This is a genomic window from Kribbella sp. NPDC026611, assembly GCF_040638345.1.
GTDB lineage: Bacteria > Actinomycetota > Actinomycetes > Propionibacteriales > Kribbellaceae > Kribbella.
Window position 1 is genome coordinate 282165 of record NZ_JBEZYC010000007.1, and the last position, 113504, is coordinate 395668.

108 protein-coding genes, 2 tRNA genes, 1 pseudogene and 2 riboswitches (2 of these 113 cut by a window edge) are annotated in these 113504 nt (G+C 69.1%); of the genes and pseudogenes, 69 read left to right on the forward strand and 42 right to left on the reverse strand.

Annotated features, from left to right (window positions below; genetic code table 11):
• On the reverse strand, positions 1-382 hold the 5' end (the start) of the coding sequence (locus AB0E69_RS28180) for an ABC transporter substrate-binding protein (RefSeq protein ID WP_360152433.1). It extends 1205 nt beyond the left edge of the window; the window shows 382 of its 1587 coding nt (coding positions 1-382); it begins with the start codon at positions 380-382; its stop codon lies beyond the left edge, outside the window.
• Positions 383-391: 9 nt separating this feature from the next.
• Entirely contained in the window at positions 392-1765 is a 1374-nt protein-coding gene (locus AB0E69_RS28185; RefSeq protein WP_360152436.1) for a serine hydrolase domain-containing protein, read from the reverse strand.
• Positions 1766-1869: 104 nt separating this feature from the next.
• Between AB0E69_RS28185 and AB0E69_RS28190 the strand changes: the two genes are divergently transcribed.
• From AB0E69_RS28190 to ligA, 5 genes are read left to right on the forward strand one after another with little or no spacing between them, the layout of a single operon-like run.
• A complete protein-coding gene (locus tag AB0E69_RS28190; RefSeq protein WP_360152439.1) occupies positions 1870-2511 on the forward strand; it encodes a hypothetical protein in 642 nt (213 codons plus the stop codon).
• Positions 2512-2571: 60 nt separating this feature from the next.
• Positions 2572-3774: a cysteine desulfurase family protein gene (locus tag AB0E69_RS28195; protein ID WP_360152442.1), complete on the forward strand. Its 1203-nt coding sequence runs from the start codon at positions 2572-2574 to the stop codon at positions 3772-3774.
• Positions 3774-4862 carry a tRNA 2-thiouridine(34) synthase MnmA gene (mnmA, locus tag AB0E69_RS28200; RefSeq protein WP_360152445.1) on the forward strand — a complete coding sequence of 363 codons (1089 nt, stop codon included), beginning with the start codon at positions 3774-3776 and terminating at the stop codon, positions 4860-4862. Before AB0E69_RS28195 ends, mnmA begins: the two co-directional genes overlap by 1 nt.
• Entirely contained in the window at positions 4859-5827 is a 969-nt protein-coding gene (locus AB0E69_RS28205) for a methionine synthase vitamin-B12 independent (protein WP_360152448.1), read from the forward strand. The genes mnmA and AB0E69_RS28205 overlap by 4 nt, the downstream gene beginning before the upstream one ends.
• Before the next feature lie 35 nt (positions 5828-5862).
• Positions 5863-7941, forward strand: a complete 2079-nt coding sequence (gene ligA, locus AB0E69_RS28210; RefSeq protein WP_360152450.1) for an NAD-dependent DNA ligase LigA — start codon at positions 5863-5865, stop codon at positions 7939-7941.
• Positions 7942-8013: 72 nt separating this feature from the next.
• On the opposite strand, the gene AB0E69_RS28215 is transcribed toward ligA, so the two are convergent.
• Positions 8014-8427, reverse strand: coding sequence for a hypothetical protein (locus AB0E69_RS28215; protein ID WP_360152453.1), 414 nt, complete (start codon positions 8425-8427; stop codon positions 8014-8016).
• Between the two features lie 96 nt (positions 8428-8523).
• Here AB0E69_RS28215 and AB0E69_RS28220 point away from each other — a divergent pair, with 96 nt between their 5' ends.
• Together AB0E69_RS28220 and AB0E69_RS28225 are read left to right on the forward strand one after the other, a co-directional pair.
• A complete protein-coding gene (locus tag AB0E69_RS28220) occupies positions 8524-9507 on the forward strand; it encodes a hypothetical protein (RefSeq protein WP_360152456.1) in 984 nt (327 codons plus the stop codon).
• 20 nt (positions 9508-9527) lie between these two features.
• Positions 9528-9752, forward strand: a complete 225-nt coding sequence (locus AB0E69_RS28225) for a hypothetical protein (protein ID WP_360152459.1) — start codon at positions 9528-9530, stop codon at positions 9750-9752.
• 28 nt (positions 9753-9780) lie between these two features.
• On the opposite strand, the gene AB0E69_RS28230 is transcribed toward AB0E69_RS28225, so the two are convergent.
• Entirely contained in the window at positions 9781-10425 is a 645-nt protein-coding gene (locus tag AB0E69_RS28230; protein WP_360152462.1) for an ACT domain-containing protein, read from the reverse strand.
• Between the two features lie 212 nt (positions 10426-10637).
• Between AB0E69_RS28230 and gatC the strand changes: the two genes are divergently transcribed.
• From gatC to gatB, 3 genes are read left to right on the forward strand one after another with little or no spacing between them, the layout of a single operon-like run.
• Positions 10638-10934 carry an Asp-tRNA(Asn)/Glu-tRNA(Gln) amidotransferase subunit GatC gene (gatC, locus tag AB0E69_RS28235; protein WP_134011031.1) on the forward strand — a complete coding sequence of 99 codons (297 nt, stop codon included), beginning with the start codon at positions 10638-10640 and terminating at the stop codon, positions 10932-10934.
• A 1-nt stretch (position 10935) separates the two neighbouring features.
• A complete protein-coding gene (gene gatA, locus AB0E69_RS28240; RefSeq protein WP_360152466.1) occupies positions 10936-12441 on the forward strand; it encodes an Asp-tRNA(Asn)/Glu-tRNA(Gln) amidotransferase subunit GatA in 1506 nt (501 codons plus the stop codon).
• A complete protein-coding gene (gene gatB, locus AB0E69_RS28245; RefSeq protein WP_360152469.1) occupies positions 12438-13937 on the forward strand; it encodes an Asp-tRNA(Asn)/Glu-tRNA(Gln) amidotransferase subunit GatB in 1500 nt (499 codons plus the stop codon). The genes gatA and gatB overlap by 4 nt, the downstream gene beginning before the upstream one ends.
• Positions 13938-13978: 41 nt before the next feature.
• Here gatB and AB0E69_RS28250 read toward each other — a convergent pair whose 3' ends face one another.
• The 6 genes from AB0E69_RS28250 to AB0E69_RS28275 form a co-directional block, all read right to left on the reverse strand.
• The gene (locus tag AB0E69_RS28250; RefSeq protein WP_360152472.1) at positions 13979-14836 is read right to left on the reverse strand and encodes a nucleotidyltransferase domain-containing protein; all 858 of its coding nucleotides are present in this window, start codon (positions 14834-14836) and stop codon (positions 13979-13981) included.
• Positions 14837-14841: 5 nt separating this feature from the next.
• Positions 14842-15366 carry a hypothetical protein gene (locus AB0E69_RS28255; protein ID WP_360152475.1) on the reverse strand — a complete coding sequence of 175 codons (525 nt, stop codon included), beginning with the start codon at positions 15364-15366 and terminating at the stop codon, positions 14842-14844.
• Between the two features lie 70 nt (positions 15367-15436).
• Entirely contained in the window at positions 15437-16516 is a 1080-nt protein-coding gene (locus tag AB0E69_RS28260) for a PQQ-dependent sugar dehydrogenase (protein WP_360152478.1), read from the reverse strand.
• A gap of 28 nt (positions 16517-16544) precedes the next feature.
• Positions 16545-17471: an LLM class flavin-dependent oxidoreductase gene (locus AB0E69_RS28265; RefSeq protein WP_360152481.1), complete on the reverse strand. Its 927-nt coding sequence runs from the start codon at positions 17469-17471 to the stop codon at positions 16545-16547.
• 81 nt (positions 17472-17552) lie between these two features.
• Positions 17553-18839, reverse strand: a complete 1287-nt coding sequence (locus AB0E69_RS28270; protein WP_360152484.1) for a cyclopropane-fatty-acyl-phospholipid synthase family protein — start codon at positions 18837-18839, stop codon at positions 17553-17555.
• On the reverse strand, positions 18836-20215 hold the full coding sequence (locus AB0E69_RS28275; protein ID WP_360152486.1) for an FAD-binding oxidoreductase: 1380 nt from the start codon (positions 20213-20215) through the stop codon (positions 18836-18838). Before AB0E69_RS28275 ends, AB0E69_RS28270 begins: the two co-directional genes overlap by 4 nt.
• 55 nt (positions 20216-20270) lie before the next feature.
• On the opposite strand from AB0E69_RS28275, the gene AB0E69_RS28280 reads away from it, so the two are divergent.
• Genes AB0E69_RS28280 through AB0E69_RS28290 form a run of 3 tightly spaced genes read left to right on the forward strand, consistent with a single transcriptional unit; the run spans position 20271 to position 22573 of the window.
• A complete protein-coding gene (locus AB0E69_RS28280) occupies positions 20271-21200 on the forward strand; it encodes a 2-hydroxyacid dehydrogenase (protein ID WP_360152489.1) in 930 nt (309 codons plus the stop codon).
• Positions 21201-21220: 20 nt separating this feature from the next.
• A complete protein-coding gene (locus AB0E69_RS28285; protein ID WP_360152492.1) occupies positions 21221-22309 on the forward strand; it encodes an exo-alpha-sialidase in 1089 nt (362 codons plus the stop codon).
• Positions 22310-22573 (forward strand): MoaD/ThiS family protein, encoded by a 264-nt coding sequence (locus AB0E69_RS28290; protein ID WP_360152495.1) that lies wholly within the window; start codon positions 22310-22312, stop codon positions 22571-22573.
• A 13-nt stretch (positions 22574-22586) separates the two neighbouring features.
• Here the strand turns inward: AB0E69_RS28290 and AB0E69_RS28295 are convergent, their stop codons facing one another.
• Positions 22587-23462 (reverse strand): 5-aminoimidazole-4-carboxamide ribonucleotide transformylase, encoded by an 876-nt coding sequence (locus tag AB0E69_RS28295; RefSeq protein ID WP_360152498.1) that lies wholly within the window; start codon positions 23460-23462, stop codon positions 22587-22589.
• Between the two features lie 16 nt (positions 23463-23478).
• A riboswitch (ZMP/ZTP riboswitch) is annotated at positions 23479-23555 on the reverse strand.
• Positions 23554-24273, reverse strand: a complete 720-nt coding sequence (locus tag AB0E69_RS28300; RefSeq protein ID WP_360152501.1) for a class I SAM-dependent methyltransferase — start codon at positions 24271-24273, stop codon at positions 23554-23556. (Overlaps the previous riboswitch by 2 nt.)
• Before the next feature lie 56 nt (positions 24274-24329).
• Here AB0E69_RS28300 and ilvD point away from each other — a divergent pair, with 56 nt between their 5' ends.
• The 7 genes and pseudogenes from ilvD (at position 24330) to serA (ending at position 34027) form a co-directional block, all read left to right on the forward strand.
• Positions 24330-25997, forward strand: a complete 1668-nt coding sequence (gene ilvD / locus AB0E69_RS28305; RefSeq protein WP_360152504.1) for a dihydroxy-acid dehydratase — start codon at positions 24330-24332, stop codon at positions 25995-25997.
• 25 nt (positions 25998-26022) lie between these two features.
• Positions 26023-27153 (forward strand): hypothetical protein, encoded by a 1131-nt coding sequence (locus AB0E69_RS28310; RefSeq protein WP_360152507.1) that lies wholly within the window; start codon positions 26023-26025, stop codon positions 27151-27153.
• A 272-nt stretch (positions 27154-27425) separates the two neighbouring features.
• A complete protein-coding gene (locus AB0E69_RS28315; RefSeq protein ID WP_360152510.1) occupies positions 27426-29198 on the forward strand; it encodes an acetolactate synthase large subunit in 1773 nt (590 codons plus the stop codon).
• 76 nt (positions 29199-29274) lie between these two features.
• Positions 29275-29778: pseudogene (gene ilvN, locus AB0E69_RS28320) on the forward strand (acetolactate synthase small subunit); the annotation flags it as partial.
• A 202-nt stretch (positions 29779-29980) separates the two neighbouring features.
• Positions 29981-31000, forward strand: coding sequence for a ketol-acid reductoisomerase (ilvC, locus tag AB0E69_RS28325; RefSeq protein WP_360153104.1), 1020 nt, complete (start codon positions 29981-29983; stop codon positions 30998-31000).
• 102 nt (positions 31001-31102) lie between these two features.
• The gene (locus AB0E69_RS28330) at positions 31103-32299 is read left to right on the forward strand and encodes a serine protease (protein ID WP_360152513.1); all 1197 of its coding nucleotides are present in this window, start codon (positions 31103-31105) and stop codon (positions 32297-32299) included.
• A 129-nt stretch (positions 32300-32428) separates the two neighbouring features.
• Positions 32429-34027 carry a phosphoglycerate dehydrogenase gene (gene serA, locus AB0E69_RS28335; protein ID WP_360152516.1) on the forward strand — a complete coding sequence of 533 codons (1599 nt, stop codon included), beginning with the start codon at positions 32429-32431 and terminating at the stop codon, positions 34025-34027.
• A gap of 105 nt (positions 34028-34132) precedes the next feature.
• On the opposite strand, the gene AB0E69_RS28340 is transcribed toward serA, so the two are convergent.
• Entirely contained in the window at positions 34133-34699 is a 567-nt protein-coding gene (locus AB0E69_RS28340; RefSeq protein WP_360152519.1) for a class I SAM-dependent methyltransferase, read from the reverse strand.
• Positions 34700-34845: 146 nt separating this feature from the next.
• Here AB0E69_RS28340 and AB0E69_RS28345 point away from each other — a divergent pair, with 146 nt between their 5' ends.
• The 9 genes from AB0E69_RS28345 (at position 34846) to AB0E69_RS28385 (ending at position 43166) form a co-directional block, all read left to right on the forward strand.
• The gene (locus tag AB0E69_RS28345) at positions 34846-35001 is read left to right on the forward strand and encodes a hypothetical protein (RefSeq protein WP_360152522.1); all 156 of its coding nucleotides are present in this window, start codon (positions 34846-34848) and stop codon (positions 34999-35001) included.
• A complete protein-coding gene (locus tag AB0E69_RS28350; RefSeq protein ID WP_360152525.1) occupies positions 34998-36047 on the forward strand; it encodes a 3-isopropylmalate dehydrogenase in 1050 nt (349 codons plus the stop codon). Before AB0E69_RS28345 ends, AB0E69_RS28350 begins: the two co-directional genes overlap by 4 nt.
• 46 nt (positions 36048-36093) lie before the next feature.
• On the forward strand, positions 36094-37185 hold the full coding sequence (locus AB0E69_RS28355) for a branched-chain amino acid aminotransferase (RefSeq protein ID WP_360152528.1): 1092 nt from the start codon (positions 36094-36096) through the stop codon (positions 37183-37185).
• Positions 37186-37276: 91 nt separating this feature from the next.
• Entirely contained in the window at positions 37277-37675 is a 399-nt protein-coding gene (locus AB0E69_RS28360; RefSeq protein ID WP_360152531.1) for a hypothetical protein, read from the forward strand.
• Positions 37676-38069: 394 nt separating this feature from the next.
• Entirely contained in the window at positions 38070-39659 is a 1590-nt protein-coding gene (gene cimA / locus AB0E69_RS28365) for a citramalate synthase (protein ID WP_360152534.1), read from the forward strand.
• Positions 39656-39892 (forward strand): hypothetical protein, encoded by a 237-nt coding sequence (locus AB0E69_RS28370; RefSeq protein ID WP_360152537.1) that lies wholly within the window; start codon positions 39656-39658, stop codon positions 39890-39892. Before cimA ends, AB0E69_RS28370 begins: the two co-directional genes overlap by 4 nt.
• Positions 39893-39944: 52 nt before the next feature.
• Positions 39945-40388, forward strand: a complete 444-nt coding sequence (locus AB0E69_RS28375) for a MarR family transcriptional regulator (RefSeq protein ID WP_360152540.1) — start codon at positions 39945-39947, stop codon at positions 40386-40388.
• Between the two features lie 206 nt (positions 40389-40594).
• The gene (locus AB0E69_RS28380; RefSeq protein ID WP_360152543.1) at positions 40595-41896 is read left to right on the forward strand and encodes an MFS transporter; all 1302 of its coding nucleotides are present in this window, start codon (positions 40595-40597) and stop codon (positions 41894-41896) included.
• Positions 41897-41969: 73 nt separating this feature from the next.
• Positions 41970-43166 (forward strand): alginate lyase family protein, encoded by a 1197-nt coding sequence (locus AB0E69_RS28385; protein ID WP_360152546.1) that lies wholly within the window; start codon positions 41970-41972, stop codon positions 43164-43166.
• Positions 43167-43275: 109 nt separating this feature from the next.
• Here the strand turns inward: AB0E69_RS28385 and AB0E69_RS28390 are convergent, their stop codons facing one another.
• The 8 genes from AB0E69_RS28390 to AB0E69_RS28425 all read right to left on the reverse strand — a co-directional run bounded on the left by AB0E69_RS28390 (position 43276) and on the right by AB0E69_RS28425 (position 55243).
• Complete coding sequence (locus tag AB0E69_RS28390) at positions 43276-44352, reverse strand: ribonucleotide-diphosphate reductase subunit beta (RefSeq protein ID WP_360153107.1); 1077 nt, start codon at positions 44350-44352, stop codon at positions 43276-43278.
• On the reverse strand, positions 44313-48311 hold the full coding sequence (locus tag AB0E69_RS28395; RefSeq protein WP_360152549.1) for a ribonucleoside-diphosphate reductase subunit alpha: 3999 nt from the start codon (positions 48309-48311) through the stop codon (positions 44313-44315). Before AB0E69_RS28395 ends, AB0E69_RS28390 begins: the two co-directional genes overlap by 40 nt.
• Before the next feature lie 132 nt (positions 48312-48443).
• A riboswitch (cobalamin riboswitch) is annotated at positions 48444-48600 on the reverse strand.
• A gap of 60 nt (positions 48601-48660) precedes the next feature.
• On the reverse strand, positions 48661-49242 hold the full coding sequence (locus tag AB0E69_RS28400; RefSeq protein WP_360152552.1) for a DinB family protein: 582 nt from the start codon (positions 49240-49242) through the stop codon (positions 48661-48663).
• Positions 49243-49311: 69 nt separating this feature from the next.
• Complete coding sequence (locus AB0E69_RS28405) at positions 49312-50577, reverse strand: Fic family protein (protein WP_360152554.1); 1266 nt, start codon at positions 50575-50577, stop codon at positions 49312-49314.
• A gap of 60 nt (positions 50578-50637) precedes the next feature.
• The gene (locus AB0E69_RS28410; protein ID WP_360152557.1) at positions 50638-50832 is read right to left on the reverse strand and encodes a hypothetical protein; all 195 of its coding nucleotides are present in this window, start codon (positions 50830-50832) and stop codon (positions 50638-50640) included.
• A 9-nt stretch (positions 50833-50841) separates the two neighbouring features.
• Positions 50842-53505 (reverse strand): P-loop NTPase fold protein, encoded by a 2664-nt coding sequence (locus tag AB0E69_RS28415; RefSeq protein ID WP_360152560.1) that lies wholly within the window; start codon positions 53503-53505, stop codon positions 50842-50844.
• Between the two features lie 398 nt (positions 53506-53903).
• Positions 53904-54764 carry a 3-methyladenine DNA glycosylase gene (locus AB0E69_RS28420; protein ID WP_360152562.1) on the reverse strand — a complete coding sequence of 287 codons (861 nt, stop codon included), beginning with the start codon at positions 54762-54764 and terminating at the stop codon, positions 53904-53906.
• A complete protein-coding gene (locus tag AB0E69_RS28425) occupies positions 54761-55243 on the reverse strand; it encodes a GNAT family N-acetyltransferase (RefSeq protein ID WP_360152565.1) in 483 nt (160 codons plus the stop codon). The genes AB0E69_RS28420 and AB0E69_RS28425 overlap by 4 nt, the downstream gene beginning before the upstream one ends.
• 41 nt (positions 55244-55284) lie before the next feature.
• Between AB0E69_RS28425 and AB0E69_RS28430 the strand changes: the two genes are divergently transcribed.
• The 5 genes from AB0E69_RS28430 (at position 55285) to AB0E69_RS28450 (ending at position 58822) form a co-directional block, all read left to right on the forward strand.
• Positions 55285-56073 carry a fumarylacetoacetate hydrolase family protein gene (locus tag AB0E69_RS28430; RefSeq protein ID WP_360152568.1) on the forward strand — a complete coding sequence of 263 codons (789 nt, stop codon included), beginning with the start codon at positions 55285-55287 and terminating at the stop codon, positions 56071-56073.
• Complete coding sequence (gene gltX / locus AB0E69_RS28435; RefSeq protein ID WP_360152571.1) at positions 56066-57586, forward strand: glutamate--tRNA ligase; 1521 nt, start codon at positions 56066-56068, stop codon at positions 57584-57586. The genes AB0E69_RS28430 and gltX overlap by 8 nt, the downstream gene beginning before the upstream one ends.
• 2 nt (positions 57587-57588) lie before the next feature.
• Entirely contained in the window at positions 57589-58479 is an 891-nt protein-coding gene (locus AB0E69_RS28440) for a type II CAAX endopeptidase family protein (RefSeq protein WP_360152574.1), read from the forward strand.
• 117 nt (positions 58480-58596) lie between these two features.
• Positions 58597-58668 (forward strand) — tRNA-Gln (locus tag AB0E69_RS28445).
• 78 nt (positions 58669-58746) lie between these two features.
• Positions 58747-58822: transfer RNA gene (locus AB0E69_RS28450), tRNA-Glu, on the forward strand.
• A 56-nt stretch (positions 58823-58878) separates the two neighbouring features.
• Here AB0E69_RS28450 and AB0E69_RS28455 read toward each other — a convergent pair.
• Genes AB0E69_RS28455 through AB0E69_RS28470 form a run of 4 tightly spaced genes read right to left on the reverse strand, consistent with a single transcriptional unit; the run spans position 58879 to position 61886 of the window.
• Positions 58879-59694 (reverse strand): helix-turn-helix domain-containing protein, encoded by an 816-nt coding sequence (locus AB0E69_RS28455; protein WP_360152577.1) that lies wholly within the window; start codon positions 59692-59694, stop codon positions 58879-58881.
• Positions 59695-59698: 4 nt separating this feature from the next.
• On the reverse strand, positions 59699-60493 hold the full coding sequence (locus tag AB0E69_RS28460; RefSeq protein ID WP_360152580.1) for an alpha/beta hydrolase: 795 nt from the start codon (positions 60491-60493) through the stop codon (positions 59699-59701).
• A 45-nt stretch (positions 60494-60538) separates the two neighbouring features.
• Positions 60539-61108, reverse strand: coding sequence for an HdeD family acid-resistance protein (locus AB0E69_RS28465; protein ID WP_360152583.1), 570 nt, complete (start codon positions 61106-61108; stop codon positions 60539-60541).
• A 58-nt stretch (positions 61109-61166) separates the two neighbouring features.
• Positions 61167-61886: an IclR family transcriptional regulator gene (locus tag AB0E69_RS28470; RefSeq protein ID WP_130387568.1), complete on the reverse strand. Its 720-nt coding sequence runs from the start codon at positions 61884-61886 to the stop codon at positions 61167-61169.
• Between the two features lie 109 nt (positions 61887-61995).
• On the opposite strand from AB0E69_RS28470, the gene leuC reads away from it, so the two are divergent.
• The 4 genes from leuC to AB0E69_RS28490 all read left to right on the forward strand — a co-directional run bounded on the left by leuC (position 61996) and on the right by AB0E69_RS28490 (position 66169).
• Positions 61996-63420, forward strand: coding sequence for a 3-isopropylmalate dehydratase large subunit (leuC, locus tag AB0E69_RS28475; RefSeq protein WP_360152586.1), 1425 nt, complete (start codon positions 61996-61998; stop codon positions 63418-63420).
• A 14-nt stretch (positions 63421-63434) separates the two neighbouring features.
• Positions 63435-64034, forward strand: a complete 600-nt coding sequence (gene leuD, locus AB0E69_RS28480; RefSeq protein ID WP_360152589.1) for a 3-isopropylmalate dehydratase small subunit — start codon at positions 63435-63437, stop codon at positions 64032-64034.
• A gap of 252 nt (positions 64035-64286) precedes the next feature.
• Positions 64287-65450, forward strand: a complete 1164-nt coding sequence (gene corA / locus AB0E69_RS28485) for a magnesium/cobalt transporter CorA (protein ID WP_360152592.1) — start codon at positions 64287-64289, stop codon at positions 65448-65450.
• A gap of 158 nt (positions 65451-65608) precedes the next feature.
• A complete protein-coding gene (locus AB0E69_RS28490) occupies positions 65609-66169 on the forward strand; it encodes an HU family DNA-binding protein (protein ID WP_360152595.1) in 561 nt (186 codons plus the stop codon).
• Between the two features lie 87 nt (positions 66170-66256).
• On the opposite strand, the gene AB0E69_RS28495 is transcribed toward AB0E69_RS28490, so the two are convergent.
• Together AB0E69_RS28495 and cofC are read right to left on the reverse strand one after the other, a co-directional pair.
• Positions 66257-66463, reverse strand: a complete 207-nt coding sequence (locus tag AB0E69_RS28495; protein WP_360152598.1) for a hypothetical protein — start codon at positions 66461-66463, stop codon at positions 66257-66259.
• A 1-nt stretch (position 66464) separates the two neighbouring features.
• Entirely contained in the window at positions 66465-67136 is a 672-nt protein-coding gene (gene cofC / locus AB0E69_RS28500) for a 2-phospho-L-lactate guanylyltransferase (protein WP_360152600.1), read from the reverse strand.
• A 16-nt stretch (positions 67137-67152) separates the two neighbouring features.
• Here cofC and AB0E69_RS28505 point away from each other — a divergent pair, with 16 nt between their 5' ends.
• From AB0E69_RS28505 to AB0E69_RS28515, 3 genes are read left to right on the forward strand one after another with little or no spacing between them, the layout of a single operon-like run.
• Entirely contained in the window at positions 67153-67944 is a 792-nt protein-coding gene (locus AB0E69_RS28505; protein WP_360152603.1) for a lysophospholipid acyltransferase family protein, read from the forward strand.
• Complete coding sequence (locus AB0E69_RS28510) at positions 67941-68945, forward strand: NAD(P)H-dependent glycerol-3-phosphate dehydrogenase (RefSeq protein WP_360152606.1); 1005 nt, start codon at positions 67941-67943, stop codon at positions 68943-68945. The genes AB0E69_RS28505 and AB0E69_RS28510 overlap by 4 nt, the downstream gene beginning before the upstream one ends.
• Positions 68936-69844 (forward strand): aminoglycoside phosphotransferase family protein, encoded by a 909-nt coding sequence (locus AB0E69_RS28515; protein WP_360152609.1) that lies wholly within the window; start codon positions 68936-68938, stop codon positions 69842-69844. The genes AB0E69_RS28510 and AB0E69_RS28515 overlap by 10 nt, the downstream gene beginning before the upstream one ends.
• Here AB0E69_RS28515 and AB0E69_RS28520 read toward each other — a convergent pair.
• Complete coding sequence (locus AB0E69_RS28520) at positions 69828-70556, reverse strand: hypothetical protein (RefSeq protein WP_360152612.1); 729 nt, start codon at positions 70554-70556, stop codon at positions 69828-69830. The genes AB0E69_RS28515 and AB0E69_RS28520 overlap by 17 nt on opposite strands.
• A 168-nt stretch (positions 70557-70724) precedes the next feature.
• On the opposite strand from AB0E69_RS28520, the gene AB0E69_RS28525 reads away from it, so the two are divergent.
• From AB0E69_RS28525 to AB0E69_RS28545, 5 genes are all read left to right on the forward strand, one after another.
• Complete coding sequence (locus tag AB0E69_RS28525; RefSeq protein ID WP_360152615.1) at positions 70725-72761, forward strand: sensor histidine kinase; 2037 nt, start codon at positions 70725-70727, stop codon at positions 72759-72761.
• Positions 72758-73399, forward strand: coding sequence for a response regulator transcription factor (locus tag AB0E69_RS28530; protein ID WP_360152618.1), 642 nt, complete (start codon positions 72758-72760; stop codon positions 73397-73399). The genes AB0E69_RS28525 and AB0E69_RS28530 overlap by 4 nt, the downstream gene beginning before the upstream one ends.
• Positions 73400-73484: 85 nt before the next feature.
• Positions 73485-75254, forward strand: a complete 1770-nt coding sequence (locus tag AB0E69_RS28535; protein ID WP_360152621.1) for a hypothetical protein — start codon at positions 73485-73487, stop codon at positions 75252-75254.
• Positions 75255-75387: 133 nt separating this feature from the next.
• A complete protein-coding gene (locus AB0E69_RS28540; protein ID WP_360152624.1) occupies positions 75388-76479 on the forward strand; it encodes a Gfo/Idh/MocA family oxidoreductase in 1092 nt (363 codons plus the stop codon).
• Between the two features lie 10 nt (positions 76480-76489).
• Entirely contained in the window at positions 76490-77497 is a 1008-nt protein-coding gene (locus AB0E69_RS28545) for a sugar phosphate isomerase/epimerase family protein (RefSeq protein ID WP_360152627.1), read from the forward strand.
• A gap of 3 nt (positions 77498-77500) precedes the next feature.
• Here the strand turns inward: AB0E69_RS28545 and AB0E69_RS28550 are convergent, their stop codons facing one another.
• Both AB0E69_RS28550 and AB0E69_RS28555 read right to left on the reverse strand, forming a co-directional pair.
• Positions 77501-78676, reverse strand: coding sequence for an MFS transporter (locus AB0E69_RS28550; protein WP_360152629.1), 1176 nt, complete (start codon positions 78674-78676; stop codon positions 77501-77503).
• Between the two features lie 14 nt (positions 78677-78690).
• Positions 78691-79857: an MFS transporter gene (locus AB0E69_RS28555; RefSeq protein ID WP_360152632.1), complete on the reverse strand. Its 1167-nt coding sequence runs from the start codon at positions 79855-79857 to the stop codon at positions 78691-78693.
• Between the two features lie 76 nt (positions 79858-79933).
• On the opposite strand from AB0E69_RS28555, the gene AB0E69_RS28560 reads away from it, so the two are divergent.
• Together AB0E69_RS28560 and AB0E69_RS28565 are read left to right on the forward strand one after the other, a co-directional pair.
• Positions 79934-80671 carry a DeoR/GlpR family DNA-binding transcription regulator gene (locus AB0E69_RS28560; protein ID WP_360152635.1) on the forward strand — a complete coding sequence of 246 codons (738 nt, stop codon included), beginning with the start codon at positions 79934-79936 and terminating at the stop codon, positions 80669-80671.
• On the forward strand, positions 80668-81837 hold the full coding sequence (locus tag AB0E69_RS28565; RefSeq protein ID WP_360152638.1) for an MFS transporter: 1170 nt from the start codon (positions 80668-80670) through the stop codon (positions 81835-81837). The genes AB0E69_RS28560 and AB0E69_RS28565 overlap by 4 nt, the downstream gene beginning before the upstream one ends.
• Positions 81838-81868: 31 nt before the next feature.
• On the opposite strand, the gene AB0E69_RS28570 is transcribed toward AB0E69_RS28565, so the two are convergent.
• On the reverse strand, positions 81869-82975 hold the full coding sequence (locus AB0E69_RS28570; protein ID WP_360152641.1) for an aminotransferase class I/II-fold pyridoxal phosphate-dependent enzyme: 1107 nt from the start codon (positions 82973-82975) through the stop codon (positions 81869-81871).
• Positions 82972-83577: a TetR/AcrR family transcriptional regulator gene (locus AB0E69_RS28575; protein WP_360152644.1), complete on the reverse strand. Its 606-nt coding sequence runs from the start codon at positions 83575-83577 to the stop codon at positions 82972-82974. The genes AB0E69_RS28570 and AB0E69_RS28575 overlap by 4 nt, the downstream gene beginning before the upstream one ends.
• A 114-nt stretch (positions 83578-83691) precedes the next feature.
• Here AB0E69_RS28575 and AB0E69_RS28580 point away from each other — a divergent pair, with 114 nt between their 5' ends.
• Both AB0E69_RS28580 and AB0E69_RS28585 read left to right on the forward strand, forming a co-directional pair.
• Positions 83692-84909 (forward strand): cytochrome P450, encoded by a 1218-nt coding sequence (locus tag AB0E69_RS28580; protein WP_360152647.1) that lies wholly within the window; start codon positions 83692-83694, stop codon positions 84907-84909.
• Between the two features lie 58 nt (positions 84910-84967).
• Positions 84968-86098, forward strand: coding sequence for a D-alanine--D-alanine ligase family protein (locus AB0E69_RS28585; protein WP_360152649.1), 1131 nt, complete (start codon positions 84968-84970; stop codon positions 86096-86098).
• On the opposite strand, the gene AB0E69_RS28590 is transcribed toward AB0E69_RS28585, so the two are convergent.
• The 5 genes from AB0E69_RS28590 to AB0E69_RS28610 all read right to left on the reverse strand — a co-directional run bounded on the left by AB0E69_RS28590 (position 86095) and on the right by AB0E69_RS28610 (position 89645).
• Positions 86095-86505: a hypothetical protein gene (locus AB0E69_RS28590; RefSeq protein WP_360152652.1), complete on the reverse strand. Its 411-nt coding sequence runs from the start codon at positions 86503-86505 to the stop codon at positions 86095-86097. The genes AB0E69_RS28585 and AB0E69_RS28590 overlap by 4 nt on opposite strands.
• 661 nt (positions 86506-87166) lie before the next feature.
• Complete coding sequence (locus AB0E69_RS28595; RefSeq protein WP_360152655.1) at positions 87167-88366, reverse strand: sigma-70 family RNA polymerase sigma factor; 1200 nt, start codon at positions 88364-88366, stop codon at positions 87167-87169.
• Between the two features lie 7 nt (positions 88367-88373).
• The gene (locus AB0E69_RS28600) at positions 88374-88790 is read right to left on the reverse strand and encodes a YciI family protein (RefSeq protein ID WP_360152658.1); all 417 of its coding nucleotides are present in this window, start codon (positions 88788-88790) and stop codon (positions 88374-88376) included.
• Positions 88791-88919: 129 nt separating this feature from the next.
• A complete protein-coding gene (locus AB0E69_RS28605) occupies positions 88920-89378 on the reverse strand; it encodes a DUF3515 domain-containing protein (protein ID WP_360152661.1) in 459 nt (152 codons plus the stop codon).
• A gap of 33 nt (positions 89379-89411) precedes the next feature.
• On the reverse strand, positions 89412-89645 hold the full coding sequence (locus AB0E69_RS28610; protein WP_041290445.1) for an Lrp/AsnC ligand binding domain-containing protein: 234 nt from the start codon (positions 89643-89645) through the stop codon (positions 89412-89414).
• A 131-nt stretch (positions 89646-89776) separates the two neighbouring features.
• Between AB0E69_RS28610 and AB0E69_RS28615 the strand changes: the two genes are divergently transcribed.
• The 3 genes from AB0E69_RS28615 to AB0E69_RS28625 are packed head-to-tail and all read left to right on the forward strand — an operon-like array spanning position 89777 to position 92200.
• Positions 89777-90739 carry a thiamine-phosphate kinase gene (locus AB0E69_RS28615; RefSeq protein WP_360152664.1) on the forward strand — a complete coding sequence of 321 codons (963 nt, stop codon included), beginning with the start codon at positions 89777-89779 and terminating at the stop codon, positions 90737-90739.
• A 1-nt stretch (position 90740) separates the two neighbouring features.
• Positions 90741-91547: a bifunctional hydroxymethylpyrimidine kinase/phosphomethylpyrimidine kinase gene (gene thiD, locus AB0E69_RS28620; RefSeq protein WP_360152667.1), complete on the forward strand. Its 807-nt coding sequence runs from the start codon at positions 90741-90743 to the stop codon at positions 91545-91547.
• Complete coding sequence (locus tag AB0E69_RS28625) at positions 91544-92200, forward strand: DinB family protein (protein ID WP_360152670.1); 657 nt, start codon at positions 91544-91546, stop codon at positions 92198-92200. The genes thiD and AB0E69_RS28625 overlap by 4 nt, the downstream gene beginning before the upstream one ends.
• A 25-nt stretch (positions 92201-92225) precedes the next feature.
• On the opposite strand, the gene AB0E69_RS28630 is transcribed toward AB0E69_RS28625, so the two are convergent.
• Positions 92226-93383, reverse strand: a complete 1158-nt coding sequence (locus AB0E69_RS28630; RefSeq protein WP_360152673.1) for an ROK family transcriptional regulator — start codon at positions 93381-93383, stop codon at positions 92226-92228.
• Between the two features lie 47 nt (positions 93384-93430).
• On the opposite strand from AB0E69_RS28630, the gene AB0E69_RS28635 reads away from it, so the two are divergent.
• Positions 93431-94051 carry an HAD-IA family hydrolase gene (locus AB0E69_RS28635; RefSeq protein ID WP_360152676.1) on the forward strand — a complete coding sequence of 207 codons (621 nt, stop codon included), beginning with the start codon at positions 93431-93433 and terminating at the stop codon, positions 94049-94051.
• A complete protein-coding gene (locus tag AB0E69_RS28640; protein ID WP_360152679.1) occupies positions 94048-95316 on the forward strand; it encodes an MFS transporter in 1269 nt (422 codons plus the stop codon). The genes AB0E69_RS28635 and AB0E69_RS28640 overlap by 4 nt, the downstream gene beginning before the upstream one ends.
• Here the strand turns inward: AB0E69_RS28640 and AB0E69_RS28645 are convergent.
• Positions 95279-95821: a TetR family transcriptional regulator gene (locus AB0E69_RS28645; RefSeq protein ID WP_360152682.1), complete on the reverse strand. Its 543-nt coding sequence runs from the start codon at positions 95819-95821 to the stop codon at positions 95279-95281. The two genes, AB0E69_RS28640 and AB0E69_RS28645, sit on opposite strands and share 38 nt — an antisense overlap.
• Before the next feature lie 90 nt (positions 95822-95911).
• On the opposite strand from AB0E69_RS28645, the gene AB0E69_RS28650 reads away from it, so the two are divergent.
• From AB0E69_RS28650 to AB0E69_RS28665, 4 genes are all read left to right on the forward strand, one after another.
• On the forward strand, positions 95912-96871 hold the full coding sequence (locus AB0E69_RS28650; protein WP_360152685.1) for a nuclear transport factor 2 family protein: 960 nt from the start codon (positions 95912-95914) through the stop codon (positions 96869-96871).
• A 76-nt stretch (positions 96872-96947) separates the two neighbouring features.
• Positions 96948-97784, forward strand: coding sequence for an SMP-30/gluconolactonase/LRE family protein (locus tag AB0E69_RS28655; RefSeq protein ID WP_360152688.1), 837 nt, complete (start codon positions 96948-96950; stop codon positions 97782-97784).
• The gene (locus AB0E69_RS28660) at positions 97679-98389 is read left to right on the forward strand and encodes a GNAT family N-acetyltransferase (RefSeq protein ID WP_360152691.1); all 711 of its coding nucleotides are present in this window, start codon (positions 97679-97681) and stop codon (positions 98387-98389) included. Before AB0E69_RS28655 ends, AB0E69_RS28660 begins: the two co-directional genes overlap by 106 nt.
• On the forward strand, positions 98386-99129 hold the full coding sequence (locus AB0E69_RS28665; RefSeq protein WP_360152694.1) for a peptidoglycan-binding protein: 744 nt from the start codon (positions 98386-98388) through the stop codon (positions 99127-99129). Before AB0E69_RS28660 ends, AB0E69_RS28665 begins: the two co-directional genes overlap by 4 nt.
• Here the strand turns inward: AB0E69_RS28665 and AB0E69_RS28670 are convergent, their stop codons facing one another.
• Together AB0E69_RS28670 and AB0E69_RS28675 are read right to left on the reverse strand one after the other, a co-directional pair.
• Positions 99130-100722 carry a GxGYxYP domain-containing protein gene (locus AB0E69_RS28670; protein WP_360152697.1) on the reverse strand — a complete coding sequence of 531 codons (1593 nt, stop codon included), beginning with the start codon at positions 100720-100722 and terminating at the stop codon, positions 99130-99132.
• An 84-nt stretch (positions 100723-100806) separates the two neighbouring features.
• Positions 100807-101412, reverse strand: a complete 606-nt coding sequence (locus tag AB0E69_RS28675; protein WP_360152700.1) for an HAD-IA family hydrolase — start codon at positions 101410-101412, stop codon at positions 100807-100809.
• Positions 101413-101551: 139 nt separating this feature from the next.
• Here AB0E69_RS28675 and AB0E69_RS28680 point away from each other — a divergent pair, with 139 nt between their 5' ends.
• The 5 genes from AB0E69_RS28680 to rpmB all read left to right on the forward strand — a co-directional run bounded on the left by AB0E69_RS28680 (position 101552) and on the right by rpmB (position 107005).
• Positions 101552-102838 carry an extracellular solute-binding protein gene (locus AB0E69_RS28680; protein ID WP_360152703.1) on the forward strand — a complete coding sequence of 429 codons (1287 nt, stop codon included), beginning with the start codon at positions 101552-101554 and terminating at the stop codon, positions 102836-102838.
• Between the two features lies 1 nt (position 102839).
• Positions 102840-103865 carry a sugar ABC transporter permease gene (locus tag AB0E69_RS28685; protein ID WP_360152706.1) on the forward strand — a complete coding sequence of 342 codons (1026 nt, stop codon included), beginning with the start codon at positions 102840-102842 and terminating at the stop codon, positions 103863-103865.
• Complete coding sequence (locus tag AB0E69_RS28690; RefSeq protein WP_360152709.1) at positions 103855-104682, forward strand: carbohydrate ABC transporter permease; 828 nt, start codon at positions 103855-103857, stop codon at positions 104680-104682. Before AB0E69_RS28685 ends, AB0E69_RS28690 begins: the two co-directional genes overlap by 11 nt.
• A 27-nt stretch (positions 104683-104709) precedes the next feature.
• A complete protein-coding gene (locus AB0E69_RS28695) occupies positions 104710-106698 on the forward strand; it encodes an aldo/keto reductase (RefSeq protein ID WP_360152712.1) in 1989 nt (662 codons plus the stop codon).
• An 85-nt stretch (positions 106699-106783) separates the two neighbouring features.
• Positions 106784-107005: a 50S ribosomal protein L28 gene (rpmB, locus tag AB0E69_RS28700; RefSeq protein ID WP_184830723.1), complete on the forward strand. Its 222-nt coding sequence runs from the start codon at positions 106784-106786 to the stop codon at positions 107003-107005.
• A 58-nt stretch (positions 107006-107063) separates the two neighbouring features.
• On the opposite strand, the gene AB0E69_RS28705 is transcribed toward rpmB, so the two are convergent.
• Positions 107064-108065, reverse strand: coding sequence for an SAM-dependent methyltransferase (locus tag AB0E69_RS28705; protein ID WP_360152716.1), 1002 nt, complete (start codon positions 108063-108065; stop codon positions 107064-107066).
• A 35-nt stretch (positions 108066-108100) separates the two neighbouring features.
• Here AB0E69_RS28705 and AB0E69_RS28710 point away from each other — a divergent pair, with 35 nt between their 5' ends.
• The 5 genes from AB0E69_RS28710 to AB0E69_RS28730 form a co-directional block, all read left to right on the forward strand.
• A complete protein-coding gene (locus tag AB0E69_RS28710) occupies positions 108101-109717 on the forward strand; it encodes a DAK2 domain-containing protein (RefSeq protein WP_360152719.1) in 1617 nt (538 codons plus the stop codon).
• Complete coding sequence (gene recG, locus AB0E69_RS28715) at positions 109714-111948, forward strand: ATP-dependent DNA helicase RecG (protein ID WP_360152722.1); 2235 nt, start codon at positions 109714-109716, stop codon at positions 111946-111948. Before AB0E69_RS28710 ends, recG begins: the two co-directional genes overlap by 4 nt.
• The gene (gene rsmD / locus AB0E69_RS28720; protein ID WP_360152725.1) at positions 111945-112505 is read left to right on the forward strand and encodes a 16S rRNA (guanine(966)-N(2))-methyltransferase RsmD; all 561 of its coding nucleotides are present in this window, start codon (positions 111945-111947) and stop codon (positions 112503-112505) included. Before recG ends, rsmD begins: the two co-directional genes overlap by 4 nt.
• A complete protein-coding gene (gene coaD, locus AB0E69_RS28725) occupies positions 112498-112968 on the forward strand; it encodes a pantetheine-phosphate adenylyltransferase (RefSeq protein WP_360152728.1) in 471 nt (156 codons plus the stop codon). Before rsmD ends, coaD begins: the two co-directional genes overlap by 8 nt.
• Positions 112969-113095: 127 nt before the next feature.
• A protein-coding gene (locus tag AB0E69_RS28730; protein ID WP_360152731.1) for a DUF177 domain-containing protein crosses the window boundary here: on the forward strand, positions 113096-113504 show its 5' portion. 119 nt of this gene lie beyond the right edge of the window; only the first 409 of its 528 coding nucleotides appear in the window; the start codon lies at positions 113096-113098; its stop codon lies off the right edge, out of view.

Sequence of the window (113504 nt, forward strand, 5' to 3'; positions counted from 1 at the left end):
TGTTGGCCGGGTTGCCGACGAAGTTGATGTTGTCCGCGACCGTGGTCGCGGTCAGCGAGCTCCCGTCCGCACAGGTGACGCCCTTGCGCAGCGTGTACTTCGCCGTGGTGCTGTTGCCCTCGAACTTGTCGGCCAGCCCCCGGACCTGCTTGCCGTCCGGGCTGATCCCCACCAGCGAGTCGTACAGGAACCAGTCGACCTGCTGGGTGACCGACAGCGAGGTGAACTGCGGATCGAGGTTGCCGGGGTCCGCGCTGATCGCCATCGTCATCGTCTTGCCCTCGACCGGCTGACCGGCGCCGGCCGGCTGCTCACCCGAGTTGCAGGCCGAGAGAGCCAGCAGAGCAGCTAGAGCAGGTACTGCCAGGAGTAGAGATCGCATGGGTGTCTCCTAGGCGTCGGCGCGGCGGATGGCCCGGCCGCTGTGGACGTAGCGGGCATGGCCGGAGCCGTCGTCGCCGACGAAGACATACGGCTGGTGTACGCCGTTCTCGACCTTGACCGTGATCAGGCTGTCCGCAGCACGGCCGACCAGCTCGACCGGGTCCGGCTTCGGACCGAGCTCGGCGAGGATCCCCTTCATCGTCTGGTCGAGCCAGAGCTTCCCGTCGTGGTCCCGGCGGACCGTGACGTCCATGACCTCGCAGCTGTAGGTACCGAGCATCCGCTCGACGTCCACCGGCACCGGCTCGGCAGGGGGACTGGGCAGCGCCGGCAGCTCCAGCCCGGCCAGCTCCCGGATCACGTGGTCGAAGACGGCCTTGTAGACCTCGACCGTGTCGCCACCGTTGGTCAGCAACGCCACCGCCAGCCCGTGCTCGGGAACCACACGCAGGAATGCGCTCTGGCCGATCGTCCCGCCGTCGTGGCCGATCACCCGGGTCCCGTCCCAGTCGAACAGCTCCCAGCCGAGCCCCCAGGACTCACCCATCATGCCGAGCGCCGGGAGCTTCACCTGCGGCTCCTGCATGGCCCGCACACTGGCCGCGCTGAGCACGTCCCCGCCGCCGTCGAGGTGCAGCTTGGCGAAGGCCAGCAGGTCGCGGGCACTGAGCGCAAGCATCGCACCGGCCGGCGCCATGCCCCGCGTCATCGCCCACATCGGCGCCGGCACCGGCTCCGCGTCCGGCTCGGGGCGGATGTGGCCGACCGCGGCACGATGCAGGATCGCCTCGTACGGATCGGTTGCCGCATGGGCCAGTCCGAGCGGCGTGAAGAGGTGCTCCCGCAGCGCGGCGTCGTACGACGTACCTCGCAGTACCTCGACCAAGCGGCCGAGGACCGCGAAGCCGGCGTTGTTGTAGGAGAACATCTCGCCGGGCGGGAACAGCTGGGTGACCTCGGACAGCGTGGCGACGAACTTCTCGACCGCATCGTCACCCTTGCCGGTCTCGTTGAAGATGTCGCCCTCGAAACCGGCCGTGTGGTCGAGTAGCTGCCGGGTGGTGATCGCTGCGGCCGCGGTCTCGTCCGCGATGACGAACTCGGGCAGGTACGAGCGCACCGGCCGGTCCAGGTCCAGCTTGCCTTCGTCCGCCAGCTGCATGACCAGACTGGTCGTCCACACCTTGGTGATGGAACCGATCTGGAACACCGACTCGGTCGTCGTCTCCACACCGGTGGCCCGGCTCAGCACGCCGGCCGCATGGTCGATCGTCGTTCCGCCGTGCAGTACGCCGACAGCCGCACCGGGGACCTGATGCTCGGCGAGCAGCGCCGCCAGCCGGTCTTGTAGCCACGTCTCGATCTCGCGCAGGGTCGCCATGGTCAGACGCTAGGTGGTCCGGCGTACCCGGTATTCGTCCCCGTGCACAACGGACCAGCCGGATTTCGTTCGATCCGACGAAGAGCGTCTGCCATCATCGGCAGGTGGACTCGTACCCCGAAGGTCTGGACCCGGAAGAGCTCGCCTTCCAGCGGCTCTACGGCCCCTGGAAGCAGTCGACCCCGGCCGACGCCCAGCGCATCCTGGACGGGTACGACGGTCAGTGGTGGATCGCTGGTGGCTGGGCGATCGAGGCGTTCACCGGCGTACGGCGGGAGCACGAGGACGTCGATCTGTCCCTCTGGCGGCGCGACATCGAGCGGCTCCGGCGGCACCTGAAGGGCAGCTACGACCTGTGGTCGATCGCCGCCGGCCGCCTCAAGCCGCTCACTGACGAGCGGCCGGACCAGCCCGACGAGGCCGACCAGATCTGGCTCCGGCAGCACGCCTTGTCGGCCTGGGAGTTCGACGTGGTCGTCAACCCGGACCGCGACGGCCGGTGGGTCTTCCGCCGGGACCCGAGCCTGGATTACGCCCTCGACGACATCACCTGGGTATCACCGGACGGCATCCGCTACCTCAACCCCGAGCTCGCCCTCGCCTACAAGGCCAAGCAGGCGCGTCCGAAGGATGAGACAGACCTCGCCGCCGCGCTGCCACTCCTCAGCGACACCCAGCGCCGCTGGCTGGCCGAGATGGTCGAGCATCTGCACCCCGGTCACGCCTGGGCTCAGCGTCTCAGCTAGGGCCCCAGGTGAATCCCGATAAGCGGGAACAACGGTGCCGGACATACTCTTGAAACCGATATGCCTACTTCTGCCCGTCGCACGGTGTACCTGGACCACGCGGCGACGACCCCGATGCTTCCGGCTGCGATCGAGGCGATGACCTATCACCTCGCGCGCACCGGCAATGCGTCGTCCCTGCACGGCTCCGGACGGGCCGCCCGGCGGACGGTGGAGGAGTCGCGGGAGACGATCGCCGCGGTGCTCGGTGCGCAGCCGAGCGAGGTCGTGTTCACGTCCGGCGGGACCGAGGCGGACAACCTGGCGCTGAAGGGTCTGTGGTGGTCCCGGCTGGCCGAGGACCCGCGCCGCCGTCGCGTTCTGCTGAGCGGCATCGAGCACCACGCCGTCCTCGACCCGGCCGTGTGGCTGGCCCAGCACGAGGGCGCCGAGATCGTCTGGCTCCCGGTCGACGAGCTCGGCCGCGTGCGCCCCGACGACGTCCGCGCGGCGATCGAGAGCGATCCGGCGTCCGTGTCCTTCGTCACGTTGATGATGGCGAACAACGAGGTCGGCACGCTGCAGCCGGTCCGCGAGGTCGCGGCGATCGCCGCGGAGTACGGCGTACCCGTGCACACCGACGCGGTCCAGGCGGTCGGGCAGGTCCCGGTGGACTTCGCTGAGCTGGGCGTCGACGCGATGACCGTGTCCGCCCACAAGCTCGGCGGCCCGTACGGCGTCGGCGCGCTGGTCGTGCACAAGGAGACCAAGCTGACCCCGATCCTGCACGGCGGCGGTCAGGAGCGGGACGTCCGCTCGGGCACGCTGGACACGCCCGCGACGGCCGGGTTCGCGGTCGCGATCGAGCACGCGATCAAGCACCAGCCGGACGAGCGCCGCCGCCTGACCGAGCTGCGGGACGCCCTGGTCGACGGCATCACCAGCACGGTCGACGGTGCGCTGCTGTCGGGGGACCCGATCGGCCGCTTGCCCGGTAACGCACACTTGTCCTTCAGCGACTGCGAGGGTGACTCGCTGTTGCTGCTGCTCGACGCACGCGGGATCGAGGTGTCCACCGGGTCCGCGTGCAACGCCGGGGTCGCCGAGCCCAGCCACGTGCTGCTCGCAATGGGGTACGACGACCAGCGGGCCCGCGGCTCGCTCCGGTTCACCCTCGGGCACACGAGCACGCGCGCCGACATCGACGCCGTACTGGAGAACATCGGACCGGTGGTCGAGCGGGCCAAGTCGGCCGGACTGCAGAACGTGGGAAGGAACAACTGATGCGGGTACTCGCAGCCATGTCCGGCGGAGTCGACTCCGCGGTCGCGGCGGCGCGGATGGCCGAGGCCGGGCACGACGTGACCGGTGTGCACCTGGCGCTCAGCCGGAACCCGCAGTCGTATCGCACCGGCGCCCGCGGCTGCTGCACGATCGAGGACTCCCGCGACGCCCGCCGGGCCGCGGACGTGATCGGCATCCCGTTCTACGTCTGGGACCTGGCCGAGCGTTTCCACGCGGACGTGGTCGAGGACTTCGTCAACGAGTACGCCGCCGGCCGCACGCCGAACCCGTGCCTGCGCTGCAACGAGAAGGTCAAGTTCAGCGCGGTCCTCGATCGCGCCCTCGCCCTCGGCTTCGACGCGGTCGCGACCGGGCACTACGCGCGGATCGTCGACACCCCAGCAGGTCGGGAGCTCCACCGCGCCGTCGATCCGGCCAAGGACCAGTCGTACGTGCTGGGCGTCCTGACGCAGGAGCAGCTCAAGCACGCGTTCTTCCCGCTCGGCGACACGGTGAAGACCGAGGTGCGCGAGGAGGCCGAGCGGCGCGGGCTGTCGGTCGCGGCCAAGCCGGACAGCCACGACATCTGCTTCATTGCCGATGGCAACACTCCGGGCTTCCTCAGCGGCCATCTCGGCGAGACGCCGGGTGACATCGTCGATGCGCAGGGCAACAAGCTCGGCGAGCACAAGGGCACCCACGGGTTCACCATCGGCCAGCGCAAGGGCCTCCGGATCGGTACGCCGGCCGCGGACGGCAAGCCGCGCTTCGTCCTCGACATCAGCCCGGTCGACCGCACGGTCACCGTCGGCTCCCGCGAGGAGCTCGCGGTCGAGCGCCTGACCGCCTCGAAGCCCCGCTGGTGCGGGTCGGCGCCAACCGATCGCGTCGTTGCGAAGGCCCAGCTGCGAGCCCATGGTGACGAGGTCCCGGTCACGGCGTTGCTGGACGGCGATCAGGTCCAGGTCGACTTCACCGAGCCGACGTCGGCTGTCGCGCCCGGGCAAGCAGTGGTGCTGTACGACGGCACCCGGGTGATCGGCTCCGCGACCATCGACTCCGTCCAGCGCGTCAGCGCCGCCGTATGACGACCACGGGCCTCGGCTCGCTCCCCGGCGACGACATCCGCGAGTGGATCCACGCAGTACTCGATCTGGTCGACATCCCGTTCCTGCCGGAGCTTCCGGCGCGTCCGTACGGCGACATGCTGAGCCGGAGCGTCGCCGTACTGACCGAGCTGGCTGCTGACCTGCAGCCGGCCGGGTGGCGGCTCACCGGTGGTGGTGACGCGCGAGCGAGTCTGGACCAGCGCCGGGCGCGAGCGTTGCTGCAGGAGGACCTGGACGTCCTGGAGGAGTACGCCGACGGGTACACAGGTCCGCTGAAGGTGCAGGTCACCGGTCCGTGGACGCTGGCTGCCACCCTGGAGCGGCCACGCGGGGACAAGGTGCTGGCTGACCACGGTGCGCGGCGCGATCTGGCGCAGGCGCTGGCGGACGGCGTACTGCAGCACCTTGCCGAGGTGCGGAAGCGTGTGCCGGGAGCTGACGTCGTGCTGCAGCTCGACGAGCCCGGGCTGCCCGCAGTGCTCGCTGGAGCCGTGCCGACGGCGTCTGGCTGGAGCAAGCACCGGTCGGTCGACGGTCCCGGCGCAGTAGAGCTGCTGAGTCCGTTCCCGACCGCTGTCTACCACTGCTGCGCGGCCCGTCCGCCCATAGAGGTCTTCACCAAGGCCGGCGCGTCAGGAGTAGCCGTAGACGTCTCGCTGCTTACTCACGCGGCCTGGGACCAGATAGCGATAGCTGCCGAGGCCGGTACGACGCTGTACGCCGGCCTGGTGCCGACGACCGGCGCCGTGCCAGACGCAGCAGTCGCCGCCGAGCCGCTGATCCGTCGCTGGCGTGAGCTCGGCCTGGACCCGGAGCTGATGAAGCAGGTCGTGATCACTCCTGCCTGCGGGCTCGCCTCCGCTCCGTCACCGGCGGACGCCAGAGCGCGGCTCAAGCTGCTGCAGCGAATCGTGGAGGTCGTGGGCGAGGCCGCCGAAGCCTGAGCCAAAACGTCGGTGCCGCACGGTAAATTCGGCGTATGAGCGAGGAGATTGCGCCGGCCGAGGTGCGGACGCGGCACGCGGCGCTGAGCCAGGAGATCGAGGACCACCGGGCGCGGTACTACCTGGCCAGCCCGATCATCTCCGACGCCGAGTTCGACACGCTGATGCACGAGCTGCAGGGGATCGAGGAGCAGTACCCCGAGCTGCGCACGCCGGACTCGCCGACGCAGAAGGTCGGCGCCCCGGTCTCCACGTTGTTCGCGCCGCTCCAGCACCCGATGCGGATGGAGAGCCTCGACAACGCGTTCTCCGCCGAGCAGATGGAGGCGTGGGCCAAGCGGCTTGAGCGCGAGGTGACCGTCCAGCAGATCCACGACAGCGGGTTCATCTGCGAGCTCAAGGTGGACGGGCTCGCTCTCGACCTCGTGTACGAGAACGGCAAGCTGGTCAGCGGCGGCACCCGCGGCGACGGGCGGGTCGGCGAGGACGTCACGCCCAACGTCCGCACGATCAAGTCGATCCCCAACGAGCTGACCGGCGACGACGTGCCGTCGTTCTTGGAGGTCCGCGGCGAGGTCTACTTTCGGGTCAAGGACTTCGAGGAGCTGAACGCGCAGCTGGCCGAGGCCGGCAAGGCCGTCTTCTCCAACCCGCGCAACAGCGCGGCCGGGTCGCTGCGCCAGAAGGATCCGGCAATCTCCGCGAGCCGCCCGCTGCGGTTCGTCGTGCACGGGCTCGGCAAGGTCGAGGGGTACCGCGTCGGCCGGCTCTCGGACGCATACGAGCAGCTCAAGGCCTGGGGCCTGCCGGTCAGCGGCCGCGCCCGCCGGGTCGGCACGCTGGCCGAGGTCAACGAGTTCATCGCGTACTACGGCGAGAACCGGCACTCGGTCGACCACGAGATCGACGGCGTCGTGGTGAAGGTCGACGAGGTCGACCTGCAGCGCGCGCTCGGGTCCACCGCGAGCTGGCCGCGCTGGGCGATCGCGTTCAAGTACCCGCCGGAAGAGGTCAACACCAAGCTGGTCGAGATCCAGGTCAACGTCGGCCGGACCGGGCGGGTCACCCCGTTCGCGCACCTGGAGCCGGTGCACGTGGCCGGCTCGATCGTCGAGTACGCGACGCTGCACAACGCCAAGGAGGTCGCGCGCAAGGACGTGCGGCCGGGCGACACCGTCGTACTGCGCAAGGCCGGCGACGTGATCCCCGAGGTGCTCGGACCCGTGGTGGACCTGCGGCCGGCGGACCTGCCGGCCTGGGAGATGCCGACGCACTGCCCGTGGTGCAACACCAAGCTGGCGCCGGCCAAGGAGTCCGACGTCGACATCCGCTGCCCGAACTCGCAGTTCTGCGAAGGGCAGATCCGGGAGCGGCTGTTCTATCTCGCCGGCCGGTCCGCATTCGACATCGAGGGCCTCGGCTACAAGGCCGCCGACGCGCTGATCAGCGGCGGCTCGATCGTGAACGAGGGCGACCTGTTCGACCTCACCGAAGAGATCCTCGTCGCCAACCCGTTCTTCACCACCAAGTCCGGCGCCCTGTCCGCGAACGCGCGCAAGCTGCTCGCGAACTTCGAGGAAGCCAAGTCGCAGCAGCTCAGCCGCGTCCTGGTCGCGCTCTCCATCCGGCACGTCGGCCCGACCGCCGCCGAGGCGCTGACCGAGGTGTACGACGACATCGACGCCGTCCGCGGCGCGACCCAGGAGCAGCTGGCCGAGACCGAGGGCGTCGGCCCGACCATCGCGCAGGCGCTGATCGAGTGGTTCCAGGTGCCGTGGCACCAGGAGATCGTGGACAAGTGGAAGGCCGCGGGGGTCGTGATGCGGCAGGAGCACACCGGTCCGGCCTTGCCGCAGACGCTGACCGGGCTGTCGCTTGTCGTCACCGGGACCGTCGAGGGGTTCAGCCGCGACGAGGCCACCGAGGCGATCGTTGCGCGCGGCGGCAAGGTCGCCGGATCGGTGTCGAAGAAGACGTCGTACGTCGTGGTGGGGGACTCGCCGGGGTCGAAGTACGACAAGGCGGTGCAGCTCGGCGTACGGATCCTGAACTCCGACGAGTTCCGCGCCCTGCTGGACGGCGGCGCCGACGCGGTAGCGACTCCCGAGAGCTAGCTCACCGCACCCGATGGATCCGGCGGCCGGGCTGAGCCGTCGGACTGTTAACTTTGCACGTCGAGACGTGGGTCAGAAGGAGCAAATATGACGACGCCGCCGCAGGGACCATGGGGTCCTGGGCAGCCGGGGGGCCAGCCAGGCGGGCAGCAAGGGGGACAGGGCGGCCAGCCGCCGCAGCAGCCGCAGCCAGGCGGTGGCTGGGGACAGCAACCGCCGCAGCAGGGTGGTGGCGGTTGGGGTCAGCGCCCGCAGCAGCCGCAGGGCCAACCACCGCAGGGTCAGCCCCCGCAGGGTCAACCTCCGCAGGGTCAGCCGCCGCAGCAAGGCGGCGGTTGGGGTCAGCAGCCCGGTCAGGGTCAGCAGCCTCAGGGTCAGCCCGCCCCGGGTGGCGGTTGGGGTCAGCAAGCTCCTCAGCAGTATCAGCAGCAGTCCTGGGGGCAGCGGTCCACGCAGCAAGCTCCGCCGCAGCAGCAGGGCTGGCACCAGCAGCAGGGCGGACAGCCCGGCCAGCAGTGGGGCCCGGGTCCAGGTGGTCCTGGCGGCCCGAAGAAGGGGCCGGGTGGCATCAGCAGGGAGAAGATGCCGCTGGTGATCGGTGGCGGTGTCGTCGGCATCGTGCTGATCGGCCTGCTGGTCTTCCTGGGCATCCACGCGTTCGGCGGCAAGAACGAGCCGGACTCCGGCCCGACCAACAACCAGCCGACCGGCGGCAACCCGTCCGAGGGCGGCGGTGAGAACGGTCAGCTCGGCGATGCGACCGGTCAGGCCAAGACCGCGACCGAGAAGCTGCAGAGCAACGGCTTCGGGTGCAGCGACCTGTTCAACACCGGTCAGGGCGCGCACCGGGGCTGCTTCAAGTACAACGGTGCCGCGAAGGCCGAGGCGGTGTTCCAGTTCCAGCCGGACGGGACCATCCTTGGTGTCCGGATCGAGTCGGAGAACAACGACAACGTCAACAACGCCAAGGTCGTGTTCGACCAGGCGCTGCAGGCGATCGGCAACGACGCGTTCGGCGGCGACCAGGTCAAGAAGATCCAGGACGCGGTGAGCTCGGGCCAGAAGTCGCAGAAGGTGGGCAGCACCTGGGGCGAGTTCCAGCTGGACAACGAGGGCGACGACCTGCGGCTGGTCGGCGGCAAGTCCGGAGCGGACTCGCTCGACATCCCGGCGAAGACCTTCGACACCACCGAGGCACAGCTGGTCGCGGCGCTGAAGACGAAGAAGTACGTGTGCACGACCTCGTGCACCAAGCAGGTCGGCAAGTTCGGCTCGCAGCGGGTGTACATCTACGGCTCGAACGGTCAGGGCCTCAAGACCGTCGAGATGAGCGCCTCGGGTGACCCGAAGGACGTGAAGGTCGCGCTGCCGGCGACCGTGAACGACGCGTTCGGCACCTTGAAGGGTGGCGATGCCGCGGCGCTGAAGTCGTACATCCAGGCGCACATGGACGGGAAGTCGTACGCTAACTACGTGTCCGGCTGGCGGGTGGAGATCAGCACCAGCAACTCCGACGACTACGCGTCGACGCGGATCAACATCTCGTACGAGTCGTTCTACTTCTGATTCCGTGGTTGGGAGGCTGGATGAAGTTCCCTCGGGAGAAGCGTGAGGAGCGGGCGGTGGCGGCACCGCCCCCCGAGGCCGTCCAGCGGGTCGACGGGGGTGGGGCCTGGGGTCCCACCCAGTTCGACCTCCCCGATCGCCAGGGCAGCAACAAGCAGGCCATCCTGATCGTCGCCCTGATCGGCGGAATCGTCCTGCTGATCCTGGCCGGCCTCTGGACCCTCGCCTACTTCCAGTTCACCTGACCCAACCGCAGGCCCACCAGCCGGGGGTTCAGGCTGAGGCGCGGATGGTGACGGCCAGGGAGGCCAGGTAGGAGAGGCGAGCTACCTCGGAGCCCAGGAACTCGGGGCCGCCGCGGCGGCCGATGACGAGGACCCGGCGGTCGGACTCCAGCGGAGCGGCGACCAGGACGGACTCGGAGAGGCCCTTGTGCTCCGGGGCTTCCAGCGTTGTCGCCTTCTCCATCGGCAGCCAGCCGCTCGCCACGTCACCGAACTCCGGCGTTGCGCTCGTCTCCAGCGCGACCTTCACCTCGCTGCCGGTGCCGTCCAGCAGGGCGGCCCAGTCGGCGTGCAGTACGGCGGGCGACTGCTCGACGAGGATGTCGATCGCGTCCGCGGGCGCGGACGTCATCTGCTCGACGGCCTCGAGGTCCATGTGCAGGCCACCGCCGGCGCCGTACCGCGAGAACCAGATCACCTCGACGCCTTCGACGCCGTTGCAGGCGGACACCAGGCGGTCGGGGAGGACCCCGGACGGCAGGTCGACCACGATGTCGTCGACGGCGGTGCCGTTCTCCCGACGGTGCTCGACGATCTCGATCGCGTGGATGTCGGCGTTCACCTCACCGAGGGCCGTCGACACCGTGCCCAGCGAACCTGGGCGGTCCGGGATGATCAAGCGCAGCAGGAACACCGAACGATCATCTCCCAGCCAAGCACCATGCGCGTAACGCCCTGTCGCCGCCCATGTTACAGAGCGGCACCCGGGGACACGCGCGCCCATCTCATCCGGGGGTTGTCCACAGGTCGGGGGATAACGAAACGCGCTCGTCACGGCCGCCCACTAGGATGGCTCGGGTCCGGGAGAATACGCCCGGTTGTCCTGCGAAACCATTGGATCGGTTCATGCCATCGATTACCCGCGAAGAGGTCGCCCATCTGGCGCGACTGGCGCGGATCGAGCTCTCCGACGACGAGCTCGACCACCTCGCCCCCCAGCTCGACCAGATCATCACCCTGGTCGGGCAGGTCAGCCAGGTGGCGGCGGACGACATCCCGCCGACCTCGCACGCCCTGCCGCTGACCAACGTGATGCGCCCGGACGAGAACGTCCCGTGCCTCACGCCCGAGCAGGCGCTCTCCGGTGCGCCGGCCGCGGAGGAGCAGCGCTTCCGGGTGCCGCGGATCCTGGAGGAGGACTGACATGACCGATCTCACCAGGAAGACCGCGGCAGAGCTCGCGGAGCTGATGACGTCCGGGCAGGCCAGCTCGGTGGAGGTCACCCAGGCCCACCTCGACCGGATCGCGGTCGTGGACGGTGACGTGCGCGCGTTCCTGCACGTCGACACCGACGGTGCGCTCGCGCAGGCGAAGGCGGTCGACGACAAGCGGGCGGCGGGCGAGCAGCTCGCGCCGCTGGCCGGCGTACCGCTGGCGCTGAAGGATGTGCTGACCCAGGAGGGCGTGCCGACGACGGCCGGTTCGAAGATCCTCGAGGGCTGGAAGCCGCCGTACGACTCGACGATGGTCAAGCGGCTGAAGGCGGCCGGCATCGTCATCCTCGGCAAGACCAACATGGACGAGTTCGCGATGGGCTCCTCCACGGAGAACTCGGCGTACGGCACCACCCACAATCCGTGGGACCTGACCCGGATCCCGGGCGGCTCCGGCGGCGGTTCGTCCGCGGCCATCGCGGCGTACGAGGCGCCGCTCGCGATCGGCACCGACACCGGTGGCTCGATCCGGCAGCCGGGTGCGTTCACCGGGACGGTCGGCGTCAAGCCGACCTACGGCGGGACCTCGCGGTACGGGCTGATCGCGCTGGCGTCCTCGCTGGACACGCCCGGCCCGTGCGCGCGGACGACGCTCGACGCGGCGCTGCTGCACGAGGCGATCGCCGGGTACGACCCGATGGACTCGACGTCGATCAACCAGCCGGTGCCGCCGGTGGTGGAGGCGGCCCGCAACGGTGACGTTGCCGGGCTGCGGATCGGTGTGGTCAAGGAGCTCGGCGGCGAGGGGTACCAGCCCGGTGTCGAGGCCCGCTTCCACGAGGCGGTCGAGCTGCTCACGAAGCTCGGCGCCGAAGTGGTCGAGGTCTCCTGCCCGCACTTCCAGTACGCGCTGCCGGCGTACTACCTGATCCTGCCGAGCGAAGCCTCGTCCAACCTGGCCAAGTTCGACGCGATGCGGTACGGGCTGCGCGTCGGTGACAACGGCGAGAACAGCGCCGAGAAGGTGACGAGCCTGACCCGCGAGGCCGGCTTCGGCGCCGAGGTCAAGCGACGCATCATCCTCGGCACGCACGCGCTCTCGAGCGGGTACTACGACGCTTATTACGGCCAGGCGCAGAAGGTGCGGACGCTGATCGCCCGTGACTTCGCGCAGGCGTACGAGCAGGTCGACGTACTGGTCTCCCCGGCCACGCCGACGACCGCGTTCGCGATCGGTGACCGGGTCAACGATCCGATCGCCATGTACAAGAACGACCTCTGCACCATCCCGTCCAACCTGGCCGGCAACGCGGCCGCGTCGTTCCCGTGCGGCCTCGCCGACGAGGACGGGATGCCGGTCGGGTTCCACGTGATGGCGCCGGTGCTGCGCGACGACCTGTGCTACCAGGTCGGCGCCGCGTTGGAGTCCGCGCTGGCCGAGCAGTGGGGCGGTGTCCTGATGACCAAGGCTCCGGAGCTGGAGGTGACCCGATGACTGTTGCTGAGGTTCTCGAGATCGACGACGCGCTGGCGCAGTACGACCCGGTGATGGGCCTCGAGGTCCACGTCGAGCTGAACACGAAGTCGAAGATGTTCTGCGGCTGCCCGACCGAGTTCGGCGCGCCGCCGAACACGCAGACCTGCCCGGTCTGCCTCGGGCTGCCGGGTGCGCTGCCGGTGGTGAACGCGAAGGCGGTCGAGGCCGCGATCAAGATCGGTCTCGCGCTGAACTGCGAGATCGCCGAGTGGTGCCGGTTCGCGCGGAAGAACTACTTCTACCCGGACATGCCGAAGAACTTCCAGACCTCGCAGTACGACGAGCCGATCGCGTTCAACGGCTGGACCGAGGTCGTCGTCGACGGCGAGACGTACCGGATCGACATCGAGCGCGCGCACATGGAGGAGGACACCGGCAAGTCGACCCACATCGGCGGCGCGACCGGCCGGATCCACGGCGCCTCGCACTCGCTGGTCGACTACAACCGGGCCGGCATCCCGCTGATCGAGATCGTCACCAAGACGATCGAGGTACCGCCGGCGAAGGCGGCCGCGGTCGCTCGTGCGTATGTGAGCATGCTGCGCGACCTGCTGCTGTCGCTGGGCGTCTCGGACGTCCGGATGGACCAGGGTTCGTTGCGCTGCGACGCGAACGTCTCGCTAAAGCCGCACGGATCGTCGGTGCTCGGCACGCGGACCGAGACCAAGAACGTGAACTCGTTCCGCTCGGTCGAGCGCGCGATCACCTACGAGATCACCCGGCAGGCGGCGGTGCTGGCGTCCGGCGGGAAGATCCTGCAGGAGACGCGGCACTGGCACGAGGACACCGGGATCACCACGTCCGGGCGGGAGAAGTCCGACGCGGACGACTACCGGTACTTCCCGGAGCCCGACCTGGTCCCGGTCGCGCCGTCGCGGGAGTGGGTCGAGGAGATCCGGGCATCGTTGCCTGAGGCACCCTTTTTGCGACGCGTGCGGTTGCAGCAGGAGTGGGGCTTCACCGACCTGGAGATGCGCGACGTCATCAACGGCAACGCGCTCGAGCCGATCGTCGCGACCATCGAGCTCGGAGTTCCGGCTGCTGCGGCGAAGAAGTGGTGGCTCGGTGAGCTCGCCCGTTCGGCGAACGAGCAGGGTGTCGACCTCGACGCACTGCCGGTCGGTCCGGCGCAGGTGGCCGAGGTGCAGAAGCTCGTCGACGACGGCACGCTGAACGACAAGCTGGCCCGCCAGGTCTTCGAGGGCCTGCTCGCCGGCGAGGGCACCCCCGCCGAGGTGATCGAGAAGCGCGGCCTGGCGCTGGTCTCCGACGACGGCCCGCTCCTGGAGGCCATCGACCGCGCGATCGCGGCCAACCCGGACGTCGTCGAAAAGGTCAACTCCGGCAAGCCCGCCGCCGCCGGCGCCCTGATCGGCGCCGTCATGAAGGACATGCGCGGCCAAGCCGACGCCGCCAAGGTCCGAGAACTCCTCAACGCCAAACTAGGCATCTAGCCGCACGGGTGGTGGGGCCTACCAGCCCCACCACCCGCACGTCAGCGACTCCTTGGGGGGTCGATTGGCTGGCGGCTGGTGTGGAAGCGGGCTCGTAGTCGGGGAACGTCCACCTCCGGCAGGCGTGTTTCCAGTACGTCGTAGGTTTCCTCGATCAGTTGGCGCAGGGCTTCGGCGGCTTCGGGTGGGGGAGAGGTGAAGACCGTGCGGAGTCGCGCCGCCAAGTTGGGTGGCGCGTGGATGAGCTCGGTCTCCATCGCGTCCAGGCGTTTGAAGGCCAAGGGATGCCCGCAGTAGCGGCCGTTCACTGCGTGCAGGACGGAGAGCAGTTGGCTCGTCATGCGCAAGAACTCTCGCGCCAGCAGCACCGGATTGTCCCGCTCGGCCAGCAGCTGCCAGCGCCAGAACTTGTCGATCGCTCCGTCCCGCTCGACGATCGCGACCGCCAGCTCGCGCGGGTACGTCGCCGCGCGCTGCTGCCATCCCGCGATCAGGTCCGGCCGCCGCCCGCCGAGCTCCCGTCCGTCAACGAGCCCTTTGAGCAGGCCCAGGCCACTTGGATCGGGGACACCCGCGCCGAGCACGCGGTCGAGAGTCTCCTCGACCGCGCTCGACAACGCGTGCTCGACATCTACGGCCAGCCCGTCGAGCGACAGGTAGTCGTACCACGGTGACCCGGAGTCCTCCGGCGTCCCCGGGCGAACGCTCGGAGCCGGCGCCAGCCGTTCGGTCATGGTCGGACGCCGGGACCAGAACACTCCGACCTCGACGTCCGACCACCGGTCCGCGTCACCACGAGCCGTCGATCCACCGAGCATGACCGCGTCGACTCCGTCGGTTCCGGCGTACGCCGCCAGCACCGGCGCCACCGCCGTACGCCGCCACTCGGCGTGAACCATGCGAGTCAGGCGGCGCGCTTGTGGTGTTGGGGTGCGTCGGCGATGACTTCTCGCTCGACTCGGCCGTCGTCGATGTCGGAGGCGTTGGCGAGGAGGGTTTGGGCTACGGCTAGTTCGTCGGACGGGCAGCGGACCTCGTAGCGGGTGGGGAGGACCTCCGTCGTGACGGCCTCAGGACGGTTGCTGGCGAGTCCGCGGAACAAGCCCCACAGGCCGCCGAGGAGTACGCCGTACACGAAGCCCCAGAGCACGACTGCGAGCCCGGTCAGGGTGGTTTCGGCGACGAGGGTGATGAAGACGGCGGTGAGTATGCCGACGGCCGCGCCCTGGACCGCACTCGCGCCCGTGAGCCGTGCTACCGGCACGAACCGGTGTCTGCTCACCTGGCGGAGACCGGCGCCCACCACCTCCAGGCTCGCCGCGTCCATCCCGTAACTTCGCAGGTAGCCGACTGTCCGCTGAGCATCGTCAAAGCTGCTCGCCGACGCGATCACACTGCTGGGAACGACGGGCCCCTGGCCGGTACGCATACCGATCTCCTCCTCAGGTCGTGGTCTCTCAACAAGTACCAGACGACCGAAGGCTTCAAACGGTTGGCAGCTAAGAGATGCTGACGCGAAGGATTCGGTCGTCGCCGGTGCGTGGGTGGCCGCGGCCGTCGGTGTTCGACGTCGTGAGCCAGAGCGAGCCGTCCGGCGCGACCTCGACGGTGCGCAACCGCCCGTACTGGTTGGTGAAGAAGGCCTTCGGCTCGCCAACTCGTTTGCCATTGGCAACCGGTATCGCCCACAGCCGCTGGCCCCGCAGCGACGCCATGAAGATGTACCCCTTGGCAAAGGCGATTCCCGACGGCGACGCGTCCGCGGTGTGCCACTGCGCGATCGGGTCGGTCATCCCGTCCAGGCCCTCGCTGCCTTCGGCGGCCGGCCAGCCGTAGTTCGATCCGGGCTTGATGACGTTCAGCTCGTCCCAGGTGTTCTGCCCGAACTCGGCGGCGTACAGCTGGTCGCCGTCGAAGGCGAGCCCCTGCACGTTCCGGTGGCCCTTGGTGATCCAGACCCGCCCGTCCGGATTCCCGGGCGCCGGCTTCCCGTCGGTCGTGATCCGCAGGATCTTCCCGCCGAGCGACCCGTCGTCCTGCGAGTTCGGACGGTCGGCCCCGTCGCCGGTCCCGGCGTAGAGGAACCCGTCCGGCCCGAACCGCAGCCGCCCGCCGTTGTGAATCGCCGCCGCGGGAATCCCGTCCAGAATCACCTGCTGATCGGACAGCTTCCCGTCCTGGTAGGTGATCCGGGCGATCCGGTTGTCCGAACCACTCGAGTAGTACGCATAGATGTACGGCTTCCCCGGATACCCCGGATCCACCGCCAGCCCCAGCAAGCCACCCTCAGCCGAGGCGTTGACATCCTCGACCCGCCCCACCTCAGTGACCTGCCCGCCGGCAACCCGCTTCACGGCCCCGGAGTCCCGCTCCGCCACCAACGCACTCTTGTCCGGCAAGAACGCCAGCCCCCAAGGCACCGCAATCCCCGTCGCCACCGTCGAAGCCACCGTCAACCGCAAGGTTCCAGCCGCCGTACCAGCGCTCGCCGGCCCCGCGGTCGTCCCACCACCCGCGTCCTCAGAACACCCCGCCACCAACGCCACCGCAGCCACCACTACCGCCGCCGCACCGCGCACGTCGCCTCCCAGCTCGTCTGCTCCCAAGCTAGCGGCCCACCCCAGCCCGTACGGCGGGAACAACGCGCCTCGCAACCAGTTCGAGAGACCGCATCGCGACCTCGTGCGACATCCCCGGCAACCGCATCCAGTGCGCGAACTGCACGAACCGGGTCTCCCGCTGCAGCGCGATCAGCCGCCGCGCCACGTCCTCCGGCGTACCCACGAGGTAGTCAGCCTGCCGCAGCGCGGGCGGCTCGGTGCCGCCGTACGACGCGATCTCGCCTTCCAGGTAGCCGATACCCGGCGCAGCGTCCGCCCAGGCCCGGTCCGCGTCCTCGTCCACGTGCATGACCCCTGTGCAGATCAGCGGCGGCGAGTCCGCCACCACCTCGTCCAGCAACCGCCGCCTGGCCACCAGATCGGCCGGAGTCGCGCAGTAGATGATGATCCCGTCGCCGACCCGAGCCGCGCGCCGCAACCCCGCCGCGGTCACCCCGGCGGCCCATATCGGTCGCTCCCCGCCGGGCCGCGGCGACACCGCCACCCCGTCCACCTTGAGCGAACCACCCCAGGCGTCCCGAATCACCCGTACGCCGTCCTCGAACAGCACCCCGCGCCGCCGCCGCTCCACCCCGAAGGCCGCGAACTCCCGCTCCGAGTACCCCTGCCCGACCCCCAGCACGAACCGCCCACCCGACACGAGGTCGAGCACGGCCGCCTCCTCCGCGACCCGGATCGGTTGGTGCAGCGGCAGCACGAGCACGTTCGTCCCGACCCGGATCCGCGCAGTACGCCCCAGCAGCACACCCGCCATCACCAACGGCGCCGGCAGCATCCCATCCGCCGTCAGATGATGTTCGGACAACCAGGCTCCGGCGAACCCCAACTCATCGGCAAGCACCACCTCCGCCACAACATCGCCCGCGTACCCGTCCCCGCGAACGTCCACCAGCACCCCGAACTCGACCGTCATCCACCCACCGTGCCCCGCACGCGGGGAGCGGTCCAATGCCTATCTGGGTGGGACTTGATGCAGTCCGCGTATGGGTTCTCTTCAGCTGAGCCAGGTCGGCCGGAGTGGGAAGTGGGAGTTGCCGGTGTGGTCGGGTTTGACGGCCAGGACCTGGTGGAGCTGGATGGTGTTGTGTTCGAAGCCGGCTCGGCTGGCGGCCAGGTAGAGGCCCCAGATCTTGGCCGTGGCGTGGCCTACTTCGGCGACCGCCTCGTCCCAGTGGGCGACCAGGTTCTCGTTCCAGGCCGCGAGGGTCAGGGCGTAGTGCTCGCGGAGGTTTTCCTCGTGGCGCACCTCGAAGCCGGCGTCCTGCGCCTCGGCGATGATGCGGCCGGAACCGATCAGTTCGCCGTCGGGGAAGATGTAGCGGTCGATGAAGGGGCCGATGTTGCGGTAGTGGTTGTCCGGCCTGGTGATGCAGTGGTTCAGCAGGCGGCCGCCGGGCTTCAGGCGGTCGAGCAGGAAGCCGAAGTACGACGGGTAGTTGCGGACGCCGATGTGTTCGGTCAGGCCGATCGAGCTGATCACGTCGAAGTCGCGCTCGGGGACGTCGCGGTAGTCGAGGAACCGGACCTCCGCGCGGTCCTCGAGGCCGTCGCGCTTGATCGCCTGCTGCGCCCAGTGGGCCTGCGCGGAGGACAAGGTCACCCCCAGCGCGGTCACGCCGTACTCGCGGGCCGCGTGCCGGACCATGCCGCCCCAGCCGCACCCGACGTCGAGCAGCCGCATCCCGGGCTTCAGGTCCAGCTTGCGCGCGACCAGGTCGTACTTCTCGTACTGCGCCTCTTCCAGCGTCGCATCGGCTGTCGGGAAGACCGCGCAGGTGTAGGTCATCGACGGGCCGAGCACCCACTCGTAGAACGTGTTCGACACGTCGTAGTGGTGGTGGATCGCCGCCTTGTCCCGCGCCTTCGAGTGCCGCAAACCCTCGAAGGTACGTCGCCATTTCGGCAGGTGCTCCTGTGGCGGCGGAGGCGGCGGCTTCAAATGCGACCAGCCCAGCCCGCGGACGATCCGGAGCGCCTCGGCCGCGGTCGGCCGCCGGAAGTGGAAGCTCTCCAGGACCATCCGCATCAGCTCGTACGGGTTGCCGGGGTGGATCCCGGTCACCTCGAGATCACCCATCACGTACGCGCGGACCAGCCCGAGATCGCCCGGCGCGGTGAGGATGTAGGACAGGCCACGCTCGGTGGCCAGGTGCATGTGGATCGGCGAGTCGTCGGGTCCGATCGAGCTGCCGTCGTACGCCGTGAACCGGAACGGGAGCCCGTCCGGGAGCACGGTGCCAAGGGCGTCGGCGATCGAAACCTGCTGCGCGAGCGTCGTCATCTGCGCGTCACCGCCTTCTCGTAGAGCCCGGTCAGCCGGGCGTTCGGGTCGTAGCGTTTCTTCACCTCGGTCAGCGCTGCGACGTTGTAGAGCCGGTCGAAGGTGTCTCGGTCGTAGTAGGCGTCGGAGTACAGCGACTTGTGCCCGCCGAACTCGGCGACGGCGGCCTCGATGCTCCGGTTGACGTCGCCGTCCGCGGCGCCAGGTTTCATCGGGACAGTGCCCCAGAAGCCCACGTTCACGTAGGTCTCGCCGGGCGAGAGTGGATACAAAGGCCAAGATCGCGTGCCGCGGAGCCGCAGCGGGCAGAGCCACACCGGCCGCATCCTGACCTCGGCGTCGAACCAGCGCAGGAACTCCGCCAGCCGGTCGAGCGGGATCTCGACGTCCTGAACCACCCGCTCGCGGTCCGGGTGTCCACGCCGGCGGTTCAGCCGGGCGACGTACCCGTGCCGGTTCTCGAAGCCGACGATCTTGTGGAAGACGTCGCTGCGCCGCCAGCGCCGCGGCCACAACCGCCGGACCAGGGGCTGTTGCGCGCCGAATGCCTTCGAGCACCAGAACCAGTCGGTGTCCCAGCGCCACAGGTAGTCGTGCGCGGTGAGGAAGTCGGTCTGCCGCTGCTGGATCGAGCGGTAGAAGATCTGCCGGCCGGTGTAGTCGCTCGTCCGGACCGCGGCGTCGCTGTTCCGCCCGAGCGTCAGGTAGGACTCCGCGGGACTGAACGCGACCCCGTCGACGAAGTGCACCGGCTCGCCCTGGTACATGCCCGAGGCAACGATCTCGGAGATCGCCGGAGCCAGCTCGTCCAGCCCGAGCCGGATGTGCCGGAGCGCGACGTACGGCGAGATGCGGTCGAGCTCGATCCGCAGCCGGGTCGCGTACCCGAGCGTGCCGTACGAGTTCGGGAACATCCGGAACAGGTCCGCGTGCTCACCCTCGGGGCGGGCCGTGACCACGTCGCCGGCGCCGGTCAGGATGTCGAGCTCGAGCACCGACTCGTGCGGCAGCCCGGCCCGGAACGACGACGACTCGATGCCCAGGCCGGTCACCGCGCCGCCGAGCGTGATCGTCTTCAGCTGTGGCACGACCATCGGCGTCAGCCCGTGCGGGAGGGTCGCCGCGACCAGGTCCTCGTACGTGCACATGCCCTGTACGTCCGCGGTCCGCGCGACCGGGTCGACGCTGATGACGCCGGTCAGCTTGGAGACGTCCAGGCCCGGCCGCTCGACCTCGGTCCGCGGGCGGAACAGGTTCGAGCTGCGCTTCGCCAGCCGGACAGGCTCGCCCGCCGGGATGCGCTGGTACGACGCGCGCAACCGCCCGACGGCCTGATCGTGTGCGATGGTCGCCGCCAGATCCGATGTCGAAGGCACCGATCCAATGTACGACGGGGGCCCGGGACACCGCACGGGATAGTAGGTTCGTCACATGGCTGACGTGAAGGCTTGGCTGCCCTGGAAGGACCCCGACGAATTCCTCGGCGGACTGCCCGACGGGTTCGACGTCGACTGGTACGCCGGGGGCGACCGGCCGGCGTCGCTCGCCGAGGTCGAGTTCTACGTGCCGAGCTACATGGGCGGCTCCGGGGTGATCGAGGTGGTCCGCGAGATGCCGGCGCTGAAGGTCGTGCAGACCCAGACGGCCGGCTACGAGAACGTGCTGCCCTACCTGTCCGACGACATCACCCTGTGCAACGCGCGCGGCGTGCACGACGCATCCACGGCGGAGTTGGCGGTCGGGCTGATCCTCGCGTCGTACCGGCGGTTGCCGCGGGCGGTCCGCAACCAGGAGCGGGAGGTGTGGCCCTCGTCGTACGACGAGATCGACGACTCGCTCGCGGACCGGACCGTGCTGATCCTCGGGTACGGGTCGATCGGGGAGGCGCTGGAGCGGCGGCTGGCCGGGTTCGAGTGCGACGTGATCCGGGTCGCGCGGTCGGCGCGAGAGGGTGTGCACCCGATCGGTGAGCTGCCGGAGCTGCTGCCGCGCGCGGATGTCGTCGTACTGCTGACGCCGGCGACCGACGAGACGCGCGGGATGGTCGACGCGACGTTCCTGGCCCGGATGAAGGACGGCGCGCTGCTGGTCAACGTCGCGCGCGGTGTCATCGTGGACACCGAGGCGCTCCTCAAGGAGCTCGGGACCGGCCGGATCAGCGCGGCGGTCGACGTCACCGACCCCGAACCGTTGCCTGCCGGACATCGGTTGTGGTCTGCTCCGAACATACTGATCAACCCGCACCGCGGCGGCGCCTCGACGGCCTTCGCGCCCCGAGTTGCCCGCCTGGTCAAGGCTCAGCTGGAGCGGTACGCGGCCGGCGAGCCGCTGATCAACGTGGTGGCGGGCCCAGCTCGCTAGGCGCTAGGAGGCGGACGACGATGTCCGAGGCCGTACTGCTGATCGGGACCAAGAAGGGTCTCTGGATCGCCCGGAGCGATGCCGCGCGCCGGGAGTGGCGGAGCCGGCTGGTGCCCGAGTTCGAGATGCAGGGCGTGTACGCCGTCGGCGTGGACACCCGGGGTGAGCGGCCGCGGCTGTTCGTCGGCGGGACGAGCGAGCACTGGGGGCCGGCGGTCTTCCACTCGGACGACCTGGGCGCGACCTGGGCGGAACCGCCGGAGGGGTCGATCGGGTTCCCTGCGGACGCCGACGCGTCGCTGGAGCGGGTCTGGCAGATCCAGCCGGGGCCGGTCGGTCAGCCGGAGGTCGTGTACGCCGGGACGCAGCCGTCGGCGCTGTGGAAATCGACCGACGGGGGAGTGACGTTCGAGCTGGTCCGTGGGTTGTGGGACCACCCGCACCGGGCCGAGTGGGGTGCTGGTTTCGGTGGACAGGCGGTGCACACCGTGCTGCCGCACCCGACCGATCCCGCGCGGGTGAGCGTGGCGATGTCGACGGGCGGGGTGTACCAGACGGCCGACGGTGGCGAGACGTGGTCGCCGAGGAACCAGGGGATCCAGGCGAAGTTCTTCCCCGACCCGTACCCGGAGTTCGGGCAGTGTGTGCACAAGCTGGCCGCGCATCCCGACGTACCCGATCGGCTCTTCGCGCAGAACCACCACGGGGTCTACCGGTCGGACGACGGGGGCGCGGTCTGGAAGTCGATCGCGGACGGGCTGCCGTCGGACTTCGGGTTCCCGATCGTGGTGCATCCGCACGAGCCCGCGACGGTCTACGTCTTCCCGCTGGTCGCCGACGCGAACCGGATCCCGACCGAGGCGAAGTGCCGCGTCTACCGCTCGCGCGACGCCGGGTCGACGTGGGAACCGCTGACGAACGGGCTCCCTGACGAGTCCTACGTCCCGGTACTGCGGGACGCGATGACCGTCGACGCCGCGGACCCGGCCGGCGTGTACGTCGGCACGCGCGACGGCTGCGTCTACGCGTCCGCCGACGCCGGCGACAGCTGGGTCGAGGTCGCCAGGCACCTGCCTGACGTGCTGACCGTCCGCGCAGCGGTGATCTGATTGGTCGCGGTACGCCTCCCCACGGTCCTCCGCCCCTTCGCGGGCGGAGCCGACCGCGTCGAGGCCGCCGGCACGACAGTCGCCGAGGTCTTCGCCGCCCTGGACCCACCCCTCCGCCGCCGCCTCACCGACGAACAGGGCGCAGTACGCCGCCACGTCAACGTCTACCTCGGCGACAACAACATCCGCGACCTCTCGGGCCTCGACACTCCCGTGTCCGAGGGCGACGAACTGATGATCCTCCCGAGTGTCGCCGGCGGCTGACAGGCCTGCAGTTTCAGTGTCTGAAGAGGCGGACGGCGGTGGGGGTCCAGGTGATGCCGTGGTCGGCGCAGGCGGTGGCGATCTCGGGGGAGCGGATGGAGCCGCCGGGTTCGGCGATGTGGGTGACGCCGTACCGGGCGGCTTCTTCGACGTTGTCCGCGAAGGGGAGTGCGCCGTCCGAGACCATCGAGACGTCGGTCAGGGGAACGCCCGCACGTTGGGCCCAGACGGCAGCTTTCTCGCCGGCGAGGCGTGTGCAGTCGACCCGGGACTGCTGGCCGGCGCCGATGCCGATGGTCATCCGGTCCTTGAGCATCACCACGGTGTTGGACTGCGTGTAGCGGGCGACGATCATGCCGAGGAGGACGTCGTCCGGAAGCGTGCGGGGCAACGGCAGTTCGTCGCGCTGCTGGGTCAGCCGGACGCCGTACATCTCGCGCACTTCGTCCGCCGGCGGCTCGAAGTCCGGATCGGCCTCCAGCACGAGGTAGGTCCCGCGCTTCTTCGCTGCCAGCACCTCGACCACGCCAGGCTCGTACCCCGGCGCGATGATCCCGTCCGACACCACTCGCCGCAGTACATCGGCCAGCTCCGCGTCCACCGGCTGCGACACTGCCACGAAGTCGCCGTACGACGACTTCGGATCCGCGTCCCGCGCCCGCCGATAGGCGTCCGTGACACTGTCGCCCAGCGCGGCACCTGCCGGCGACACGTGCTTGTAGGACGCGGCGGCCGGTACGCCGAACGCCTCACCAGCCTCCCGCACCAACTGCCACCCGGTCACGGCATCCAGCAGGTTGATGTACGACGGACTGCCCGCCCGCACGCTGATCGGACCAAGCTCGGCCGACGCGGACTGATGTGGATTACTCCCGTAGCGCAACTCCACGCGACACCTCCAGGGAAGGAAGCGCCCAGGCGGACGACGCCCCAACTGTTGCTCCCCGGTGGTAACCCACCTTCGCCAGTCGCAGTACGCCCTAGCTTAGTGGCGGCCGCGGACGACGATCAGGTGGGCGGCTTCGGTGAAGGGGGGTGCCGTGCCAGTCGGCGTCGACGGTGGCGGTGAAGCCGGCCTGGCCGAGGGCTGTTGTCAGCGCGTCCGCCGAGCGGAAGTACAGGGTGTTGCGGTAGATGCGGTCGGAGCCGTTGGGGAAGACGTTGTGGGCGTCGAAGACGACCCGGCCATCAGGAGCGACCTCGATCAGGTCTAGCCATTCGGTGAGGTGGCCGATCGGAGTGTCGCGTTCGCCGTACGTTGCCTCGCGGGTCCACGACTCCCAGGCTCGGGCGGACGGGTTGCGGGACTCGAACGCAAAGACGCCGCCGGGGCGGAGGGCGGCGGCGATCGCGGTCAGCGCCGTTCCCAGGTCGGCGATGTGCATGAGCGTGTTGCCGGTGCACACCACCAGATCCACGTCGCCGGTGGGTTCGATGGCGTGGTGATCGCCGCAGGTCCAGGTGACAGGGCTCGGCGTACGGCGGGCGTAGTCGAGCATCGTGCGGCTCGGGTCGATGCCGATCACCTCGCGACCCGGGCGCGCGAACGAGCGGGTGAGCAGTCCGGTACCGCAGCCGAGGTCGAGGATCTTGCGGGCGTCGAGCGAGTCCGCGAGGGCGCGGTAGTACGCGTGATCATCGCCGTCGGGGTTGTCGAGGTCGTAGAGCTCGACCAGCTGTTCGTCGCCGTAAGGGTCCACGCTCGCAAGCTTGGAGGTACGGCGCCGTGCGCACCAACCGGTTTAGTGTGGGCTGCATGGTCGATGTGAAGCCACGCAGCCGGACAGTGACCGACGGCCTGGAGGCCACCGCCAGCAGAGGAATGCTGCGCGCGGTCGGCATGGGCGACGACGACTGGGCCAAGCCGCAGGTCGGCGTCGCGTCCAGCTGGAACGAGATCACCCCGTGCAACCTCTCCCTCGACCGGCTCGCGAAGGCGGTCAAGGACGGCGTGCACGCGGCCGGCGGGTACCCGCTCGAGTTCGGGACGATCAGCGTGTCCGACGGGATCTCGATGGGTCACGTCGGCATGCACTACTCGCTGGTCAGCCGCGAGATCATCGCGGACTCGGTCGAGACGGTGATGGAGGCCGAGCGCCTCGACGGCTCGGTGCTGCTGGCCGGTTGCGACAAGTCGCTGCCCGGCATGCTGATGGCTGCCGCGCGGCTCGACCTGGCGAGTGTGTTCCTGTACGCCGGCTCGATCATGCCGGGCAAGCTCGGCGACAAGGACGTCACGATCATCGACGCGTTCGAGGCGGTCGGCGCTTGCCTGCGCGGGCTGATCACGCAGGACGAGGTCGACGCGGTCGAGCGGGCGATCTGTCCGGGCGAGGGCGCGTGCGGCGGCATGTACACCGCGAACACGATGGCGGCGTCCGCCGAAGCGCTCGGGATGTCGCTGCCCGGTTCGGCTGCTCCGCCGGCGGTCGACCGGCGGCGGGACGGCTATGCGCGGAAGTCCGGCGAGGCGGTGGTCAATCTGCTGAAGAACGGCATCACGGCACGGCAGATCCTGACGACGGAGGCTTTCGAGAATGCGATCGCCGTGGTGATGGCCCTGGGAGGTTCTACCAATGCGGTTCTGCATTTGCTCGCCATCGCCAGGGAAGCGGACGTGCCGCTGACGCTGGACGACTTCAACCGGGTGGGCGAGCGAGTGCCGCACCTGGGGGACCTGAAGCCCTTCGGACGCTATGTCATGAATGATGTGGACCGCGTCGGCGGCATCCCCGTGGTGATGCGGGCGCTGCTCGACGCCGGGCTGCTGAACGGCGACTGTCTGACCGTCACCGGCAAGACGATGGCGGAGAACCTGGCCGACATCGCCCCGCCGGACGTCGACGGCACGATCATCCGGGCGCTGGACAAGCCGATCCACCACACCGGCGGCATCACCATCCTGCACGGTTCGCTCGCGCCCGACGGTGCGGTCGTCAAGAGCGCCGGCTTCGACTCCGACGTGTTCGAGGGCACGGCACGCGTCTTCGACGGCGAGCGGGCCGCGATGGACGCCGTACCGGACCTGAACCCCGGCGACGTGGTCGTGATCCGGTACGAAGGGCCGAAGGGCGGCCCCGGGATGCGCGAGATGCTCGCGGTTACCGGCGCGATCAAGGGCGCGGGCCTCGGCAAGGACGTCCTGCTGCTCACCGACGGCCGCTTCTCCGGCGGTACGACGGGACTCTGCGTCGGCCACGTCGCGCCCGAGGCCGTCGACGGCGGGCCGATCGCGTTCGTCCACGACGGCGACCGGATCACCCTCGACGTGCAGCACCGCACCCTCGACCTGCACGTGACCGCCGACGAGCTCGAGCGCCGCAAGCAGGGCTGGACCCCGAAGACACCCGCCATCACGAAAGGCGTTCTCGGCAAGTACACCCGTCTGGTCCGCTCCGCCTCGGAAGGCGCCGTCTGCGTCTGACCCGCACGGCTCAGTACGGTGAGTCATGCCTCGCGTCCATGAACTCGAATCGGCAGCGGTCGCCATCGTCCGCGCCCAGTTCGAGTACCTGGTACGCCGCTACGGCACCGACAACCGCTTCCGCGACGGCTGGGCGAGCCACAACGCGACGCACAACCTCCGCGTCGCCTGGCACGCGGCGCGCGGCGCGGCCCGGCTGGTCGAGACCGGCGCGGCGCCGCCCGACTCAGTGGCCTACGCCCTGATCGCCGGCATCCACCACGACCACGTGCAGGAGGCGGGCGGCGCGTACGACCTCAACCCGCAGAGGGCGCTGCTGAGCCAGCTGGACGAACGACAGGCCACCCTGCAACCAGCAAGGCCGCTCACCTACACCCTGACCCCGGAGCGCGAGCGGCTCAGCGTCGTCGCGGCCCACCAGGCGATGCGCGAGTACGAGCAGCAGCACGGCTACCAGCCGATGGAGCTGTTCACCCAGGACGGCTACGGCACCGTGGACGAGCTGATCATGGCCACACAGGTCGTCGCCATCGACAAAGAGACCGGCATCATCACCGGTGCCACCGCCGAACGGCCGGTCGCCGCGGCCGTCAGCGACGCGGACAAGTCCGACCTGAGCCTGCAGGGCGGTCTCCACCGCGGCCTGAATCTGTTGACCGAGCGCAACCGTGAGTCCCTCGCCGTACCGGCGTTCAGCGACGGCTCCGACCTCGACGTACGGCGTGACGTGTCTATGCCGTTCCTGGAGTCGCAGATCGACATCCACGGCAGGCACCGGTACACCCTGCCGCAGAGCGACGAGCTGTTCCCGCAACGCGCGTTCAACCTCGACCAGCTGCACCTGCTGCTACGAGAGCTGACCGCGCACCGGATGAGCTGGCGGGACCTGACCGCACACACCAGACACCTCGCAGCGACCGAGCCGATCCCGCAGCGTGCGTCAGCCGTCGTCAGGGATCCGCAGGACCTGATCGGCGACCTGCGCGCCGGGCTGCGTGGCGAGGCGCCCGCCGTACTGCCCACCCGGCCGGTGCCGGCCGAGCTGCAGACGGATCGCGACCGCCAGGGCATCCCGTACGAGGCAGCGGTGTTCCTGGCGGCGAACGAGACCGCCGTACTGCCCAAGCCGAAGTCCGGAGGCATTGGCCGCATCTAAAGACGAGCGTCTCAGGAAATGAGACGCGGAGGCGTCCGGCTTGACCCGGTCGCGGTCTGTCGGCGAATAATGCCTACATGCGATCGATTCTCCTCGTACTTGTGCGGCGCGCCGACTGACGCGACCACCGAGTCGAGCGCGCCCCTTCAGCCAACCCGGCCGAAGGGGTTTTTTGTTGCCAGTGCGACTATCCGCGACCCGGGAGCGCACGGGAAACAGCCACGAGCGAGGATGGATCGGTCGCGACAAAGCACTGAGCACAGCCAAACAGCGTGACAGGACAGGAAGGCACTCTCATGAGTGAGCAGCTGACCGGGGCACAGGCTCTGATCCGCGCACTGGAACATGCCGGAGTGGACACGGTCTTCGGCATCCCGGGCGGCGCGATCCTCCCGGCGTACGACCCGATGCTCGACTCGACCCAGATCCGCCACATCCTGGTACGTCACGAGCAGGGCGCCGGCCACGCCGCCCAGGGGTACGCCGCCGCGACCGGCAAGACCGGGGTGTGCATGGCGACCTCGGGTCCGGGGGCGACCAACCTGGTCACCCCGATCGCCGACGCCTACATGGACTCGGTCCCGATCGTCGCGATCACCGGTCAGGTGGCCAGTGCCGCGATCGGGACCGACGCCTTCCAGGAGGCCGACATCCGCGGCATCACGATGCCGATCACCAAGCACAACTTCCTGGTCAACGACCCGAACGACATCGCCACCACGATCGCCGAGGCGTTCCACATCGCCTCCACCGGCCGCCCCGGTCCGGTCCTGGTGGACGTGACCAAGGACGCGATGCAGGCGACGGTCGACTTCCAGTGGCCGACCGAGCTCTCGCTGCCCGGCTACCGGCCGGTGACCCGCCCGCACCCGAAGCAGGTGCGGGAGGCGGCCCGCCTGATCGTCGCGGCCGAGAAGCCGGTCCTGTACGTCGGTGGCGGCGTGATCCGGGCCAAGGCCGAGGAGGAGCTGAAGGAGCTCGCCGAGCTGCTCGGCATCCCGGTCGTCACCACGCTGATGGCCCGCGGCGCGCTGCCCGACACCCACGAGCTGCACTTCGGGATGCCCGGGATGCACGGCTCGGTGTCCGCGGTCGGCGCCCTGCAGCGCTCCGACCTGCTGATCACGCTGGGCGCGCGCTTCGACGACCGGGTGACCGGCAAGCTGGACTCGTTCGCGCCCGAGGCGAAGATCATCCACGCCGACATCGACCCGGCCGAGATCGGGAAGAACCGGGCCGCGGACGTGCCGATCGTGGGCGACTGCAAGGAGGTCATCACCGACCTGATCGCCGCGCTCCGCACCGAGGTCGCGAGCTCCGGCCGCACCCCGTCGTACGACGCCTGGCGCAAACAGCTCGAGTCGGTGCGGGCGAAGTACCCGGTCGGCTTCGACGAGCCCGAGGACGGCACGCTCTCCCCGCAGTACGTGATCCAGCGGATCGGCCAGATCGCCGGCCCGGACACGATCTACACCGCGGGCGTCGGACAGCACCAGATGTGGTCCGCGCACTTCCTCCCGTTCGAGAAGCCGCGGCACTGGCTGAACTCCGGCGGCCTCGGCACCATGGGGTACGCCGTACCGGCCGCGATGGGCGCCAAGGTCGCGCGCCCGGACAAGACCGTGTGGGCGATCGACGGCGACGGCTGCTTCCAGATGACCAACCAGGAGCTGGTCACCTGCGCGCTCGAGGGCATCCCGATCAAGGTTGCCGTGATCAACAACCAGTCGCTGGGCATGGTCCGGCAGTGGCAGACGCTGTTCTACGACAAGCGGTACTCCAACACCGACCTGCACTCGGCCCGGATCCCGGACTTCGCCAAGCTGGCCGAGGCGATGGGCGGCGTCGGGCTGCGCTGCTCGGACAAGGACTCGGTGGACGCGACGATCGAGAAGGCGATGGCGGTCACCGACGCGCCGGTGGTGGTCGACTTCGTCGTGCACCGCGACGCGATGGTCTGGCCGATGGTCGCCGCCGGGGTCAGCAACGACGAGATCCAGATCGCCCGCGACATGGCCCCGGCCTGGGACAGCGAGGAGCTCTAGTGACTGAGCGAAGCGAAGGAACAATCCAACACAGCGTCCGAGCGACATCGTCGCCCGCAGCGAAGCGAGGACGATGATGTCGAAGCACACACTCAGCATCTTGGTGGAGAACAAGCACGGCGTGCTGGCCCGGGTGGCGGCGCTGATCTCGCGGCGCGGGTTCAACATCGACTCGCTCGCGGTCGGCCCGACCGAGCACCCGGAGGTTTCCCGGATGACCATCGCGGTCAGCGTGGACGAGCAGCCTTTGGAGCAGATCACCAAGCAGCTGAACAAGCTGGTGAACGTGATCAAGATCGTCGAGCTCGAGCCGGCCCAGACCGTGCAGCGCGAACTGCTGCTGGTCAAGGTGAAGGCCGACACCCTGACCAGGGGACAGGTGCTGGAGACCGTCCAGCTGTTCCGTGCCAAGGTGGTGGACGTGGCACCGGACGCGATCACGATCGAGGCGACCGGTAATCCCGAGAAACTCGAGGCCATGCTCCGGGTGCTGGAACCCTTCGGCGTCCGCGAGCTGGTGCAGTCCGGCATGGTGGCGATCGGGCGGGGCAGCCGCTCCATCTCCGACCGCACCCTCCGGCCGGTTCCGGTGCCGCCCCCACACGTCGCGTCCGGCCCACCCACCGTCCAGGCGCGACCCGCAGACCGTCACCACCCGGTACCGGCGCCGCCGCCGGGCCGTTCCGCCGTGGCCCCGGCCCGTCAGGGCTGAGCCGACAACAAGCGCCGTACCCCTCCAAAGCACTTCCAGACAGAGGAGATCGCCAGAAGTGGCTGCTGAAATGTTCTACGACGACAACGCCGACCTGTCGGTGATCCAGGGCCGGCACGTGGCCGTCCTTGGTTACGGCTCCCAGGGCCACGCCCACGCGCTCTCGCTGCGCGACTCCGGCGTCGACGTCCGGGTGGGTCTGCCGGAGGGTTCGAAGAGCCGCGCCAAGGCCGAGGCCCAGGGCCTGCGGGTGGTTTCGCCGGCCGAGGCCTGCGAGGAGGCCGACGTCATCGTCGTGCTGGCTCCGGACCCGGCGCAGCGCAAGCTCTACAAGGAGGCGATCGAGCCGAACCTGGTCGACGGCGACGCGCTCGTCTTCGGCCACGGCTTCAACATCCGGTTCGGCTACATCAAGCCGCCGGCCGGTGTGGACGTCTTCATGGTCGCCCCGAAGGGCCCGGGACACCTGGTCCGGCGCGAGTTCTCCGAGGGCCGCGGCGTACCCGTGCTGGTGGCGGTCGAGCAGGACGCGACCGGCAAGGCGTGGGACCTGGCGCTCTCGTACGCCAAGGGCATCGGCGGCCTGCGGGCCGGCGGGATCAAGACCACCTTCACCGAGGAGACCGAGACCGACCTGTTCGGTGAGCAGGCCGTCCTCTGCGGTGGCGTGTCGGCGCTGATCCAGAACGGCTTCGAGGTACTCACCGAGGCCGGCTACCAGCCCGAGGTCGCGTACTTCGAGTGCCTGCACGAGCTCAAGCTGATCGTCGACCTGATCTACGAAGGCGGCATCGCGAAGCAGCGCTGGTCGGTCTCCGACACCGCGGAGTACGGCGACTACGTCTCCGGGCCGCGGATCATCGACGCGTCGGTGAAGGCCCGGATGCAGGAGGTGCTCGCGGACATCAAGGACGGCACCTTCGCGGCCCGGTTCATCGCGGACCAGGACGCCGGCGCGCCGGAGTTCGCCGAGTTCCGCAAGCAGAGCGAGTCGCACCCGATCGAGGCCGTGGGCAAGGAACTGCGCGGCCTGATGGCGTGGGTCAAGTCCCACGACGACGACTATGTCGAGGGCTCGTCCGCCCGCTGACGTTGAGGACACGAGGGGCCCGAGCCACTGGCTCGGGCCCTTTTGTTTGACACAATGGGTGATCGTTGTGGTCTGGACTGGTGAACTGTTGGGGAGTGAGCGGTGGGAGAGAACGGGCTGCCGCGGCCGCCTCGGCGGATTCCGGCGGGAGCCGGGACGCTGACCCAGCTGCAGACCGCCCCGGTCCGTGCGCCGCAGGAGCCGCCGCCGCGCGGGCCGTGGATCTTCGGCCGGTTCCTGGCCGGGTTCCTCGTGCTGCTGGTGGTCGTGGCGGGCGGCGCGACCGCGGGCTGGCTCTTCCGGTCGCAGACGCTCGGCATCGACACGAAGCAGGTGCTGACGACGGTCGGGCCGGCCGTGGTGCGGGTGCTGTCCACGACGTGTGGAGGCACCGGCGAGGCGTCCGGCGTACTGCTCGACAACGGCCGGGTGCTGACCGCCGCGTCCGCCGTGGAGCGGCCGTTGGCGACCGTGGTGGTCACCCCGGACGGCCGGATCCGGCGGGCGAACCTGATCGGCACCAGTGAGGACGGCGTCGCCGTACTGCAACCGATCGGTCTCGCCACCGGCAACTCCGCGAAGGTCGCGCCGGGTGATCCCGATCCGAAGGCCCAGCGGGCGCTGATCGGCTACACGATGGCCGGGAAGCAGGTGGCCAACCCGATCGGTTCGGTCGCCGACCCGACCGCGCTGAGCACGGTCATGAACGCGAGCAAGCTCGGCGGTCCGGTCGTCGACAAAGCCGGTCAGGTGATCGGTCTGGTCGTCGGCGACACCGTCCAGGCGAGCACGATCGTCCCGTTCGGCAAACTCCAGGGGTACGCCGCCACGCCGCCGGTCGGCGTGACCCCCGAAGCCGGCGGCAGCTGCACGAACTCGCGCGGCTCACAGACCCCGATCGCTCCGGAGTTGCAGGTCGCCCGCACACCGCTGGGCGTCGAGGTGCAGAAGCTCTTCGCCAGCTACCTGACGCTGGAGAACAAGCGCGACTTCCGGTCGGTGCAGGCGCTGTACTCGCCCCGGCTGGCCAAGACACTCACCGTGACGCGCGACGCCCACAGCCACGCAACGACGTACTTCTTCGGGCCCAAGCTCACCGAGGTCAGCCCGTCCGCGGACGGCGGCGCCTACGCCCGGCTGACCTTCAACGCGCTGTTCTCGCCGACGGCGAGCGGCGCCGACGGGCGGAACTGCAACCGGCTCGACTACCGGTACCACCTGATCCGCCAGGCCGGGAAGCTGGTCCTCGACGAGGCCAAGTCGATGACCAACCCGCCGGCCAGCTGCGACACCGACTGACACCGACTGACGGCCCGCGATCTGGGTCGCCAACACACTCCGCGACCGGACGAGGTAGGCTGAGCCCAGCGGGCACAGCGCGGTGCTCTGTTCATCACATGAGCCCTACCGCTGGCAGGAGATTCCTCCATGACTGACGTAAACCGGCCCGTCGTCCTGATCGCCGAAGAGCTCAGCCCGGCCACCGTCGAGGCCCTCGGTCCCGACTTCGAGATCCGGCACGCCAACGGTGCCGATCGCGCCGAGCTGCTCCCGGCCATCGCCGACGTCGACGCCGTCCTGATCCGCAGCGCCACCAAGGTGGACGCCGAGGCGCTCGCCGCCGCCAAGAAGCTGAAGGTCGTCGCCCGGGCCGGTGTCGGCCTGGACAACGTCGACGTGAAGGCCGCCACCCAGGCGGGCGTGATGGTGGTCAACGCGCCGACCTCCAACATCGTCAGCGCCGCCGAGCTCGCGGTCGCGCTGCTGCTCGCGTCCGCGCGCCGCGTCCCGGCCGCGAACGAGTCGCTCAAGAACGGCGAGTGGAAGCGCAGCAAGTACGCCGGTGTCGAGCTGTTCGAGAAGACCGTCGGCATCGTCGGCCTGGGCAAGATCGGCGTCCTGGTCGCGCAGCGGCTGGCCGCCTTCGGCATGAACGTGATCGCCTACGACCCGTACGTGCAGGCCGGCCGGGCCGCGCAGATGGGCGTCCGGCTCGCCACCCTGGACGAGCTGCTGGCGACCAGCGACTTCATCTCGGTGCACCTGCCGAAGACCCCGGAGACGATCGGCCTGATCGGCGACGAGGAGCTGCACAAGGTCAAGCCCGAGCTGATCATCGTGAACGCGGCCCGCGGCGGCATCGTTGACGAGCAGGCGCTCTACAGCGCGCTCAAGGAGGGCCGGGTGGCCGGCGCCGGGCTGGACGTGTTCGCGTCCGAGCCGTGCACGGACTCGCCGCTGTTCGAGTTCGAGAACGTCGTGGTCACCCCGCACCTCGGGGCGTCCACCGACGAGGCGCAGGAGAAGGCCGGGATCGCGGTCGCGAAGTCGGTCCGGCTGGCGCTCTCGGGTGAGCTCGTGCCGGACGCGGTCAACGTGCAGGGCGGGGTGATCGCCGAGGACGTGCGCCCGGGGATCGCGCTGACCGAGAAGCTCGGCCGGATCTTCACCGCGCTCGCCGGTGGCGTCGCGCAGCAGCTCGACGTCGAGGTCCGCGGCGAGATCACGCAGTACGACGTCAAGGTGCTCGAGCTCGCCGCGCTCAAAGGGGTCTTCGCGGATGTCGTCGAGGACAACGTCTCGTACGTGAACGCGCCGCTGCTCGCGGCCGAGCGGGGCCTCGAGGTCCGGCTCGTCACCGACCACGACAGCCCCGAGCACCGCAACCTGATCACGCTGCGCGGCACGCTCGCCGACGGCGCGCAGGTGTCGGTGTCCGGCACGCTGGTCGGCGTCCGGCAGTCGGAGCGGCTGGTCGAGATCGACGGGTTCGACGTCGAGATCGAGCTGTCGGCGCACCTCGCGTTCTTCACCTACGAGGACCGGCCGGGCATCGTCGGCCAGATCGGCCGCATCCTCGGCGACGCGGACGTGAACATCGCCGGCATGCAGGTCAGCCGCGACCGCAAGGGCGGCAAGGCCCTGGTCGCGCTCTCGGTCGACTCGAAGATCGCCCCGGCCGTCCTCGACGAGATCAGCACCGTCGTCCAGGCCGACACCGCCCGGACGGTCGATCTCGAGGCCTGACACGAACGACTGATTTACTGGAAGCGGTCGGCCGCCCGCAGGCGCATGGCGGCCGGCAAGGGCCCGGGCTCATACAGCCCGGGCCCGCTTCTGTTTAGAGCGCTTTCAGTGCCGGGTGGCGAGGAGGACGGCCGCGTCGGGGGCGACCATCACCTCGACGGTGGTGAAGCGCTTGTCCATCAGCCACTCCTGGCGGAGCGTGTCGACGCGGCCCTCGTACATCGGCGGCCAGACCGCCGACGGGGTGAAGTCGTCGAGTACGACGAAGCCGCCGGGCTCGACCACGTCCGCGATGATGTCGCGGGCCGACAGCTTGGCCTCGCGCGCGTCCACGAACAGCAGCGCGAACGGCCCGCGCTCGATCAGCGCGGTCCAGTCCGCGGAGACGACCTCGATCCGCTCGTCCGCGGCGAACAGCTCCGCGACCACCTGCGCCAGCTGCGGGTCGCTCTCGGCGGTGACGATGGTGGTTCCGTCGCCGGCGCCGCTGCGCAGCCAGGCCGAGCCGACGCCGCAGCCGGTCCCGAGCTCACCCAGCAGACCCGTCTTGGATGCGGCGAGAGCGGCGAGCAGGCGGCCGGTCTCGTTCCTGGTGGAGCTGACGAAACCGCGCCGGCCGGACAGGCTGAGGGCCGCCGACACCAGCGGCGGCAGTTCTGGAGGAGCGCTCACCGGTTGAGAGTTGCACAGCTCCGGCCCAGGAGCCGCACGCGGATCTCATATACCGGGACAACCTGCCCGCATGGTGGAGAAATAGTCGGACGTGCGAGTAAATTCGTGCGCACCCTTCCGCCCACGTAATCCTTGGGAGGAGCAGCATGTACGACATGTATCCAGCCAACTGGCCCGCGATCGACGCCCGCGAGCGGAAGGCGGCCCGGCGCCGCCGTACCGTGCGTCCCGTCGCCGACGAGGTCAAGGCTGTCCAAGAGGCCATGAACCGCCGCGACAACGGGGGAGAACCCAAGAAGTGAGCGACAAGAAGAACTTCACGCTGGCCGTCGTCCCCGGTGACGGGATCGGGCCCGAGGTGACCACCGAGGCGCTCAAGGTGCTCGACGCGGTTGCCGCCCAGCACGGCGTGACGTTCGACCGGACCGAGTACGACCTGGGTGCCAAGCGCTGGCACGCCACCGGCGAGACGCTGCCGGACGCCGAGCTCGAGGAGATCCGCAAGCACGACGCGATCCTGCTCGGCGCGGTTGGCGACCCGAGCGTGCCGTCCGGCGTGCTCGAGCGCGGTCTGCTGCTCAAGCTCCGGTTCACCCTGGACCACTACGTCAACCTGCGGCCGTCGAAGATCTACCCGTCCGTCGGCTCCCCGCTGGCAGACCCCGGTGCGGTCGACTTCGTCGTCGTCCGCGAGGGCACCGAGGGCCCGTACGTCGGCAACGGCGGCGCGCTCCGGGTCGGTACGCCGGCCGAGATCGCCACCGAGGTGTCGGTCAACACGGCGTACGGCGTCGAGCGGGTCGTCCGGGACGCGTTCGCGCGGGCCCAGGCCCGGCCGCGCAAGAAGCTCACGCTCGTCCACAAGAACAACGTCCTCGTGTACGCCGGCCACCTGTGGAAGCGGACCGTCGACAAGGTCGCGGCCGACTTCCCGGACATCACCGTCGACTACCTGCACGTGGACGCGGCGACCATCTTCCTGGTCACCGACCCGGCCCGGTTCGACGTGATCGTCACCGACAACCTGTTCGGCGACATCATCACCGACCTGGCGGCCGCGATCAGCGGCGGGATCGGGCTGGCCGCGAGCGGCAACATCAACCCGGACCGGACCGCGCCGAGCATGTTCGAGCCGGTGCACGGCTCCGCGCCGGACATCGCCGGCCAGCAGAAGGCCGACCCGACCGCGGCGATCCTGTCCGCGGCGCTGCTCTGCGAGCACCTCGGCCTGACCGCGGCGGCCCGGGCTATCGAGGCGGCGGTCGAGGCCGATATCGAGGAGCGCACCGGCGCCGCCCGCAGCACCGGCGAGATCGGTGACGCGATCGCCAAGCGCGCCGCGGGCTGAAAGGTGACACTCGCATGACCACTTGGCCGAGAGGTACGGTGCGGCTATGAGCGCCGATCTCCTCTTCACCGTTGAGCCCAACACCCCTGTGGCCGGCGACGACCAGCGCGCCCAGATCCTGGCGAACCCAGGGTTCGGGCAGTACTTCTCCGACCACATGGCAATCGCCACCTGGACGGCCGAGAAGGGCTGGCACGACGCGCGGATCACCGCCTTCGGGCCGCTGGAGCTGTCTCCGGCGACCGCGGTGTTCCACTACGCCCAATCCGTCTTCGAAGGGATGAAGGCCTACCGCCATCCCGACGACTCCATCCACCTGTTCCGTCCCGAGGCCAACGCGGCTCGGTTCGCGCGGTCCGCGCACCGGCTCGCACTGCCCGAGCTGCCCGAGGCCACCTTCCTCGACTCGCTGTACAAGCTGGTCGAGCTGGACAAGGCCTGGGTGCCGGGCGGCGGCGAGACGTCGCTCTACCTGCGGCCGTTCATGTTCGGGTCCGACCCGTTCCTCGGGGTCCGCCCGTCCGCCCAGGTCACGTACGTCGCGATCGCGTCGCCGGCCGGGTCGTACTTCGCCGGCGGTGTGAAGCCGGTGAAGATCTGGCTGAGCGAGGAGTACACCCGGGCGGCCCCGGGCGGTACCGGCGCGGCGAAGACCGGCGGCAACTACGCCTCCTCGCTGCTCGCGCAGGCCGAGGCGATCGAGCAGGGCTGCGACCAGGTCGCCTTCCTCGACGCGGTCGAGAAGACCTGGGTCGAGGAGCTCGGCGGGATGAACCTGTACTTCGTCCTCGACGACAACTCCGTGGTCACGCCGGAGCTGTCCGGCACGATCCTCGAGGGCGTCACCCGGGACTCGATCCTGAAACTGGTCACGGACCTCGGCCACCACGTCACCGAGCGGAAGATCTCGATCGACGAGTGGCGCGAGGGCGCGGCCACCGGCAAGGTGCGTGAGGTGTTCGCCTGCGGCACCGCCGCGGTGGTCACCCCGGTGGCGTCGCTGAAGTGGCACGACGGCGAAGTACAGATCGGCGACGGCAACGGTGGTCCGGTGACCGCCGCCGTCCGCGGCGCGCTGCTCGACGTGCAGTACGGCCGTGCGGCCGACCCGCACGGGTGGATGACAAAAGTCTGCTGAAGGGTCTGCTGACTTTCACAGCAGCTTCTTAGGTGCCGGCTGTGGACGCGTGGTCGCGGTCCGCAGCCGGTCACCGATAGGGTCGGGCCACATGAGCAGCTTCCCGGACGACGTCGAGGCCTACTACGCGGAGCTCGCCGAGCGCCGCGGCTGGTCGGCCCAGACCGCCGCCGCGATCCGGTCGACCGTCGAGCTGATCCGTGACCTGGACCGCGGTACGGCGCCTCGCACGTACGGCGCGGTGGCCGACGACCACGGCACCGACTGGCTCTACGAAGCCGTCTGGCACGAGCGCGAGTGGGTCGTCGTACGCCAGCTCGGCGCCGCCGAGGACGGCGAAGTCAGCCGCTACTGGTGGCAGCACCTCGAGGACGACCACGGCATCCTCACCGACAAATCCCTGGACCGCGAGACCTGGGGCCTGCGCCCGTTGACCCGCGAAGACTTCTACACCGCCTGGGACGACCCGGGCTGGTCACTCACCGCCTGAACTCTCGCCTACCCCCACCCACCCCACCCCACCCTCGCCTCTCGCCTGGTCGCGTCCGAGGGGTTATCCCTGCCAGTTGAGGGTTCTCTGCTGGTGTGCCAGGGGTGAACCCGCGTGTCGAGGGGATAACCCCTCGAAGGTGCTGGAGGTGGGTGGGAACTGCGCTGGGCGCTGGAGTACAGGTCGGAGTACTGAATGTTCGTGATGCGAGACGGGCGCATCATCGTGCGCAGTTTGTGTGGCAGACTGCAAAACGTCATGCAGAACTATCAGGGGATTATTACCTAGGCGCGCTCAGCCGGCAGTACCTGAGCGCGCAGACCTCTCGCACCTTGCGGGAGGTTTTTTGTTTGCCTCGTGACACCCGCCAGCCCCCTTCCGGAAGGCCGATCCCATGAGCATCTCGGACGAGTTCCACGTCTACGACACCACCCTGCGCGACGGCGCGCAGCAGGAGGGTCTGACGCTTTCGGTGGCGGACAAGATTGCGATCGCCCACCACCTCGACGATCTGGGCGTCGGGTTCATCGAGGGCGGTTGGCCGGGTGCCGTGCCCAAGGACACCGAGTTCTTCGAGCGGGCGAAGACCGAGCTGAACCTCCGGACCGCCACCTTCGCGGCCTTCGGTGCGACGCGTAAGCCGGAAACGGCTGTCGCGGACGACCAGCAGGTCGCGGCTCTGCGTGACTCCGGGGCCGGTGTCGTCACCCTCGTTGCCAAGAGCCACGATGCGCACGTCGAGCGGGCGCTCCGGACGACCCTCGACGAGAACCTGCGGATGGTGGCCGAGACCGTCGCGCACCTGCGGGAGCACGGCCAACGGGTGTTCCTCGACACCGAGCACTTCTTCGACGGGTACCGCGCCAACCGTGCCTACGCGCTGGAGGTCGTCCGAGTAGCCGCGGAGGCCGGCGCGGACGTGGTCGCCCTGTGTGACACCAACGGCGGGACGCTGCCCCGGGAGCTCCAGGAGATCGTCCACGACGTCCTGGAATCCACCGGAGCGCGGCTCGGCATCCACTGCCACAACGACGCCGGCTGTGCGGTGGCGAACTCGATCGCCGCCGTCGAGGCCGGCGTCACGCACGTCCAGGGCACCGTCAACGGGTACGGCGAACGCACCGGGAACGCCGACCTGCTCGCGGTCGTGGCGAACCTCGAGCTCAAGCGCGGCATGGAGCTGCTGCCGTCCGGGAAGCTCGCCGAGTCGTTCCGGATCGCGCACGCCATCGCCGAGGTGACGAACGTGCCGCCGTCGAGCAGGGCGCCGTACGTCGGTCTCTCGGCCTTCGCGCACAAGGCCGGGCTGCACGCGAGTGCGATCAAGGTCGACCCGGATCTCTACCAGCACACCGATCCGGGCCGGGTCGGCAACGACATGCGGATGCTTGTCTCGGAGATGGCCGGCCGGGCGAGTATCGAGTTGAAGGGCCGCGAGCTCGGGTTCGACCTCGGCGACGACCGCGAGTTGGTCGGGCGGGTGGCCGAGCGGGTGAAAGAGATGGAGTCGCGCGGGTACACCTTCGAGGCTGCGGACGCGTCGTTCTCGCTGCTGCTGACCGAAGAGGTGATCGGGCAACGAGCGTCGTTCTTCGATGTGGAGTCCTGGCGGGTGATCACCGAGTCGCGCGCGGACGGCGAGGCGGTGTCGGAGTCGACGGTGAAGCTCGTCGCGGGTGGCGAGCGGGAGATCGTCACTGGTGAAGGCAACGGGCCCGTGAACGCGCTGGACCACGCGCTGCGGACGGCGATCGAGCGCGCGTACCCGGTGGTGAACAAGTTCGACCTCGTTGACTACAAGGTCCGGATCCTCGACCAGGGGCACGGGACGGACGCGGTGATCAGAGTGCTGATCGAGACCGCGGACGGCGAGGGGTCGTGGGTGACGGTCGGGGTCGGCCACAACATCGTCGAGGCGTCGTGGGAGGCGCTGGTCGACGGGATGACGTTCGGTCTGCTGCGGCACAAGGAGGTCGTGCGATGAGTCTGCTCGCGGTCGAGCGGTCGGTGACAGTCTTCGAGGCGCAGGTCGTGGAGACCTGCGGAATGTTGGCGCGGATCGCCGTACTCCTGAACCCGTACGACGTCCGCGAGCTGTCGCTGTCGCTGGACGAGGGGCTGCTGCGGGTAGTTGTCGAGGGCAACGGGTTTGACTCCGACCGGGTCGCCGCCCGGCTGGAGAAAGTGATCGGGGTCCTGGAGGTCTCCGTCAGCTGAAGCGCCCATCCGGCAGATAGACAGGGCAAACTGATCAGTCTAGGCTGTCTATATGGTCGAGGCTTCGGCGGTGCAGGCGGCGAGTCAGCTCCGGGTGGTTGTCGGGCGGGTGACGCGGCGGTTGCGGGAGGTGTCGACGCAGCACGAGTTGACCCCGTCGCAGGCGGTGGTGCTGAGCCGGCTGGACAAGGACGGGCCCGCATCGGCGAGTGAGCTGGCGGCGGCCGAGCGGGTGCGGCCGCAGTCGATGGCGGCGATCCTGCGCGCCCTCCGCGACGCCGACCTGATCGAACGCCACCCCGACCCCACGGACGGCCGCCGCCAGGTCGTCTCCCTCACCACCAGCGGCCGCCGCCTCCTCCAAGGCGACCGCAAGGTCCGCCAGGAGTGGCTGACCCAGGCCCTGCACGACCACTGCACAGAACCCGAACGCCAAACCATCCTCAAAGCCCTCACCCTCCTGACCCAGGCCATCGAAGCGGCGACCCCCCGTTGACCCACCCCCACGACACCCCACCTGAGCACCGGCCGGACGCTCCGCCAGCCCACGCGCAGGACACCTCGCCTGACCGCTCGGCGGACGCTCCGCCAGTCCGCCCGCAGGATGCCTCGCCCGACCCGCGGGACGGGGCTTCGACACCTCCGTATTCCGGTCCTGGGGCCTCGGGGCAGTCGTCTTCTGGTAGGCGGTTCGATCGCCGGTTGATCGCTCCGATGCTGCTGGGCTCCACCCTGAACCCGATCAATTCGTCGATGCTTGCGGTGGCTCTGGTGCCGATCGGGAGTGCGTTTGGGGTGCCGCCTTCGCAGACGGCCTGGTTGATCACTGGGTTGTATCTGGCGACCGCCGTGGGCCAGCCGGTGATCGGGCGGCTCGTCGACATCTTCGGGCCGCGATCGCTTTACCTGCTGGCGACTGCGCTGGTCGGCGTCGCCGGGCTGATTGCCGCCTTCGCGCCGACGCTCGGCGTACTCGTCCTGTCGCGCGTGCTGCTCGGGATCGGTACGTCGGCGGCGTACCCGGCTGCAATGTCCCTCATTCGCAGCGAAGCCGACCGCACCGGCATCGAAACCCCGGCCGGTGTCCTCAGCGGCCTCTCGATCTCGCGCCAGGTGATCGCGGTCATCGGCCCGACCCTCGGCGGTCTGCTGATCGCGCTCGGCGGCTGGCACCTGATCTTCACCGTCAACGTCCCCCTGGCCGTCATCTGCGTCGTCCTCGGCGCGCTCTGGCTCCCACGCAGTACCCGCACCCGAGGCGCCGGCCACCTGGACTACCTCGGCATCGCGCTCTTCACCGGCACTCTCATCGCCTTGATGCTCTTCCTGATGCACCCGCAGGTATCCCGCTGGTACCTACCAGTCCTGGCCCTGACTTTCGGTACTACGTTCGTCCTCGCCGAGCGCCGCGTGCTCGAGCCGTTCATCGACCTCCGCGTCCTCGCCGGCAACCGCCCGTTGATCGCGACGTACACCCGCCAGGTCCTCGCCTTCGTCGGCGCGTACTCGTTCCTCTACGGCTTCACGCAGTGGCTCGAGGAGGGTCGCGGCCTCAGCGCGTCGCAAGCCGGCCTGCTCCTGCTGCCGTTGTCGCTGTCCGCCGTACTGGTCAGCGTGTTCACCGGCCGGAGCGCCCGCATCCGCGGCAAGCTGGTTGCCGGAAGCATCTTCCTGCTCGCCGCGGCCGTGGCGCAACTCGTCATCGGACCGCATACCCCCGTGTGGCTGCTGGCGATTCTCGGCGTCGTGGCCGGCCTCCCGCAGGGTCTCAACGGCCTCGCCAACCAGACCGCCCTGTACCAGCAGGCCGATCCGGCCCGGATGGGCTCGTCCGCCGGCCTGCTGAGCACCTGCGTGTACGTCGGCGCGCTCATCTCCGCCGCCGCCCAGGCCCGGTTCTTCCAGCACGGCGCAACCACGACCGGGCTGCACCAGCTGGCGATCCTCCTCCTCGTCCTCGCCGGCCTGCACCTGCTGGTCACGCTGGTGAAACTTCCTCGGTGAATATGGTTAGGAAGGTTTACTAATAGTCCGAGGTTGGGTAGCTTCCTGTCGCAACCGCCCCCAGGAGACAGCCATGACCCGACTGCATCGCCCACTCCTCGTGCTCGTCACCCTCGTTGCCACCGTCACTGCCACCACGACCGCGCTCGTCGTGGCCCGACCGAGCGAGGCCGCACCTACCGCGACTTTCCAGCACCCCGGCGTGCTGGTGGACAAGGCGCAACTCGATTTCGCCCGGCAGCAGGTCCAGGCCGGCGCCCAGCCGCAGAAGGCGGCGTACGACGCGATGAAAGCCAGCTCGTACGCCGCTCTCTCCTACACCCCGAAGCCGCGCGCGATCGTCGAGTGCGGCTCGAGCTCGAACCCGAACAACGGCTGTTCGGAGGAGCGCGACGACGCGTTGGCGGCGTACACGCACGCGCTGCTCTGGTACTTCACGCGCGACGACCGCTACGCCAAGAAGGCGATCCAGATCATGGATGCGTGGTCCGCCGTACTCAAGGACCACACGAACACCAACGCTCCGCTGCAGACCGGCTGGTCCGGCGCCTCGTTCTCGCGGGCCGGTGAGCTGATCAAGCACACGTACGGCGGCTCGTGGGCGCAGCGCGCGCGGTTCGAGAAGCTGCTGCGCACCGTCTATCTGCCCGAGGTGCGCGACGGCGCCGGGTGCAAGAACGGCAACTGGGAGCTGATCATGACCGACGCCGCGATCGGGATCGCGGTGCTCCTCGACGACCACGCGGCTTTCGACAAGGCGCTGAGCATCTGGCGCGGCAGGCTGCCCGGGTACGTCTACGAGACCAGCGACGGCGCCTACCCGAAGGCACCCTCGACGTGCTCGTCGAAGGACACCCGGGAGGAGATCATCGACTACTGGCAGGGACAGTCGACGTTCACGAACGGGCTCGCCCAGGAGACGTGCCGCGACTTCGGCCACACCGGCTGGGGGCTGACCGCCGCGACGCACATCGCCGAGACCGCGTGGCACCAGGGCGTCGACCTCTACGCCGAGGCCGGCAAGCGGCTGACCGACGCCTACTACTTCCACACCCGGCTCGAGACCGGTACGCCGACACCGTCGAACCTCTGCGGCGGAACGGTGAAGAAGGGCCTCGGACCGGTCAGCGAGATCGTCTACAACCACTACCACAACCGCCTCGGCCAGCAGCTGCCGACGACGCTGCGCTATACCGAGAGCAAACGCCCGGCCGGCGCAAACTACTTCTTCGCCTGGGAGACCCTGACCCACGCGAACAACCCGCGTTGATTGACCCGTTGACCCGTTGGGGGATGGGAGGAGGGCCCGCGGGGCGGCGAGTTGCGCCGCGGGCCCTCCGGTTCAGGTCAGTACCAGCTCCAGCTCATCGCAGTCCGGCTTAGTCCCAGCTGAGTCCGCTCGAGGACTGGTACTCGATCACCCGGGTCTCGAAGAAGTTCTTCTCCTTCTTCAGGTCCATCACCTCTGACATCCAGCCGAAGGGGCTCCGCGTTTCACCGAAGACCGGATCGAGACCAATCTGTTCTGCGCGCCGGTCGGTGATGAAGTGCAGGTACTGCTCGCAGAGGTCCGCGGTCAGGCCGAGCATCCCGTTCGGCAGCGTGGCGCGGCCGTACGCGACCTCGAGCTCGCAGGCCTCGGTCAGCATCTGCCGGACCTCGGCCTGGAACGCGGCCGTCCACAGCTGCGGGTTCTCCTGCTTGATCTGGTTGATGCAGTCGATGCCGAAGTTCAGGTGGATCGACTCGTCGCGGAGGATGTACTGGTACTGCTCGGCGATGCCGACCATCTTGTTCCGCCGGCCGAGCGACAGGATCTGCGCGAACCCGGTGTAGAACCACATCCCCTCGAACACCACGTAGAACGCGATCAGGTCGCGCAGGAACGCGGCGTCCGCGGCCGGCGTCCCGGTCCGGAAGTCCGGGTCCTCGAGGTGCTGCGTGTACTTCAGCGCCCAGGCGTCCTTGTCCGAGATCGACGGCACCTCGCGGTACATGTTGAACAGCTCGCCCTCGTCGAGACCGAGCGACGTACAGATGTACTGGAAGGTGTGCGTGTGTACGGCCTCCTCGAAGGCCTGGCGCAACAGGTACTGCCGGCACTCGGGGTTGCTGAGCTGGCGGTAGACCGCGAGGACGAGGTTGTTCGCGACCAGGGACTCCGCGGTGGCGAAGAAGCCGAGGTTGCGCTTCAGCATCAGGCGCTCGTCGTCGGTGAGGCCGTCCCCAGACTTCCAGAGCGAGATGTCGGCTTGCATCGAGACCTCGGTCGGCATCCAGTGGTTGTTGCAAGCGGCAAGGTACTTCTCCCAGGCCCACGTGTACTTCAGCGGCAGCAGCTGATTGACGTCGGCGCGAGCGTTGATCATCGCCTTGTCGGCGACCTCCACCCGGGCCGCTCCAACGGAAATGGCGCTCACTGGCAGGCCTCGCAGTCCGGGTCGTCGATGGAGCAGACCGCTCCCGTGGGTTCGGGGAGCGGCAGGCCGACCTGCACCGGCGAGGCGGTCGCGGCAACCGCGTTCAGTCGCCCGTCGGTGCCGTGCAGTGTCGACTTCTCCACATGCGTTGCCGACTGGGAACGCAGGTAGTACGTCGTCTTGAGGCCGTAACGCCACGCCGACCGGTACAGCTCGTCCAGCGCGCGACCGGACGGGGATGCCATGTAGAGGTTGAGCGACTGCGCCTGGTCGATCCACTTCTGCCGGCGCGACGCCGCCTTGACCAGCCACTGCGGGTCGATCTCGAACGCGGTCGCGTACAGCTCCCGCAGGTCGGCCGGCACCCGCTCGATCCTGGCCAGTACGCCGTCGTGGTACTTGAGGTCGGACACCATCACCTGGTCCCACAGCCCGCGCGCCTTCAGGTCGGCGACGAGGTACGGGTTCGCGACAGTGAACTCGCCGGACATGTTCGACTTCACGAACAGGTTGCTGTACGCCGGCTCGATCGACTGGCTGACGCCGCAGATGTTGGAGATCGTCGCGGTCGGGGCGATCGCCATCACGTTCGAGTTCCGCATGCCGTCGCGCAGGACCTTGGCCCGGAGCGTGTCCCAGTCCAGCCGGGTGCTCTCGTCGACGATCACGTCACCGCCGCGGGCGGTCTTGAGCAGGTCGAGCGAGTCGATCGGCAGGATCCCCAGGCTCCACAGCGATCCGTCGTACGTCGAGTAGCGGCCGCGCTCGGCGGCGAGGTCGCTGGACGCCTCGATCGCGTGGTAGCTGATCTGCTCCATCGAGCTGTCGGCGAACTCGACCGCGGCGTCGGACGCGTACGGGATCCGCAGCGCGAAGAGCGCGTCCGCGAAGCCCATCAGACCGAGGCCGACCGGGCGATGCCGCTGGTTCGCGCGCTCCGACTCCGGCGTGGTGTAGAAGTTCACGTCGATGACGTTGTCGAGCATCCGCACCGCGGTCTTCACCGTGTCACGCAGCAGCTCCGCGTCCAGTCCGTCCGCGGTCAGGTGCGCGACCAGGTTCACCGAACCCAGGTTGCACACCGCGGTCTCGTCCACGGTGGTGTTGAGCGTGATCTCGGTGCACAGGTTCGACGAGTGCACTACCCCGTCATGCTGCTGCGGCGACCGCACATTGGCCGCGTCCTTGAACGTGATCCACGGATGCCCGGTCTCGAACAGCACAGTCAGCATCCGCCGCCACAGCTCGACCGCCTTGACCCGCTTGAACACCCAGATCTCCCCGCGATCCGCCGCCGCCTCGTACGCCGCGTAGGCCTCCGCGAACGCCCGCCCGTACAGATCATGAAGATCCGGCACCTCATCGGGTGAGAACAGTGTCCAGTCCCCATCGGCCTCGACCCGCTGCACGAACAGATCCGGCACCCAGTTCGCCGTATTCATGTCATGCGTCCGCCGCCGCTCGTCCCCAGTGTTCTTCCGCAGCTCCAAGAACTCCTCGACATCGATATGCCACGTCTCGAGATACGCGCAGACCGCACCCTTCCTCTTGCCGCCGTTGTGAGCAAGGCCGGCAACGGTCATGTAGGACTCGTCGACGTCGACCTCGAGGTCGTGAACCACCGGAACCATCTGGATCCTTCGCACCTCGCGCACGCGGGAGAAGACCATGCCTTCGTGTGCGATCCAGTTCAGTCTTTGAACCGGAGTGACCCCCAGGACCTCGGCGATTCCTGGAACAGCTGGAATGCGGAGGTCGTACGCGCGTACCGGCTTCGAGAACGTGATCTCGGAGCCGTCCGATCGACGGCCGACGTGTTCACCTTCCCGGACGCGGAACTGACCGGCGGTCGGGACTCCCAGCCGGAGCAGTTGATAGCGCATGCCACTCGCCAACCCCCGCGAGGTACTGGTGAAGTAGATCTCCTTGCCTCGTGAGACACCGCCCTCCGTTTCGAGCAAACCACGGACGAGCGCCCGAGCCTGGTCCAGGGGAAGATGTGCGAACCGACGGGAGATGTGTTTCGCGTGGTTCTCGTCGTAGACGTCGTCGTAGGTGAAGGGCAGCGTCGCGTCACCTGGTCCCGCGATGCGGCCGGTGAGTGGATCTCTGCGCGGACCACGTCCGGCGGACCAGTGGATCTGCCGATACGTATCGTCTCGACCGGTCTCCCAGAAGTGGATCGAGCGAGCGGTGAGGTAGTCGCGAACGAACGACAGGTGTGTATCGCGTCGCGGGTTACCGGAGACACCCCACTGGTTGCCGTTCTTCGACAGGTGGCCGTCTCCGAGCAGAACGCCGTACAGCCGAGCGTCCTCCTCGGTCAGTCCTCGCACCGGGACGATGTCCTCCGGAACGACCTGGCCGACGTAGTCGCCCTTGCTCAGCATTCCTGCCTCGACCCAGCCGGCGGTGACCTTGCCGTTGCCGAGCCACTGCAGGGTGCGCTCATTGCTCTGCTCGAGGGGCACGCCTTGGATCGCATAGAACGGGTGTCCAGCGGTAACCACCAGCGGATCGACCGAGTGCTTGACGTCGACCTCCACCATCGGACCGTCCTGCTCGTACTCGAAAGTCTTCGTCACCTCGCGGTACCGGCCACTGGCACCGAGCACCAGATCGCCGACCTTGATGTCGCTGATGGCGGTCGCGCCGGCCGCGGTGTACACGAGGGTTTCCGGGGCGAAGCACTGATTGACTGCGACCGCGGTGTCGTTGGCGATCTTGAGGAAGGGGACTATGCCTTGGGATTCGCCGTTGGTGCCGTGGATTTTGGCCCCGATGCCGCGGATGGGGGTCCAGTCGTTGCCGAGGCCGCCGGAGTACTTGGCCAGGAGGGCGTTGTTGCGGATGCCGGTGAAGATGCCGGCGAGGTCGTCCTGGACGGTGGTGAGGAAGCAGGAGGACAGCTGCGGGCGGGTGGTGCCGGCGTTGAAGAGGGTCGGGGTGGAGGACATGAAGCGGAAGGAGCTCAGCAGCTCGTAGAACTGGATCGCGCGCGCCTCGCGGTCGTCCTCGCGGAGCGCCATCCCCATCGCGACGCGGAGGAAGAACGCCTGCGGCAGCTCGTAGCGCACCTTGTCGAGGTGCAGCAGGTAGCGGTCGTAGAGCGTCTGCAGCCCGAGGAAGGTGAAGTCGAGGTCGCGCTCGGGCTTGATCGCCGCGGCGAGCCGCTGCAGATCGAACTGAGCCAGCTCGGGGTCGAGCTGACCGGCCTCGATCCCGACCTGGATGTACTGCGGGAAGTAGTCGAGGTACGCCGTGGTCATATCGGCCTGGCTGGCCTGACGCGGCTCGCCGTGCACCCGGCCGAGCGCCTCGCGCCGAATCTGGTCGAGCAGTAGCCGCGACGCGGCGAAGCTGTACTGCGGCTCGGTCTCGACGTACGACCGGGCGGCCATCACCAGCGCGAGCTCCACCTCGTGCTGGGCGATGCCGTCGTAACACGAGCCGAGCGTCTCGTTGAGGATCAGCTCGGGATCAACCGCGTCGAGGCCGGCGGCGGCTTCGGCGACGATCACGCGGAGGCGGTCGACGTCGAGCGGTGATCGGGTGCCGTCGGCCGCGCGGACGGTCACCGCGGGCTTGTCGGTCACGGTTGATGCGTCTGCTGGGGTGCGGGCCTTGGTCCGCTCCTCGCGGTACAGGACGTAGGCGCGGGCGACCTGGTGTTCGCCGGCGCGCATCAGCGCCAGCTCGACCTGGTCCTGGATGTCTTCGACCTGCACGCTGCGCCGGGCCGGGTGGTGACGGCCGCGGCTGGTCAGCGCGCTCACGACCCGGCCGGTCAGGTCGGCGACCAGGTCGCGGACCCGGTGCGTGGCGCCGGCGTCGGTGCCCTCGACGGCGAGGAACGCCTTCGTCACGGCGGCGGAGATCTTGGTGGCGTCGAACGGAGTACTGCTGCCGTCACGACGGATGACGGTGAGGTCGACCGGCTGGGCCGTCAGCGCTGACGGCGCCGATGCCGCGGACCCGGCTGAAGCAATGGTCACAGGTGTGCTCTCCACAGGAGTTCGGGAGCCCGGAACCACGCGGGCAGGCGCACGGCGGGACCGGCAGCACCGGCCGGGAACACTGCCGTCACGCCCGGCGACCCGCCCACGAGGTCTCGGACAGCGCGCACCGGCGGTGCGCGCGCCGGTGGCAGGTACTCGGACTTGCGGAGGGTCTCCGCTCACCGTTGCGGGGCAGCTCCGGAGTCGCACCGGATTCCCCTCTTGCCTCGGTCCTTCGGACGCCTCGCGACGCCTTCCGGCCCGAACCACCAGCAAGGGAGACTCTAGGCGTGAACTACTAGATCTAGTGGGAATGCCACGCCGCGTGTCGCACATCTTGTGGTCATCACGCCGCGACCGCATACAGATCCTGGAGGGTCATGATCTCGGAGCCGTGGTGGATGAGCTCCCGATTGAGGCGCTGCACGACGTGTCCGAAGGGCTCGGCGGCGTCGAGCTCGTTGGCCTGGCTGAGGCCGACCGTCATCACCGCGTCCTCGTCCAGCGCGGCGATCGCGTCCTGCCAGGCGTCGACCCAGTAGGTCAGCCAGGCGACCGCGTCGCGGGCGTTGCCGTGCAGAGTGATCACGGCGCCGCCCTGCACACTCGCACCGAAGGTCCACTCCCAGCGCTCGAAGAAGATCTCGGTCAGGTGGGCGATCAGCCAGGCGATCGTCCGTGGGCCGCGATGGTCCGGCTCCTCGGGCCACTGGGCGACCCACTCACCGGAGCCGAGTGATCGGTAGCGGCTCGCGTGGTGCCGCCGGACCACGGTGATGGCGTCGCTGCTGGGGCGCCAGAAGTACTCCTCGTCGGTCAGTTGGGCGAGCCGGCCCGACAGCACCATCCAGCTGAAGCCGAGCTGGCCGCGGACCATCGCCATCGCGGACGGTCGGTGCAGGATGTCCCAGTCGAACGGCTCCGCCATCATCTCTCCCCGGTAGGATCGAACATGTGTTCGAATTCTTGCTCGTTCCGGAGAGGAAAGTCAAACCGCCTAGTGTGTTGGTTCTGGCCTTGCCGGGACGGGTCTGCTAGGCGGCTCGACCCTGGTGTCCGCGGCCGGACTGGCGAACCGGCGCTCGAGCAGCGTGAACGCGTCGATCAGCTCCGGCGCCTCGTAGACGCGGTTGCGTCGGCCGTCGGTCACCTCGCGCAGGACCCTCGCCTCGACGAGTTTCGCGAGGCCTTGGTTCGCGGCCTGCTGGGAGCGGTCGATGAGCTGCGCCGCGGCGGCGAGAGTGAGGACGGGGGCTGCCGGGAGCGCGTCGATCAGGAGGTCGGCGGCAGAGCCGGCCCGAACCGGGGCGGCGCGTTCACGCCAGGCGGTCTTCAGGTCGGCGGCCGTCTGTTCGAAGCGAGCCGCCTCGGCCGTGGCGTGACTGCAGGCCATGGCGAACATCCGCAGCCACGGGTTCGCGGCGGCCTTCGCCTTGGCGGTCGTCGCGCGTCCGACGTACCGGAAGTCGGTGAGGGCTTCGACGTACTGCGTCGCGTGCGTGGCGAGTGAGAGGGATACCGGCGGGACCGTTCGGGTGACGAGTCCGTCGGCGCGGAGGATCAGATGGATCAGGGCGCGCCCGGTCCGGCCGTTGCCGTCGGCAAAGGGATGGATGGTCTCGAACTGCGCATGCGCGATCGCGGTCTTCGCCAGCACCGGCAGGGGAGAATCGCGGACGAACGCCATCAGGTCGGCCAGCAGGTCCGCGATCAGGTGCGCCGGCGGCGGCACGTAGTACGCCTCCGCGGGGGAGCGCCCACCGATCCAGTTCTGCAGATACCGAACCTCACCGCCGTACTCCGGAGTCGGCGACTGCGCCATCAGCAGCCGATGCGCCTCCAGGAGATGCTCCACCTCGAGCTTGTCCCCGGCCTGCACCGACTCGGTCACCCAGGTCATCGCGTCGACCGCACCGAGCACCTCCTCGGCCGTCACGTCCTGGGTCCGCTCCCGCAGTACGTCGGCCTTCAGCAACCGCCGCGCACCGACCACCAGCCCCTCGATCTGCGACGACCCCACCGCCTCGGCCCGCAACAGCAACCGCGCCAACGCCTCGCTGTTGGTCAGCACCGCCGCGGTCGCATCCAGCCGCGCCAGATCCCCGGCGGCATCCTCCAACGCGGCAAGCACGTCATCACTCAGCTCGAACTCGCGCCCGACCAGCGGGTCCGGGAAGTACAGCTCGTACGACCCGCCCAGGCGCTCAGCCCGGGTGAACCCGTCAGGGTGCCCCGGCCACCGATGCAACTCGACCCGCGCCATACCCCATATTCAACCTTATCCACAAACCTTGAACAAGAACCTGTGGACAGTGTGGATAAATCAGCGCTTCCGCGCTCCGCGCAGCGCCACAAAGATCAGCGCCACCCCGAACGCGGCAACAATCGGCCCAACGGTCGCCCACAGCGTGCTGCCGGTCATGGAGCTGCCCTTCAGATACCCGAGACCTTGGAAGGTCCAGACACCGCCGAGGGCCAGCAGGAGGATGCCGAAGGCGATGGCGAGGATCTTTCCCATGGGGACAAGTTAGTGGAGTTGGCTGACCGCTGTGCCGGTGGGGAAGGAGAGGCGGCCGACCGGGACGATCCAGGGGGTCCAGATGCGGAGGTCCTCGGGGAGGCGGAGGTTGGCTGCGGCGCATCGGTCGGTGACGGTGTCCAGCGCTCGGACCAGTGCGTACCACTTCCCATCGCTTCCCCGCAGGCGATCGCGGTAGGCATTCCAGGACATGCTCGGTTGGGCTCGAGAGATCAGGTGCAGGTCGGGGAAGAAGTCGGGGCCGAGCATGGGGAAGGCGATGACTGTGGCCAGCAGGGTCATGGCGGCTCGGTAGGGGTAGGTGTCTTGACCGTCCAGGTCTGGGACCGGGTCGAGGTCGGTGCGGCCGTTGGCTTCCAGCTGGGTGGCTACCAGGAGGCCGTAGCTGTTGGCGAGGCGTTTGACCGAGCGGGGACCGCTGACGAGTGGTGGGCCGAGCAGGTTGATGAGGGTTAGCTCGTCTTCGGTTAGTGCGAGTGGGTCGACTCGGTCGATCACTGTGGAGCCCAGGTGGAGCGGGGCGGCTACGGACTCGTCTGGTTGGGAGAGGGTTGAGCTGGCTGGGGTGGATGGGGTCTGGGCGGGCTGGGTGGTTGCCGGCGGTGGTGTGGTTTGTTCGGTCGCACGGAGGCCGACCAGGTCGTCGATCATCTGGCGGTAGCCGGACTGTTCCATCGGGGGCAGTGTGAGGACGATCTGGAAGATCTTCTCCAGGTACTGCGCGGGGGTCGAGGCCCACTCCCGGACATCGGGTGGTGAGAACAGCTCGCGGTAGTGGGCGGTCAGCGAGCGCAGCAGCCAACGTGGGTCTACTGCGACGACGACCACGAAGAGGCGGACGGCGAGCAGGAGGTGGATGGCCTCCAGGACCTCCACGACCCGGTCAGGTGGGCAGCGGTCCAGGTCGTCGATGTAGATGACGATGCGATCGATGGCGGGGAGCTCGTCGCCGGCTGCGTCGCGTTCGGGGACGTCGCGTCGGGTGGGGTCCTGCTGCAGGAGCTCGGCCATGCGCTCGAAGTCCTGTCGGATCTCGGTCATCAGGCCGAGGTGTTCGCGGTAGGTTTTGGAGCTGGCGCGGTCCTGCACCAGGCCGGCTAGCTGGCCGGCTGAGGTCAGGCCGCGTAGGCGGTTGCGCAGCTCGTCGACTTCGGCGGCCGCGACGGCTTCGGCGGTCTCGAGTCGATGGCGTTGCTCCTCCTGGACGTCTCGGACCTTCTGCCAGAGCGAGCTGAGGGCTTCCTGCCCGCTCCGCAGTCGTTTCCAGGCCGGCCGCGCGGACTGCACGAGCACAATCAGTGCGGCGATGAAGGGGAGTGTGGACAGCCAGTGGATCAGTCCGGGTCCCCAGATCGCTGCGGCTATGCCGAGGAGGGCGATCGCGATCACCCACAGCCAGGTAGGGCGAGGAAGTGCGCTGGCAAGCTCTTTAAGCGAACGCCAGCCGAGGCGTACGGAGACGGGTACCGCGGTGGCTTGCTCGTAGAGCTTCTCGGCGTCGTCGCCGAGGCGGGTCCGGAGCTGCCGTCGCTCTGAGGGGGAGAGACTCGCCCACTTCGTCGCGGAGGCGTTACGAAGGTCGTCGAGACGCTTCTCGGCAACGGCGAGTTGCTCGCGTAGGCCGCGGGCTTGGACCAGCTCGCTGGCCAGGCGGGACTGTTGGCGCTGCCGTACGCCGGGCTCGTGCCACAAGTCCGAACGCGAATCCTCCTGCAGTTGCGCAAACAGCTCGGCGACGAGACTCGCCCAGAGGTCAGTCTCGGCGTAGTGCCAGGCGTTGAACCGCACCTGCCGCACGTGGCGGTGCACGATCGGGTCGTCCGCTCCCGCCGCCGTACTCCGCTGCTGCACCTCGTCCTGCACCATCTCCAGGAACTGCGTCTTCCCATCACCCCACTGCCCGAACACCCCGACTGCGAGCGGAGGTTGTGCCGACCGCGCGGTGATGACGTCGGCAAGCGCTGTCGCATCAGCCCGCCGCCCGAGCAGGTCGCGGGCACCACGGTCCGACTGATACCGCGGCACCCGCGGGACCGGTCGCTCCCACACGAGATCCCACAGCCAGATGCCGCCATCGAGGTCACCTGCAGCGAGCACCGGCCGCTCGTCCAACTGCCCCCACGCACCCCATCGCAGTGTCGGATCCATGCCGCCGCCGAAGCGCGTGATCGTCCCTGCCCGCGGATCACAGATCCAGAAGTCACCGGTCTCCGAACCGAGCACAAGCGCCGACCTGCCGTCCGGTCGCGTCCCCCAGGTCGCCCCGATGGGTGGGCCGCTGAAGCCCTCATGCGAAACGCTGAAGATGCGCCCGGTGGGTGCGTTGTAGAACTGCAGCACACCAGATTCGGAGAGGGTCGCGAGAACAGGATCCCCGTCTAACTCACCCCAGGAGCCCCAGATGGTCCGCGGAGCGTCGACCCGGACGGGGGTCACGCCCTTGCTCGACGCGGCTCCCGGGTCGCGGATGATGGTCGCCGGCCAGATCTGAACCTGTTCTTCGATGCCAGTCGCGAGGACCGCTTCACCACGGACCTGACCCCACGCACCCCACGAGACATCGACGCCGTCGGTCTCGATGGCCCCCCGCTCGACGAATCGCCACGGATCCCAGAGTCGGACGGAACCGATACGGCCGTCTGTCGCCAGCACCCCCTCACCGTCGACGTGACCCCAAGCGCCCCAAGAGGCGTTGAGACGCCTCCGCAGCGGGACAGCCCCACGCTGGTCTTGTGCAGGGTCCGGCCAAATTGCTGCGGCCCGATCGGGTCCGCCAATGGCCAGGATGGGGCGGCCGCCACGCATGCCCCATGCCCCCCACGCGGATTGCAACTGGTTGCCGGACGAATCCCCATGGAGGCTCGGCTGGAGTGGTCCTGGGCTAATGAATGGAAGCAGCCTGAGTAGGCCATCGGAGCCCAACGTGGCCAGCACAGGAGTGTTTCCGGGCTGCCAGCCGCCCCAAACGGCAGGCAGCAGCCCCCATTGACCGGCTCTCATCAGCGGCTCTGATCGGCGGATGAGGCGAGGGATGAGGTGTTCTGGCACCGTCACATGGTGGCAGTTGCCAGCAGTTGGTCGCAGAGGTTGGCGAGTCGGTGGCGGAGGGGTTTGGAGCGGGTTGCGAAGGTGCGTTGGGCGGCTGTGTATTCGGCTTTGCCTTCGGGGGTTTCGATGCGGACCGGGGTGTAGCCGAGCGGGGCCAGGTCGTAGGGGGAGGCGCGCATGTCGAGGGTGCGGATGTCCCGGGCCAGTTCGAAGCAGTCCAGCAGCAGCGAGCCGGGCGTGAAGGGGATGAGCTTCGACGCCCACTTGTAGAGGTCCATGTTCGCGTGGAGGCAGCCGCCTTGTTCCAAGCGCGGTTGGGATTCTCGCGTGGGCTGGAGGATGTTGAGGTCGCGCGCGGGAGTGGTGAAGAAGCGGAAGGCGTCGTAGTGGGTGCAGGTGATCTTGTGAGACTCCACGACCTGGTCGGTGCCGGCGGTGCCGAGGCGTAGGGGCCAAGTGGAGTGGCGGACGTCGGTGGTTCGGTAGACCATCGCCCATTCGTGCAGGCCGAAGCAGCCGAACTGGGCGGGGCGGCTCAACGTAGAGGTCAGCAGGGCGCGGACCCAGTTGATGGTGTCAGTGCGGCGGGCGATTTCGGCCGGGTCGAGGTAGGCGACTCCGTCGACATACAGGTAGCCGCGGCGGTCGGCGTACGACGATGCGTCCGCCAACCCGACCCCAGGGCCGGGGTGCCAAAGGCGGAGTTGGTTGGGGCGGGTGGAGTAGTAGGTGAAGAGGAAGTCCTCCACCGGGTGCTTCTCGCCGCAGGCCTTCCGAGCCAGGTGGCCGGCCAGGAGCTCGTCGACGCGGGCCTCGTGCGCGGCGGCGTACGTCGTCCACTCGGCAACCGTCAGCGTCTTCATAGGTCCAGGGCGAACGCCCACAGGTCGACGCCGGGGATCGGGGCCCAGTCACGATCCGGGAGCCGGGTGAAGCCGAGGCGTTCGTAGATGCGGTGGGCGCCGGTCATGTACGTCGCGCTGCACATGACCATGCGGCGATGCCCCTCCGACCGGGCGCGGTCGAGGCAGCGCTCCACCAACGCCGTACCGACGCCCAGGCCGCGCGCCCGTCCAACCACCCCGAGCATGCGGAACTCGCCCTCGTCGTCGAGCGCGATCTCTCGATAGACGGAGCCGACGGGGCAGTACGTGACTGTGCCGAGCAGACCGTCAGCAGAAGCGGCGACCCACAGCTCGGCCTTGGCGGCCCGGTCCGCGGCCGCACGCAGCGTCGTCGCGTACTGACCGCGCACGAAACCGTCGGCGGAGTACGCGTCCACGGTCACCTCACCGACCGCGTCGTACTCCGAAGGAACAGCCAAGCGGATCTCATACGTCACCGCGCAATAATGTCATTCCGTCGCACCGGTAGGCTCGCTCCGTGCGTATCGCCAGATTCTCCGTGGACGACGAACCGAAGTACGGCGTCGTCGAGACCGACGACCCCGAGGGGCTGACCGGCACCGTCAACGTGCTCGACTCGGATCCGCTCTACCGGCCGGTCCAGTTCACCGGGGAGAAGCTGCAGTTGGCCGACGTCCGGCTGCTCGCGCCGGTGATCCCGCGCAGCAAGGTGGTCTGCGTCGGCCGGAACTACGCGGCCCACGCCGCCGAGCTCGGCAACGAGATCCCCAAGGAACCGCTGATCTTCCTGAAGCCGAACACCAGCGTGATCGGCCCGCGCGACGGCATCGTGTACCCGGAGCAGACCAACGACCTGCACTTCGAGGGCGAGCTGGCGATCGTGATCGGCCGGATCTGCCGCGACCTGCCCAAGGAGCGGGTCGACGAGGTGATCTTCGGCTACACGATCGCGAACGACGTGACCGCGCGCGACCTGCAGAAGAGCGACGGGCAGTGGGCCCGGGCGAAGGGGTACGACACGTTCTGCCCGCTCGGCCCGTGGATCAGCACCGAGCTCGACGTTGCGGACCTGCGGGTCAGCACCGAGGTGAACGGCGAGCCCAAGCAGGACGGGCGGACCAGCCAGTTCATCTTCGGCATCCCGGAGGTGCTGGCCTACATCACCTCCTTCACCACGCTGCTGCCCGGCGACGTGGTGCTCACCGGCACCCCGGCGGGGGTCGGTCCGATGCTGCCCGGCGACGAGGTCGCGGTCAGCGTCGAAGGAATCGGAACTCTGACGAACAAGGTGATCGTGCGTGACTGACCGGGCTGAGAACGACGTGCTGGGCGACCTGGATCCGAACCAGGTGCGGGTGCGCTTCCCACCGTCGCCGACCGGCCTGCTGACCGTCGGCAACATCCGGAGCGCGCTGTTCAACTGGGCCTTCGCCCGGCACTACGGCGGCAAGCTGGTGCTCCGGATCGAGGACACCGACACCGCACGGAACACCGACGAGGGTTACCACTACACGCTCGAGTCGCTGCAGTGGCTCGGCCTGACGTGGGACGAAGGCCCGGACATCGGCGGCGAGTACGGCCCGTACAAGCAGTCCGAGCGGATGGACATCTACGGGGACGTCGTCGAGAAGCTCCTCGCGGCAAGCAAGGCGTACCACTGCTACTGCTCGCAGGAGGAGCTCGACCAGCGCCGCGAGGCCGCACGTACCGCAGGCCAGCACAGCGGGTACGACGGCCACTGCCGCACGCTCACGGCCCAGCAGGTCCAGGCGTACGTCGAGGAAGGCCGGCGACCCGTCGTCCGGCTCCGGATGCCGGACCGCCCGATCGTGTTCGACGACCTGGTCCGCGGCGAGATCACGTTCCTCCCGGAGAACCTCGGCGACTACGTGCTGGTCCGGGCGAACGGCTACCCGCTCTACCCGCTGGTGAACCCGGTCGACGACGCGCTGATGGAGATCACCCACGTCCTGCGCGGCGAGGACCTGCTCCCGTCGACCCCGCGGCAGATCGCCCTCTACGAAGCGCTCGCCGGCATCGGCGTCGGCAGCGGCCGGACCCCGCGGTTCGGTCACCTGCCGTTCGTGATGGGGACCGAGGGCAACAAGAAGCTGTCCAAGCGCGACCCGGGCGCCGGCCTCGGCGAGTACATGGCGCGCGGCTTCCTGCCCGAGGGCCTGCTGAACTACCTGGCCCTGCTCGGCTGGTCGATCGCCGACGACCGCGACGTCTTCACGATGGCGGAGATGATCGAGGCCTTCGACATCCGCAAGGTGAACGCGAACGCGGCCCGCTTCGACCCGAAGAAGTGCGAGGCGATCAACGCCGCGCACATGCGGATGATCCCGCCCGAAGAGTTCGCGCAGCGGATGATCCCGTTCCTGGCGAAGGAAGGGCTGCTGCCGGCCGAGCCGTCGGACGAGCAGCTCGCGCTGCTCCGGGCAACGGTGCCGCTGGTGCAGGAGCGGATCAACTCGTTCTCGGAGTCGGTCGAGATGGTCGGCTTCCTGTTCGTCGACGAGGAGGCGTTCTCGATCGACCCGGACGCGGCCGCGAAGGGTCTAAGCGGCGACGCCGACGCTGTCCTCGACGCGTCGATCAAGGCGCTGTCAGACGTCGAGTGGAACACCGCGGCGATCGAGACCGCGTTGCGCGAGGCGCTGATCGACGGGCTCGGGCTGAAGCCGCGGAACGCCTTCGGTCCGGTGCGGGTGGCGATCTCCGGTCGTCGGATCTCGCCGCCGCTGTTCGAGTCGCTCGAGCTGCTCGGCCGGGACAAGTCGCTGCACCGGCTCGAGCAAGCCCGTCGTACGGCGTGACCGTGGCAGCACCAGTGGAGTCGCGCCGGGACTACCTGCGGCTGCTCCGAGTCCCGGAGGCGCCGACCTGGTTCGTCGTCATCGGGGCGTTCGCGATCCTGACCGGCTGGATGATCGCCAGCCTGGTCATCCTCAGCGTCCAGATGGGCATCCGGAAGGACCCTGAGGGCACGGTCTCGTGGCTCGGGCTGCTGGCGACGAACCTGACGCTGATCGTGCTGATTCCGCTGTGCATGCTGGTCGCGCAGAAGCTCAACCGGCAGGCCCCGGGGCTGTTGTCCTCGGTGGCCGGGCGGTTGCGGTGGAAGCCGCTGCTCTGGTTCGCGGTGGCGGCGTTCGCGCTCGAGCTGCTGATGCTCGCCGTGATCCAATTCGGCGACGTCGGCCTCGCGACCGGCGAGCGGCATGGCGGCGGGATGGCGCCGGACGCGGTCGCGGTGATCGTGGTCACGCTGCTGACGTCGTCGTTCCAGGCGGCGGGGGAGGAGTACTTCTTCCGCGGCTACCTGCTGCAGGCGATGGGTGCGCTGGTGCGGAGCGCAGTGATCGCGATCCTGGTCACCACCGTGCTGTTCACGATGGCGCACGGGATCTGGCCGTGGCAGAGCCCGGCGCTGTTCGTCGACCGGTTCGTGTTCGGCCTCGTCGCGGCGTACCTGGTGATCCGGACCGGCGGGCTGGAGGCGTCGATCGCGGCCCATGCGGCCAACAATGTGGTGACGTTCGTCTTCGCGGCGCTGACCGACACGGTCGGTGCGAGCCTGGGGGTGAAGGACGCGCCCTGGTCGCTGGTGACCGTCGACGTGGTGAAGTTCGTGGCGTTCGGCGCGGTCGCGCTCTGGCTGGCGCGCCGGCTCGGCCTCACTTCCGACGTACAGACGAGTCCCGTGTGACGGGAGTGACAACCCGCCGGAGCCGGGCCGTTTTGGTGTCCGGAGGGTGGCTCGGGTAAGCTCTCCGAGCCGGGTTGGTGAGGGCGGAAACAAACTCTCAGCTCAGTGAAATGCCTTTGGGGTATGGGGTAATTGGCAGCCCGTCTGATTCTGGTTCAGTTAGTCTAGGTTCGAGTCCTAGTACCCCAGCGGATTGGACCGCACCGATGGAAATCGGTAGAGTTCACTCTCGTTGCCCGGCTCGTCAGAGCCGGTCGACGCACCTCTGGCCCCGTTGTGTAGCGGCCTAGCACGCCGCCCTCTCAAGGCGGTAGCGCGGGTTCGAATCCCGTCGGGGCTACCAGAGCAGCCGGATCCACAGCGATGTGGGTCCGGCTTTGTCGTTCCGGAGACAGTGGATCAGGCCGGCCAGGCGATGTCGTCGATCGCGAGCCACGGTGCGGTGGCCACCGCCGCGGGCGTGATGCCGGTGATGGTTTTGACCTCGCGGTTCAGGTGGGACTGGTCGACGTACCCGCTCTCCGCGGCGACTCCGGCGGGGGCGTGCCCAACGGCGAGAAGGTGTGCGGCGTGGTCGACACGCACCAGCTGCGCGGCGCGCTTGGGGGTGAGCCCGAGCTGGGACCGGAAGCGCGACCACAGCCGTTGCCGGCTCCAGCCCACGTCGCAGGCCAGGCCGTCCACCCGCACCCGGCCTCGACTGATGACTGTCCGCCGCCAGGTGTGGGCGACCTCCGGATCGATCGGCGGTCGCGCGTCCAGCCGCCGGGTGAGCTCCGCGCTCGCGATCGCGAACCGTTCGTCCCACGTCCGGGCCGCGCGAAGCTGCTCTTCCAGCCGCATAGCGTCGCCGCCCCAGATGTCGTCCATGGCAGCCACTGTTCCGGTGAGCTCGGCGGCCGCGCCGAACATCGCGGACGCCACGACCGGCGACAGGCGGATCTGCAGGCACTCGCCGCTCCATCCGCCGGCTCGAAGCGGGCCCGGAAGCAGCCCGGCCACGAAACTGCCACGCAGCTGCCCGGCATCGCACTCGATGCCCCCGGCCGTACTCAGGTCGAAGAGCAGAGTGATCGACGGGTGCGCGACCATCGCGATGTCCACCCGCGCGGAGGTACGGACTCCGAACCCCGCCATCCTGATCCCCGGCAGGCGAGCAGCCCCGCGCGGTACGGCGACGTCCACGTCCGACCAGGACCAGCTGGGTGCCAGCACGTGATCAGTCTAGGTAGTCCAGCAGGAGCTTGGCGGTCGCCTCCGGCGCCTCGAACATCGGTACGTGCCCGACACCGGCCAGCATTTCCAGCCGGGTGTTCCGCACCCCGGCGTACCGCTGTGCCGATGCCGGGTAGTACCGCGGGTCGGCCGCGCCGAAGACGACCAGCGTGGGGAGGCCGAGGCGCGCGAGGCGCTCTGGGGTACTCCGCTCGCGGACGTACGCACCGTTGCCCGCCAGGACCTTCCGGAACGTGCGGTACGTGATGTTCTTCAGGTCGGCGACCGCGTCGTCCGGGATGTCTACCGGCCGAACCATGGTCGCGCGGATTCCCTTGCGGATCATGACGTCCGACCGCCGGGGCCAGAGCAACGGGCCGAGCGGCGGAGCCAGTAGCGTGCGCAGGATCAGTGGTTGCGGCTGCAGCGCGTCCAAGCCCGTAGCGGTACTGATCAGCATCAGCGACGCCACCAGTTCGGGGCGTTGTTCGGCCAGCGAGGTGGCGACCCAGCCGCCGCTGGAGTGCCCGGCCACGGGAATGTTGCGCAGCCCGAGGTCGTCGAGCAGGCCGGCCACCCGGTGCGCCTGATCGGGTACGCCGTACGACGAAGCGGGCGGGGACTGACCGCACCCGGGCAGATCGACCCGGATGACGTGGTGCCGCTCGGCGAGGGCCTCGACCACGGGGCTCCAGGTCGCGCTGGACGCCCCTGAACCATGAATGAGCAGCAACGGCGCCGCGGCCGGCGAACCGTCGTGCACCACCCGCATGCCGTGGGAGAGCTCGCGATCGATCATGCGGGCGACGCTACGAGCCCGCCGGGCGTGCGTCTTGGACGAATGTCAGGCCGGCGACGGAGTGATGTGAGCCGGGCCGCCACCGTGCAACGTGCGCCGTACTGACAACCCCACCGCGACCAGCACGACGCCCCACACCAACGCGGTGACGCCGAGCAGTACGGCGATGGTCACCGCACCGGCACCGGGCTTCGCCTCGAACAGGACGCCGAGCAGGATCGACAGCAGCCCGTTGAGCACCAGCAGCCAGCGCGGCGTCGTCTGCTGACTGAGGAACGCTCCGGCCAGCTCGAACACCCCCCGGATGATCAGCCAGATGCCGAGGATCCAGGTCAGCGTCGTCGCGGTCATCCCGGGGCTGGTGATCGCGAAGAACGCCGCGATCAACGCGATCACGCCGAGCGTGACCAGCCACAGCCGGCTGCCGCGTGACTCGGGCCGGAACGCCTGCACGATCGACCCGATGCCGTCGGTCAGCGCCCAGAACCCCCACAGCAGCGCGAGCGCGATCGCCGTGGAGATCGGCCAGACGATCGCGAGGATGCCGAAGACGATGCCGATCGCGCCGCGCACGAGCAGCATCTTCCATCCAACAGTCAGCCAGTCCCGCTCCATGTCAGACCTCCCTCGAGGTTGCTCACCTCATGGTGGTCCCAGCAGAGCGACGTGACAACTACTCAGAGGCGCGACGCAAAGCTTCCGACAGTCGCTCGGCGGCGGCCATCACGGCGGGGGCGTGCATGCGGCCGGGCTGGCGGGAGAGGCGTTCGATCGGGCCGGACACCGACACAGCCGCGATGACCTTGCCGCTGGGGGAGCGGACCGGCGCGGAGACGGATGCGACGCCCTGCTCGCGTTCGCCGACCGAGTGGGCCCAGCCGCGACGCCGTACGCCGGCCAGCGCTGCCGCATTGAACGATGCGTTGTGGAGGCCGCGGTGCATCCGCTCCGGGTCCTCCCAGGCAAGCAGTATTTGGGCAGCCGACCCGGCGGCCATGGTCAGCTGACTGCCGACGGGCACAGTGTCGCGCAGACCGGACGGGCGCTCAGCAGCCGCGACACAGACCCTGTACTCACCCTGACGGCGGAAGAGTTGGGCGGACTCACCGGTGATGTCGCGCAGTCGCGCCAGCACCGGGCCGGCGGTCGCGAGCAGCCGGTCCTCACCAGCCGCGGAGGCCAACTCGCTCAGTCGCGGACCGAGCACGAAGCGTCCCTGCATGTCCCGGCCGACCAGCCGGTGGTGCTCCAGCGCCACCGCCAGCCGGTGCGCGGTCGGCCGCGCCAGGCCCGTCGCCGCCACCAGGCCGGCCAGGGTCGCCGGCCCGGACTCGAGGGCGGACAGCACGAGAGCTGCTTTGTCGAGAACGCCGACTCCGCTAGAGTTGTCCATGAGACGATATTGACGTCTCGAATCGTGGAACGCAAGTGGCTTCCGTGAGACCTACCGGAGCACTGTGAGCGAGAGCACCCCCACTGAATTGATCTCAAAGGAGAGTCTGATGGGTAGGACGTTGTCGGAAAAGGTCTGGGATGCGCACGTGGTGCGCCATGCCGACGGAGAGCCCGACCTCCTCTACATCGACCTCCATCTGGTCCACGAGGTGACCAGTCCACAGGCGTTCGACGGCCTCCGGCTGGCGAACCGTCCGGTCCGGCGCCCGGACCTGACGATCGCCACCGAGGACCACAACGTCCCGACGTTCGACGTGGACAAGCCGATCGCCGACCCGGTGTCGCGCACCCAGGTGGACACGCTGCGGAAGAACGCCGAGGAGTTCGGCATCCGGATCCACACCCTCGGCGACCCGGACCAGGGCGTCGTCCACGTGATCGGCCCGCAACTGGGCCTGACCCAGCCCGGGATGACCGTGGTCTGCGGTGACAGCCACACCTCGACGCACGGCGCGTTCGGCGCGATTGCCTTCGGCATCGGTACCAGCGAGGTCGAGCACGTGCTCGCCACCCAGACGCTGATGCAGGCGCGGCCGAAGACGATGGCCGTCACCGTCGACGGCGTGCTGCCGGACGGTGTCTCGGCCAAGGACCTGGTGCTGTCGCTGATCGCGAAGGTCGGCACCGGCGGTGGCCAGGGCTACATCGTCGAGTACCGCGGCGAGGCGATCCGGGCGCTGAGCATGGAAGCCCGGATGACGATCTGCAACATGTCGATCGAGTGGGGCGCCAAGGCCGGCATGATCGCGCCGGACGAGACCACGTTCGCCTATCTGCAGGACAAGCCGCACGCGCCGCAGGGCGTCGACTGGGAAGCGGCCGTCGAGTACTGGAAGAGCCTGGCCACCGACGCGGACGCGAGCTTCGACCGCGAGGTCGTGCTGAAGGCCGAGGACATCGCGCCGTTCGTCACCTGGGGCACGAACCCGGGCCAGGGCGTCCCGCTGTCCGCCGCGGTCCCGTCGCCGGACGACTTCGACAACGAGAACGACAAGGTCGCGGCCGAGCGCGCGCTGGAGTACATGGGCCTGACCGCCGGGACGCCGATGCGGGAGATCCACGTGGACACGGTGTTCCTGGGTTCCTGCACCAACGGGCGGATCGAGGACCTGCGCGCGGCCGCCGGCGTGCTGGCCGGCCGGAAGGTTGCCGACGGCACCCGGATGCTCGTCGTACCGGGCTCCGGCCGGGTCCGGCTGCAGGCCGAGGCCGAGGGCCTGGACGCGATCTTCAAGGACGCCGGCGCCGAGTGGCGTGGGGCCGGATGCTCGATGTGCCTGGGCATGAACCCGGACCAGCTGGCCCCGGGCGAGCGCAGCGCCTCGACGTCGAACCGCAACTTCGAAGGCCGCCAGGGCAAGGGCGGTCGCACCCACCTGGTGTCGCCGTTGGTTGCCGCCGCGACCGCCGTCACCGGGACCCTGGCCGCTCCGGCCGACCTGCCGCCCGTCGCCGTCGCCGCGAACGTCTGAGGAGCAACGCAACCATGGATGCCTTCACCCAGCACATCGGTACGGCGGCTCCGCTGCGCCGCAGCAACGTCGACACCGACCAGATCATCCCGGCCGTGTACCTGAAGCGGGTCACCCGGACCGGCTTCGAGGACGGGCTGTTCGCGGCCTGGCGCAACGATCCGTCGTTCGTCCTGAACCAGCCGGAGTACGACGGTGTCTCGGTGCTCGTCGCCGGGCCGGACTTCGGTACCGGATCGTCGCGTGAGCACGCGGTCTGGGCGCTGCTCGACTACGGGTTCCGCGTCGTCGTCTCGTCGCGGTTCGGCGACATCTTCCGCGGCAACTCCGGCAAGGCCGGTCTGCTCGCGGCCCTGGTGGAGCAGGACGTCGTCGAGCGGCTGTGGACCACGATCGAGAACGACCCCGGGACCAAGGTCACGGTCGACCTGGAGAACAAGACGATCTCGGCCGGTGACGTGTCCGCGCCGTTCGACATCGACGACTACACCCGGTACCGCTTGCTGAACGGTCTCGACGACGTCGGCATCACCTTGTCCCACGAGGACGACATCGCCGCGTACGAGGCAACGCGGCCGTCTTTCAAGCCTGCAACGCTTCCCGCAAAGGCCTGAAAGGTCCAGCAGAGTTAGCGCCGCCGTAACGTTCGGGTGGGCGGCGGCGATAACTCTGGTGTTACCCTTGCGGGGTTGTCAGAACCAGGCTTGCGAGACCGAGGAGGTGAGACGCTGATGTCCAGCTCCAGCGATCCCTCCAGACATATCGGTCTCGCTCGGCCTGTGGGGGGCTTTTTCCTCTAGTAGTAGCGGTCGGGCAGACGTGCGTGCTCATCACTCACTCTTCGCACCACCGCCTCTGGAGGACTCATGTCCGACCTGCGCCTTCGTTCCCTTCGCGCGTTCAGCCGTACGCCGTCACTGCGTGCCGCTGCCCGTAAGCATGCTGCTGTCGCACCGGCCGTCGAGCCGGCCGAGCTGCCGCAGCCGCGCGACCCGCAGAAGCCCAAAGGACACAGCGTTGTCGACTCCGCGATCTACTGCGGCGGCCGCCGCGTCGCATCGCCCGACTCGCTCGCCGCGACGTACGGCGCGCTGCACAACGCACCGCAGAGCCTGGCCTGGATCGGCCTGTACCGGCCGGACCGCCGCGAGCTCGCGTCGCTGGCGCACGAGTTCGACCTGCACGAGCTGGCGATCGAGGACGCCAACGAAGCCCACCAGCGACCGAAGCTGGAGCGGTACGGCGACACGTTGTTCGTCGTACTGAAGGCTGCGCGCTACCGGGACGCGACCGAGGAGGTCGAGTTCGGCGAGGTGCACGTGTTCGTCGGCCCGGACTTCGTGGTGACGGTCCGGCACGCCGAAGCCCCCAACCTGGCCGCGGTACGGCGCCGTGTCGAAAGGGATCCGGAGCTCCTCAGCCGCGGCGCGGAAGCCGTTCTCTACGCGATCATGGACAAGGTCGTCGACGGTTACGCACCGGTGGTCGCCGGTCTGGAGAACGACATCGACGAGATCGAGACCGAGGTGTTCCGCGGCGATCCGAAGGTGTCGCGGCGCATCTACGAGCTGTCCCGTGAGGTGATCGAGTTCCAGCGCGCGACCCGGCCGTTGGTGGGGATGCTCGAGCAGCTGCGCGGCGGCTTCGAGAAGTACGGCGTCGACGAGGAGCTGCAACGTTCGTTGCGCGACGTGGCCGACCACGTCACCGAAGTGGTGGAGAAGGTGGACGGCTTCCGCGAGCTGCTGCGCGACATCCTGACCGTGAACGCGACCCTGGTGGCCCAGCAGCAGAACGAGGAGATGAAGAGCCTCGCGATCGCGAGCAGCGAGCAGAACGAAGAGGTGAAGCGGATCTCTGCCTGGGCGGCGATCCTGTTCGCGCCGACGCTGATCGGGACCGTCTACGGGATGAACTTCGACAACATCCCGGAGCTGCACTGGCAGTTCGGATACCCCTTCGCGATCGGCCTGATGGCCTTGGTTTGTGTCGGTCTGCACCAGATCTTCAAGCGCCGCGGCTGGCTCTGAAACCGCCCGATTCCCCTCGATCGGGCGAAATTGTGGCCCGAATCGCCTAAAACAAGGCAAATTTGCCGCGTTGGTGTTTGTGCATGGCGGTTTGAGTCCATAACGTTCCTGTGAGATCGAGCGCTGTGCTCGACGTCTAGTGTTCACGGAGGGAAGCAGTGAACAAGAGCCAGTTGGTCGAAGCGCTCGCAGTGCACTTCGACGGAAACCGCCGCCAGGCCCAGCACGCACTGGAATCGGTGATCGACACCGTGCAGCGCGAGCTGACCAAGAAGGGTGGCAAGGTCGCCATCACCGGTTTCGGTGCCTTCGAGGCCATCGAGCGTGGGGCGCGCATCGTGCGCAACCCGCGGACCGGTGAGACCAAGCGCGCCAAGAAGACCACGGTGCCGAAGTTCCGCGCGGGTGCGGAGCTGAAGGCCGTCGTCTCCGGCGCGAAGAAGCTGCCGAAGCTGGTGGCGCCGAAGCCGGCCGCGACTGCCACCAAGGCAGCTGCCCCGGCCAAGAAGGCCGCTCCGGTGAAGGCCGCCGCGACCAAGACCGCCGCAGCGAAGAAGACGGTCGCCAAGAAGGCCCCGGTCAAGAAGGCCACCCCGGCCAAGACCGTCGCCAAGAAGGCTCCGGCGAAGAAGGCCACCCCGGTGAAGGCCGTGGCCAAGAAGGCGCCGGCCAAGAAGGCCCCCGCCAAGAAGGTCGCCGCGAAGCGTACCGCTCGCTGACCTGCTGCACTGCGGCACCGCACTACAGCAAAGGCCGGTCACCCCATCCAGGGGATGACCGGCCTTCGCGTTTGTCTGGGGCAACGGTTAGAGCTGGGTGCCGAAGTCCACTTTCGTGACCGCCAATGCGGCGCCGGAGCCGGTGGTCTCGATCCGCACGCGTTGCCCGACCCGCAGGTGCCGCACCGGGGTGTCCGCGACCGCGTGCACGGTAAAGGGAAGCTCGATCCCGGTGTCGGTCAGCACAGCGCCGGAGAACGTCTCGCCGTCGTAGCGGCTCACGGTTGCCTGCATGTCAGCAGGCTAGACCTTCGGTACCCGTCGCGGCACCGAGCACCAGCGACATCACCTCGGCCGTGGCCGGACCCACGCCGAGCTGTACGGCGTGCGCGAGATCGGCCGCGGTGTCGACATCTCGCCGTACCGACTCGATGCCGGCCAGGTCGATCGGCACCGCACCGGAGGCCTGGTGGGCCAACGCGGAACCGACGCCGAAGCGGGGATCCAGCGGTACGCCGGGAGCCGCTGCGAGCAACGTCGTACCGGTGCCTGGCTGGTCGATGACGAACGAGCGGGGTGCAGTGCAGGCCGCGAGTACGGCGGTGAGCTCGGCCGGACGCAGCGCCGGCAGATCGGCGGACAGGGCCGCGATCCCGTTGCCGGGGAACTCCGCAGCGGCCACAGTGGCACCATGCAGCAAGGCTCCGTTCAGCCCCGCGGCCGGAAGGTCCGGGACCACGTGCGCACCGGCGGCGGTGACATCCGCGGCGACCAGTGGGTCGTCGGTGACCACCAGGACGGCGCGCACCAGCGGAGAGGCCAGGGCGGCCGCAGTAGTGTCGACAGCGAACGCACGGGCCAGCTCGGGACGGTGCTGAGGGTAGGCCGGAGCAAGCCGGCTCTTCGCGATCGCCGTACGCTTCACCGGGATCGCCAGGGTCCAGGGAGCGACCTGTAGGTCTGCCATCAGGCAGGATTCTCCCATGGCAGAGGGCATCGACGAGCACCAGGAGGCGTTAGTGGCAAGCAGCGACCCGCGGCCGGCCCGGGGGTTCTGGTTCGGCGTGATCGTGGCGGTGGTCAAACCGCTGATGATCGTGCTCACCAAGTGCCGGTTCAGCGGCACCGAGAACATGCCCCGGAGCGGGGGCGTGGTGTTCGTGCCGAACCACGTGTCGCACCTGGACCCGGTCGTGCTCGGCTACTTCATCTGGGAGTGCCGGCGCATCCCGCGATTCCTCGGAAAGGCGTCGCTGTTCAAGCTGCCGGTGGTCGGCAGGATCATCACCAACGTCGGCCAGATCCCGGTGTACCGCGAATCCGCGCAGGCCGCGGACGCGTTCCGGGACGCGGTCGCCGCGGTCGAACGCGGTGAGTGTGTGGGCGTTTACCCAGAGGGCACGATCACCCGCGACCCGGAACTGTGGCCGATGACCGGTAAGACCGGCGCGGCCCGGATCGCGTTGACCACCGGCTGCCCGGTGATCCCGATCGCCAACTGGGGTGCGCAGGACGTGTTCCGCTCGTACCAGGGCACTGGCCTCAAGGTCCGGCTGTTCCCGCGGAAGACGATCCAGGTCCGGGCCGGTGCGCCGGTCGACCTGAGTGCGTTCCAGGGCAAGCCGCTGACCAACGCGCTGTTGCACGAGGCAACCGAGGTGATCATGGCCCGGGTCGCCGGCACCCTCGGCGAGCTGCGCGGCGAGACCCCGCCCAAGGAGCTCTACGACCTGCGCAAGGCCCGGAAAGCCGCCGAGGGTGAGGAGAAAGCATGACCAAAGTCGCGGTGTTCGGTGCCGGGTCCTGGGGGACGGCGTTTGCCAGTGTGCTGGCGAACGCCGGGAACCAGGTGTCGGTGTGGGCCCGGCGGGACTCGTTGTGCGAGGTGATCAACACCCAGCACGAGAACCCCGAGTACCTGCCCGGCCTCCGGCTGCCGGATGCGATCACCGCGACGCACGATCCGGTCGCGGCGGTGGACGGGGCGGAAGCCGTCGTGCTCGCCGTACCGTCGCAGTCGCTGCGGGACAACCTGAAGGACTGGGCGGGCGTGCTGCCGAACGCCGTACCGCTGGTCAGCCTGATGAAGGGCGTCGAGCTCGGGACGACGAAGCGGATGAGCGAGGTGATTGCCGAGCTCACCGGTGCCGGTCCGGAGCGGATCGCTGTCGTGTCCGGGCCGAACCTCGCACGCGAGATCGCCGAGGGACAGCCGGCGGCGGCGGTCGTCGCGTGCGAGGACGAGGGGACCGCGACCCGGTTGCAGAAGCTGTGCCACTCGCCGACGTTCCGCCCGTACACGAACAACGACGTGATCGGGTGCGAGCTCGGTGGCGCCTGCAAGAACGTGATCGCGCTGGCGGTCGGGATGGCGGTCGGGCTCGGCTTCGGCGACAACGCCCGGGCCTCGGTGATCACGCGCGGCCTGGCCGAGATCGCCCGGTTGGGTACGGCGCTGGGCGCGGACGAGCACACGTTCTCCGGGCTGGCCGGGCTGGGTGACCTGGTCGCGACGTGCTCGTCGCCGCTGTCGCGGAACCGGACCTTCGGCGAGAAGCTCGGCCAGGGCATGAGCGTTGCGGAGATCGCCGGCGCGACCCGGCAGGTCGCTGAGGGCGTCAAGTCCTGCGCGTCGATCACCGAGCTCGCCCACCACCACGACGTCGAGATGCCGATCGCCGAACACGTCACCAAGGTCGTCGCCGGCGAGATGACCCCGAAGGACATGCTCTTCAGCCTCGTCTCCCGCAGCGCAAAGTCAGAACGTTGGGGCTGATCCCGGAGCCCTTCGCCGAAACCACCATCGCCCGCGAAGGCGAAGCCGGCCGCGCCTGGCTGGCCGAGCTCCCCGCGATCGCCACCGACGTCCTGACCCACTGGAACTGCACCCCCGCCGGCGACACGATGCACGGCGAGGTCGGCATCGTCATCCCGGTCCAAGGGCATCGGGTCGTGAAGATCTCGTTCCCGCATCCAGGCAACGACTACGAGGCGGACGCCTTCGAGGCGTGGGGTGGTGTGGGCGCGGTCAAGCTGTACCAACGCGACGACGACCGCTACGCCCTGCTGCTCGAGCGAGCGCGTCCGATGACGCTCGTGGAGCATGACGAGGACGTGGTCGTCATCGCGGGCGAGCTGCACCGCAGGTTGAGGATCCCGGCGCCGGACGGGCTGCCCCGGCTGTCGGATCGGGCCGACGAGTGGGCGGAGGAGCTCCGCAAGGACGACGCCGAGCTCGACCATCCGTTGCCGCCGTACGTCGTGGATGCGGCGCTCGCCGTCGTCGCCGAGCTCGGCCGCAACCAGCCGGAGATCCTGATCCACGGCGACTTCCACGCCCGCAACATCCTCCGCGCGGACCGCGAGCCCTGGCTGGCCGTCGATCCCAAGGGGTACGTCGGCGATCCGGCGTACGACGCGACCACGTTCCTGCGGGCCCGCGCCGCGCACCAGCTCGGCGCCGACGACCTGATCGGTCTGTTGAACCACGAGCTCGACCTCTTCGCCGAGACTGCGGAGATCGACCCGCAGCGCATCCGCCGCTGGGCCTACCTGAACCTGGTCCAGGCTGCCTTCTGGGGCCGCCGCCACGGCTTCGGTCGAGCTCGCGGCGGCAGCGAGCTCGACCGGTTCATCGCCCTGTGCGACGAACTCGCCCTCAGCTGGATCGCCTAGCAAGGCTCTCGGGCGGCAGGTCGAACGCGTCGTTGGGGGTGCGCAACAGGGCGAAGCTGGCTCCGGCGAAGCCGACCGCGGTGACCACCAGCCCGATGCCGGCGGCGACGTGGCCCGGCATGAGCGGGTGGGTGAAGCCACCGACGGCGAGGGCGATCCCCATCCAGATCGGCGCGACCCGGCTGCGCGCCAGCGCGATGCCCTGCAGCAACAGGCCGATCGTGATGGCGAGGATGAAGAGCAGGCTTCCGACGGCGAAGATCGGCAGGCTGTCCATCGACGACCTCACCTTCTCCATCGTGGCCGGGTCAAGCCCTTCGTGGACCGTCAGGTACTCCGGCGTCACCGGACCACCCAGCAGGAACAGCCCGGCTCCCAGACCTCCCATGGTGACGATGGCTCCGACGGTGGACAGTCGCGGCACTCGCCGGCGCGTCACCCACGCGACGGCGAAGCTCGCCGGGATCAGCAGGAACCAGGGCACCTGCAGCCACTGCATGAGCTCGAACCGGCCCTCGTGCGCTGTGACCGCCGCGACGGTCTCGTCGAACGGCGCGTTGCCGCCGACCGGGCTGATCAGGTAGACGATCCCCTGCAGCAGGATCGGCACCGGAGCGATCACAGCGAGCAGGACCCGCCAGAATCCTCGCACGTCCCGCGGTTTCCGTTCGGTCCTGCCTGTCTTGCCAGTCTGGGAGGCGGTGGTGGACATGAGCAACTCCTTCGCGAGTGCGCTGCCGTCAGCGCTGGAGATCTCAGCGTCCGGCCGGCCCGGCCCCAGACGGCAGGTTCGCGGCTCACACCCGCGCCGGAGACCTTCCTGGGTGCTCTGGGGCCAGACCCCTATCCGCCTGTGGGTTCGAGGTCTGATGATGGGCTCGTGAAGGCCGATCCGGAGGTGGCCGGTAGGACCGATCGTCGACTGCGATCGGTGGCTCTCGGTGTGCTCGGTACGACGTTGCTGGGCGCAGTGATCACCGTCGTCGCCGCAACGGAGTCCGGGCTGAGCTGGGCGCGCCTGGTCGAGCTGTTCGTCGTCAGCAACGCCCTCATCGGGCTATGCCTGGCGTTGGCCGGCTGGCCGATCGCGGACCGGCAGCCACGGAACCTGGTCGGCTGGTCGCTCCTCGTCGGCGGCTGGTGCTACGGCGCGACCGCGCTCGGGACCAGCGTGCTCGCCTGGCTGGGGGAGCCACGAGCCTTCTGGCGCGGACTCGCGACGGTCACGAACGGCAGTTGGACGTGGACCTTGGCGACGCTCCTGCCGTTGTCGCTCGTCCTGTTCCCTGACGGCCGCCTGCCGGGCCGGCGCTGGCGGTGGGTTGTCGCGGTGCTCTGCTTCACCGGTGTCACCTGGACGGCCGCCGCGGTTCTGGATCCCCCCGGCGGACTGACGGCCGAGCTGGGCATTCCGGAGTACCCGGCCTGGTCCGGGTTCCGGCAGATCGTCTGGCTCCAGAACGCCAGCGCGATCGGCCTCGCGGCCGGCTACCTGTCGGCCTTGGCCGCGGTCGTGGTCCGCTATCGTCGCGGCTCCGAACAAGTCCGTCGGCAGGTCCTCTGGTTGTTGCTGGCAACGATCCTGATGGTCGGCTGCTTCGCCGTCGAGACCGCGGCCGGCTCGGAGTCTCTGCTGCTCGGGGTGCTGCCGATCCTGCTCGTCCCGGTGGCGGTCGCAGTCGCCATCCTGCGGTACCAGCTGCTCGACATCCGGCTGGTGGTCTCGCGATCGGTGCTGTACCTCCTCCTCACCGGCGCGGTGGTGGCCGGCTACCTGGCGCTTGTCCTCCTCCTGGACCGCACCGTGCGGCACCAGGTTTCGCTCAACTCGTCGGTCCTCGCCACCGTGGTGATCGCGCTCGCCTTCAACCCCGTCCGGGTCTGGTTGCAGCGGCTGATCCAGCGAGCGTTCTACGGTGCGCGCCAGGATCCGGTGCGAGCGATGGTCGAGGTCGGCGCCCGGCTCGGCACAGCCGCCGGCACCGGGCTGGACGGCGTACTCGACGCCTTGTGCCGGGTGATGCGGTTCCCGGCGGCAGCTGTCCTGGTGGACGGTAAGCAGGTGTCGGCGTACGGCGAGCTGCCTGCGGCACGGCATGCGATCGCGCTCAGCTCCGGTTCCGAGCGGCTGGGGGAGCTGGTCGTCGGTTTGCGTTCGGGCGAACAGCAGCTCGATCCGGCCGACGAGCAGGTACTCACGCTGCTGGCGGCCCCGCTCGCGGTGGCGGTGCAGGCCAGACGGCTGGCCGACCAGTTGGGGGAGTCTCGGGAACGAGCCATCACTGGCCGCGAGGAAGAGCGCCGGCGGATCCGCCGCGACCTGCACGACGGGCTGGGCCCGGTGCTGACCGCGGTCGTGCTGAACGCCGAGGCTGCGTTACGCCTGCTCGACACCGATCGGGAGCGGAGCTCGGTGCTGCTGGCACGCCTGCGCGACCTGACGATCGGGGCGGTCGACGAGATCCGCCGGCTCGTGGACCAGCTGCGGCCGGCCGCGCTGGACGGGCTCGGTCTGGTGGGAGCGCTTCGCGCGTACGTCGTGTCCGCGGGTCCGCGCACGGACGGTGCTGCGCTCGCTATTACGGTGGACGCGCCGCCGGAGCTCGGCGAACTGCCCGCGGCCGTGGAAGTCGCGACGTACCGGATCGTCACGGAGGCTTTGACGAACGTGATCCGGCACTCGAGCGCGACCACCGCCCAGGTCCGGCTTGCGGTCGAGCACGGCCGGCTCCTGCTGGAGGTGCGCGACAACGGACTCAACGACGGGCCGGAATGGCAACCGGGTGTCGGGCTCGCCTCCATCACCGAACGGGCAGCCGAGCTGGGTGGCGAGTGCGACCTCCGCTACGACCGGACCGGGTGCACGGTCAGCGTCGTACTGCCGTTGGGCCCGGCCCTGCTCGAGGTGCGGCCATGACGTTGCGGATCGTAGTGGCCGACGACCACGGCATCGTGCGCGAAGGCCTCGGCGCGCTGCTGTCGGCGCATGACGGCTACGAGTTGATCGGTACGGCGGCCAACGGCGAGGAGGCGGTTCGTGCGGCCGTGATGCTGCATCCCGACGTGCTGGTGATGGACATCCAGATGCCCGGACTGTCCGGGATCGACGCGACCGGCGAGATCGGCCGGGTTGCGCCGGACGTGGCCGTGCTGATGCTGACCATGTTCGACGACGACGAGTCGGTATTCGCCGCGATGCGCGCCGGCGCCCAGGGGTATGTGCTGAAGGGTGCGGCGCCGGACAACGTGATCCGGGCCATCGCCGCGGTCGCCGCGGGCGAGGCGATCTTCGGACCGGGAATCGCTCGCCGGGCGCTCGCGTACCTGTCCGGGCCGCGCGCCGACCAGCCGGCCTTCCCGGAGCTGACGCCCCGCGAGCGCGAGGTGCTGGACCTGATCGCCGGCGGGCTGGGCAACGCCGCCATCGCCGGCCGGCTCGGACTGGCGGTGGCGACCGTCGGCAATCACATCACCAGCATCTTCGCCAAGCTCCAGGTGGCCGGCCGCGCCGAAGCCATCATCCGGGCCCGCTCCGCCGGCCTCGGCGACCACTGAGCCCCGGTGGTGGCCAGGGGCAACGACTCGGGCGTGGATCGGCTCGCAGCGCAGGGGTGGCCCTGGCTGGGGTTAGCGTTTCGGGGTGGATCCGATTGATGAGTTCGTGCGGCTTTTCGTCCAGTGGATGGACCGGAGTGGTGCCGAGGGCAACCCGGATCTGGCGCTGATCCGCGACCTGCTCGAGGCTCGTCGTCCGGTCCAGGACGTGTTCGGCCTCCGCGATGACATGGGACAGGGCGTCCCGGGCGTGATGGTGTGGCCGAACACATCGCTGTACCGGACGGTGATCGAGGTCGCGCCGTTCTCGTTCCCGGTCGACGCGCCGGTGCGCGAGGCGTTGGTCCGCACGGTGCCGCTGCTGGCGGCGTTTATCCGGATGAGCCTGACCACGGAGCGCGAGGACACCCTCCGCAAGGAGGCCGAGGACGTGGTGGACGTTCTCACCACCAGCAACGCCGGCAACGTGATGGAGCGGCCGGCGACGTGGGCGCTGCGGCTGCGCAAGTACTGGTTGCGGACCGAGGCGAAGTTCGACCCGCCGCCCGGCGCGGACGGTGAGGGGTGGTCGGCGCGGTTCGGCCGGCTGCCGTGGGAACGGCGCAACGAGCTGGTCGGACCCATCCTGCGGCCGGCGCTGGAGCTCCCGGCGAAGCCGTACGGCGACGCCGTCGTTCCGAGGCCCACGATCTCGTTGCCATCGACGCTGGCCACGGCGGCCCGGACGGCGTCGTTGATGGCCGAGGTGATCGAGGTGGCCGAGTTCCTCGCCGACCGGACGGGTGCGTGGTCCGGCGGCCGGCTGGGCGAGGACGTCGTACAACAGGTTCTCGACGGTACGTCGCTCTCGGATCCTCAGGCGGTGCAGGACGCCTGGCGGTTGGCGGTGCTGGCGGGGTTCCTCTGGCCGGTGCCGATCCGGGTGTTCCGCGGCGAGAAACTGGACCAGTGGTCGGAGCCCGAGCACGTCGTGGAGATCTGGACCGATGTGGTCAGCACCGCACTGTTCGACGTGAGCGATCCGGCCCGGGGCGAGCTCGTCAAGCTGGTGTTCGACCTGTACCACCCCGGGCCGGCGGCGGCACTCGAGCGGTTGGCCGCCGTCCGCGCATCTGCCGAAGGCGCCGCCGGGCTCGACCGGCTCGTGCGGCTGGGTCTGGTCGCCCCGACCGCCGGCGGTGGAGTCGAGTTGACGCCGCTCGGCATCCAGGGACTGCTGTTCCGATGGATCAACGTGAAGTCTGATGGCGGCTGGCAACTGGTTGCCGGTGACTGGCGGCCGGACCTGACCGCGGCCGACCTGGTGACCTGGCTTCGCGCGATTTCCCGTGGGCAGATCGCCGACAAGGCTGGGGCGGACTGGCCCAGGGCGGCCGATCCGCAGGTGTTCGCCGGGCAACTGGTCGACGCCATGCTCGCGACCGACGACGGCGTGATCCGGTCGCTGGGATCCATGTACTTGAGTCGGCTCGGGACGTCGGTTCTGCCGAAGATCGACCGACTCGCCGGTACGCCGCTGCACGCCTATCGCGCCATGTGGTCTGCCGGCGAGGCAGTCCGGGAGCCGAGCGTCGAGGAGTTGATGCTGTGGACGACCGACTACCTCGCGTTCAACGAGGTGTGGCAGGAGGTGCTCACGCGGCTCGAGGCCGGGACCCAGGTCGATCTGGGGAACTTCGACCTGCCCCTCCCGGCCGGCGACCCGCTGCTGGCCAAGGCCACGGCGGGCGGGGCACTGACGGCCGCTGAGGTCGCAGAGATGCGGACTCGCTTTGCTGAGGACCGGGCGTACTTCCTGAAGTTCAAGAACGACTTGGCCGCACACGTGACGACCGAGTCTCCGACGGACCGCTAGGGCCGCGGCGCCACGCTGTGCCGGGGTTGTGCCGGGTTGTGGCCCAGGGCAACGACCGGTACGCCGGCTCAGCCGGTGCCGGGGTGGGACGGCGATTGACAGGGTTCAAACAGGTCACATAGCGTCCTGGAACGTGTCCAGTGCGCGCAAGCTTCGGATCGGGATCGTCGGTGGCGGCTTCATGGGTCGCGTGCACGGCAGGTCGGCGCTGGTCTCCGGAGCAACCGTGGCGGGCGCGGTCGGCTCGTCGCCTGCAAAGGCAGCTGCCGCCGCCGAGGCGACCGGCGCCGAGCGTGGGTACGCGACCCTCGACGAGCTACTTGCCGCGGACATCGACGTCGTGCACGTCTGTACGCCGAACAACACGCACCTCGATGTCACGCTCAAGGCGCTCGAAGCCGGCAAACACGTCGTGTGCGAGAAGCCGCTGGCCACGTCCGTCCACGATGCGATCGGGCTGGCCACCGCCGCGCAGGAAGCCGAGCTGGTCGGCGCCTTGCCGTTCGTGTACCGCTACCACCCGATGGTCCGCGAGCTTCGCACCCGCATCGCCGCGGGCGACGCCGGCATCATCACCAGCCTGCACGGCTCGTACCTGCAGGACTGGCTGGCCGGGGTCGACGACCAGAACTGGCGGGTGGACGACGAGACCGGCGGACCGTCGCGGACGTTCGCGGACATCGGCTCGCACTGGTGCGACCTGATGGAGTTCGTCACCGGCGACCGGATCGCCGCGATCAGCGCGCAGCTGCGCACGATCCGCTCCGAGCGCGGCGGCGTCGCAGTACACACCGAGGACCTGGCCACCGCACAGTTCCGCACCGTGGCCGGAGTGGTCGGCACGGTCGTCGTCAGCCAGGTCGCGGCCGGCCGGAAGAACCGCCTGTACCTCGAGGTGTCCGGCACCGAGTCGAGCTTCGGCTTCGACCAGGAGGACCCGGACCGCCTCTGGGTCGGTCGCCGGGACGCGTCGCAGCTGCTGACCCGCGACCCCGACACGCTGAGCGCGCCCGCGGTCCGCGTGAACCGGCTGCCGGCCGGGCATGCGCAGGGGTACCAGGACGCGTTCGACTCGTTCGTCGCCGACAGCTACCGGGCCGTCCTAGGGGACCACCCGGACGGCCTGCCTGACTTCGCCGCCGGCGCGCGGTCCGCCCGCGTGGTCGACGCCGTACTGCGCTCGCACCCGGCGGACTCAGCCTGGATCACCGTAGACAACGACTGAGGAGTTCACCATGCCACGCCCGATCACGCTGTTCACCGGTCAGTGGGCCGACCTGCCGTTCGAGGAGGTCTGCGAGTTTGCCGCCGAGGCCGGGTACGACGGGGTGGAGATCGCCTGCTCGGGCGACCACTTCGACGTCCAGCAGGCCGTCGACGACGACACGTACGTCCAGGGCCGCAAGGACATCCTGGAGAAGTACGACCTGCAGGTGTTCGCGATCTCCAACCACCTGGTCGGCCAGGCGGTCTGCGACAACCCGATCGATTTCCGGCACCAGGCGATCGTGCCGTCCCGGATCTGGGGCGACGGCGACGGTGAGGGCGTCCGGCAGCGCGCGGCCGAGGACCTGAAGAACACCGCCCGCGCGGCCAAGAAGCTCGGGGTGAACACGGTCATCGGCTTCACCGGCTCGTCGATCTGGCAGTACGTCGCGATGTTCCCGCCGGTGCCCGCGGAGCGGATCGAGGCCGGGTACCGCGACTTCGCGGACCGGTGGAACCCGATCCTCGACGTGTTCGACGAGGAGGGCGTCCGGTTCGCGCACGAGGTCCACCCGTCGGAGATCGCGTACGACTACTGGACCACCACGCTGACCATGGAGGCGATCGGCCACCGCGAGGCATTCGGGCTGAACTGGGACCCGTCGCACATGGTCTGGCAGGACATCGACCCGGTCGCGTTCCTGTGGGACTTCAAGGACCGGATCTACCACGTGGACTGCAAGGACACCCGGATGCGGGTGGGCGGCGGCCGCAACGGCCGGCTCGGCTCGCACCTGCCCTGGGGTGACCCGCGGCGCGGCTGGGACTTCTACTCGACCGGCCATGGCGACGTGCAGTGGGAGGACTGCTTCCGCGTACTGAACGCGATCGGCTACGACGGCCCGATCTCGGTCGAGTGGGAAGACGCCGGCATGGAGCGCAAGGTCGGCGCGGCGGAGGCGGTCAACGTCATCCGAGCCCTCGCCTTCGACAAGCCAGCCGCAGCCTTCGACGCCGCCTTCGCCACCGACAAGTAGGGCTTACCGATTGTCGCGACCGGCGGCGAAGCCGAGGACGACCTGGACGGCGGCCAGTACGGCGAACACGCCCAGGGTCGTGTCCCAGCCGCCGGTCTGCTGGGTGATGAAGCCGGCGAGGACCGGACCGCCCGCAGCCAGCAGGTAGCCGACCGCCTGTGCCATCCCGGACAGCTGCGTCGTCTCGTGGTGGCTGCGGCCGCGGACGCTGATCAGGGTCAGCGCTGCGACCAGTGCCGAGCCCTGCCCGAGACCGGCGACCACGGCCCACAGCAGGGCGAGGCCCGGCACGAACAGCAGGCCGAGGAGCGCGATCAGGATCGGGATGCTCGCGGTCATCGTGCCGGGCCGCTGGTTGGTCGGGTGCCGCATCAGGAACGGGATGCACAGGCCGCCGATCAGGCCGAAGCACTGGAACAGGAAGATATGCACCCCGGCGGTCCGCTCGGACACGCCGTTCGAGATCTCGATCGTGGGCAGCCGGTTCACCAGCAGGTAGAAGCTCGTCGACTGCAGCCCCATGTAGAACGTGACCAGCCATGCCATCCGCTGCCGCCAGACGCTTACCGGCGGCGCCTCGTCGTACGTCGGCCGCGGCGGCATCGGGTCCGGTGAAATCGTGCGCGGCAGCCAGATCACGGCAACGAGCAGCGCGAGGCCACCCCAGACCGCGAGCGACAGCCGCCAGTCGACCGCGTCGGCGATCGGTACGGCGAGCAGCGAGGCGACCGCCGCGCCGCCGGTGATGAAAGCCGAGTAGACGCCGGTCGCGCGCGAGACGTGGTTCGGGTAGTCGCGCTTGATGAGGACGGGAACGAGCACGTTGCCGACCGCGATCGCGGCGCCGATCACCACCGTGCCGATCCAGAGACCGGGCAGACCGGAGTACGGGCGGAGCGCGGTACTGGCGGCGAGCACAAGGAGCGAGCCGAAGACCGCACGCTCGGGGCCGAACCGTCTGGCGACCAGATGCACGAGCGGTGAGGCGACCCCGAAGGCCAGCAGCGGGAGAGTGCCCAGCAGACCGAGGACGCCTTCGCCGAGGTGCTCGTCGGCACCGATGCGCGGAACCACCGGACCGACCGCGGTCAACGCCGGCCGCAGGGTCAACGCGACCACGAAGGCAGTCGCCGTGATGACCGCGAACCGCCGGCGAACCGCAACCTCGGCTGGTGTCACCGACAGGCCTCCACTCAGCTCTCGGCGCGCACGGGGGTGCGCGTCGAGAGGACCGGGGCGAAGAGCGCGAGGCCTACGGCGAGCGCGGTGACGACCAAGAACGACATGGTCAGGTTGCTCGCCTGGGCGATGCCGCCGATGATCGACGGCGCAACCAGGCCGGACGCATAGGTGATCGTGGCCACGCCGGCGATGGCCTGGCTCGGGTTCGGCCCGGTGTGGCCGGCCGCGGCGAACGCCAGCGGGACGACGACCGCGATCCCGATCCCGATCAGACCGAAGCCCAGCATCGCGACCGGCGCGTTCGGCGAGAGCACCACGAGCAGGCCACCGGCTGTCGCGACCACTCCACTCCACCGGACGGTCCGCACGGCGCCGAATCGGTTGACCACCGCGTCGCCGGTGATCCGCGCGATCGCCATCGTCAACGCGAACCCGGTCGTCGCGCCGGCCGCGACCCCGGCCGAGCTGTCCAGGATGTCGCGCAGGTAGACCGCCGACCAGTCCAGGCTCGCGCCCTCGGCGAAGACCGCGCAGAACCCGACCGCGCCGATCAGCAACGCGGACCTCGGCGGCAACGCGAACCGCGCCGGCGGCTCCTCGTCCTCCGCCGGATGCAGGTTCAGCACGAACTGACAGACCACCAGTCCGACCACCGTGAGTACGGCGGCCGCGATCGCGTGATGGAGCTGGGCGTTGACATTCTTGTGTGCCGCGAGCGTCCCGACCGCCGATCCGATCAACGCGCCGACGCTCCACAGGCCGTGCAGACCGGACATGATCGACTTCTTCAGCCGGTGCTCGACCTCGACGCCGAGCGCGTTCATCGCGACGTCGGCCATCCCCGCCGTACCGCCGTAGATGAGCAGGGCCGCGCAGAGTGTGAGCAGGCCGGGCGCGAGGGAGGGCAGGACCAGCGCGAGGGTCCAGAGCGCCAGCAGGCCGCGGAGCGCGTTCCTGGTGCCGAAGCGGTGGCTGACCCGGGCGGCGAGCGGCATCATCAGCGCGGCGCCGAGGGCCGGGAACGCGAGCGCCAGACCGAGTTGGCCGGCGGACACTCCGGCGTGCTCCTGGATCCACGGCACCCGAGTCGCGAACGACCCGGTCACCGATCCGTGCACGCAGAAGACGGCTGCGACGGCGTACCGCGACCGCTTGACGAGCGTGGTGTCTTCAGTCACAAGCAAACACGCTATCTGTTTGATCGATCATCGAGATGGTAGTTTTTTGCGTGTGAGAAGCGCGGAACGGCATCAAATGATCGTAGAACGACTACGGGCCGTCGACCGAGTGTCCGTCCAGGAACTGGTCGAGGCGACCTCGGCGTCGGACATGACGGTGCGGCGCGACCTCGATTTCCTCGCCGCGCAGGGGGTGCTGAAGCGCGTGCACGGCGGTGCGGTCTCGGCGATGCCGTCCGGCGTGGAGCCGCCGTACTCGCTCCGGGCGCAGGCCGCGGTCGCCGCCAAGCAGGCGATCGCCCGAGCGGCCGTGGAGCATCTGCGCGACGGCGAGACGATCGTGCTCGACAGCGGTACGACGGCGCTCGAGACGGCCAAGCTGCTGCATGACCGGGCGCTTACGGTGATGCCGCTGTCCCTCCAGGTCGCGTACGAGCTGGCCGACGCGCCAAGGATCCGGTTGCTGATGCCCGGTGGGGAAGCGCGGAAGGGCGAGCTGTCCCTGGTCGGGCCGCTGACCGTTGCGTCGCTGCGGGCGCTGCGCTTCGACGTCACCGTACTGAGTCCGTGTGCCTTCAGTCTGGACGCGGGCCTGACTGCCTTCGATCTCGGTGACGCGGAGGTCAAGCAGACTGCGCTGGACGTCGCCAGCCGCTCGATCGTGCTGGCCGACAGCGCCAAATGGGACAAGGCCGCGCTCGCCTTCGTCTGCCCGGCCGACCGCCCCGACCTGATCATCACCGACGACTCCGCCCCCGAAGACCAGCGCACGCTCCTGACCCAGCGCGGCGTCCTAGTAGAGGTTGCCCCTTGAGCGCCACTGACCAGCGGCCCGTGACCGCACCCCCTCGTGCTGCGCGGGTCGCGACCTGGTCCTACTTCGGGCTGAACGGGTTTGCCGTCGGCATGTGGGTCGTGCACATCCCGAGCATCGAGCAGCGGACCGGTATCACCCACAGCACGCTCGGGCTCCTGCTGCTCGTCCTCGGTGGCGCGGCGTTCACCGGCATGCAGGTGGCCGGTCCGCTCGTCGACCGGCTCGGGCAGCGCCGGCTCGTCCCGGCGGCCGGCGTACTGCTCGGCATCGCACTCGCCGGTCCCGGGCTGGCCACGAACTGGTGGACGCTAGGGCTGACCCTGATTCTCGTTGGTTTCGGCAACGGTTCGATCGACGTCGGGATGAACGCGCAGGCGGTCGTGGTCGAGCGCGGCTACCCGCGGCCGATCATGGCCGCGTTCCACGCGATGTGGTCGATCGGTGGAGCGATCGCGGCCGTCGTCGGTGCCGCCACGCTGCGCGCGAAGGTCCCGACCGAGGTCACGCTGGGACTGTCGGGTCTGCTCTGCATCGGGATCGCCCTGGCCGCGAGCCGGTTCTTGCTGGAGGCAACTGTTCCGCCGGAGGATGTGGTCGAGGGTGAGCGGGTGAAGCCTCCGGCCAAGCTGGTCTGGGCGCTCGGCGGTCTCGCCTTCGGGCTGATGCTGTCCGAAGGGGTCGCCAACGACTGGGCCGCGCTGCACTTCCGCGACATCCTCGGGACCTCTGTCAGTACTGCTGCCTACGCCTACGGCTCGTTCGCCGTCGCGATGACCGTCGGGCGGTTCCTCACCGACCGGGTCGCGGCCGTGGTCGGGCCGGCGGCGATCGTTCGCTGGGGTGCGGCGATGGCGGCGGTCGGGTTGACCGTGGTGATCGTCGTACCGTCGGTGCCGGTTGGTTTGGTCGGCTGGGCGGTGTTCGGGCTTGGCCTGGCGGGCGGCGTACCGCAGCTGTTCACCGCCGCGGGCAACCTCGACCCGCGGTCCTCGGGCGCGCTGATGGCGCGCGTGGTCGGCATGGGGTACGTCGGTCTGCTGGCCGGGCCGGCGTTGATCGGCGGGCTCGCGCACTGGATGCCGCTGAACCTCGCGTTCATCCTGCCGGTGGTGCTGTGCGTCCTGACGTTCTTCGGCGGACCGGTGCTCAAGTCGCGCCGTTGAGCTGTGCTTGAGTCCTGTCGCTGGGCGGTGGTCAGGTTGCGGTGTTGAGGGCCTGCTCGAGGTCGGCCCAGAGGTCGTCGGGGTGCTCGATCCCGACGGCCAGCCGGATCAGGTCGTCCGGGATCGTCGGTACCTCCAGCGCCCAGCGACGGCGGCGCTCCAGCATCGACTCGACCCCACCGAGACTGGTCGCGTGCACCCAGAGCTTCGTGCTCTCGCACAGCTTCTGCGCCGCGGCCGCATCTCCACCGAGCTCGAACGACAAGATCGCCCCGAACCCGGACATCTGTTTCGCCGCCCGCTCGTGCCCAGGGTCGTCCTCGAGCCCTGGGTAGCGCACCCGGCTCACCCTCGGGTGCTGCTGCAGCTTCTCGGCGAGGAAGGCCGAGTTGCTCTGCGCCCGCTCGAGCCTGAGCGCCAGCGTCCGCAACCCACGCAGCGCGAGCCACGCCTCCATCGGCCCCGGGATCGCGCCAAGGCTCCGCCGGCGAAGGTCGATCGCTTCGTACAGCGCGTCGTCGGCCGTGATCGCCGCGCCGAGCACCACGTCCGAGTGCCCGGAGATGAACTTGGTTGCCGAGTGCATCACGATGTCCGCCCCGAGCTGCAGCGGCTGCTGGAGCAGGGGAGTGGCGAACGTGTTGTCCACAACCACCACTGCACCCGCTGCCCGACCCGCCGCCGCGATGACCGGGATGTCCGCGACCTCCATCGCCGGGTTGGTCGGCGACTCGATCCACAGCATGTCCCCTTCCTCGACCGCCTGGATCACGGTCTCGGAGTCCGCGACATCCACCCTGGTGACGGTCAGCCGGCCTTGCTCGGCCTGCTGATCGAGCAGCGCGAGGACACCGGAGTACGCGTGCTGGGGCGCGACTACACGCCCGCCGACCGGGACGAGATCGACGATCGCTGCTGCGGCCGCCATGCCGGACGCGAAGGTCAGCCCGCGGCCGCCTTCGAGCTCGCCCAGCGTCACCTCGAGCGCGGACCAGGCGTCGTTGCCGAAACGCCCGTACCCGCGGTCGCCGTCCGCGACGTACGTCGAGCTGAAGACCGGTGACTCGCCGACCGGCGCGTTCGGTACCCGCTCCGGACGGCCGGCGTGGACGACGACGGTGGACGGATCGAGAGTCATTCGGTGCCTTCCGGGAGCGGGATCGCGCCGTCGCGGAGCCGGCTCATAGCTGCGCGCGCCAGCTGTTTGAGGTCGACCGTCGCGGGGTTCTCGACCCAGATCCGGACCACGGTCTCGATGATGCTCATCGCGATCCCGGCCGAGAGTGCGGCGGTGAACTCGGCCTGCTGCGGCGCGGCGGTCGGCATCCGGCGGACCAGCTCGTTGGTCAGGTCGATGCGGAACCGCCAGATCAGCTCGTTGAGGTGCGCGCTGACCGACCCGGCCTGCGCGGCCAGCTCGAACACGGCCTGGATCCGGCCCGGGTTGGTCGCCAGCTGCTCGAGGACACGCTCGATCACGGCCTGCAGGCCGGCCGGCAGGTCCAGCTCGGACTGCTCGCCGTACCAGGTGATCGCGTCGACGAGACAGTCCTCGACGAACTCGAGGACCAGCGTCTCCTTGGTCGGGAAGTACCGGTACAGCGTGCTCGGACCGACCTCGGCGGCCGCCGCGATCTGCTCGACCGTGGTCCGGCCGAAGCCGTGGTCGCCGAACAGCTCGAACGCCTTGTCCGCGATCAGCCGGCGGGTCCGCTGCCGCTTCACCTCGCGCAGTCCCATCTCCACCTCCGCGGGCAGAGTACCGGGTGCCGACGCGCCGAGCGACTCTCCCAATCGGTTGATTCAGCCATATGGTAGTCACTGTCAGAATCGAGCCTGAGTGAGAGGGTTGCGATGACCGAGAGCTTCCCCGTCGGCCGCCCGCCCGGCTGCCCGTTCGACCCCGCCCGGGAGTACGCGGACTATCGCGCCGCCGACGGCCTGACGAAGGTCTCCACCCCGGCCGGCGTCGACGCGTACGTCGCGAGCCGGTACGACGAGGTTCGTACCCTGCTCCGGGACACCCGGCTGAGCTCGCGGTCGGCGCCGTCGGACCACGTCATCCCGGACGCCGACCTGGACCGGGACGTCGAGAGCGGGCAGATCCTGCACGTGGACGGCGCGGCCCACAAACGGCTGCGGCGGTTGCTGGCGACGGAGTTCGCGGCCAGGCGGATGGAGGCGCTGCGGCCGCGGATCGCTTCGATGATCGAGGCGCAGATCGATTCGATGCTGGCGGCCTCCGGGCCGGTCGATCTGGTGCGGGCTTTCGCGCTGCCGATTCCGTCGCTGGTGATCTGCGAACTGCTCGGCGTGCCGTACCAGGATCGCGACGAGTTCCAGCGGCGGAGCGCGGAGCTGGTCCGGGTGGACGGGGACCGCGCCGAGATCATGCGGGTCGCGGATGGCCTGAACCAGTACGTAGCGGGTCTGGTGCTGGCAAAGCAGGCTCAACGGTCTGACGACCTGCTGTCGCGGCTGATCACGCGCGGCGAGGAGCTGGGAGACCCGCTGACTGTGCCTGAGCTGGTGTCGATCGGCATCACGCTGCTGATCGCCGGCCACGAGACCACGGCCAACATGATTGCCCTGAGCACGCTCGCGTTGCTGCGGCATCCGGCTCAGCTGGAGGCGCTACGGGACGATCCGTCGTTGGCGCCGGCTGCGGTCGAGGAGCTGCTGCGGTACCTGTCGGTGGTTCAGTTCGGGCTGTTCCGGCACGTGACGGACGATGTACCGGTCGGGGCGGAGACGATGGCGGCGGGGAGCTTCCTGATCGCGGCTCTGGCCTCGGCGAATCGCGATGAGAGCGTGTTCCCGGACGGAGACCGGCTCGATCTCGGGCGTTCGCCGGCCGCGCATCTGGCGTTCGGTTTCGGCCCGCACCAGTGCCTCGGGCAGCAGTTGGCGCGGGTGGAGCTGCAGGAGGTGTTCACGCGGCTGTACCGGCGGATCCCGACGCTGCGGCTCGCCGTACCGTTCGAGGAGATCGAGTACAAGGACAACACGCTCGTTTACGGTGTGTCAGCACTGCCGGTCACCTGGGATGGTTCGTTACCCACTGCGATCTGAACAGCTCTTAACCGAACCCTGGTCGGTTGCGGCGCCGCGGACCGCTATCGTCGAGCCGGTGAGTGAGCACTCGAAGGACCAGCACAAGCCTCGCGTCGCCGTCGTTTTCGGCGGCCGGTCGGGCGAGCACGCGATCTCCTGCGTGACCGCGGCGAACGTGCTGCAGGTGATCGACCGGGACAAGTACGACGTGGTCCCGGTCGGGATCAGCACCACCGGCCACTGGGTGCTGGAGAACGGCGACCCGGAGCGGCTGGCGATCACCGACGGCAGGCTGCCCGAGGTCGACATCACCGCGGCGCCGGTCCTGTTCGGCACGAACCGCGAGCTGATCGTGAGCGAACCGGGGTCGGTGCCGAGCACGCTCGGTGAGGTCGACGTGGTCTTCCCGCTGCTGCACGGCCCGTTCGGCGAGGACGGCACGCTCCAGGGTCTGCTCGAGATGTCCGACATGCGGTACGTCGGCGCCGGCGTGCTGGCCAGCGCGGTCGGGATGGACAAGCACTACATGAAGGTCGTCTTCCAGGCCGCCGGGCTCGAGGTCACGCCCTTCGTCGTGATCCGCGACCGCGACTGGCGACGCGACCCGGAGACGTGCCGGAAGGCGGTCGATGCCCTCGGCTACCCGGTCTTCGTGAAGCCGAGCCGGGGCGGGTCGAGCCTCGGCGTCAGCAAGGTGAACGACCTGGACGAGCTCGACGACGCGGTCGAGGCGGCGCGGCTGCACGACCCGAAGGTGATCGTCGAGGCGTCCGCGAACGACCCGCGCGAGATCGAGGTCGGCGTCCTCGGCGGCCTGGACGACACCGACCCGATCGCCAGCGTCTGCGGCGAGGTCGTCGTCTCCGGCGGCGGCCACGACTTCTACGACTTCGAGACGAAGTACCTCCCCGAGGGCGAGGAGTACACCGCGCTCTCGGTCCCCGCCGACCTCCCCGAGGACGTCACCGCCGAGATCCGCGCCAAGGCCCTCACCGCCTTCGACGCCATCGAAGCCGAAGGCCTGGCCCGCGTCGACTTCTTCTACGACGCCGACGGCAAGATCATCATCAACGAAATCAACACCATGCCCGGCTTCACCCCCACCAGCATGTTCCCCCGCCTCTGGTCAGCCTCCGGCAAGGACTACCCCACGGTGGTAGACCACCTCCTAACCCTGGCTACATCGCGCCCCACCGGCCTCCGCTAGCGCCGAGCAGGTACCGCGGGCAGGTACCCCCAGCAGGTACGCCCAGCAGGTACGCCGAGGTGCGGGCGGGGTACGGCCCCCGGGCGGGCACGGCGAGCAGGTGTGGCGTCTGTGAAGCGCGGTCGGGTGAGTGAGCAGGTACGGCGACGGGGTACGGCGACCAGGTACAGCGAGCAGCGGGAGGTACGGCGGTTCGCGCCGGGCACGCCGGTGGTGCGGCGAGCAGGTACGACGAGGTGTAGGCGATGTACGGCGAGCGGGTACGGCGAGCGGGTACGGCGAGCGGGTACGGCGACCAGGTACGGCGGTTCCCGCCGGGAGCTCCGCGGTGCGGCGAGCGGGTACGACGAGGTGCAGGCGGGGTACGGCGTCCGAGGCGCGCGGTCGGGTGGGGTGAGCAGGTGCATGGAGCAGATACGGCGATGTATTCGAGGTGAGGTGCTGATAGGCGTCGGTCTCGCCGTGGGCATGCAGTGCGAGTAGACGCAGCTGAAGGCTCCAGCGGGCGAGTGGGTGGCTGTTGGTTAGGTACTGCGGGTGCGGAGGACCTGGTGGTACTGCGGGGGATTGGCGGTCGCCGCGTGATAGCCGTCGGACGTGCACGGTGAGGGCGCGTTTGTACGTCGGCAGTCTTCGCCTGCGGGTGTACGTCAGCCCAGGTGTGAGGAGATCGACGGAGGCGCTTGGATGCGTGGATGGATCCGAGGATCACTTGGCGTGAGCGTTTCCGTGAGAAAGGCAGGAGATGACCGGGGCCGAGGTATCTCGTCGTACGCGAACCTCGTGGCCGCTCGGGACGTTCTCAGCTCGCGGCGTGATACCGGCTTGCCGTACGTCGTCCGCCCTAGCCACCGTCGTGGCCGCGGCGCTGCCGTACCACCGCATTTGTTTGCCTGGACGACTCGATCTCGCGGCGCACCTGCTCGGAGTAGCTGTCGTGGTGGGGCATTCGACTGTCCTCGTATGCAGTTCCGGGCGACCTGGCGCGTTGGAGCCGCGTCCGTCGTACCGCTCGACGGACCTGCGGATGGGGCCGCGGCGGAAGTCCTCGGCTGCCGGCGCTTGGGGTTAGAGGTTGTTGGCTCGGGTTCGTAGGTAGCGTTGTTGGGGGAGGCTGGTGGCTCGGGTGGCTGCTTGTTCGTAGGCTTTGCGGGCGGCGGTGGGGTTGCCTGACATTTCGAGTAGGTGGGCTCGGACTGCGAAGAGGCGGTGGTCGTCGGCGATGCGAGGGTCTTGTTCGAGGGGGTCGAGGAGGCGGAGGCCTTCGGTTGGGCCTTGGGACATGGCTACTGCGACCGCGTGGTTGAGGGCGGTCATTGGGTTGTCGGTGAGGGTCAGGAGGACCTCGTAGAGGGCGACGATCTGGGGCCAGTCGGTCTCGTCGGCCGAAGGGGACTCGTCGTGTACGGCGGCGATGGCGGCCTGCAGTTGATAGGGGCCGACCGGACCACGGGGAAGGGTCGCCGTGATCAGCAACACGCCCTCCTTGATCAGCGGGCGTAACCACAGGGAGCGGTCCTGCTCCGCCATGGGAACCAGCTCGCCGAGCGGACCGGTCCGCGCTGGGCGGCGGGCGTCCGTCAGCAGCATCAGGGCCAGCAATCCGGCCACCTCGCTGTCGTCGGGCAGCAAACGATGGAGGAGCCGGGCCAACCGGATGCCCTCGGCCGCCAGTTCCACGCGTTGCAGGCTTGGGCCGGCCGTGCTCGCGTAGCCCTCGTTGAAGATCAGGTACACGACCTTCAGCACCGCGCCCAGCCGCTCGTCCCGGTCCGGCGGCAGTGTGAACCGTGCCCCGCTCTCCTTCACCGTCGCCTTCGCGCGGGTGATCCGCCGCGTCATCGTTGCCTCCGGCACGAGAAACGCGCGCGCGATCTCCGCCGTACTCAGACCACCCACCGCTCGCAGCGTCAACGCGATCTGCGACGCCGCCGAGAGCGACGGATGACAGCACAGGAACAGCAGCACCAACGTGTCGTCGACGTCCGCCACCGAATCGCCCTGCGGAGCCCACTGCGCCACCCGCTCCTCCCGCGCCTGACGGGCCTGCTCCCGCCGCAGCAGATCCGTCAGCCGGCGTGAGGCCACCGTGATCAACCAGCCCCGCGGACTCTCCGGTACGCCGTCCTCCGGCCACTGCCGAGCCGCCGCGAGCAGCGCCTCCTGCACGGCGTCCTCGGCCGTGTCGAAATGCCCGTACCGCCGGACCAGCGCCCCGAGGACCTGCGGCGCCAGCTCCCGCAGCAGATCCTCGAGAGCAACGGTCATGCCGATCTCACTCCACCAGCTCGTCGCTGCCCTCGACGATCGGCCGGATGTCGGCGTACGCCGTCGCGCGGAGGAACTCCGGCGCGGGCGTCTCGCCCAGCCGGGCCGCGATCTCGGTCGCGCGGTCGAACGACTCGCACTCGACGATCCAGTACCCCGCCAGCACCTCCTGGGTCTCGGCGTACGGCCCGTCCGTCACCACCGACTGACCGTCCTGCGACCCCAGCCGCCGGGTCAGCACCGGCGCCGCCAGCGCCCGCGTCTCGACGAGCTCACCCGACTCCGCGAGGTCGGCGTTGAACTTCTCCATGAACGCGCCCATCGCCGCGAACTCTTCCGCGGTCCAGGCCGGCTTCCCGGTGTCCTTGCCCGCCATCCCGTCGTAGTCCTGCTGCGACGCGTACGTGAGGATCATGTACTTCATCTGCTGCTCCCGTCGTCCGGGCACCCACCGCGGATGCCTTCACCCGAGACGTCGCCCCCGCGGCCCGGAACCGGACACCGATCCGGCCCGAAACCGCGAGAAGAGGTTCTCGCAGGGAGTATGCCGTCGTCAGGTACAGGGCGTGACGAGTTTGTCGAACTTGTGGACAACGTCGGAGATGTCCGTCAGCGCGTTCGCCTCCGGGTGGTACTTGCTCGGCACCGCGACCTCGAAGTACAGCGATCGGCCGATCGTGGTGAAGACGAAGCCGTTCTGGACCTCCTTGGCGAACCAGCCGACCCCGTTCACCTCGAAGCACTGCGACTGCGCCTCGGCCATCCCGGCCGGCGGCGTGACCCCGCATGTCATCGCCATCGGCGGATCGCCGTACGCCGTGGTCAGCGGGCTGAGCGGCGTCGCCTGACGCCGGTCCTGGTCGAGGACCTTCGCCGGCAGCGCCTTGATCAGGTCGGCGCACGCCGCCGCGACCTCGGGCGCAGGGGAGGGCACGGGCACCGGCGTGGGCCCCGGACTGCAGCCGGCGGCAACCAGCAGTAGGCCGAGGACGGCGACGAGACGTTTAGGCATGCGAAAAGACGGCGGTAACCCCGGGCGTGGTGGTCAGATGTGGACGACGGGACAGGTCAGGGTGCGGGTGATGCCGGGCACGTTCTGGACCCGGGCAACCACCAGTTTGCCCAGTTCGTCGACGTTGCGGGCTTCCGCTCGGACGATCACGTCGTACGGACCGGTGACGTCCTCGGCCAGGGTGACGCCCTGGACCTCGGCGATCTGTGCCGCGACGTCGGCAGCCTTGCCGACCTCGGTCTGGATCAGGATGTAGGCCTGGACCACCACGTCGTTCTCCACTCAGTCGTCCTCAGCTGGCACCGGCCATGGGTACTGCGAAGGGGCCGGGCGTACTCTTCGTTGCCCGGTCACGGTACCGCCTAGACTCCATCTGGCGATATGGGAGGTCTGCTGACGTGACAGAGACGTTGGGGAGCACGGGTGAGTTCGGGCTGATCGCGGCCTTCACCAAGGGGCTGTCCACAGGTGAGGACGTCCTGGTCGGTCCGGGTGACGACGCTGCCGTGCTGGCGGTACCGGACGGGCGGATGGTGATCACCACGGACCTGCTCGTCGAGGGTCGGCACTTCCGCCGGGACTGGTCCTCGGCGTACGACGTGGGCCGCAAGGCCGCCGCGCAGAACCTCGCAGACGTGATGGCGATGGGTGCCCGGCCCACCGCCCTTGTCCTTGGCTTCGGCGCGCCCGCCGACCTGCCGACCGCATGGGCGCTCGAGCTGAACCAGGGCCTGGTCGACGAGTGCGAGCTGGTAGACGTGAGCATCGTCGGTGGCGACACGGTCCAGTCGGACAAGATCGTGGTCTCGGTGACCGCGTTCGGCACGCTCGACGGGCGCCAGCCGGTACTGCGGTCCGGCGCGCGCCCGGGAGACGAGGTCGCTTACGTCGGCCGCCTGGGGTGGGCCGAGGCCGGCTGGTCCGTGCTGGCCCGCGGGTTCCGCTCGCCGCGAGCCGTGGTCGAGGCGCACCGGCGCCCGCAACCGCCGTACGCCGAAGGTCCGCGGGCCGCGCTGGCCGGCGCCTCCTCGCTGTGCGACGTCAGCGACGGGCTGCTGGCGGACATCGGGCACATCGCCGAGGCGAGCCAGGTGATCATCGACATCCACACCCAGGCGTTGACCGTGCCGGAGCCGCTTCAGGCCGTGGCTGCGGCGACCGGGACAGATGCGCTCAAGTTCGTGCTGACCGGTGGTGAGGACCACGCGCTGGTCGGCACGTTCGAGCCGGCGGACGTGCCCGAGGGCTGGACCGTGATCGGCTCGGTTGCTGAGGGCAATGAAGAGCGCCCGGCCGGGACCGTGACGGTCGACGGCGCGCCGTATGCTGCGGACACCGGACACACCCACTTCAGGAGTTGAGATGCCGCCGCCGAGAGTGCTGACCATCGCCGGTTCCGACTCCGGTGGAGGCGCCGGGATCCAGGCGGACCTGAAGGCGATGCTCGCCAACGGCGTGCACGGCATGAGCGTGCTGACCGCGATCACGGCGCAGAACAGTCTCGGCGTGCAGGGCGCGTGGGAGCTGCCGGAGGAGCAGGTCCGGGCCCAGTTCCACAGCGTGGTCGACGACATCGGCGTCGACGCGGTGAAGACCGGCATGCTGGCGTCCGAGTCGATGGTGCGGGTGGTCGCGTCGCTGCTCCGCACGCTTCCGCCGTCGGTGCCTGTGGTGGTGGACCCGGTGTCGGTGTCGAAGCACGGTGACGCGCTGCTGGCGGCCGACGCGATGGAGGCAGTGCGGTCGGAGATCGTTCCGCTGGCCACAGTGCTCACACCGAACCTCACTGAGCTCGGTCCGGTCTCGGGGGTCGACCTGGAGGCGGTAGAGGACCGGGAGCTCGCCGCGAAGGTGCTGCTGGAGGCCGGTGCGGGCTGGGTGCTGGTCAAGGGCGGCCACGACGTCGGTCAGGCGGCTGTGGACGTGCTGTACGGACCTGGGGTGCGCCGGTCGTACAGTGCGGTCCGGCTGGACAACCGGCACACGCACGGCACGGGCTGCACGCTGGCGAGCACGATCGCGTCGTACCTGGCTCGCGGGTACGACGTACCGCGTGCGGTCGGCGCTGCGAAGGAGTATGTGACCGGAGCGATCGCGGCCGGGTTCGCCCTCGGGGACGGGATCGGGCCGGTGGATCACGCGTGGCGATTTCGAGGGAGTGGAAGTTGAAGCAGCCGCCAGTCGACGGGTACTGCGCGCAGTGCGGGTTCAACTACGACACCGGTGACCTGCAGGGCACCGTCACGTTGCTGATCAAGCAGGCGGCGGACTGCAGTATGGCGCTGACAAAGGCCGCGGCCGGTCCGGACCCGAGCGTGGTGCGGCTGCGGCCAGAGCCGGAGGTGTGGTCGGCGATCGAGTATGCGTGCCATGTCCGTGACGTGCTCGAGGTGCAGCGGGCGCGGATCGCGCAGTGCCTGGCGGAGGACCGGCCGGTGTACGCGCCGATGGACCGGACCGGCCGGGTCAAGCAGGCGAAGTACGAGGACCAGGACCCGATGGAGGTTGCTGCGGCGCTGATGCGGTTCGCCCGCGAATTCGGGGCTGCGGCGCGGCCGCTGAAGCCGCAGGAGCTGGGCAAGCTGGGTCTGTACAACTACCCGGTCCGGGCGCCTCGCTCACTGGGCTGGCTGATCCGGCACACCGCTCACGAGATCCAGCACCACCGCCACGACATCACCGAGATCCTCGCCAAGCTCGAACCCCCGATCGTCCCCAAGCCGCGGGTGGTTGAGGAAGAGGCGGTCGAGCCGACCGGGGAGACCGAGACGGCTGCTGATGCGACCGGCGAGGAGGTCGCGGCCGAGCGGGCTGCTGACTAGAGGGCTGCCGGATGGCCCCTCCCGGCTAGTGGGTGGCTGCCCAGGACGCTATGGAGGGCTCGCTGGTCAGGCGGTCGAGGGCTAGGGCTGCGGCGCCGCGGAGTGGGCCGTCGGTCTGATGGGTGGCGGCGAGGACCGGTGGTGGCGCGGCTCGGTGGAACGCCATCAGGCCGTTGACGTACGTGTCGTCGAAGGTGGGGGAGGCGGCGGCTCGGAGGGGGATGGCCAGGCCACCGATAGTGACCACGTCTGGGTCGTGGGCGTTGACCAGGCCGGCTATGCCGCGTGCCAGAGCGGTTACTACCTGGCCGACGGCGGTGCGCGCGGGTCGGTCCGTGCGGGAAAGCACCTGCTCGGCGTATGCGACCGCGTCATCAGGCTGAGGCTGGCGTAGGTGCCGCGCCAGCGCCCGGCCGTCCACATCCAGATCCCAGCATCCGCGAGACCCGCACGGGCAAGCGCGGGACGAGTCGCCGAAGGGGAGATGCCCGTACTCACCAGCTGACCCGGACGCGCCCCGCGCGGGTACGCCGTCGATCAGCAGCGTCCCACCGATGCCGACCTCGATGATCAGGTGCAGCGCCGTACCAGCGCCGGCAGCTGCGCCCGTGCGCGCCTCAGCGACCCCGCTGAGCGTGGCGTCGTTCCCAGCGAGCAGTGGCAGACCGGTGCCTGCGGTGACCGGCTTCAGGTCCAGCTCCGACCACTCCAGCAGGGGTGTCTGCAGCAGACGGTTGTCCAGGACCGGCCCGGGTACGGAGAGCGTGACGATCTGCAGCCTGTCGCCATACCGGGCCTGTGTGCGCTCCACCTCGCGTCGGAGGTTGCGCAGTACGACCTGCCCCCGGCGGCTGCGGTGCCGGTGGTACTGCGGCTCCTGCAGCGACCCGTCCACCGTCACCACGGCACGCCGCCAACTGCTCGGCCGCAGATCGAGTGCCAGGACCACAGGTCCTTTTGGATGCGGTTTGAGCAGCGTGGTCGGCCGGCCACGACCCTGACTCGGCGCTGGTACTTCGGTGAGCAGCTGTACGTCGCGTAGCCGAGCCGTCACCTCGGTCGCCGAACCCGTGCTCAACCGCAGCGTGCGCGCGACCGCGGCCCGGGTGATACCGGGCTGCCGGCTGAGCTGGGACAGCACGTCCGATGCCGTCTGCCACTGTCCCCGGCGCACTGGAGTCATACCATGGTTCTACCTTATGCTCGGAGAACGAGTTTATTGGAGGGGTCATGGAGCTGTCGGACGTTCATGCCGTGCTGTTCGACATGGACGGCACGCTGGTCGACTCGGACGCGGTCGTCGACCGCAGCTGGAGCCAGTGGGCCGAGGAGTACGGCGTACCTGTCGCCGACGTCCTCGCCATCGCCCATGGCAGTCCGGCCGAGGTGACCATCGGGCGGATGCGCCCAGACCTGTCGCCGGCCGAGCGGGCCGAGGCGGTCGCGCGGGTGCTCGACATCGAGAGCAGCGACGTGTCGGATGTAGTGGCGACGCCCGGGGCGCCTGAGCTGACCGCGCTGCTCGACCGGCTCGGCATCCCGTGGGCCGTCTACACCAGTGCCTCGACTCGGTTGGCCAAGGTGCGTCTTGATGCGGTTGGCATCACCCCATCCATCCTGGTGACGCTGGACGACGTCACGCACGGCAAGCCGAACCCAGAGGGGTATCTGCGCGCGGCTGAGCTTCTCGGCGTACCGGCTGACCAGTGCCTCGTCGTCGAAGACACCACGGTTGGTCTCGCTGCCGGGAAGGCCTCGGGTGCGCTGACGGCTGGGCTGAAGGGCATCCCGGCTGACATCCGGCTGACCACTCTGCACGAGTTGGTTGACCTTCTCGGGTCTACGGGGTGACGGCAGGGGTGGCGGCCGGGGTAGCTGTGTCCGCCAGGGGAGACGAGGTCCGGATCGGCGTCGCGCTGTCCGCGATGGGGTTCGTGCTGTCCGGGCTCGGCGCCTGCGTAGCCATCCTCGCCCGCGACCTGGACGAGCCACCGAGCCGGCTGGCCCTGCTCTCCTCCGGCTTCGCTGCCGGCCTGCTGATCATCGCCGTCGTCGGCCCGCGCCTGCTGCGCTCCTGGTCGATGGGGTCGGTGCTGTCGCTCGGTTCGGTCGTGTGCGCGGTAGGCACGGTGCTACTGGCTGCCGCGCCGACATACTCCCTCGCGATCGGTGGCGGCCTGCTCGTCGGCCTTGGCGGCGCTCTGATGGTGCTGGTAGCGCCCCTGATGCTCAACGGCCCCACAGCCGCCTCCCGCCTGAGCCGCGTCAACGCCCTGGCCAGCGGCGTAGGCATCCTCTCCCCACTAGCCATCGGAGCCCTCGACGCCCTGGGCCCCACCGGCCGTCTGGCCATCCTCGCCGCAGTCCCCCCACTCCTCATCCTCGCCGCCCGCACCCGCACCTATACGGGCGACCGGCACTCGACTGACCAGCGCCCCACCGATCGGCGGGAGGGTGGGCCGACGGGGTCGGATGAACTGGCACAGGTGGCACCTCCCGTTCTGTCTCCGGTGCTGATCGACTCGGCACCGGCTGTTGGGCTGGGACGGAAGTGGCGGCGGGTGGGACGGCAGGTCGCGCTGGCCGTAGGAGTGGGCTGGCTGCGCGTGGTGCTGGCGGTGTCCGTCGAGTTCTGCTTCGTGGTCTGGGCGGTGGCTCGGCTGGTTGCCACCGGGTTGCCTACGGCGACGGCTGCGTTGCTTGGTAGCGCGTTTCCGATCGGTATGGCGGTCGGTCGGGCGATCGGGCCGATCCGGTGGCGTTCCTGGTCGCCCGTCGTACCCTCTGGTGCGCTGGCCGCGACCGGCACGCTTCTGGTCAGCCTCGTCGACTCACCAGCTGTCGTGGCCCTCGGGCTGGTCGTCGCCGGACTTGGGGTTGCGCCGCTCTACCCAGTCACCCTCGCAGCCCTCGTCGCCACCCCAGGACTGAGCGCGGCTCGGCTCGCCGCTATCGGTGCGCTCGCATCCGGTACGGCGATCCTCCTCGCGCCCGCGGCCCTCGCCTTGATCGCTCGCGTCGTCGAGATCCGTACGGCGTACCTCATCACGCTGCCGCTGATCGCCGTACTCTTCGTCCTCAGCCGTCGCGACGGAGCCCGTTCATCAGCAGCGTGAACATGCGCTCGGCCTGAGCCTCGCTGCCGTCCTGCGAGGCCCAGGCGATCGCACTGACCATCTTCAGCACGTCCGCAGCCTCCGCACTGTCGACGATCGTGCCCGCGGCCTGAGCTCGCCTCAGCAGCTCGGCGCCGACCTCGAACAGCTCCGCATGCCAGTTCTTCAACAGGTCGGCGTCGACCGCGGCGGCCATCACCGCAGCGGACAGGCCGCGGTACGTCAGCCCGTGAGCGAGCGTCGCCCGCAACCACGTCGACAACGCCTCGAACGTGTCGTCCGCCGTCAGCAGACCGCGCCCGAGCTCGGCCAACTCCTCCAACTGCTCGGCCAGTACCGCCTGGATCAGGTCGAGCCGCGTCGGGAAATGCCGGTACAGCGTGCCGCTCGCGACGCCGGCCCGTCGCGCGATGTCGTCCAGCGACGCGTCCGCGCCGTACTCCGCGAACGCCAGCCGCGCTTGTCCGAGCAGCCGCTCGTAGTTCCGCCGCGCATCTGCTCGCACGCTTGCTCCATTGCTAACCGGGGACATGGTCCGGTACGGTCGTGAACCTAACCGGACTGTGTCCCACCTTAGCCGTTGGAGGCGAGTGTTGTGCTCACCGAGCAGGACCGCACGGACATCACCGACGTGATCAACCTGCACGGCCACCTGACCGATGCGGGCGAGCTCGACCGGCTGGACGAGCTGTTCACGCCGGATGTGACGCTGGACGTGGACGACTTCGGTCTCGGCGCGCTGCACGGGCTGGAGGCCATCCGCGCGGCGGCGCTCGCCCTCGGCGCCGGCAATCCGGTAGGTCACCACGTGACGAACATCGTGATCACGCCCGTCTCGGCCGACTCGGCGCGGGTGCGGTCGAAGGGGATCGGCGTACAGGGCGACGGCCGCACCGGGAGCGTGGTGTACGACGACACCGTCACCCGAGGCGCGGATGGCTGGCGGATCAGCTACCGCAAGATCAGCCTCCGACGAACACCCCTCGGCGCCGGCACAGGCCCGGCCGCCGGGGGAAAGACCGGTGCGGGGGAGGCCGGCGGGGGAGAAGCTGACGCCCGGGCGGGGGCAGGCGCGGAGGAGGCCAGCCACGGGAAAGCTGACGCGCGGGCGGGGGCAGGCGTGGAGAAGACAAGCACGCCGTCGACCGGAGGTGGGCCGCGGGAGCTGTTGGAGCGGTTCCGGGAGGTGGCGATCGAGCAGTCGGTGGAGGGGTTGCGGGAGTTGTACGCCGTCGACGCGGTGCAGGAGTTTCCGTTCACCCGGCCGGGGGTGCCGGGGCGGTTGGAGGGGCGGGAGGAGATCGTGCGGTGGGCGGCGGAGATCTGGAAGCTCGGCGGGTTCAGGTACGAGCGGTACCGGACGATCGCGATCCACGAGACTGCCGACCCGGGCACGATCGTCGTCGAGCAGGAAGCGCTCGGCACCAGCGACGCGGTCGGCGCCTTCGCGCTCCCCAACCTGCTGGTGCTGACCGAGCGTGACGGACAGATCGCCCGAGTGCGCGATTACGTCAACATCCTGGCCGCCGCCGAGGCGCTGGGAAGAAAGTTGTAGAGGTGCTGTCGATCTGACGGATCTCGTTCGTGTAGTGGGTGAAACTGACCCTGAGACATCGAATGAGGTGGCGAGAATGGCTGAGCTCGAGATCCTGGTGGACGGCCTGGCGATGCCCGAGTCCGGGCGCTGGCACGACGGGCGGTTGTGGTTCGCGCACTGGATCGCGCAGCAGGTGGTCGCGGTCGATGCCGACGGCAAGGCGGAGTACTTCGACGTACCGGTGGAGCGCCCGATGGGATGGTCCGTCGACTGGCTGCCGGACGGGCGGATGCTGACGACCGGCGACAAGGTACGGCGCTACGAGCCGGACGGCTCGATCACGGTGCTGGCGGAGCAGGTCGCGAACGAGGTCGTCATCGATGCCAACGGCAACATCTACCTGAACGGCGCCGACTTCGACTTCGCCGGCGGGGCGGCGCCGAAGGCCGGCTACATCAAGCTGCTCACGCCGGACGGCTCGCTGCGCGAGGTCGCGGGGGAGATCGACTTCCCCAACGGCATGGTGATCACCGGGCGGACGCTGGTCATCGCGGAGTCGTTCGCCGGGCGGCTGAGCGCGTTCGACATCGAGCCCGATGGTGGCCTGACGAATCGTCGCGTGTTCGCCGAGAACCTCGGTCCGGACGGGATCGTGCTCGACGCCGAGGGCGCGATCTGGGTGCAGACCGGTGGCGCGGCGGTGGTTCGCGTCCGGGACGGCGGCGAGATCCTCGACCGCGTCGACCTGCCCGCGGAACGGGCGCCGTTCTCGGTCACGCTGGGCGAGTTCAACGGCCGGCCGACGCTGTTCATGCTGACGTCGGTGTGGCACGCGTCCGACAGCATCGTCGACAACCTCACCCGCCTCCGCACCGGCCCCCGCACCGGCCAGATCTTCGCCGTACCCGTGACGGTCCCACCCATGCGATAGCCACGAGGAACTGGCGGGACGACTACCGCCGGAGCGTCCCGCAGTTGCACGATCCCGGCGCCGGCAAGTACGTCGTCCTCGCCGAGGAGGACGGCGTACTCGCCGGGTATGTCGCGTGGTCGGTCGAGCCGGCCCGGGAGCGAGGATCCGTGGAGACGCTGGCCGTGGCCGCTGACCATCGCCGGAGGCCCCGTCGCCGGGTACGTCCGCGAGCTGTAGCGGATCTTCAGCCCATCACCTCGCCTGATCCGGGGCACGCCTGCCCGATCGGGCTGGAGTGGAGGTGCGCCGTGGACGGGGCGGGGCGGCCGGAGCATGATGAAAGAACCAAGACCTGGGGGCTTTTCGGTGTCTTGAGGGGGCGCATTGCCATGACGACGGATGACGTACGGGCCGATCGCAGACCGGCTCTGGACAAGCTGGACGACGTGCCGGACGACATGCCGCAGGAGGAGCAGGCCCGGTTGCTGGTCGAGCCGACCTTCGACCATCAGATCGAGAACGAGGACGAGCTGATGATGGAGGAGTTCGGGCTGCCCGCGCGGGGTGGGTTCGGACGGGTGCCGGTCTACGACGCGGAGTACGCCGGGGGTGGCGGCTCATGAGCGGCGTCGAGGACATGATCAACACCGCGGAGCTCGACCTGGGCCTGCCCGAACCGAACAAGATCCAGAAGTGGTACCGCGAGAAGAACGGCTCGGCTTTCGACGGCAACTTCCCGTGGTGCGACGCCTCGATCACCTACTGGGCGTGGCACTCGGGCAACGAGAGCGCGGTAACGTTCGGTGGGTTCTTCGCGCTCACCACGGCGCACGCGCACGCGTTCAAGAAGCACAGCCAGTGGCACGTCGACATCGCCGGGATCCAGCGCGGCGACATCGTGTTCTTCGACTGGGGCGGCACCGACGCCAAGTCCGCGATCGACCACGTCGGCCTCGTCACCGGGGTGCACGGCGCCGAGGTGTACACGATCGAGGGCAACTACGACGACAAGTGCGATCGTCACGTCCGGAAGTCGAACTGGATCGCCGGGTACGGGCGTCCGTCGTACGTGCACTCGACCGCGCCACGCGCCGGTTTCGTCACCTTCCCGGGCAAGTCGTTCTTCGCGATCGGCCGCAAGAGCCCGATCGTCGCGGCCATGCACGACCGGCTCGTCGCCGTCGGCTGCAACAAGTACGAAACCCAGACGCACAAGGACACCTGGGGCACCGGCGACCTCAAGTCGTACTCCGCCTGGCAGCACAAACTGGGCTTCACGGGATCGGTAGCCCAGCCAGGCAGCGACGCCGACGGAATCCCCGGCCCCGAGACCTGGGACAAACTCAAGGTCCCGCGCACCTAGCTACGGCCTGGCGTACTTCCCCACCATCCGCACCAACGTGTCCGGCGGAATCACCTTCACGTGTGGGGCGAGGTTGTCGACGACGCTCAACACGCTGTCGACGGACTTGCTCCACGCGTGCCAGACGACGACTGAGTACCCGGCGGTGGAGTGCGGGTTCTGGGCGGCTGAATTGAGCTCGGCGGTGACGGACGCTTCGTCGGCGCCGTCGAGGCCGTCCCAGAGCATGGTGCGGGCGGAGATGACCGGCTTTCCTTCGGCCCAGGTCACCTTGCCTTTCAGGCCGTCGTAGCGGGAGTACTCGAGGTAGATGAGGCCTTCGATCTCTTGGTGCTTCAGATAGGACGACCACAGCTTCTTCTTCTCGAAGGCGTTGAAGTCGATGATCTGGGCAACGGAGAGGTCGGCGCGGCCCATCGCCTGCGCGAGCGAGGCGGTGTGCTTGTCCAACGCCGCGGTCGGGTAGCGGCTGGGGTACATGTAGCCGGCTCCGGAAGGGCCTGCGACCCAGCGGTCCTTGCGGGACTGGTTGTAGAACCAGCCCATGACTGACGGGGCCAGGTCGATCAGCGAAGGGGAAATGCCCCAGCCCAGGTCTACTTCGCCGCGGCGGGGACTGCCGAACCACCGCTGGTCGGTCGGGAAGTCGCCCAGCTCCCACTGGATGTTGTCCCCGTCGGTGATCAGGAACGTCACGTAGTGAGCAGCCGGATCGGGGTCCGGACCGAGGGCAGGGTCGAAGAGCCTGCCTGGCTGGGTCAGGCGGTCCTCTTGGATGCCGGATAGGACTGACAGGTTGCGGGCATGGTCGGCCGGCAGGGCTTTGACGCCTGCTGTTGAGTTCACGCCGATGAAGGCGTCCTCGCCGTTGGACGCGTCGCCCCAGCCGATGACCGTGCCGTCGTCGTCGAGGGCGTTGACCACCTGCGCGCGGAAGTCGGTGTTGCCGTCGAAGAACGCGAAGGCGCCGGCCATCGTGGCGTAGTCGCGTAACCGCTCCGGGAAGTCTCCTCTCTGTTCGATGACCACGTCGTGACGCAGCCGGGGCCAGTACGTCTCGAACACCCAGCGGTCGTCCTTGTCCCGCACGTCCAGGACCTTGCGCAATCCGTGCTGGATCGCGACTGCCTCCAAGCTCTCCTCGATCGCCACAGCACCCGTCACGCCGGCGAGCGTGGTCGCGACGTTGACCGACGGGGTGCCCGTACGGAAGAGAACATATCCAGTTACGCCGGACCGCTTCACGGTTTTCCACAGGTCCCCGGTCTGGGCCTGGACGCCGTACCGCGAGATCAGGTCGTCGAGCCAGTGCTGGTACCCGAGCGAGAGGAGGTTGAGGTAGATCGACTCGCCACCGCGCCGCGCCATCAAGCCTTGCAACGTCGTCGCCAGCGTCCGTTCGGCCGGGCTCAGGGAGTCCTCGAGCAGCACGTTCAGCAGGCGTGGCCGGCGACCCTTTGGATAGGCCGAAGCCGGGCCGGAGATCGCGAGCGAAGCGGCGGAGGCGGAGGTCGAGGACGCAGACCAGCCGCCCGCCCCCAGCCCGGCGGCAGCGGCCAGCCCCAACGCGTGGCGGCGAGAGAATGTAACCACGGTAGACCTCCAGGAGCGGCTGGACTGTCCTACGTTGTCAACTGCCCGCAGACGATGCCACAGCCGTCACCCGGCCACAAGACCTCAGCCCGAAACCGGTAGTCCGTAACGCTCGAGCAGCGATACCAGCGCCGGCACACCCGACGTCAGCTCATACACCTCGGCGCGCAGCCCCACGCTCAGCGCCGACGCCACATTGGCTTCGTTGTCGTCGATGAACAGCACCGACGACGCCGGTACGTCGATCGCCGTCAGGATCGCCCGGAAGTACGCCGGATCCGGTTTCGCCAGCCCGACATCGCACGAGTAGAACGTCTGGTCGAACCAGGCGCCGTACCCGCGCTCCACCATCAAAGAGCGCCGGTAAGCCATCTGGTTCGTCGCCAGATGACAGCCGACCCCCGCCGCCCGCAGCGAACCGATCAGCGCGACCACGGCAGGGTCAGCCGCGAACCAGCTCCACGGCTCCAGCGCCTCCTCGACCGACGCCGACGACCCCCACCGCTGCAGGAGCTCAGCCACAACGGAAGGAAAATCGCCCTTCCCGACCAGCGTCGGCTTCTCCGCCGCCATCAGCTCGGCGACGAACGCCTCGCTGTCGCCCGGGGCGAGCGACGCGAGCCGCGACCACCAGTCCTGCGTGGGTCCCTGGATGACGCCATCGGCGTCGAAAAGCACGGCGGAGATCATGCCGGCCATCCTTTCAGGTTGCCCAGGACGTAATACGACCCCTTGACCGGTTCAGTTGGTATGCGCTTACCCTAATGGCTATGTAAACATATCTGGACACCTTCCGGCGAAAACCAACAGAAAGCGCCAGGTGAGGCGGATGAGTCTGAGCAGAAGGACGTTCCTCGCACTCGGTGCCGGCGCCACGGCGGCCGCCACCACCGGCCTCACCGGGTGCGGCTCCCGCAGTTCGCTCGGCGGAGCCACCGAGCTGAGTATGTGGACCTGGGTCGGGTCCGTCAACGACGACCTGATCGGCCAGGCCGAGAAGGCCATCCCCGGCTACGACGGGATGAAGCTCTCGATGACCCGGATCGGGTCGAACTACAAGACGAAGGTGCTGACCGCGCTGGCCGGCAAGTCCCTCGTCCCGGACATCGTCGCGATCAACGACGACGTCGCCACCTACTTCCCGAACGCCGACCAGTTCCACGACCTCAACGAGCTCGGTGCCAAGGAACTGCAGAAGGACTTCCTGCCCTGGAAGTGGAAGCTCGGGATCACGCCCGACAACAAGATGATGGCGTATCCGATGGACACCGGGCCGACCGCGCTGTTCTACCGCACCGACGTCCTGCAGAAGGCCGGTATCGACATCGACCCGGCCGCGGTCGCCGAGCTCGCGCCCGACTGGGACACCTACATCGCGCTCGGCAAGAAGCTCAAGCAGGCCGTACCGACGAGCGCGATCACGGACAACATCACCAGCATCTACAGCTACCGGATGGCCCAGCAGCCGAAGCGGTACATGACCGAGGACGGTCAGTACGTCGGCGACCAGGACCATGTCCGCGAGGCCTTCGACCTGGCCGTCCGGGTGGTGAAGGAGGGCCTGTCCGCGAACGCGCAGAACGGGTCGACCGACGCCGACGCGGTCGTCACGAACGGCCGGCTGGTCGCCTTCAATGCCGCGGTCTGGTGGGCCCAGCTCGGTCCGAAGAACGCGGCCCCGAAGACGAAGGGCCTCTGGCGGGTGACGGCAGCTCCTGGTGGGGCCGGCAACCGCGGCGGCTCCTTCCTCGCGATCACGAAGTACTGCAAGAACCCGCAGGCCGCGTTCGCGTTCATCAGCTGGCTGGAGTCCGCGAAGAACCAGGCCCAGGCGTTCCTCGACCCGGTGTTGTTCCCCTCCACACCGGCGAGCTACACCGACCCCAAGATGTCCGCGCCGGACCCGTTCTTCGGCGGCCAGAAGATCGTCGACGTGTTCGCCGACTCGGCCAAGAAGTACCCGGGCGCCTTCTTCTCGCCGTACGACTCGATCATCGGTACGCCGCTCGGCAACGAGCTGGTCAACGTCGAGACCGCCGGCAAGTCACCCGACCAGGCCTGGGCCGACGCCCAGCGCCAGATCCATCGCGAACTGACCCGAGCGGGGGCGATCTGAGATGGCAGTCGACGCCGTACCGGCGACCGTTACCGCCGCCACCACGTCACCGGAGAAGCCGCCGAACAAGTACCGGCAGGCGTTCCCGCAGTACGCCGCCGTCGCGCCGTTCTTCGTCCTGTTCGCGATCTTCGGCGCGTTCCCGGTGCTGTTCTCGATCTGGATCTCGTTCCACTCCTGGGACGGCATCGGCCAGATGAAGTGGGTCGGGCTGGAGCAGTACAACTACCTGCTCACCGACCCGGTGTTCTGGAAGGCCATCGGCAACACGATGGTGATCTGGGTGCTGTCGACGGTCCCGATGCTGCTGCTCGCGCTGGTGATCGCGAACGCGCTGCACAACGCCACCCGGTTCCGCAGTTTCTACCGGATCGCCTACTTCATCCCGAACGTCACCTCGGTCGTCGCCGTCACGCTCGTCTTCGGCTCGATCTTCAGCAACAACTTCGGCCTGCTGAACGCGTTCCTGCAGTCCATCGGCGTCGGCAAGGTCGAGTGGCTGACCCAGCCGTGGGGGATCAAGATCGCCATCGCCACCATCGTCACCTGGCGCTGGGTCGGCTACAACGCGATCATCTACCTGGCCGGCCTGCAGGCCATCTCGGCCGACGTCTACGAGGCCGCCAAGGTCGACGGTGCGAGCCCGCGGCAGACGTTCTGGCGGATCACCGTCCCGATGCTCCGCCCGGTGATCCTGTTCACCGCGGTCACCTCGACCATCGGCGGCCTGCAGATCTTCACCGAGTCCCGGGTGCTGTTCGGCGACACCAACAGCATCGGCGGCCCCGGCAACGCCGGAATGACGATCGTGTCGTACCTGTACCAGAGCGCGTTCATCAACAACCAGTTCGGGTACGGCGCCGCGATCGGCTGGGCGCTGTTCATCCTGATCGTGCTGTTCTCGATCATCAACTGGCGGCTGATCGGCGGGAACGACGACGAACGCCTGACCCGACGCGCCGCTCGCCGGGTGGAACGCCGGATCGCAGCCCAGAATGCCAAGAGGGAGGCCGCAGATGTCCGTTGAGCGCGTACGCACCACGATCGGCCACATCGTGCTGATGCTCGGCGTCGTGGTCTCGATCTTCCCGTTCTACTGGATGCTGGTGATGGCCTCGAACACCACGCCGGACATCTTCGCCTACCCGCCGAAGCTGCTGGTCGGCTCGCACCTGTTCGAGAACATGGGCAAGGTGCTCGACGCGGTGCCGTTCTTCAGTTCGATGCTGCTCACGCTGATCGCGTCGCTCGGCGTCACCGTGCTGGTGCTGTTCTTCGACTCGCTGGCCGCCTTCGCGTTCGCGAAGTACGACTTCCCCGGCCGCAACCTGCTGTTCGGGCTGCTGCTCGCCACCTTCATGATCCCGGCCCAGCTGTCGCTGGTGCCGCAGTTCGTGACGCTGGCCGAGTTCGGCTGGATCGGGTCGCTGAAGGCACTCATCATCCCGGGCGCGGCGAACGCGTTCGGCATCTTCTGGATGCGCCAGTACGCCAAGGGCGCGATCCCCGACGAGCTGATCTCGGCCGCCAAGGTCGACGGCGCCGGGTTCTTCCGGCAGTACCTCACCGTCGGCCTGCCGGTGCTCCGGCCCGGCCTGGCCTTCCTCGGCATCTTCACGTTCATCAACGTCTGGAACGACTACCTCTGGCCACTGATCGTGATGACGGATCCGAACCGCCTCACCCTGCAGGTCGCGCTCGACCAGCTGAACGGCATCTACGGCACCGACTACTCGATGGTGATGGCCGGTGCCCTGATGAGCGTGATCCCCTTGATCGGCGTCTTCCTGATCGGCGCGCGTTCGTTCATCGCCGACCTGGCCGCCGGCGCCATGAAGTTCTGAACCCACCCACAACCAACGGGACACCCTTTGACTGACAACACGCTCCGCTGGGGCATCCTCGGCACCGGCAACATCGCCTCCCGGTTCGCGAGCCAGGTGCCGACCTCGAAGACCAACGAGGTCGTCGCGGTCGGCAGCCGCTCGATCGAGTCGGCCACCGCCTTCGCGGACAAGTGGGACATCGCCAACCGCTACGGCTCGTACGACGAGCTGCTCGCCGACGAGACCGTGGACGCGGTGTACGTCGCGACGCCGCACCCGCTGCACCCGGAGTGGGCGATCAAGACGGCCGAGGCCGGCAAGCACGTGCTGTGCGAGAAGCCGCTCGCGATCAACCGGGCCTGGGCCGAGGCGATGATCGAGGCCGCGGTGCGCAACGACGTCTTCCTGATGGAGGCGTACATGTACCGGTGCCTGCCGCAGACCAAGCTGGTCACCCAGCTGGTCCGCGACGGCGAGATCGGGACCGTGCACCAGATCCAGGCGTCGTTCGCGTTCAACGCGGCGTTCCGCGCGGAGAGCCGGATCTTCGCCGACGAGCTGGCCGGCGGCGGCATCCTCGACGTCGGCGGCTACCCGGTCTCGTTCGCCCGGCTGATCGCCGGCGTGGCGACCGGGCAGCCGTTCGCCGACCCGGCCGCGGTCAGCGCCGTCGGGCACGTCGGCGAGACCGGTGTCGACGAGTGGACGGCCGCGACGCTGTTCTTCGACGGGGGCGTGACCGCTCACGTCACCACCGGCGTACGGCTGCAGGACGACAACCAGGTCCGGATCCAGGGCAGCGAGGGGTACCTCGTCATCGAGGACCCCTGGTTCGGCGGCGACGGCAAGCCGAACCACGTCACGCTGCACAAGGTGGGGGAGGAGCCGCGGGACATCTCCGCGGAGACCGCCCTCATCTACGCCGCCGAAGCTGAGGCGGTGCAGGCCGCGGTCCAGGCCGGGAAGCGCGAGGCGCCGGAGATGAGCTGGGCCGACACCCTCGGCAACCTGACCGTCCAGGACCAGTGGCGGGCCGCCATCGGGCAGCAGTACACGAGCGAGCGCGACGACGCGATCATCCCGACCGCGACCGGGCGTCCGCTGGCGAAGCGGGACGACGCGCCGATGACGTACGGCACGGTGGCCGGGCTGGACAAGCAGGTGTCCAGGCTGGTGATGGGCGTCGACAACCAGCAGACGCTGACCCACGCCGCGGTGGTCTTCGACGACTTCGTCGAGCGCGGCGGTACGACGTTCGACACGGCGTACATCTACGGCGGCGGTCGCGGCGAGAAGCTGCTCGGGCAGTGGATGAGGTCGCGTGGCAACCGGGACGAGGTCGTTGTCATCGGCAAGGGTGCGCACACGCCGCACTGCGATCCCGAGTCGATCACCCGGCAGTTGCACGAGAGCCTCGAGCGGCTGCAGACCGACCACGTCGACCTCTACCTGATGCACCGCGACAACCCGGAGATCCCGGTGTCGGAGTTCGTCGACGTCCTGCACGACCACTTCAAGGCCGGCCGGATCAAGGCGTACGGCGGCTCCAACTGGTCGACGGAGCGGTTCGACGAGGCCAACGCGTACGCCGAGGCGAGCGGGAAGCAGCCGTTCACGCTGCTCAGCAACCACCTCAGCCTCGCGCGGGCGTACGACGTACCGTGGGCCGGGTGCCGGCATGTGGCGGACGACGCGTCGCAGGAGTGGCTGCGGGAGCGGCAGGTCGCGCTCTTCCCCTGGTCGAGCCAGGCGCGCGGGTTCTTCACCGGGCGGGCCAAGCCGGAGGACACCTCCGACCAGGAACTGGTCCGCTGTTTCTACTCCGACGAGAACTTCCGTAGGCTGGACCGGGCGCGCGAGCTGGCCGCCGCGAAGGGCGTCGAACCGACGGCCATCGCGCTGGCGTGGCTGCTGCACCAGCCGTACCCGGTGTTCCCGCTGATCGGGCCGCGGCACGTGAGCGAGACGCGGACCTCGACACCCGGTCTGTCGGTGACGCTCACGGACGACGAAGTGGCCTATCTCACGGCGTAGCCGGGCCGGAGTGACCGAATTGGTCGGGCGCTGACAGACCATGTAACATGGTCTGTCGGTGTCACGACCCTGAACACGGAGAATCATGTCTAAGAAGTGCGATGTCTGCGGCAAGCAGCCGACGTTCGGCAACAGCGTTGCCCGCCTGGGTAAGGGCGCGATGATCCGGCGGGTCAAGGCTCGTACGCCCCGCCGTTTCAACCCCAACATCCAGCCGGTCCGGGCGATCATCAAGGGAACCCCGACCCGCATGAAGGTCTGCACGTCCTGCATCAAGGCCGGCAAGGTCCAGCGCGTCGTCGGCTGACCCCAGCTTTTCCTCCGTGTAGGGCCTTTCGGTAGGCGCCCGGGAACCTCCCGGGCGCCTATTCGTGTGTGCCGACCACTGTGATCTCGTTGCGGTTGTGGTGCAGTTGCCGCGCGTGCCGTACGTCGTACCGCTCGCGCAGGACCTCGATGCCGCGGCGGGCGCCGTCGAGCGGGTTCTTGCCGCCGCCCTTGAGCGTCACGATCGCCAGGCCGCCGCGGCGCAGGTGATCGGCCGCGTCCAGCATCATCCGCGCGCTCGTCACCTGGTCCATCCGCATGTCGTTCACCACGACGTCGAAACGGACCCGGTTGCCGGCGAAGAACCGCCCGGCCGTGGTCGCCTCGTGGTGGATCCGCCGGTCGGACTGCAGGCGCGGGTCCAGCGCGCCGGGGTCCACCGACCAGACCTCCTGGTCGTGCTGCCGCAGGATCCGCGTCCAGCCGCCGGGGGAGGCACCGAGGTCAACCGCCTTGCCACCGGGGATGAGCTCCAGGCCGAAGGTGGCGATCGCTTCCTCGAGCTTGAACTCCGAGCGCGAGACGCGGTCCTCACCCCGGGCCAGCCGCATCCGGCCGCCCGGCCAGTCCGACAAGCTGTCCGCGAGCCGGTTCACGCCGAGGAGAAGCTGTTTGCCGGCGACGATGCCGGAGACGACGACGTCACGCCCCGAGAGCTCAGTACTGATCCCACGGCTGGTCAGCGCGTCGGCGATCAGGTGGCGGTAGTGGCTGCCGGTGCCGGCGCCGTCGATCCAGGCCTGCACCGAGACCGACCGGACGGTGATCTCCTCGAGCAGGGTGGTCGCCAGCTCTTGCGCGGTCGGGAGGTCGTCGAGTGGGTAGCCGGCTACCTCGACCGTCAGGTGCCGGACGAACATGATCCGCCCGTCGTCACACGCCGCCGCCAGATCCTCTACCGATACGGCGCTGTCCGCCAGCCGGGCCACCTCCGCTCCGACCCGCTCGAACCGGTGCTCGCCCGGGAACGCCTCGCGGATCTCCCGAACGGCGTACCGGTAACTGTCGGACGCGAACGAGAACAGAATCGATCGAGGCACAGCACATGGTAAGCGGACCCGTTAGCCTTCCGGGCGTGGAGGAACTGACCGTCGAGGTACTGCGAGCGTGGGCGCGGACTGCGCTGGCGCAGTTGGCGCAGGTGCGGACCGAGATCGACGAACTGAACGTGTACCCGGTGCCCGACGGCGACACCGGCACCAACCTCTACCTCACCTGGGAGGCTGCCTGCGACGCCCTGCCGAAGGGCGTGCTGACCTTCACCGAGGCGATCCAGGCGTTCGGCCGCGGAGCCCTGCTCGGCGCCCGCGGGAACTCCGGCGTCATCACCTCCCAGCTGATTCGCGCCTGCGGCCTCCGCCTCGACGAGAACCTGCCCCGCGACCGGGTGGTCGAGGGCGTGCTCATGGACCCCCGGATGAGCGAGGCCGCCGCCTTCGCCGACGCGCTGACGTACGCCGCCGACGCCGCCTACAGCGCGGTCGCGCAGCCCGTCGAGGGCACGATGCTCACCGTCGCCCGCGCCGCCGCCATGGGCGCCACGGCAGCCGCGAACGACGGCCGGACGCTCGCCGAGGTCTGCCTGGCCGCGGTTGCCTCCGCCCGCCAGGCCTTGGCCAAGACCACCGAGCAGCTCGACGTCCTGCGTCACGCCGGTGTCGTGGACGCGGGCGGCGCCGGCCTGGTCGTGATCCTCGGCGCGATGGAATCCGTGTTGACCGGGCAGATCGTGCGCTACGACGTGCCGGCGCGGGTCGAGCCGCAGGGCGAGAGCACGGGGACCGACGGCGGACCGGCGTACGAGGTGATGTACCTGCTGGACGCGCCCGACGACAAGATCGCCGACTTCCGGCAGGTCCTGGCCGGGCTCGGGGACTCGGTCGTCGTGGTCGGCGGCGACGGGCTCTGGAACGTGCACGTCCACACCGACGACGTCGGCGCCGCGATCGAGCCCGGGATCGGCATCGGCCGCCCGCACCGGATCCGCGTCACCCACTTCGCTGACCAGGCCCACCACCACGAACCGCCTCCGGGCCGGGCCGTCATCGCGGTCGTGGCCGGCGAAGGCCTGGCCGACCTGTTCAGCGACGCCGGCGCGCGGATCATCCGCGGCGGTCCCGGCCGGCGCTGCTCGACCGGTGAGCTCCTGCAGGCGATCGAGCAGTCCAAGGCGCCGGAGATCGTGATCCTGCCCAACGACAAGGACTCGATCGCGGTCGCCGAGGCCGCCGCCACCGCGGCCCGCCAGGACGGCATCCGGGTCGCCGTCATCCCCACCCGCGCACAGGTCCAGGGCCTCGCCGCAGTCGCCGTCCACGACCCCGAGCGCAGCTTCGACGACGACGTCGTCCAGCTCTCCGCCGCGGCCGGTCAGACCCGCCACGGCGCCGTGACGATCGCCGTGAAGGACGCCTGGACGATGGCCGGCCGGTGCCGGGTCGGCGACGCGCTCGGCGTCGTCGACGGCGACTTCGCGCTGATCACCGAGGACCTCGAGTCGGCGGCGTACGGCGTGGTCGACCGGCTGCTCGGCGGCGGTGGCGAGCTGCTCACGATCGTCACCGGCCGCGACGCGGACCCCGGCCTGGCCGCCGCGGTCGAGCGGCACGTCCGGCGGAACCGCAAAGATGTCGACGTGATGGTGTACGACGGTGGGCAGGACAGGTACCCGCTGCTGATCGGGGTGGAATGAAGACTGATCTGGACCGGAAGCTTCGTGACTTCCTCGGCGCCAAGACGGCCAAGACGTTCGCGGACGTGCTAGCGATCGAGACCGTCGGCGAGCTGCTGCGGCACTACCCGCGGCGGTACCTGAAGAAGGGCGAGCTGACGCCGTTCGACGAGCTCGAGGTCGGCGACCAGGCGACCGTGAACGGCCGGGTGAAGAAGGTGACCGTGCGGTCGCTCGACACCAAGGCCGAGATCCCGCTCACCGACGTGCAGAGGTGGACCCGGCGCAAGACCCTGACCAAGGTCGTCGTCACCGACGGCCGCCGGGACCTGGAGCTCGCGTTCTTCAACCAGCCCTGGCTGGCGACCAAGCTGACGCCCGGCACCGCCGCCCTGTTCTGGGGCGAGGTGACGATGTTCCGCGACACCATGCAGCTGAAGGGCCCGGGCACCGAGATCCTCGACGAGGACGACCTCAGCGAGGCCGAGATCGAGCGCCGGGCCCGGCCGTTCCGCCCGCTGTACCCGGCGACCGCGAAGTTGCCGACCGCAACGATCGAGCGCTCGATCAAGATCGTGCTGGACAGCCTCGACGAGCAGCTCGACGACCCGGTCCCGGACCTGATCCGGCGCAACGAGCAGCTGCTCGGCCTGCGGGACGCCTTGCAGAAGGTGCATCTGCCGGACACCGAGAAGGACATCAGCGACGCGCAGCACCGGTTCCGGTTCGAGGAAGCGCTGGTGATGCAGACGATTCTGGCCCAGCGCCGGGCGGTCACCGACGCGCTGAACGCCGTACCCCGGCCGCGGAAACCAGGCGGTCTGCTGGACGCGTTCGACCAGCGGCTGCCGTTCGCGCTGACCGAGGGGCAGTCCGAGGTGGGCGAGGAGATCTTCGCCGACCTGGCCCGGCCGCATCCGATGCACCGGCTGCTGCAGGGTGAGGTCGGCTCCGGCAAGACCGTCGTCGCGCTGCGGGCGATGCTGTCCGTGGTCGACAACGGCGGCCAGGCCGTGCTGCTCGCGCCGACCGAGGTGCTCGCGACCCAGCACCACAAGACGCTGACGAAGATGCTCGGCGACCTGGCCATGGAGGGCATGCTCGGCGGTGCGGAGCAGGCCACCAAGGTGGGCCTGCTGACCGGCTCGCTGAACGCGGCCGGCCGCCGTACGGCGATGCTCGACGCGGCCAGCGGCGCCGCCGGCATCGTGGTCGGGACGCACGCGCTGCTCGAGGACAAGGTCCAGTTCGCCGACCTCGGGCTGGTCGTGGTGGACGAGCAGCACCGGTTCGGCGTCGAGCAGCGGGCCGCGCTGAGCGCGAAATCGGGCGACAACACCCCGCACGTCCTGGTCATGACCGCGACCCCGATCCCGCGGACCGTCGCGATGACGGTCTTCGGTGACCTCGCGGTGTCGACGCTGACCGAGCTCCCGGCTGGGCGGTCGCCGATCCAGTCGTCGCTGGTCCCGGCCAAGGAGAAGCCGGACTGGCTGGCGCGGGCCTGGGCGCGGGTCCGGGAGGAGGTCGGCAAGGGCCACCAGGCGTACGTCGTCTGCCCGCGGATCGGCGACGACGTCAAGAACGCCGCCGACGAGGAGGGCGAGTTCGTCGCCGGTGAAGAGGAGAAGAAGCAGGCGCGGCCGCCCATTTCGGTGATGCAGGTCGCGGACGCGCTGCACGAGATCCTGCACGACCTGCGGGTCGAGATCCTGCACGGGCGGCTGCCGGCCGAGGAGAAGGACGCGGTGATGTCGCGGTTCGCGGCCGGTGAGGTCGACGTACTGATCGCGACCACGGTGATCGAGGTCGGTGTCGACGTACCGAACGCGTCGACGATGGTGATCATGGACGCCGACCGGTTCGGGATCTCGCAGCTGCATCAGCTGCGCGGGCGGGTCGGACGGGGCAAGGTCCCAGGGTTGTGCCTGCTGGTTACGGACCTGTGGGCGGGTTCGAAGTCGTACGGGCGGTTGGAAGCCGTCGCGTCGACCACGGACGGGTTCGAGCTGTCCCGGATCGATCTGGAGACGCGGCGCGAGGGCGACGTGCTCGGCGTGGCGCAGTCCGGGCGGCGGAGCAGCCTCAAGCTGCTGAGCGTGCTCCGGGACGAGGAGATCATCTTCGCCGCGCGGCACGTCGCCAACTCGATCGTCTCGGTCGACCCGGAGCTCACGGAGTACCCGGCCCTGCGATCCTTCGTCCGCAGCGCCCTGGAATCCGAGACCACCGAGTACCTGGAGAAGACGTGAGTCGGATCGTCGGGGGAGTGGCCGGCGGCCGGCGGATCGCCGTACCTCCAGGGAGCGGGACGCGGCCGACGGCGGACCGGGTGCGGGAGGCGTTGTTCTCGTCGCTGGAGTCCGAGTTCGGCAGCTTCTCCGGGCTGGCCGTCCTCGACCTGTACGCCGGCTCCGGCGCGATCGGGTTGGAGGCGCTGTCCCGGGGTGCGGAGCAGGTCGTCCTGGTCGAGTCGGACCGGCGAGCGGCCGACGTGATCGCCGCGAACATCAGGGTGGTCGGGCTGCCCGGCGCGAAGTTGCTGACCCGGCCGGTCGAGAAGGTCACCGCGGGTGACGCGCTCGGAGTGTTCGACCTGGTCTTTGCGGACCCGCCGTACAAGCTGGAGACCGCCGAGCTGCAGGACGTGCTGCTCGAGCTCGCGGCGCACGGGTGGATGGCGGGCGACGCCCTCGTGGTGGTCGAGCGCGGGAAACGCGAGCCGTGGGAGTGGCCGGAGGGTTTCGCCGCGCTGCGCGACCGCAAGTACGGCGAGGCCCGGCTTTGGTACGGTCACCGGCATGAGTAAGGCGGTCTTTCCAGGGACGTTCGATCCGCCGACGGTCGGGCACCTCGACATCGTCACCCGGGCGGCTGCCGCCTTCGACGAGGTGATCGTGGCCACCGGGGTGAACCAGTCGAAGAACCGGCTGTTCGGGCCGCAGGAGCGGATCGAGATGCTGACCGAGCTGGTCAAGCCGTTCCCGAACGTCCGGGTCGGCACCTTCGACGGACTGCTGGTCGACTACTGCCGGGCCGAGGGCGCCGGAGTGATCGTCAAGGGCCTGCGCTCGGCCGCGGACTACGACTACGAGCTGCAGATGGCCCAGTTGAACCGGCGGATGACCGGGGTCGACACGATCTTCCTGCCGACCGCCCCGGAGAACGCTTTCATCTCCTCCAGCTGGGTCAAGGAGATCGCCCGCCTCGGCGGCGACGTGAGCACGTTCGTGACACCGGGAGTTCACGCGCAGTTACTGGCGAAGCTGTGACTGCCCCGAATTGGGCGAGTGGCCGCGGAGTTGGTAATGTAGACCACCGGTCTCGACGAGACCGAGATTTGCCCTGCCCACGCCTGAAAGGTTCGCTCTGAGCGTCTTGGACCCGCGGTCCCCCCTCGTGATCGACACGCACGAGCTGACACGCCGCGCCGGGTCCCAGCGCGAAGTCACTTTCACGGCACCGGCGCCGGCAGATCTCGGGATCGACGTGATCGGCGTCCCCGAGGGCGACCCGATTCAGTTCGATCTACGGCTGGAATCGGTCGTCGAAGGGGTGCTCGTCACCGGTACGGCCCGCGGCCGGCTGGTCGGGGAGTGCGCGCGGTGCCTGGTCGACATCGAGGACGAGTTTCTCGCCGACGTCCAGGAGCTGTACGTCTACCCGGAGAGTGAAGCCGAGCCGGAAGAGGCCAGCCGGATGGAGGGCGATCTGATCGACCTCGAGCCGGTGCTGAGGGACCAGGTGGTGCTCGCGCTGCCGTTCCAGCCGTTGTGTACGGACGACTGCGCAGGGCTGTGCCCCGACT

What these genes read in the sequence shown, in the direction of transcription:
- AB0E69_RS28185 (WP_360152436.1), bottom strand. Translation starts at nt 1,765, where the DNA reads ATGGCGACCCTGCGCGAGATCGAGACGTGGCTACAAGACCGGCTGGCG.
- AB0E69_RS28195 (WP_360152442.1), top strand. Translation starts at nt 2,572, where the DNA reads ATGCCTACTTCTGCCCGTCGCACGGTGTACCTGGACCACGCGGCGACG.
- mnmA (WP_360152445.1), top strand. Translation starts at nt 3,774, where the DNA reads ATGCGGGTACTCGCAGCCATGTCCGGCGGAGTCGACTCCGCGGTCGCG.
- AB0E69_RS28205 (WP_360152448.1), top strand. Translation starts at nt 4,859, where the DNA reads ATGACGACCACGGGCCTCGGCTCGCTCCCCGGCGACGACATCCGCGAG.
- ligA (WP_360152450.1), top strand. Translation starts at nt 5,863, where the DNA reads ATGAGCGAGGAGATTGCGCCGGCCGAGGTGCGGACGCGGCACGCGGCG.
- AB0E69_RS28220 (WP_360152456.1), top strand. Translation starts at nt 8,524, where the DNA reads ATGCCGCTGGTGATCGGTGGCGGTGTCGTCGGCATCGTGCTGATCGGC.
- AB0E69_RS28225 (WP_360152459.1), top strand. Translation starts at nt 9,528, where the DNA reads ATGAAGTTCCCTCGGGAGAAGCGTGAGGAGCGGGCGGTGGCGGCACCG.
- gatC (WP_134011031.1), top strand. Translation starts at nt 10,638, where the DNA reads ATGCCATCGATTACCCGCGAAGAGGTCGCCCATCTGGCGCGACTGGCG.
- gatA (WP_360152466.1), top strand. Translation starts at nt 10,936, where the DNA reads ATGACCGATCTCACCAGGAAGACCGCGGCAGAGCTCGCGGAGCTGATG.
- gatB (WP_360152469.1), top strand. Translation starts at nt 12,438, where the DNA reads ATGACTGTTGCTGAGGTTCTCGAGATCGACGACGCGCTGGCGCAGTAC.
- AB0E69_RS28250 (WP_360152472.1), bottom strand. Translation starts at nt 14,836, where the DNA reads ATGGTTCACGCCGAGTGGCGGCGTACGGCGGTGGCGCCGGTGCTGGCG.
- AB0E69_RS28255 (WP_360152475.1), bottom strand. Translation starts at nt 15,366, where the DNA reads ATGCGTACCGGCCAGGGGCCCGTCGTTCCCAGCAGTGTGATCGCGTCG.
- AB0E69_RS28265 (WP_360152481.1), bottom strand. Translation starts at nt 17,471, where the DNA reads ATGACGGTCGAGTTCGGGGTGCTGGTGGACGTTCGCGGGGACGGGTAC.
- AB0E69_RS28270 (WP_360152484.1), bottom strand. Translation starts at nt 18,839, where the DNA reads ATGACGACGCTCGCGCAGCAGGTTTCGATCGCCGACGCCCTTGGCACC.
- AB0E69_RS28280 (WP_360152489.1), top strand. Translation starts at nt 20,271, where the DNA reads ATGGCTGACGTGAAGGCTTGGCTGCCCTGGAAGGACCCCGACGAATTC.
- AB0E69_RS28285 (WP_360152492.1), top strand. Translation starts at nt 21,221, where the DNA reads ATGTCCGAGGCCGTACTGCTGATCGGGACCAAGAAGGGTCTCTGGATC.
- ilvD (WP_360152504.1), top strand. Translation starts at nt 24,330, where the DNA reads ATGGTCGATGTGAAGCCACGCAGCCGGACAGTGACCGACGGCCTGGAG.
- AB0E69_RS28310 (WP_360152507.1), top strand. Translation starts at nt 26,023, where the DNA reads ATGCCTCGCGTCCATGAACTCGAATCGGCAGCGGTCGCCATCGTCCGC.
- ilvC (WP_360153104.1), top strand. Translation starts at nt 29,981, where the DNA reads ATGTTCTACGACGACAACGCCGACCTGTCGGTGATCCAGGGCCGGCAC.
- serA (WP_360152516.1), top strand. Translation starts at nt 32,429, where the DNA reads ATGACTGACGTAAACCGGCCCGTCGTCCTGATCGCCGAAGAGCTCAGC.
- AB0E69_RS28345 (WP_360152522.1), top strand. Translation starts at nt 34,846, where the DNA reads ATGTACGACATGTATCCAGCCAACTGGCCCGCGATCGACGCCCGCGAG.
- AB0E69_RS28355 (WP_360152528.1), top strand. Translation starts at nt 36,094, where the DNA reads ATGAGCGCCGATCTCCTCTTCACCGTTGAGCCCAACACCCCTGTGGCC.
- AB0E69_RS28360 (WP_360152531.1), top strand. Translation starts at nt 37,277, where the DNA reads ATGAGCAGCTTCCCGGACGACGTCGAGGCCTACTACGCGGAGCTCGCC.
- cimA (WP_360152534.1), top strand. Translation starts at nt 38,070, where the DNA reads ATGAGCATCTCGGACGAGTTCCACGTCTACGACACCACCCTGCGCGAC.
- AB0E69_RS28370 (WP_360152537.1), top strand. Translation starts at nt 39,656, where the DNA reads ATGAGTCTGCTCGCGGTCGAGCGGTCGGTGACAGTCTTCGAGGCGCAG.
- AB0E69_RS28375 (WP_360152540.1), top strand. Translation starts at nt 39,945, where the DNA reads ATGGTCGAGGCTTCGGCGGTGCAGGCGGCGAGTCAGCTCCGGGTGGTT.
- AB0E69_RS28385 (WP_360152546.1), top strand. Translation starts at nt 41,970, where the DNA reads ATGACCCGACTGCATCGCCCACTCCTCGTGCTCGTCACCCTCGTTGCC.
- AB0E69_RS28400 (WP_360152552.1), bottom strand. Translation starts at nt 49,242, where the DNA reads ATGGCGGAGCCGTTCGACTGGGACATCCTGCACCGACCGTCCGCGATG.
- AB0E69_RS28405 (WP_360152554.1), bottom strand. Translation starts at nt 50,577, where the DNA reads ATGGCGCGGGTCGAGTTGCATCGGTGGCCGGGGCACCCTGACGGGTTC.
- AB0E69_RS28410 (WP_360152557.1), bottom strand. Translation starts at nt 50,832, where the DNA reads ATGGGAAAGATCCTCGCCATCGCCTTCGGCATCCTCCTGCTGGCCCTC.
- AB0E69_RS28420 (WP_360152562.1), bottom strand. Translation starts at nt 54,764, where the DNA reads ATGAAGACGCTGACGGTTGCCGAGTGGACGACGTACGCCGCCGCGCAC.
- AB0E69_RS28460 (WP_360152580.1), bottom strand. Translation starts at nt 60,493, where the DNA reads ATGATCGATCGCGAGCTCTCCCACGGCATGCGGGTGGTGCACGACGGT.
- AB0E69_RS28465 (WP_360152583.1), bottom strand. Translation starts at nt 61,108, where the DNA reads ATGGAGCGGGACTGGCTGACTGTTGGATGGAAGATGCTGCTCGTGCGC.
- AB0E69_RS28470 (WP_130387568.1), bottom strand. Translation starts at nt 61,886, where the DNA reads ATGGACAACTCTAGCGGAGTCGGCGTTCTCGACAAAGCAGCTCTCGTG.
- leuC (WP_360152586.1), top strand. Translation starts at nt 61,996, where the DNA reads ATGGGTAGGACGTTGTCGGAAAAGGTCTGGGATGCGCACGTGGTGCGC.
- leuD (WP_360152589.1), top strand. Translation starts at nt 63,435, where the DNA reads ATGGATGCCTTCACCCAGCACATCGGTACGGCGGCTCCGCTGCGCCGC.
- corA (WP_360152592.1), top strand. Translation starts at nt 64,287, where the DNA reads ATGTCCGACCTGCGCCTTCGTTCCCTTCGCGCGTTCAGCCGTACGCCG.
- AB0E69_RS28495 (WP_360152598.1), bottom strand. Translation starts at nt 66,463, where the DNA reads ATGCAGGCAACCGTGAGCCGCTACGACGGCGAGACGTTCTCCGGCGCT.
- cofC (WP_360152600.1), bottom strand. Translation starts at nt 67,136, where the DNA reads ATGGCAGACCTACAGGTCGCTCCCTGGACCCTGGCGATCCCGGTGAAG.
- AB0E69_RS28505 (WP_360152603.1), top strand. Translation starts at nt 67,153, where the DNA reads ATGGCAGAGGGCATCGACGAGCACCAGGAGGCGTTAGTGGCAAGCAGC.
- AB0E69_RS28510 (WP_360152606.1), top strand. Translation starts at nt 67,941, where the DNA reads ATGACCAAAGTCGCGGTGTTCGGTGCCGGGTCCTGGGGGACGGCGTTT.
- AB0E69_RS28520 (WP_360152612.1), bottom strand. Translation starts at nt 70,556, where the DNA reads ATGTCCACCACCGCCTCCCAGACTGGCAAGACAGGCAGGACCGAACGG.
- AB0E69_RS28530 (WP_360152618.1), top strand. Translation starts at nt 72,758, where the DNA reads ATGACGTTGCGGATCGTAGTGGCCGACGACCACGGCATCGTGCGCGAA.
- AB0E69_RS28545 (WP_360152627.1), top strand. Translation starts at nt 76,490, where the DNA reads ATGCCACGCCCGATCACGCTGTTCACCGGTCAGTGGGCCGACCTGCCG.
- AB0E69_RS28560 (WP_360152635.1), top strand. Translation starts at nt 79,934, where the DNA reads ATGATCGTAGAACGACTACGGGCCGTCGACCGAGTGTCCGTCCAGGAA.
- AB0E69_RS28570 (WP_360152641.1), bottom strand. Translation starts at nt 82,975, where the DNA reads ATGACTCTCGATCCGTCCACCGTCGTCGTCCACGCCGGCCGTCCGGAG.
- AB0E69_RS28575 (WP_360152644.1), bottom strand. Translation starts at nt 83,577, where the DNA reads ATGGGACTGCGCGAGGTGAAGCGGCAGCGGACCCGCCGGCTGATCGCG.
- AB0E69_RS28580 (WP_360152647.1), top strand. Translation starts at nt 83,692, where the DNA reads ATGACCGAGAGCTTCCCCGTCGGCCGCCCGCCCGGCTGCCCGTTCGAC.
- AB0E69_RS28590 (WP_360152652.1), bottom strand. Translation starts at nt 86,505, where the DNA reads ATGCACCTGCTCACCCCACCCGACCGCGCGCCTCGGACGCCGTACCCC.
- AB0E69_RS28595 (WP_360152655.1), bottom strand. Translation starts at nt 88,366, where the DNA reads ATGACCGTTGCTCTCGAGGATCTGCTGCGGGAGCTGGCGCCGCAGGTC.
- AB0E69_RS28600 (WP_360152658.1), bottom strand. Translation starts at nt 88,790, where the DNA reads ATGAAGTACATGATCCTCACGTACGCGTCGCAGCAGGACTACGACGGG.
- AB0E69_RS28605 (WP_360152661.1), bottom strand. Translation starts at nt 89,378, where the DNA reads ATGCCTAAACGTCTCGTCGCCGTCCTCGGCCTACTGCTGGTTGCCGCC.
- thiD (WP_360152667.1), top strand. Translation starts at nt 90,741, where the DNA reads ATGCCGCCGCCGAGAGTGCTGACCATCGCCGGTTCCGACTCCGGTGGA.
- AB0E69_RS28630 (WP_360152673.1), bottom strand. Translation starts at nt 93,383, where the DNA reads ATGACTCCAGTGCGCCGGGGACAGTGGCAGACGGCATCGGACGTGCTG.
- AB0E69_RS28635 (WP_360152676.1), top strand. Translation starts at nt 93,431, where the DNA reads ATGGAGCTGTCGGACGTTCATGCCGTGCTGTTCGACATGGACGGCACG.
- AB0E69_RS28655 (WP_360152688.1), top strand. Translation starts at nt 96,948, where the DNA reads ATGGCTGAGCTCGAGATCCTGGTGGACGGCCTGGCGATGCCCGAGTCC.
- AB0E69_RS28665 (WP_360152694.1), top strand. Translation starts at nt 98,386, where the DNA reads ATGAGCGGCGTCGAGGACATGATCAACACCGCGGAGCTCGACCTGGGC.
- AB0E69_RS28675 (WP_360152700.1), bottom strand. Translation starts at nt 101,412, where the DNA reads ATGATCTCCGCCGTGCTTTTCGACGCCGATGGCGTCATCCAGGGACCC.
- AB0E69_RS28680 (WP_360152703.1), top strand. Translation starts at nt 101,552, where the DNA reads ATGAGTCTGAGCAGAAGGACGTTCCTCGCACTCGGTGCCGGCGCCACG.
- AB0E69_RS28685 (WP_360152706.1), top strand. Translation starts at nt 102,840, where the DNA reads ATGGCAGTCGACGCCGTACCGGCGACCGTTACCGCCGCCACCACGTCA.
- AB0E69_RS28690 (WP_360152709.1), top strand. Translation starts at nt 103,855, where the DNA reads ATGTCCGTTGAGCGCGTACGCACCACGATCGGCCACATCGTGCTGATG.
- rpmB (WP_184830723.1), top strand. Translation starts at nt 106,784, where the DNA reads ATGTCTAAGAAGTGCGATGTCTGCGGCAAGCAGCCGACGTTCGGCAAC.
- recG (WP_360152722.1), top strand. Translation starts at nt 109,714, where the DNA reads ATGAAGACTGATCTGGACCGGAAGCTTCGTGACTTCCTCGGCGCCAAG.
- coaD (WP_360152728.1), top strand. Translation starts at nt 112,498, where the DNA reads ATGAGTAAGGCGGTCTTTCCAGGGACGTTCGATCCGCCGACGGTCGGG.